At 70.3% G+C, this 115343-nt stretch carries 101 protein-coding genes, 1 tRNA gene, 2 pseudogenes and 1 riboswitch (1 of these 105 running past the window's edge); of the genes and pseudogenes, 78 read left to right on the top strand and 26 right to left on the bottom strand.

Annotated elements, in window-relative coordinates; translation table 11 throughout:
* The 14 genes from QSK18_RS21235 to QSK18_RS21170 form a co-directional block, all read left to right on the top strand.
* On the top strand, positions 1–449 hold the 3' end of the coding sequence (locus tag QSK18_RS21235; RefSeq protein WP_285622257.1) for a sensor histidine kinase. 2551 nt of this gene lie to the left of the window's left edge; 449 of the gene's 3000 nt are visible here — the last part of the coding sequence; its start codon lies off the left edge, out of view; its stop codon occupies positions 447–449.
* A 129-nt stretch (positions 450–578) separates the two neighbouring features.
* Positions 579–1007, top strand: a complete 429-nt coding sequence (locus QSK18_RS21230) for a roadblock/LC7 domain-containing protein (protein ID WP_232815178.1) — start codon at positions 579–581, stop codon at positions 1005–1007.
* On the top strand, positions 1004–1369 hold the full coding sequence (locus QSK18_RS21225; RefSeq protein ID WP_232815177.1) for a DUF742 domain-containing protein: 366 nt from the start codon (positions 1004–1006) through the stop codon (positions 1367–1369). The genes QSK18_RS21230 and QSK18_RS21225 overlap by 4 nt, the downstream gene beginning before the upstream one ends.
* Positions 1350–1946, top strand: a complete 597-nt coding sequence (locus QSK18_RS21220; RefSeq protein WP_232815176.1) for a GTP-binding protein — start codon at positions 1350–1352, stop codon at positions 1944–1946. Before QSK18_RS21225 ends, QSK18_RS21220 begins: the two co-directional genes overlap by 20 nt.
* A 584-nt stretch (positions 1947–2530) precedes the next feature.
* On the top strand, positions 2531–2845 hold the full coding sequence (mihF, locus tag QSK18_RS21215; protein WP_052532909.1) for an integration host factor, actinobacterial type: 315 nt from the start codon (positions 2531–2533) through the stop codon (positions 2843–2845).
* A 7-nt stretch (positions 2846–2852) separates the two neighbouring features.
* Positions 2853–3491: a guanylate kinase gene (gmk, locus tag QSK18_RS21210; RefSeq protein WP_285622245.1), complete on the top strand. Its 639-nt coding sequence runs from the start codon at positions 2853–2855 to the stop codon at positions 3489–3491.
* 69 nt (positions 3492–3560) lie between these two features.
* Complete coding sequence (gene rpoZ / locus QSK18_RS21205) at positions 3561–3821, top strand: DNA-directed RNA polymerase subunit omega (protein WP_269811320.1); 261 nt, start codon at positions 3561–3563, stop codon at positions 3819–3821.
* A 13-nt stretch (positions 3822–3834) separates the two neighbouring features.
* Positions 3835–5343: a phosphopantothenoylcysteine decarboxylase domain-containing protein gene (locus tag QSK18_RS21200; protein ID WP_285622241.1), complete on the top strand. Its 1509-nt coding sequence runs from the start codon at positions 3835–3837 to the stop codon at positions 5341–5343.
* A 106-nt stretch (positions 5344–5449) separates the two neighbouring features.
* Positions 5450–6640 carry a methionine adenosyltransferase gene (gene metK, locus QSK18_RS21195; protein WP_232815173.1) on the top strand — a complete coding sequence of 397 codons (1191 nt, stop codon included), beginning with the start codon at positions 5450–5452 and terminating at the stop codon, positions 6638–6640.
* An 86-nt stretch (positions 6641–6726) separates the two neighbouring features.
* Positions 6727–8922, top strand: coding sequence for a primosomal protein N' (locus QSK18_RS21190; protein ID WP_232815172.1), 2196 nt, complete (start codon positions 6727–6729; stop codon positions 8920–8922).
* A gap of 78 nt (positions 8923–9000) precedes the next feature.
* The gene (locus tag QSK18_RS21185) at positions 9001–9540 is read left to right on the top strand and encodes a hypothetical protein (protein WP_232815171.1); all 540 of its coding nucleotides are present in this window, start codon (positions 9001–9003) and stop codon (positions 9538–9540) included.
* Between the two features lie 16 nt (positions 9541–9556).
* A complete protein-coding gene (def, locus tag QSK18_RS21180) occupies positions 9557–10102 on the top strand; it encodes a peptide deformylase (RefSeq protein WP_232815170.1) in 546 nt (181 codons plus the stop codon).
* 19 nt (positions 10103–10121) lie between these two features.
* Positions 10122–11108 (top strand): methionyl-tRNA formyltransferase, encoded by a 987-nt coding sequence (fmt, locus tag QSK18_RS21175; protein WP_232815169.1) that lies wholly within the window; start codon positions 10122–10124, stop codon positions 11106–11108.
* Positions 11105–12670, top strand: a complete 1566-nt coding sequence (locus QSK18_RS21170) for an RsmB/NOP family class I SAM-dependent RNA methyltransferase (protein WP_232815168.1) — start codon at positions 11105–11107, stop codon at positions 12668–12670. The genes fmt and QSK18_RS21170 overlap by 4 nt, the downstream gene beginning before the upstream one ends.
* 19 nt (positions 12671–12689) lie before the next feature.
* Here the strand turns inward: QSK18_RS21170 and QSK18_RS21165 are convergent, their stop codons facing one another.
* Positions 12690–13103 (bottom strand): PPOX class F420-dependent oxidoreductase, encoded by a 414-nt coding sequence (locus QSK18_RS21165; RefSeq protein ID WP_232815167.1) that lies wholly within the window; start codon positions 13101–13103, stop codon positions 12690–12692.
* A 57-nt stretch (positions 13104–13160) separates the two neighbouring features.
* Between QSK18_RS21165 and rpe the strand changes: the two genes are divergently transcribed.
* From rpe to QSK18_RS21135, 6 genes are all read left to right on the top strand, one after another.
* Positions 13161–13820, top strand: coding sequence for a ribulose-phosphate 3-epimerase (gene rpe, locus QSK18_RS21160; RefSeq protein WP_232815166.1), 660 nt, complete (start codon positions 13161–13163; stop codon positions 13818–13820).
* Between the two features lie 106 nt (positions 13821–13926).
* A riboswitch (FMN riboswitch) is annotated at positions 13927–14060 on the top strand.
* A gap of 128 nt (positions 14061–14188) precedes the next feature.
* Positions 14189–14845, top strand: a complete 657-nt coding sequence (locus QSK18_RS21155; RefSeq protein ID WP_232815165.1) for a riboflavin synthase — start codon at positions 14189–14191, stop codon at positions 14843–14845.
* Positions 14842–16128 (top strand): bifunctional 3,4-dihydroxy-2-butanone-4-phosphate synthase/GTP cyclohydrolase II, encoded by a 1287-nt coding sequence (locus QSK18_RS21150; RefSeq protein ID WP_232815164.1) that lies wholly within the window; start codon positions 14842–14844, stop codon positions 16126–16128. The genes QSK18_RS21155 and QSK18_RS21150 overlap by 4 nt, the downstream gene beginning before the upstream one ends.
* Before the next feature lie 28 nt (positions 16129–16156).
* Positions 16157–16642 (top strand): 6,7-dimethyl-8-ribityllumazine synthase, encoded by a 486-nt coding sequence (gene ribH, locus QSK18_RS21145; RefSeq protein ID WP_232815163.1) that lies wholly within the window; start codon positions 16157–16159, stop codon positions 16640–16642.
* Between the two features lie 121 nt (positions 16643–16763).
* Positions 16764–17027, top strand: a complete 264-nt coding sequence (locus QSK18_RS21140) for a phosphoribosyl-ATP diphosphatase (protein ID WP_285622219.1) — start codon at positions 16764–16766, stop codon at positions 17025–17027.
* A gap of 2 nt (positions 17028–17029) precedes the next feature.
* Positions 17030–17479, top strand: a complete 450-nt coding sequence (locus QSK18_RS21135; protein ID WP_285622218.1) for a PH domain-containing protein — start codon at positions 17030–17032, stop codon at positions 17477–17479.
* A 3-nt stretch (positions 17480–17482) separates the two neighbouring features.
* Here the strand turns inward: QSK18_RS21135 and QSK18_RS21130 are convergent, their stop codons facing one another.
* The 4 genes from QSK18_RS21130 to QSK18_RS21115 are packed head-to-tail and all read right to left on the bottom strand — an operon-like array spanning position 17483 to position 19775.
* Positions 17483–17782 carry an Rdx family protein gene (locus QSK18_RS21130; RefSeq protein WP_232815160.1) on the bottom strand — a complete coding sequence of 100 codons (300 nt, stop codon included), beginning with the start codon at positions 17780–17782 and terminating at the stop codon, positions 17483–17485.
* Positions 17782–18537, bottom strand: a complete 756-nt coding sequence (locus QSK18_RS21125) for a DsbA family protein (RefSeq protein ID WP_232815159.1) — start codon at positions 18535–18537, stop codon at positions 17782–17784. Before QSK18_RS21125 ends, QSK18_RS21130 begins: the two co-directional genes overlap by 1 nt.
* 22 nt (positions 18538–18559) lie before the next feature.
* Positions 18560–19165 carry a MauE/DoxX family redox-associated membrane protein gene (locus QSK18_RS21120; protein ID WP_332879958.1) on the bottom strand — a complete coding sequence of 202 codons (606 nt, stop codon included), beginning with the start codon at positions 19163–19165 and terminating at the stop codon, positions 18560–18562.
* Between the two features lie 4 nt (positions 19166–19169).
* Positions 19170–19775, bottom strand: a complete 606-nt coding sequence (locus QSK18_RS21115; RefSeq protein WP_232815157.1) for a nucleoside/nucleotide kinase family protein — start codon at positions 19773–19775, stop codon at positions 19170–19172.
* Positions 19776–19799: 24 nt separating this feature from the next.
* Here QSK18_RS21115 and hisF point away from each other — a divergent pair, with 24 nt between their 5' ends.
* On the top strand, positions 19800–20570 hold the full coding sequence (hisF, locus tag QSK18_RS21110; RefSeq protein WP_232815156.1) for an imidazole glycerol phosphate synthase subunit HisF: 771 nt from the start codon (positions 19800–19802) through the stop codon (positions 20568–20570).
* 122 nt (positions 20571–20692) lie between these two features.
* Here the strand turns inward: hisF and QSK18_RS21105 are convergent, their stop codons facing one another.
* Positions 20693–21331: a TIGR03085 family metal-binding protein gene (locus QSK18_RS21105; protein WP_285622205.1), complete on the bottom strand. Its 639-nt coding sequence runs from the start codon at positions 21329–21331 to the stop codon at positions 20693–20695.
* A gap of 199 nt (positions 21332–21530) precedes the next feature.
* Here QSK18_RS21105 and QSK18_RS21100 point away from each other — a divergent pair, with 199 nt between their 5' ends.
* Both QSK18_RS21100 and QSK18_RS21095 read left to right on the top strand, forming a co-directional pair.
* The gene (locus QSK18_RS21100; RefSeq protein WP_285622202.1) at positions 21531–23387 is read left to right on the top strand and encodes an ABC transporter ATP-binding protein; all 1857 of its coding nucleotides are present in this window, start codon (positions 21531–21533) and stop codon (positions 23385–23387) included.
* A complete protein-coding gene (locus QSK18_RS21095; protein ID WP_232815153.1) occupies positions 23384–25228 on the top strand; it encodes an ABC transporter ATP-binding protein in 1845 nt (614 codons plus the stop codon). The genes QSK18_RS21100 and QSK18_RS21095 overlap by 4 nt, the downstream gene beginning before the upstream one ends.
* A 1327-nt stretch (positions 25229–26555) precedes the next feature.
* Here the strand turns inward: QSK18_RS21095 and QSK18_RS21090 are convergent.
* On the bottom strand, positions 26556–27887 hold the full coding sequence (locus QSK18_RS21090; RefSeq protein ID WP_232815243.1) for a hypothetical protein: 1332 nt from the start codon (positions 27885–27887) through the stop codon (positions 26556–26558).
* 143 nt (positions 27888–28030) lie between these two features.
* Here QSK18_RS21090 and hisI point away from each other — a divergent pair, with 143 nt between their 5' ends.
* From hisI to QSK18_RS36295, 6 genes and pseudogenes are all read left to right on the top strand, one after another.
* A complete protein-coding gene (hisI, locus tag QSK18_RS21085; RefSeq protein WP_232815244.1) occupies positions 28031–28456 on the top strand; it encodes a phosphoribosyl-AMP cyclohydrolase in 426 nt (141 codons plus the stop codon).
* Positions 28453–30060, top strand: coding sequence for an anthranilate synthase component I (locus tag QSK18_RS21080; protein ID WP_285622199.1), 1608 nt, complete (start codon positions 28453–28455; stop codon positions 30058–30060). Before hisI ends, QSK18_RS21080 begins: the two co-directional genes overlap by 4 nt.
* Positions 30057–30737 (top strand): Trp biosynthesis-associated membrane protein, encoded by a 681-nt coding sequence (locus QSK18_RS21075; RefSeq protein ID WP_285622195.1) that lies wholly within the window; start codon positions 30057–30059, stop codon positions 30735–30737. The genes QSK18_RS21080 and QSK18_RS21075 overlap by 4 nt, the downstream gene beginning before the upstream one ends.
* A 129-nt stretch (positions 30738–30866) precedes the next feature.
* Complete coding sequence (locus QSK18_RS21070; protein WP_232815247.1) at positions 30867–31124, top strand: HGxxPAAW family protein; 258 nt, start codon at positions 30867–30869, stop codon at positions 31122–31124.
* Positions 31125–31302: 178 nt separating this feature from the next.
* Positions 31303–32628: an RDD family protein gene (locus QSK18_RS21065; RefSeq protein ID WP_285622949.1), complete on the top strand. Its 1326-nt coding sequence runs from the start codon at positions 31303–31305 to the stop codon at positions 32626–32628.
* 37 nt (positions 32629–32665) lie between these two features.
* Positions 32666–33076: pseudogene (locus QSK18_RS36295) on the top strand (DUF2752 domain-containing protein); the annotation flags it as partial.
* A 249-nt stretch (positions 33077–33325) separates the two neighbouring features.
* Here the strand turns inward: QSK18_RS36295 and QSK18_RS36290 are convergent.
* Positions 33326–33856: pseudogene (locus tag QSK18_RS36290) on the bottom strand (pentapeptide repeat-containing protein); the annotation flags it as partial.
* Positions 33857–34251: 395 nt separating this feature from the next.
* Between QSK18_RS36290 and trpC the strand changes: the two are divergent.
* The 7 genes from trpC to pyk all read left to right on the top strand — a co-directional run bounded on the left by trpC (position 34252) and on the right by pyk (position 46286).
* Positions 34252–35067 carry an indole-3-glycerol phosphate synthase TrpC gene (gene trpC, locus QSK18_RS21060; RefSeq protein ID WP_232815248.1) on the top strand — a complete coding sequence of 272 codons (816 nt, stop codon included), beginning with the start codon at positions 34252–34254 and terminating at the stop codon, positions 35065–35067.
* A gap of 21 nt (positions 35068–35088) precedes the next feature.
* Positions 35089–36390, top strand: a complete 1302-nt coding sequence (gene trpB, locus QSK18_RS21055) for a tryptophan synthase subunit beta (protein WP_232815249.1) — start codon at positions 35089–35091, stop codon at positions 36388–36390.
* Positions 36387–37199: a tryptophan synthase subunit alpha gene (trpA, locus tag QSK18_RS21050; RefSeq protein ID WP_232815250.1), complete on the top strand. Its 813-nt coding sequence runs from the start codon at positions 36387–36389 to the stop codon at positions 37197–37199. Before trpB ends, trpA begins: the two co-directional genes overlap by 4 nt.
* Positions 37200–37223: 24 nt before the next feature.
* Positions 37224–38252: a prolipoprotein diacylglyceryl transferase gene (lgt, locus tag QSK18_RS21045; RefSeq protein WP_232815251.1), complete on the top strand. Its 1029-nt coding sequence runs from the start codon at positions 37224–37226 to the stop codon at positions 38250–38252.
* A 332-nt stretch (positions 38253–38584) separates the two neighbouring features.
* Positions 38585–43144: a glutamate synthase large subunit gene (gene gltB, locus QSK18_RS21040; protein ID WP_285622185.1), complete on the top strand. Its 4560-nt coding sequence runs from the start codon at positions 38585–38587 to the stop codon at positions 43142–43144.
* Positions 43137–44594, top strand: a complete 1458-nt coding sequence (locus tag QSK18_RS21035; RefSeq protein WP_232815253.1) for a glutamate synthase subunit beta — start codon at positions 43137–43139, stop codon at positions 44592–44594. The genes gltB and QSK18_RS21035 overlap by 8 nt, the downstream gene beginning before the upstream one ends.
* A gap of 243 nt (positions 44595–44837) precedes the next feature.
* Positions 44838–46286, top strand: a complete 1449-nt coding sequence (pyk, locus tag QSK18_RS21030; protein WP_269811349.1) for a pyruvate kinase — start codon at positions 44838–44840, stop codon at positions 46284–46286.
* A gap of 50 nt (positions 46287–46336) precedes the next feature.
* Here the strand turns inward: pyk and QSK18_RS21025 are convergent.
* A tRNA-Leu gene (locus QSK18_RS21025) sits at positions 46337–46419 on the bottom strand.
* 151 nt (positions 46420–46570) lie between these two features.
* Between QSK18_RS21025 and QSK18_RS21020 the strand changes: the two genes are divergently transcribed.
* The 8 genes from QSK18_RS21020 to QSK18_RS20985 all read left to right on the top strand — a co-directional run bounded on the left by QSK18_RS21020 (position 46571) and on the right by QSK18_RS20985 (position 55456).
* On the top strand, positions 46571–47245 hold the full coding sequence (locus QSK18_RS21020) for an ANTAR domain-containing response regulator (RefSeq protein WP_232815255.1): 675 nt from the start codon (positions 46571–46573) through the stop codon (positions 47243–47245).
* Between the two features lie 466 nt (positions 47246–47711).
* A complete protein-coding gene (locus QSK18_RS21015; RefSeq protein WP_232815256.1) occupies positions 47712–48977 on the top strand; it encodes a branched-chain amino acid ABC transporter substrate-binding protein in 1266 nt (421 codons plus the stop codon).
* Positions 48978–49066: 89 nt separating this feature from the next.
* The gene (locus QSK18_RS21010) at positions 49067–50116 is read left to right on the top strand and encodes a branched-chain amino acid ABC transporter permease (RefSeq protein ID WP_232815257.1); all 1050 of its coding nucleotides are present in this window, start codon (positions 49067–49069) and stop codon (positions 50114–50116) included.
* A gap of 3 nt (positions 50117–50119) precedes the next feature.
* Complete coding sequence (locus QSK18_RS21005; protein ID WP_232815258.1) at positions 50120–51427, top strand: branched-chain amino acid ABC transporter permease; 1308 nt, start codon at positions 50120–50122, stop codon at positions 51425–51427.
* Entirely contained in the window at positions 51424–52260 is an 837-nt protein-coding gene (locus QSK18_RS21000) for an ABC transporter ATP-binding protein (protein WP_232815259.1), read from the top strand. The genes QSK18_RS21005 and QSK18_RS21000 overlap by 4 nt, the downstream gene beginning before the upstream one ends.
* Positions 52257–53021, top strand: coding sequence for an ABC transporter ATP-binding protein (locus QSK18_RS20995; protein WP_232815260.1), 765 nt, complete (start codon positions 52257–52259; stop codon positions 53019–53021). Before QSK18_RS21000 ends, QSK18_RS20995 begins: the two co-directional genes overlap by 4 nt.
* A 274-nt stretch (positions 53022–53295) precedes the next feature.
* On the top strand, positions 53296–53856 hold the full coding sequence (locus tag QSK18_RS20990; RefSeq protein WP_232815261.1) for a GNAT family N-acetyltransferase: 561 nt from the start codon (positions 53296–53298) through the stop codon (positions 53854–53856).
* A gap of 115 nt (positions 53857–53971) precedes the next feature.
* Positions 53972–55456: a hypothetical protein gene (locus tag QSK18_RS20985; RefSeq protein WP_285622162.1), complete on the top strand. Its 1485-nt coding sequence runs from the start codon at positions 53972–53974 to the stop codon at positions 55454–55456.
* A gap of 352 nt (positions 55457–55808) precedes the next feature.
* Here QSK18_RS20985 and QSK18_RS20980 read toward each other — a convergent pair whose 3' ends face one another.
* Positions 55809–56249: a hotdog fold thioesterase gene (locus QSK18_RS20980; protein ID WP_232814789.1), complete on the bottom strand. Its 441-nt coding sequence runs from the start codon at positions 56247–56249 to the stop codon at positions 55809–55811.
* Here QSK18_RS20980 and polA point away from each other — a divergent pair.
* Positions 56248–58995 carry a DNA polymerase I gene (gene polA / locus QSK18_RS20975; RefSeq protein WP_502894228.1) on the top strand — a complete coding sequence of 916 codons (2748 nt, stop codon included), beginning with the start codon at positions 56248–56250 and terminating at the stop codon, positions 58993–58995. The genes QSK18_RS20980 and polA overlap by 2 nt on opposite strands.
* Positions 58996–59111: 116 nt before the next feature.
* On the opposite strand, the gene QSK18_RS20970 is transcribed toward polA, so the two are convergent.
* The gene (locus QSK18_RS20970; RefSeq protein WP_285622156.1) at positions 59112–59921 is read right to left on the bottom strand and encodes a class I SAM-dependent methyltransferase; all 810 of its coding nucleotides are present in this window, start codon (positions 59919–59921) and stop codon (positions 59112–59114) included.
* Positions 59922–60244: 323 nt separating this feature from the next.
* Here QSK18_RS20970 and rpsA point away from each other — a divergent pair, with 323 nt between their 5' ends.
* The 4 genes from rpsA (at position 60245) to QSK18_RS20950 (ending at position 65550) form a co-directional block, all read left to right on the top strand.
* The gene (gene rpsA, locus QSK18_RS20965) at positions 60245–61744 is read left to right on the top strand and encodes a 30S ribosomal protein S1 (protein WP_232814792.1); all 1500 of its coding nucleotides are present in this window, start codon (positions 60245–60247) and stop codon (positions 61742–61744) included.
* Between the two features lie 223 nt (positions 61745–61967).
* Complete coding sequence (gene coaE / locus QSK18_RS20960; protein ID WP_232814793.1) at positions 61968–62576, top strand: dephospho-CoA kinase; 609 nt, start codon at positions 61968–61970, stop codon at positions 62574–62576.
* A gap of 109 nt (positions 62577–62685) precedes the next feature.
* Positions 62686–64791 (top strand): excinuclease ABC subunit UvrB, encoded by a 2106-nt coding sequence (gene uvrB / locus QSK18_RS20955; RefSeq protein ID WP_232814794.1) that lies wholly within the window; start codon positions 62686–62688, stop codon positions 64789–64791.
* Between the two features lie 216 nt (positions 64792–65007).
* Positions 65008–65550 carry a barstar family protein gene (locus tag QSK18_RS20950; RefSeq protein ID WP_285622149.1) on the top strand — a complete coding sequence of 181 codons (543 nt, stop codon included), beginning with the start codon at positions 65008–65010 and terminating at the stop codon, positions 65548–65550.
* Between the two features lie 73 nt (positions 65551–65623).
* Here QSK18_RS20950 and QSK18_RS20945 read toward each other — a convergent pair whose 3' ends face one another.
* Positions 65624–66673, bottom strand: a complete 1050-nt coding sequence (locus QSK18_RS20945; RefSeq protein WP_285622146.1) for a homocysteine S-methyltransferase family protein — start codon at positions 66671–66673, stop codon at positions 65624–65626.
* 26 nt (positions 66674–66699) lie between these two features.
* A complete protein-coding gene (locus QSK18_RS20940) occupies positions 66700–67872 on the bottom strand; it encodes an NAD(P)/FAD-dependent oxidoreductase (RefSeq protein WP_285622143.1) in 1173 nt (390 codons plus the stop codon).
* Positions 67873–68232: 360 nt separating this feature from the next.
* Here QSK18_RS20940 and QSK18_RS20935 point away from each other — a divergent pair, with 360 nt between their 5' ends.
* The 3 genes from QSK18_RS20935 to QSK18_RS20925 all read left to right on the top strand — a co-directional run bounded on the left by QSK18_RS20935 (position 68233) and on the right by QSK18_RS20925 (position 71470).
* Entirely contained in the window at positions 68233–70005 is a 1773-nt protein-coding gene (locus QSK18_RS20935) for a DUF4012 domain-containing protein (protein WP_232814798.1), read from the top strand.
* Between the two features lie 47 nt (positions 70006–70052).
* On the top strand, positions 70053–70664 hold the full coding sequence (locus QSK18_RS20930) for a hypothetical protein (protein WP_285622140.1): 612 nt from the start codon (positions 70053–70055) through the stop codon (positions 70662–70664).
* A gap of 182 nt (positions 70665–70846) precedes the next feature.
* A complete protein-coding gene (locus tag QSK18_RS20925) occupies positions 70847–71470 on the top strand; it encodes a hypothetical protein (RefSeq protein ID WP_232814800.1) in 624 nt (207 codons plus the stop codon).
* Here QSK18_RS20925 and QSK18_RS20920 read toward each other — a convergent pair whose 3' ends face one another.
* The 3 genes from QSK18_RS20920 to QSK18_RS20910 form a co-directional block, all read right to left on the bottom strand.
* Positions 71471–72181, bottom strand: a complete 711-nt coding sequence (locus QSK18_RS20920) for a hypothetical protein (RefSeq protein WP_285622137.1) — start codon at positions 72179–72181, stop codon at positions 71471–71473. It abuts the gene before it with no gap.
* Positions 72178–72684 carry a SigE family RNA polymerase sigma factor gene (locus QSK18_RS20915; protein WP_352396607.1) on the bottom strand — a complete coding sequence of 169 codons (507 nt, stop codon included), beginning with the start codon at positions 72682–72684 and terminating at the stop codon, positions 72178–72180. The genes QSK18_RS20920 and QSK18_RS20915 overlap by 4 nt, the downstream gene beginning before the upstream one ends.
* 101 nt (positions 72685–72785) lie before the next feature.
* Positions 72786–73337, bottom strand: a complete 552-nt coding sequence (locus QSK18_RS20910) for a hypothetical protein (RefSeq protein WP_285622131.1) — start codon at positions 73335–73337, stop codon at positions 72786–72788.
* 142 nt (positions 73338–73479) lie between these two features.
* On the opposite strand from QSK18_RS20910, the gene QSK18_RS20905 reads away from it, so the two are divergent.
* Positions 73480–74094 carry a cysteine hydrolase family protein gene (locus tag QSK18_RS20905; RefSeq protein ID WP_232814804.1) on the top strand — a complete coding sequence of 205 codons (615 nt, stop codon included), beginning with the start codon at positions 73480–73482 and terminating at the stop codon, positions 74092–74094.
* Between the two features lie 71 nt (positions 74095–74165).
* Here the strand turns inward: QSK18_RS20905 and QSK18_RS20900 are convergent, their stop codons facing one another.
* Both QSK18_RS20900 and QSK18_RS20895 read right to left on the bottom strand, forming a co-directional pair.
* Positions 74166–75026: an aldo/keto reductase gene (locus QSK18_RS20900; RefSeq protein WP_232814805.1), complete on the bottom strand. Its 861-nt coding sequence runs from the start codon at positions 75024–75026 to the stop codon at positions 74166–74168.
* 166 nt (positions 75027–75192) lie between these two features.
* Positions 75193–75912, bottom strand: a complete 720-nt coding sequence (locus tag QSK18_RS20895) for a TetR/AcrR family transcriptional regulator (RefSeq protein ID WP_232814806.1) — start codon at positions 75910–75912, stop codon at positions 75193–75195.
* Between the two features lie 59 nt (positions 75913–75971).
* Here QSK18_RS20895 and QSK18_RS20890 point away from each other — a divergent pair, with 59 nt between their 5' ends.
* Together QSK18_RS20890 and QSK18_RS20885 are read left to right on the top strand one after the other, a co-directional pair.
* Positions 75972–76616, top strand: a complete 645-nt coding sequence (locus tag QSK18_RS20890) for a class I SAM-dependent methyltransferase (RefSeq protein ID WP_285622127.1) — start codon at positions 75972–75974, stop codon at positions 76614–76616.
* A gap of 49 nt (positions 76617–76665) precedes the next feature.
* Positions 76666–77337 carry a hypothetical protein gene (locus tag QSK18_RS20885; RefSeq protein WP_232814808.1) on the top strand — a complete coding sequence of 224 codons (672 nt, stop codon included), beginning with the start codon at positions 76666–76668 and terminating at the stop codon, positions 77335–77337.
* 6 nt (positions 77338–77343) lie between these two features.
* Here the strand turns inward: QSK18_RS20885 and QSK18_RS20880 are convergent, their stop codons facing one another.
* Entirely contained in the window at positions 77344–77739 is a 396-nt protein-coding gene (locus QSK18_RS20880) for a PLD nuclease N-terminal domain-containing protein (RefSeq protein ID WP_232814809.1), read from the bottom strand.
* Positions 77740–77880: 141 nt separating this feature from the next.
* Positions 77881–78543, bottom strand: a complete 663-nt coding sequence (locus tag QSK18_RS20875; protein ID WP_232814810.1) for an MBL fold metallo-hydrolase — start codon at positions 78541–78543, stop codon at positions 77881–77883.
* A 272-nt stretch (positions 78544–78815) separates the two neighbouring features.
* On the opposite strand from QSK18_RS20875, the gene uvrA reads away from it, so the two are divergent.
* The 4 genes from uvrA to QSK18_RS20855 all read left to right on the top strand — a co-directional run bounded on the left by uvrA (position 78816) and on the right by QSK18_RS20855 (position 83963).
* Positions 78816–81941 (top strand): excinuclease ABC subunit UvrA, encoded by a 3126-nt coding sequence (gene uvrA / locus QSK18_RS20870; RefSeq protein WP_285622115.1) that lies wholly within the window; start codon positions 78816–78818, stop codon positions 81939–81941.
* A 308-nt stretch (positions 81942–82249) separates the two neighbouring features.
* The gene (locus tag QSK18_RS20865) at positions 82250–82672 is read left to right on the top strand and encodes a DUF805 domain-containing protein (RefSeq protein WP_232814812.1); all 423 of its coding nucleotides are present in this window, start codon (positions 82250–82252) and stop codon (positions 82670–82672) included.
* A gap of 90 nt (positions 82673–82762) precedes the next feature.
* Positions 82763–83110, top strand: coding sequence for a hypothetical protein (locus QSK18_RS20860; RefSeq protein ID WP_285622111.1), 348 nt, complete (start codon positions 82763–82765; stop codon positions 83108–83110).
* A 70-nt stretch (positions 83111–83180) separates the two neighbouring features.
* The gene (locus QSK18_RS20855; RefSeq protein WP_232814814.1) at positions 83181–83963 is read left to right on the top strand and encodes a class I SAM-dependent methyltransferase; all 783 of its coding nucleotides are present in this window, start codon (positions 83181–83183) and stop codon (positions 83961–83963) included.
* Positions 83964–83970: 7 nt separating this feature from the next.
* Here QSK18_RS20855 and QSK18_RS20850 read toward each other — a convergent pair whose 3' ends face one another.
* From QSK18_RS20850 to QSK18_RS20840, 3 genes are all read right to left on the bottom strand, one after another.
* On the bottom strand, positions 83971–84219 hold the full coding sequence (locus tag QSK18_RS20850) for a hypothetical protein (protein ID WP_285622107.1): 249 nt from the start codon (positions 84217–84219) through the stop codon (positions 83971–83973).
* Positions 84220–84338: 119 nt separating this feature from the next.
* Entirely contained in the window at positions 84339–84602 is a 264-nt protein-coding gene (locus QSK18_RS20845) for a transcriptional regulator (protein WP_232814816.1), read from the bottom strand.
* Positions 84603–84619: 17 nt separating this feature from the next.
* Positions 84620–84745: a hypothetical protein gene (locus QSK18_RS20840; protein WP_269811237.1), complete on the bottom strand. Its 126-nt coding sequence runs from the start codon at positions 84743–84745 to the stop codon at positions 84620–84622.
* A 126-nt stretch (positions 84746–84871) separates the two neighbouring features.
* Here QSK18_RS20840 and QSK18_RS20835 point away from each other — a divergent pair, with 126 nt between their 5' ends.
* The gene (locus QSK18_RS20835; RefSeq protein WP_285622100.1) at positions 84872–85288 is read left to right on the top strand and encodes a hypothetical protein; all 417 of its coding nucleotides are present in this window, start codon (positions 84872–84874) and stop codon (positions 85286–85288) included.
* 64 nt (positions 85289–85352) lie between these two features.
* On the opposite strand, the gene metH is transcribed toward QSK18_RS20835, so the two are convergent.
* Positions 85353–88988 (bottom strand): methionine synthase, encoded by a 3636-nt coding sequence (gene metH / locus QSK18_RS20830; RefSeq protein WP_232814818.1) that lies wholly within the window; start codon positions 88986–88988, stop codon positions 85353–85355.
* A 359-nt stretch (positions 88989–89347) separates the two neighbouring features.
* Here metH and QSK18_RS20825 point away from each other — a divergent pair, with 359 nt between their 5' ends.
* The 12 genes from QSK18_RS20825 to QSK18_RS20770 all read left to right on the top strand — a co-directional run bounded on the left by QSK18_RS20825 (position 89348) and on the right by QSK18_RS20770 (position 103328).
* Complete coding sequence (locus tag QSK18_RS20825; RefSeq protein WP_232814819.1) at positions 89348–90304, top strand: phosphotransferase family protein; 957 nt, start codon at positions 89348–89350, stop codon at positions 90302–90304.
* 24 nt (positions 90305–90328) lie between these two features.
* Positions 90329–92737, top strand: a complete 2409-nt coding sequence (pepN, locus tag QSK18_RS20820) for an aminopeptidase N (RefSeq protein WP_285622094.1) — start codon at positions 90329–90331, stop codon at positions 92735–92737.
* 83 nt (positions 92738–92820) lie between these two features.
* The gene (uvrC, locus tag QSK18_RS20815; protein WP_285622092.1) at positions 92821–94905 is read left to right on the top strand and encodes an excinuclease ABC subunit UvrC; all 2085 of its coding nucleotides are present in this window, start codon (positions 92821–92823) and stop codon (positions 94903–94905) included.
* A gap of 211 nt (positions 94906–95116) precedes the next feature.
* Positions 95117–96061 carry an RNase adapter RapZ gene (rapZ, locus tag QSK18_RS20810; RefSeq protein WP_269811245.1) on the top strand — a complete coding sequence of 315 codons (945 nt, stop codon included), beginning with the start codon at positions 95117–95119 and terminating at the stop codon, positions 96059–96061.
* A gap of 29 nt (positions 96062–96090) precedes the next feature.
* Positions 96091–97068: a gluconeogenesis factor YvcK family protein gene (locus tag QSK18_RS20805; RefSeq protein WP_232814823.1), complete on the top strand. Its 978-nt coding sequence runs from the start codon at positions 96091–96093 to the stop codon at positions 97066–97068.
* A gap of 128 nt (positions 97069–97196) precedes the next feature.
* On the top strand, positions 97197–98177 hold the full coding sequence (whiA, locus tag QSK18_RS20800; RefSeq protein ID WP_232814824.1) for a DNA-binding protein WhiA: 981 nt from the start codon (positions 97197–97199) through the stop codon (positions 98175–98177).
* Positions 98178–98465: 288 nt separating this feature from the next.
* Positions 98466–99470, top strand: a complete 1005-nt coding sequence (gap, locus tag QSK18_RS20795) for a type I glyceraldehyde-3-phosphate dehydrogenase (RefSeq protein WP_232814825.1) — start codon at positions 98466–98468, stop codon at positions 99468–99470.
* Between the two features lie 5 nt (positions 99471–99475).
* Positions 99476–100687 carry a phosphoglycerate kinase gene (locus QSK18_RS20790; RefSeq protein WP_285622085.1) on the top strand — a complete coding sequence of 404 codons (1212 nt, stop codon included), beginning with the start codon at positions 99476–99478 and terminating at the stop codon, positions 100685–100687.
* Complete coding sequence (tpiA, locus tag QSK18_RS20785; RefSeq protein ID WP_232814827.1) at positions 100687–101499, top strand: triose-phosphate isomerase; 813 nt, start codon at positions 100687–100689, stop codon at positions 101497–101499. The genes QSK18_RS20790 and tpiA overlap by 1 nt, the downstream gene beginning before the upstream one ends.
* A 139-nt stretch (positions 101500–101638) precedes the next feature.
* Complete coding sequence (gene secG / locus QSK18_RS20780) at positions 101639–101893, top strand: preprotein translocase subunit SecG (protein WP_232814828.1); 255 nt, start codon at positions 101639–101641, stop codon at positions 101891–101893.
* Positions 101894–101944: 51 nt separating this feature from the next.
* Entirely contained in the window at positions 101945–102295 is a 351-nt protein-coding gene (locus tag QSK18_RS20775) for an RNA polymerase-binding protein RbpA (RefSeq protein WP_285622081.1), read from the top strand.
* Positions 102296–102416: 121 nt separating this feature from the next.
* On the top strand, positions 102417–103328 hold the full coding sequence (locus tag QSK18_RS20770; protein WP_285622078.1) for an LLM class flavin-dependent oxidoreductase: 912 nt from the start codon (positions 102417–102419) through the stop codon (positions 103326–103328).
* Positions 103329–103859: 531 nt separating this feature from the next.
* On the opposite strand, the gene QSK18_RS35990 is transcribed toward QSK18_RS20770, so the two are convergent.
* On the bottom strand, positions 103860–104306 hold the full coding sequence (locus QSK18_RS35990; RefSeq protein WP_352396606.1) for a class I SAM-dependent methyltransferase: 447 nt from the start codon (positions 104304–104306) through the stop codon (positions 103860–103862).
* Positions 104307–104877: 571 nt separating this feature from the next.
* Here QSK18_RS35990 and QSK18_RS20765 point away from each other — a divergent pair.
* From QSK18_RS20765 to QSK18_RS20745, 5 genes are all read left to right on the top strand, one after another.
* Complete coding sequence (locus tag QSK18_RS20765; RefSeq protein WP_285622075.1) at positions 104878–106278, top strand: low temperature requirement protein A; 1401 nt, start codon at positions 104878–104880, stop codon at positions 106276–106278.
* 163 nt (positions 106279–106441) lie between these two features.
* Complete coding sequence (locus tag QSK18_RS20760) at positions 106442–108745, top strand: FlgD immunoglobulin-like domain containing protein (RefSeq protein ID WP_285622072.1); 2304 nt, start codon at positions 106442–106444, stop codon at positions 108743–108745.
* Between the two features lie 331 nt (positions 108746–109076).
* Positions 109077–110645, top strand: a complete 1569-nt coding sequence (locus tag QSK18_RS20755; protein ID WP_232814833.1) for a GGDEF domain-containing protein — start codon at positions 109077–109079, stop codon at positions 110643–110645.
* 45 nt (positions 110646–110690) lie between these two features.
* Positions 110691–112247 carry a GGDEF domain-containing protein gene (locus tag QSK18_RS20750; protein WP_232814834.1) on the top strand — a complete coding sequence of 519 codons (1557 nt, stop codon included), beginning with the start codon at positions 110691–110693 and terminating at the stop codon, positions 112245–112247.
* A 48-nt stretch (positions 112248–112295) separates the two neighbouring features.
* Positions 112296–112967 (top strand): DUF899 family protein, encoded by a 672-nt coding sequence (locus QSK18_RS20745; RefSeq protein WP_352396602.1) that lies wholly within the window; start codon positions 112296–112298, stop codon positions 112965–112967.
* Positions 112968–113024: 57 nt separating this feature from the next.
* Here the strand turns inward: QSK18_RS20745 and QSK18_RS20740 are convergent, their stop codons facing one another.
* On the bottom strand, positions 113025–113873 hold the full coding sequence (locus tag QSK18_RS20740; RefSeq protein WP_232814836.1) for a helix-turn-helix transcriptional regulator: 849 nt from the start codon (positions 113871–113873) through the stop codon (positions 113025–113027).
* A 146-nt stretch (positions 113874–114019) separates the two neighbouring features.
* Between QSK18_RS20740 and QSK18_RS20735 the strand changes: the two genes are divergently transcribed.
* Positions 114020–114817 carry an SDR family NAD(P)-dependent oxidoreductase gene (locus QSK18_RS20735; protein ID WP_232814837.1) on the top strand — a complete coding sequence of 266 codons (798 nt, stop codon included), beginning with the start codon at positions 114020–114022 and terminating at the stop codon, positions 114815–114817.
* Positions 114818–115343: the final 526 nt, after the last annotated feature.

The following is a 115343-nucleotide window of genomic DNA, read 5'->3' as shown; positions in this document are numbered from 1 at the left end:
TGCCCGGTCCGAGCAGCCACTTCCGGCAGAACCTGGCCGACGGCGAGCCCGGCCCGACGGTGAACCAGCAGGCCCGGATCGACTACCTGGCCTCGCGGGGCAACGGCGCGGGGATCATCAGCGCCCCTCCGGCGTCCGGCAGCCTGCCGACGCGCACGCCCGGCGCGGCGCAGAACGGCGGGGCGCAGAACGGCGGGCTGGGCAAGGGGGCGCCCACGCCTCCGGCCGGGGTGCGCCGCACCACCGACGACGGCCGGCCGGCGCTGCCCCGGCGCACCCGGCAGGCCCATCTGTCCGACCGGCTCAAGAACACGCCCATGCCGAGTGCCCCGCCGGTGCCCGAGCGGGCCGAGGCGGGCCCGCAGGGCGACCCGGACCTGGCCCGCAACCGGATGGCGGCGTTCCAGCGGGGCACCCAGCGCGGCCGGACCGAACGTCCGGAGAACTGACCGGCGGTCGCGGCCGGTCACGAGCGGGCCGCGACCAGCACCTGCAGCACCTGTACGACAGCACCACCGGGCACCACGCAGAAGAAGGGCGAAGACACTGTTTTCGCGAACCACGGACTGGAAGGCGAGATGACGCAGAACAGCGCGATGGGTGGCCTGGACTGGCTGGTGGAGGATCTGCTCCGCCGTCTGCCGGGCGCGGACCGGGCGATCGTTCTCTCGTCCGACGGCCTGCTCATCGGCCGGTCCAGCAACCTCGACCGGGACGACGGCGAGCACCTGGCCGCGGTCGCCTCCGGCTTCCAGAGCCTGGCCCGGGGCACCGGCCGGCACTTCGGGGGCGGCGGGGTGCGGCAGACCGTGGTCGAGATGGACAACTACTTCCTGGTGGTCACGGCCGCCGGGCAGGGCGCCTGTCTCGCGCTGCTGGCCGACGTGAACGCGGACATGGGCATGGTCGCCTACGAGATGAACCTGCTGGTGAAGCAGGTGGGCACCTATCTCAGCTCGCAGCCGCGCGCCGAGGAGGCAGGTCCGGGGGCGGGTCCCCGACCGTGACTCCGGCGGATCAGCACTGGTTCGACGAGGAGGCCGGGCCCCTGGTCCGGCCGTACGCGCTGACCCGCGGGCGTACCACCAGCAAGCAACGTGACCTCGCGATGATCACCCTGGTGGTGGCGCTGCAGCGGGTCACCCCGCAGCTGGCCGACACCCTGGAGCCCGAGGGGCTGCAGATCGTCACCATGTGCCAGCACCCCAAGTCCGTCGCCGAAGTCTCCGCCGACCTGGGCCTGCCGCTCAGCGTCGTCAAGATCCTCATCGGTGACCTGATCGACCGGCAGCTGCTGATGTTCCGGTCCGCGGTCACCCCCGACATCAACGTCCTCCAGGCGGTTATCAATGGCATTCGCCGACTCTGACTCCAACCAGCGGCCCGGGGTACGCGCGACGGCGGTGAAGCTGCTGATCGCGGGTGGCTTCGGAGTCGGGAAGACCACCATGGTCGGAACCATCAGCGAGATCCCGCCGCTGCGCACCGAGGAGCTCATCACCGAGCTCAGCCGGGGGGTGGACGACCTCTCCGGGGTGGAGTCCAAGCGCACCACCACGGTCGCCCTCGACTTCGGCCGGATCACGATCAGCCCGGAGCTGGTGCTGTACCTGTTCGGCACGCCCGGCCAGGACCGGTTCTGGTTCATGTGGGACGAGCTGGCCGAGGGCGCGATCGGCGCCGTGGTGCTGGCCGACACCCGCCGGCTGGAGTCCTGCTTCCCGGCCGTGGACTTCTTCGAGCGTCGCGGCATCCCGTTCGTGATCGGGGTGAACTGCTTCGACGGGGAGGCCGAGTACAAGCCCGACGAGGTGCGTGAGGCCCTGGACCTGGACGCCCGGGTGCCGGTCGTGATGGCCGACGTGCGCCAGCGCGCCTCGGCCAAGGAACTGCTGGTCACGCTGGCCGAGCATGCGATCACGATGGCCACCGCGGCACCGGCCTGAAGCACCCGCCGTACGTCCGGCACCTGCCTCCGGGCGGGTGCCGGACGCTTTTGTGCGCTGGTCGGGCCCAGAGGCCGTCTGCGGCCCGCTGAGGGCCGTCAGAGGGGTGTGGGGCGCGTGTTACCTGCGCCCGTCCGGGGCCGGGGCCGGGGACCCGGTGCGAGGAGGGTGGCCGCGCGTGACAGGATCAGCGCCGTCAATCCGGCGGTAAATGCGCTCCGAAGCCTTAAAACATCTCTCGATGTCGGTTTCACGGCGCGTCCCGGAGGACATGAATACCAGTATGTCTGGATTAGCCGTTAGTGTCGGCTCTCGACGGAACCCGATCGTCAGCGATCGAGGTTGCGTGGTGACCGGAACACGGCTGGAAGCTGGTGGGAAAGTCGAACGGAACGGCATACCGCACGGTGGCGTGGCGACACGGCCCCCCGCGTTGCCCTCCGGGATACCGACTCGCTAGGTTCGGACCAGATTTCGCGGTCTGCCTGCGCCGATCGGGGAAAGAATGATCGGCCGGACGGCCGGAATTGCTCCGGTACGGCTCAACTACCTACTGAGTTCGACGAACAACTGAGGTGACTCAAGTGGCTCTGCCCCCCCTGACTCCCGAGCAGCGGGCCGCCGCCCTGGTGAAGGCGGCCGAGGCTCGGCGCGCGCGTGCCGAGATCAAGAACAGGCTCAAGTACTCGCAGGGCTCACTCGGTGAAGTGATCAACGAGGGGCAGGAGAACGAGGTGATCGGCAAGATGAAGGTGTCGGCACTGCTCGAGGCCCTGCCCGGCGTGGGCAAGGTGCGTGCCCGTCAGATCATGGAGGAGATCGGTATCTCCGAGAGCCGGCGTGTGCGTGGTCTCGGCTCCAACCAGATCGCGGCGCTGGTCAAGCGCTTCGGGAGCTGATTCGGCGGTGATCGGGACGGAGCTCGGGAACCCGTCGGGGGGCGGGGTGGTGCGGCCAGGACGGCTGACGGTACTGGCTGGACCTACGGCGGTGGGCAAGGGCACGGTCGCGGCCGACATCCGCCGTCGCTACGAGCAGATCTGGCTGTCCGTCTCGGTCACCACCCGGCCGCCGCGGCCGGGAGAGGAAGACGGCGTCCACTACTACTTCGTGGACGACGCAAGGTTCGACGAGCTGGCCGCGACCGGCCAGCTCCTGGAGTGGGCGGTGGTGCACGGCCGGCACCGGTACGGCACCCCGCGCGCGGCGGTCGAGCAGGTCCTCGCCCAGGGCCGGCCGGCCCTGCTGGAGATCGACCTGCAGGGTGCGCGGCAGGTGCGCACCACCATGCCGGGTGCCTTCTTCGTCTTCCTCAAGCCGCCCAGCCTCGACGAGCTGGTCCGCCGGCTGGTCGGGCGGGGCACCGAGGACAGCGAGGAGCGGGCGCGTAGGCTGCGCACGGCCGAGGTCGAGATGGCGGCCGAGTCGGAGTTCGACATCAGCATCGTGAACGACGACGTGCGCCGAGCCACCGACGAGCTCGTATCATGGATGGGTCTGACTCCCACCGACAGCTCGATCGACCCGGTGGAGTCGAGTCACTGAGGGCCCGGCGCCGTCCGGCGCCGGATCCGTCGAGCTTCACCGCACCACCACCTACGCCTGGAGTTTGTGTTGTCTGGAACCGTTGCCAGTCCCGAGGGCATCACCAACCCGCCGATCGACGACCTGCTGTCGACGGTGGAGTCGAAGTACTCGCTGGTCATCTTCGCGGCCAAGCGCGCGCGGCAGATCAACGCCTACTACTCGCAGCTGGGCGAGGGCCTGCTGGAGTACGTCGGCCCGCTGGTCGAGACGCACGTGCAGGAGAAGCCCCTCTCGGTCGCCATGCGCGAGATCAACGAGGGTCTGCTGACCGCCGAGAAGCACGACTGACCAGCTCACCCGCATGGCAGTGAACGGCCGCCGGATCGTCCTGGGTGTCGGGGGCGGCATCGCCGCCTACAAGGCGGTGCTGCTGCTGCGCTTGTTCAAGGAGGCGGGGCACGACGTCCGGGTGGTCCCCACCGAGGCGGCGCTGACCTTCGTCGGCGCCCCCACCTGGGCGGCCCTGTCGGGGCACCCGGTCTCCGCCTCGGTCTGGGACGAGGTCCACGAGGTGCCGCACGTCCGGATCGGCCAGCAGGCCGACCTGGTCGTGGTGGCCCCGGCCACGGCCGACCTGCTCGCCCGGGCCGCGCACGGCCTGGCCGACGACCTGGTCACCAACGTCCTGCTCACCGCCCGCTGTCCGGTGCTCCTGGCCCCGGCCATGCACACCGAGATGTGGACGCACCCGGCCACCGTCGCCAACGTGGCCACCCTGCGCGAGCGGGGCGTGTCGGTGCTCGACCCGGCCAGCGGCCGGCTCACCGGGGCCGACACCGGCCCTGGCCGCCTGCCCGAGCCGGAAGAGATCTTCGCCGCCGCACTCGCCCTGCTGTCCTCCGCCGGGCCGCCCCGCGCCGAGGCGACTCTTGCCGGGTCGACTCCTGCCGGGCGGACTCACGCCGGGCCGACTCCTGCCGAGCCGACTCACGCTGAGCCGACTCACGCTGAGCCGACTTCAGCCGTGGAGACCTCAACCAGGAAGACCTCAACCGCGAAGACCTCAGCCGCGGAGACCTCCGCCGAGCCGACCACGCGGGCATCCACCTCACTGGTCACGGCCCAGGCGTCCTCGCGGACGTCGGCGGCCGAGGCGTCCGGCCGACCGGTGCACGACCTGACCGGCCGCCGGGTCGTGATCTCCGCCGGGGGCACCCGGGAACCGCTCGATCCGGTGCGCTTCCTCGGCAATCGCTCTTCCGGCCGCCAGGGCGTCGCTCTGGCCCAGGCCGCTCTCGACCGGGGCGCCCAGGTCACCCTGGTGGTGGGCTCGATCGAGGTGACCCCACCCGCCGGTGCCGACCTGGTCCGGGTCGAGACCGCGCTGCAGATGCGTGAGGCGATGCAGGCCGCCGCACCGAAGGCCGACGTGGTGGTGATGGCCGCGGCGGTGGCCGACTTCCGGCCGTCCGAGGTCGCCACCCACAAGATCAAGAAGTCGGCCGGATCCGACGACGCGCCGGTGGTCACCCTCGTCCGCAATCCCGACATCCTGGCCGGGCTGGTGGCCGGCCGGACCCCCGGTCAGATCGTGGTGGGGTTCGCCGCCGAGACCGGCGACGAGTCCGGCACCGCGCTCGACCACGCCCTCGCCAAGCTCGCCCGCAAGGGGTGTGACCTGCTGGTCCTGAACGACGTGGCGGCCGGGAAGGTGTTCGGCAAGGAGGACACCGAGGTCACCGTGCTGGGCGCGGACGGCACGATCACCCCCGTCCCACCGGGCAGTAAGGCTGAGGTCTCTCACGCCGTGTGGGGGGCGGTTGTCCCACTTCTGGGGACCGCGGGACCCGTTGTCCACCGGAATGGTTAGAGTAAGCCGCTAGATAGACCCCGGCTGCCGACGTCCGTTTCGTGGTGCGCGGCGCCACTGCAACCTCGTCCGAAACTTCTCCTCGTCATCACCCTTCGGGAGTGCCGTGTCTGACCGTTTGTTCACCTCCGAGTCCGTCACCGAGGGGCACCCCGACAAGATCTGTGACCAGATCAGTGACGCGGTCCTGGATGCTCTGCTGGAGCAGGACCCCACCTCCCGTGTCGCGGTCGAGACCATGGTCACCACCGGTCTGGTCCACGTCGCCGGTGAGGTCACCACCAAGGCCTACGCCGACATTCCCTCGATCGTGCGTAAGACGATCCTGGACATCGGCTACGACTCCTCCACGAAGGGCTTCGACGGCAACTCCTGCGGCGTCGAGGTCAGCATCGGTGCGCAGTCTCCGGACATCGCCCAGGGTGTGGACACCGCCTACGAGGCCCGCGTCGAGGCCGGGGAAGACCCCCTCGACCTGCAGGGCGCCGGCGATCAGGGCCTGATGTTCGGTTACGCCAACGACGACACCCCGGAGCTGCTGCCGTTGCCGATCTGGCTGGCGCACCGTCTGGCCGAGCGGCTGACCGAGGTCCGCAAGTCCGGCGAGGTCCCGTACCTGCGCCCGGACGGTAAGACCCAGGTCACCATCGCCTACGACGGCGACAAGGCCGTCCGCCTCGACACCGTCGTGGTCTCGTCGCAGCACGCCGCTGACGTGTCGCTGGAGAACCTGCTGCTGCCCGACGTGGTCAACCACGTCATCAAGCCGGTCCTGGAGCGCGTCTCGATCGACACGTCCGACTACCGGCTGCTGGTCAACCCGACCGGTCGTTTCGAGGTCGGTGGCCCGATGGGTGACGCCGGCCTGACCGGGCGCAAGATCATCGTGGACACCTACGGTGGTTTCGCCCGCCACGGCGGCGGCGCGTTCTCCGGCAAGGACCCCTCAAAGGTCGACCGTTCCGCGGCGTACGCGATGCGGTGGGTGGCCAAGAACGTGGTCGCTGCTGGTCTGGCTAAGCGGTGCGAGGTCCAGGTCGCGTACGCGATCGGTAAGGCTCAGCCGGTCGGCCTGTACGTGGAGACCTTCGGCACGGAGACCGCTCCGATCGACCGGATCACCGCGGCGATCAAGGAGGTTTTCGACCTGCGCCCGGCCGCGATCATTCGTGACCTGGACCTGCTGAAGCCGAAGTACCACCAGACCGCGGCCTACGGCCACTTCGGCCGTGACCTGGAGGGGATGACCTGGGAGCAGACCGACCGCGTCGACGCCCTGCGCTCGGCCATCGGCTGAACCTGATCGCCGGTTCAGCACCGTAATCCACAGCACGGCCGTCACCCGCAGGGGTGACGGCCGTGCGTGCTTTAACGTGGCACCTCATGAGCACGGGATCCGACGCCAGCAGCTCCGGCGACCAGCTGGAACTGCTCCGCGCCGCCACCCGGGGCCGTAAACCGAAACCGCCTGCCGCCGCAGCCGCCGAGCTGCCGGTCGGGCGGGTCACGGTAGACGTGCCGCTGCCTCACCTCGACCGGGTCTTCGACTACCTGGTGCCCGAGCCGATGTCCGCCGCAGCCCAGCCCGGCGTGCGCGTGCGGGTGCGTTTCGGCGGGCAGGACATCGAGGGCTATCTGCTCGAGCGCGTGGCCGAGACCGAGCACCAGGGCAAGCTGGCCCCACTGCGCCGGGTGGTCTCGCCCGAGCCGGTGCTCGTCCCATCGGTCCTGAAGCTCTGCCAGGCGGTCGCCGAGCGCTACGCAGGCAACCTCACCGACGTGCTGCGGCTGGCCGTGCCACCCCGCCACGCCCGGGTCGAGCAGGCCCCGCGCCCCGAACCGCTCGAGCCGCTCACCGGCCCGGTCGCGCCGCAGGGGTGGGAGAACTACCGCGCCGGCCCGGCCCTGCTGGCCCGCATCGCGGCCGGCGACGCACCCCGCGCGGTGTGGACGGCGCTGCCGGGCCGGGCCTGGTGCGAAGACCTGGCCACCCTCGTCCAGACCGCGCTGCACGCCGGGCGCGGCTCCTTGGTCGTGCTGCCCGACAAGCGCGACGTGGATGCGCTCGACCAGGTGCTCACCGAACGGCTCGGGGCCGGCCGCCACGCCCGGCTGGAGGCCGATCTCGGCCCGACCACGCGCTACCGCAACTTCCTGTCGCTGTCCCGGGGCGACGTCCGGGTGGCGATCGGGACCCGCGCCGCCGCCTTCGCCCCGGTGCACGACCTGGGGCTGGTGGCGATCTGGGACGACGGCGACGAGATGCACGCCGAGCCCCGCGCCCCCTACCCGCACGCCCGTGAGGTGCTGGCCGTGCGTGCCGAGCTCGAAGGGGCGGCCCTGGTGGCCGGCTCGTGGTCGCGCTCGGTCGAGTGCGCGGCCTGGCTGCGCACCGGCTGGGCCCGCCCGGTGGTGGCCGACCGTCAGGTGGTCCGAGGGGCCTGGCCCCGGATTCAGGTGGCGGCCACCGCCCTCGGCGGGCAGGACGACCCCTCGGCCCACGGCCGGCTGCCCAGCTCGGCCTGGCGGGCGATCAGCGACGGTCTGCGGCGCGGCCCGGTGCTGGTCCAGGTGCCGCGGGCCGGCTACCTGCCCGGCCTGGCCTGCCAGGACTGCCGGCACCCGGCCCGCTGCGGGCACTGCCACGGTCCGGTCGGTCTGCCCTCCTCGGGCCGGGCCTCCCGCGATCCCGACCAGGCCGCCCTGCCCGAGTGCCGCTGGTGCGGCCGGGTGGCCGCGGCCTGGCGCTGCGGCAACTGTCAGGGCCGCCGCCTGCGCGCCACCACGGTCGGGGTCGGGCGCACCGCCGAAGAGCTCGGGCAGGCGTTCTCCGGCGCCGCAGTGGTGGTGCCCCAGGCCGACGGGCCCACCCCTCACGTCCCGGCCAACGCACTGGTCGTGTCCACCCCGGGCATCGAACCCCCGGCCGAGGGCGGTTACGCCGCTGCGGTCCTGCTCGACGCCGGGCGCCTGCTCGAACGCCCGGATCTGCGCGCGAGCGAAGACGCCCTGAGACGCTGGCTGGGCGCCGCCGCCCAGGTGCGCCCATCGTCCTCTGGTGGTTCTGTGATCATCGCGGCCGATCCGCAGGCCCCGGCCGTGCAGGCGCTGGTCCGGATCGACCCGGGCACCCAGGCCGATCGCGAGCTCGACGAGCGCACCGAACTCGGTTTCCCGCCCGCGGTGGTGCTCGCCGACGTCACCGGCTCGGCCACGGCGGTCAACTCGCTCGTGCGCACGGCCCAGCTGCCCGAGGGCACGCAGACCCTGGGCCCCACCGAGATCTTCGAGGCCCCCGGCCCGCCCCGCCCGGAGTCCTCGAAGCCTCAGCCGGCCAAGCCGCAGCCCCGGCGCAGACTGCCCCGGCCCAGCCCGCAACTGGCCGGGCTGGAAGAGCCCTCCCCACCGCCGCAACCGGCCGAAGAGATCGACGAGACCCAGGTCAGGGTGTTGCTGCGGGCTCCCCGCCAGGAGCTCGCGGTGCTGGCCAAAGCCCTGCACGCAGCCGCGGCGATCCGTAGCTCCCGGCGGGAGCCCGGCGCCACCCGTATCCAGCTCGACCCGCTCAACCCGGGCTGACACCAGCCCAACGGCGCAGTCCGCAGCCCTCGCCAGGATCCTCCGACCGCCGTAGTGTCGTGGCAGAGGTGATGCCAGATGTCGGAGAGGGAGTTCCGGATCGCCTACGCGCCGGGACTGCGCCAGCTGCTGGGCGGACTCGGGTGTGGGCCCGCGACCAGTGGCGTCCGGGTGAGTCAGGACACCGTGCGGGTGTACCTGGGCTGGGCCTTTCAGGTCAGTATCCCGCGGTACGCCATCGCCGTGGTCGAGCCCGACGACCGCAGGGTGGTCAGTGTGGGCGTGCACGGCTGGCGGGGTACCTGGCTGGTCAACGGGAGCCGCCGCGACCTGGTCCGGATCCAGCTCGGCACCGGGGTCCACGCCCGGGTCCTGGGCCGGTCCGCGCCGCTCACCACCCTGCTGGTCAGCGTGGAGGAGCGGGACGAGTTCATCCACCTGATCCGGCCGCCCGGTCCCGGCCCGAACACCCCCCGGGTCGCCCGGGCCCGCCGGATCCGCCTGCCCTCCCCGAATCTCAAGCCGGTGCTCGGGCCCGGTCTGGCCGGGGCCCGTACGGCCGGCCGACAGGTCCGTTCCGGCTCCGCTCCCGAGCTTTTGCAGAGGCCGAACGCCTGACCCGTAGACTCGTGCGGTGCCTATCCAGACCATCCGACTGTTCGGTGACCCGGTGCTGCGCACCAAGGCCGAGCCGGTCGTCGATTTCGACCGTGAGCTGCGCACCCTGGTCAAGGACCTCGAGGACACGATGATGGACGCGCCGGGCGCCGGCCTGGCCGCTCCGCAGATCGGCGTCGGGCTGCGGGTGTTCACCTACTACGTCGACGGGCAGCTCGGGCACCTGATCAACCCCGACCTCGACCTGTCGGTCGAGGAGCAGGAGGGCGGCGAGGGCTGCCTGTCGCTGCCCGACCTGGTGTTCGACACCCGGCGCGCGCTGCGGGTCGTGGCCAAGGGCTTCGACCAGCACGGCGAGCCGGTCGAGATCGAGGGCAGCGAGCTGCTGGCCCGCTGCATCCAGCACGAGACCGACCACCTCGACGGCATCCTGTTCATCGACCGGCTCGACCGCGACACCCGCAAGCTGGCGCTGAAGGCGATCCGCGAGGCGGAGTGGAACGGCGCGGCCGCGCCGCAGGTCAAGGTCAGCCCGCACGCCACCTTCGGGCGAGCCATCTAGACGTCAGCGAGACATTCCCTTGCGCATCATCGTTGCGGGCACCCCCGAGGTCGCCCTGCCCCCGGCCGAGGCGATCCGCGCCTCCAGCCACGAGATCATCGCCGTCCTCACCCGGCCCGACGCGGTCTCCGGGCGGGGCCGTAAGGTCTCCCGCTCGCCCCTGGGCCAGTGGGCCGACGGGCACGGCATCCCCGTGTACCAGCCGGCCAGGCCCGGCGACCCGGAGTTCCTGGAGCAGCTGGAGCAGCTCGCTCCGGACTGTGTCGCGGTCATCGCCTACGGCGCGCTGGTTCCCCAGCGCGCGCTCGACATCCCGCGGCTCGGCTGGATCAACCTGCACTTCTCTGTGCTGCCGGCCTGGCGCGGCGCGGCCCCGGCGCAGCGCGCGCTGATGGCCGGTGACGAGGTCACCGGCGCGTCGGTCTTCCAGCTCGAGAAGGGCCTCGACACCGGGCCGGTCTACGGCGTGATGACGCAGACCATCCGTCCCCGCGACACCGCCGGCGACCTGCTGGACAAGCTCGCCGAGGGCGGGTCCGGGCTGATGGTCGCGGTGCTCGACGGCCTCGAGGCGGGGGAGATGGAGGCGCGGCCCCAGCCCGAGGAGGGGGTCTCGCTGGCGCCCAAGATCACGGTGGAGGAGGCCCGGGTCGACTGGACCCAGAACGCCGTCACGATCGACCGGCGGGTGCGTGGCTGCACTCCCGCCCCCGGTGCCTGGACCACGTTCCGCGGAGCGCGGCTCGGGCTCGGGCCGGTGGAGCCGCTCTCCGAGGAGGCCGAACCGCTGGCCCCGGGTGAGCTGCGGGTGCTGAAGAAGGCCGTGCACGTGGGTACGGCGACCGGTGCCGTGGCCCTCGGCGAGGTGCGCCCGGCGGGCAAGAAGGCCATGGCTGCGGTCGACTGGGCGCGCGGGGCGCGCCCGTCCGCCGGAGAACGGTTCGAGACTGAAGACGAGGCGGGCCTGGCTCCCAGCGCGGGTGCGGCTTCCGAGGGAGCATCGTGAGCAAGCAGGCCTCGGCTGGGCGGCCGTCCAACCCGCCCCGCCGCGCCGGCGGCAAACCCGGTCGCAGTGGCGGCCGCGACGCCGCGCAGCCGGGACGTACCCGCGAAGGTGCGGGCAGTCGTCCATCGGGTGGTCGTCCGGTCTCCGTCGACCCGGCCCGGAAGGTGGCGTACGAGACGCTGCGCGCGGTCACCGAGCGCGACGCCTACGCCAACCTGATCCTGCCCGGCATGCTGCGCCGCGCCCACCTGCGCGGGCGTGACGCGGGCCTGGCCACCGAGCTGGCCTACGGCGCCCTGCGGGGTCGCGGCAGCTACGACGCGATCATCGCCGGGGGCACCGACCGGCCGCTCGCCGAGATCGACCCGGCGGTGCTCGACGCGCTGCGCCTGGGCGTGCACCAGCTGCTGCACATGCGCGTCCCTCCGCACGCCGCCGTGTCCACCACGGTCGACCTGGTGCGCTCGGTCAGCGGCTCGGGCGCCTCCCGCTTCGCCAACGCCGTGCTGCGCCGGGTGGGCGAGCGCGACGAGGAGGAGTGGATGACACGGGTCGCTCCTGACCCGGCCACGAACCCCGACGGCAACCTGTCCGTGCGCTACTCCCACCCCGAGTGGATCGTGCGCGCGCTGCGTGACGCCCTGCGGGGCAGCGGCCGCCCGGCCGAGGAACTTCCGGCCCTGCTCGCCGCCCACAACGCCCGGCCGGCGGTGGCGGCGGCGGCACTGCCCGGTCTGTCCGACGTGGACGAGCTGACCGACGGCCCGCACGCCCAGGCCGGCCTGCTCTCGCCGGTCGCGGCCGTGCTCAAGGGGGCGCCGGACGACGTGGCCGCGATCCGCCAGGGCCGGGCCCGGGTGCAGGACGAGGGCAGCCAGCTGGTCGCCCTGGCCGCCGCCAACGCGGCCACCACCGGCACCGACCGGGGCATCTGGCTCGACCTGTGCGCCGGCCCGGGAGGCAAGGCCGCACTGCTGGCCGCGCTGCTGGCCGAACGCCACGCGGCCGGTCTGGTCGGCGACGACGCGGAGCTGGTGGCGGTCGAGGCGGCCGAGCACCGGGCCGGTCTGGTGCAGCAGTCGCTGGCCGCCGTCCGGGCCGCCTACGACGTGCGGGTGCGCGACGGGCGCACCGTCGGCGAGGCCGAACCGGGCCGCTACGACCGGGTTCTGGTCGATGTGCCGTGCACCGGGCTGGGCGCGCTGCGCCGTCGCCCGGAGTCGCGCTGGCGGCGCACCCCGGCCGACCTCACCTCGCTGGCCCCGCTGCAGCGCGCCCTGCTGGAGTCGGCGCTGGCCGCGGTCCGCCCCGGCGGCGTGGTGGCCTACGCCACCTGCTCGCCGCACCCGGCCGAGACCCGGCTGGTGGTCGAGGACGTGCTGCGGGGGCGGGACGACGTGGAGCGCCTGGACTCGCCCGGGGTGCTGCGCGACCTGATCGGCTCGCGCCGCCTGCCCGACCACGACGACCTGATGCTGGGGGAGGGGCCGGACGTGCAGCTGTGGACGCATCTGCACGGCACCGACTCGATGTACCTGTCGCTGCTGCGCCGGCGGAGCTGAGCCGGCGCGGCTGAGCCGGTCAGGCCGGTGGCGCCTCGCCGTCCAGGCCGAAACTGATGATCCGGCGCGGGTGCACCCGGATCAGCGGCCGGGTGGTGCCGTCCTCACCGGGCACGTCGGTCAGCGCCTCGGCCGTTCCCCGGATCTCCACCATCCGGACCGCCCACGGATCGGTCGAGGCGATGTCGTCCACCACCAGCGAGACCGCCGGGTTGTGCAGGACGTTGCGGAACTTGCGCGACTCGGCCAGGTTCCAGCCGCCGATGTCGATGGTGCCCAGTTCGGCGTTGTGGGCGAAGCCGACCGGGCTGTTCTGCGGGGCGTTCCGGCTGTCGACCGTGGCCAGCCGGCCCAGGGTCTGGGTGGCCAGGTAGGCCAGGATCTGCGGGGTCAGTTCGTCGGCGGCCTTCTCGGGGCGTGTCGAAGCACTCATGCGGTGATCCTCGGAGCTGAAGCGCGCTTGAGGTCAAGAGCGCACTAGGCTCGGCCCGTGGGCATCCAGATCTCTCCCAGCATCCTGAACTCCGACTTCTCCCGGATCGGCGAGGAACTCGGGCGGATCTCCAGCGCCGACTGGGCGCACGTCGACGTGATGGACAACCATTTCGTCCCCAACCTCACCCTCGGCCTGCCGGTGGTGGAGTCGCTGCTGAAGGTCTCGCCGATCCCGGTGGACTGCCACCTGATGATCGAGGACCCGGACCGCTGGGCCCCGGCCTTCGCCGAGGCCGGTGCGCAGAGCGTGACCTTCCACGCCGAGGCCGCCGCCGCCCCGATCCGGCTCGCCCGTGAGCTGCGTAAGCAGAACGCGCGGGCCGGGCTCGCGGTGAAGCCCACCACCGCGATCGAGCCCTACCTCGAGCTCCTGCCCGAGCTGGACATGCTGCTGATCATGACGGTCGAGCCCGGGTTCGGCGGCCAGCCGTTCCTGGAGTCGATGCTGCCCAAGATCCGCCGCACCCGGCAGGCGGTCGGCGCCGCCGGGCTGGACGTCTGGATCCAGGTCGACGGGGGAGTGTCCGCGGCCACCATCGAGCGCTGCGCCGAGGCCGGGGCCGACGTGTTCGTGGCCGGCTCGGCGGTCTACGGCGCCGAGGACGCGGCGGCCAGCATCGCCGAGCTGCGTGAGCTGGCGGCGAAGGCCTGCTGAACGGGTTGTGATCCGCGCTACCCAGCACCTCCCGTTCCCGGGAACAAGGTTGGGTGGCAGACTGTTGGCCAGATCGGTGCCCCAGGTGGGTACCGCGAATACAGGCAAGCGTGCTCCGGGGTCGGTGTAATTCCGAGCCGGCGGTTATAGTCCGCGACCCGTCCGTCGAACCTGGCGGCCGGTTGATCTGGTGGAATTCCAGGACCGACGGTGAAAGTCCGGATGGGAGGCAGCACGCGGTGTTCGTCGGCGATTCCCTCGGGGAGGCGCTGTCGTGCACCGGATGACGCTCATTGGTCCTGACCGGCCGGTGCTGCTCGCGTCGTGAACCCCCGGAGCCCGCGAATCGCGTGGCGGGAGGGTCACAGATGTTCACCGGCATCGTCGAGGAGCTGGGTCAGGTCGTCGAGCTCGTCCCCGGGCAGGATTCCGCCCGGGTCACCGTGCGGGGCCCGGTGGTGACGTCCGACGCCGTCCCCGGTGCGTCCATCGCGGTCAACGGCGTCTGTCTCACCGTGGTCGAACTGGCCGGTGACACGTTCACCGCCGACGTCATGGCCGAGACCCTCCGCCGCAGCTCACTGCGCACCGCCGTCCCCGGGGCCCGGGTCAACCTCGAGCGCCCCCTGCAGGCCAACGGCCGGTTCGGCGGGCACGTCGTCCAGGGTCACGTGGACGGCACCGGCACCGTGCTCGAGCGCGTCCCCGGAGACCACTGGGAGCTGGTCCGGGTGGCGGTCGGCGCCGACCTGTCCCGTTACGTGGTGGCCAAGGGCTCGATCACGCTCGACGGCGTCTCCCTCACGGTGGCCGAGCTCACCGATCTGGCCCCGGGGGAGGGCAGCGTGGTCACGGTGTCGCTGATCCCCGAGACCCTGGCCCGCACCACGCTCGGCCACCGTGCGGTCGGTGAGCCGGTGAACATCGAGGTGGACGTGCTGGCCAAGTACGTGGAACGGCTGAACCACCTCCAGACCCCGCTCCAGACCCCCCGGACCACGGAAGAGACGGTGGCAGCACGATGAGCAGCGACCTGCAGGAGATCAGCTGGGACGAGGCCGCCCTGGCCGGCGAGATCCACCTCGACCCGGTGGAGAAGGCGATCGAGGCGCTGCGCTCCGGCCTGCCGGTGCTCGTCGTCGACGACGCCGACCGGGAGAACGAGGGCGACGTCATCATGGCCGCCGTCCACGCCTCGCCGGAGTGGGTGGGCTGGACCATCCGGCACACCTCGGGCGTGCTGTGCGCGCCGATGCCCGACGAACGGGCCGACGCGCTGAAGCTGCCGCACATGGTCGAGCGCAACGAGGAGTCGATGCGCACCGCCTACACCGTCTCGGTGGACGCGCGTTCCGGCATCGCCACCGGCATCAGCGCCGCCGACCGCTCGGTCACGCTGCGCCTGCTGGCCGACGGGCAGACCGTGCCCGAGGACCTGGTGCGTCCCGGCCACGTGTTCCCGCTGCGCGCCCGGGCGGGTGGCGTGCTGCAGCGCCGCGGTCACACCGAGGCCGCGGTCGACCTGTGCGAGCTGGCCGGTCTGCCCCCGGTCGGGGTGCTCGCCGAGGTGGTCGAGGACGCCGGCCCGGTGACCCGGCTGCCGGGCCTGCGCGCCCTCGCCGACGAGTTCGGCCTGCCGCTGATCAGCATCGAGGACCTGGTCGCCTACCGCCGCGAGCACCCGGCCGTCGAGCCGGAGGCGCCGGTGCAGGCGCCGCCCCGGGTGCGCCGGGTGGCGGACAGTCTTCTGCCGACCAGCCACGGCGACTTCCGGGCGATCGCCTACCGGGACATGCTCACCGGACACGAGCACGTGGCCCTGGTCGCCGGGAAGCCGGCGGCGGCCGGTGCCCTGGTGCGGGTGCACTCCGAGTGCCTCACCGGCGACGCCTTCGGCTCCAGCCGGTGCGACTGCGGTCCCCAGCTGGCCGCGGCGATGGAGCAGGTGGCGGCCGAAGGGGGCGTGGTGGTCTACCTGCGCGGCCACGAGGGCCGGGGGATCGGCCTGCTGGCCAAGCTCACCGCCTACCAGCTGCAGGACGCCGGCCTCGACACGGTCGCCGCGAACACCGCCCAGGGCCTGCCCGCCGACGCCCGTGAGTACGGCGCCGCCGCGGCGGTGCTGGACGACCTCGGCCTGGACTCGATCCGCCTGCTCACCAACAACCCGGCCAAGCTCACCGGGCTGGCCGAGCACGGCATCACGGTGACCGAGCGGATCGGCCTGCAGGTCGGGCTGAACCGGCACAACCAGGCCTACCTGGCCAGCAAGCGGGACCTGATGGGTCACCAGCTCGACGCGATCTGACGCACGGCCGAACCGAAGGAGAGAAAAGATGAGTGGCGAGGGCTCGCCGACGATCACGGTGGACGGCTCGCAGGTGCGGGTCGGCCTGGTCTACGCCGGATGGCACGAGCAGGTGATGAACGGCCTGGTCGACGGCGCCCGCCGGGGCCTGGCCGAGGCCGGGGTGAAGGACGTGGTGGAGATCGCCGTGCCCGGCACCTTCGAGCTGCCGGTGGCCGCGGCCCGGCTGGCCGCCTCCGGGGTGGACGCCGTGGTCGCGCTGGGCGTGGTGGTGCGCGGGGGCACGCCGCACTTCGACTACGTCTGCCTGGCGGCGACCAACGGGCTTACGGACGTCAGTGTGCGCACCGGGGTCCCGGTGGGTTTCGGGGTGCTCACCTGCGACACGATCGAGCAGGCCCTGGACCGCGCCGGCATCGAGGGCTCGCACGAGGACAAGGGGCACGAGGCGGCCACCGCGGCCGTTGCGGCCGCCGCCGCCCTCCGCGACCTGCCCTCTCCGGTGCCGGCCTGACGTTACCCAGCCACAAACGTCCTTAAGTTGTTGGGCGTTACGGGACCACAGACGTCCTCAAGCCGTACGTCTGTGGTCCCGGCTGTCCGCTGCGCCGAGGAGCCCGGCTAGTCTCATGGCCGTGAAGACGTTCGATGACCTGTTCGCCGAGTTGACCCTGCGTGCCCAGACCCGTCCGGAGGGTTCCGGCACGGTGGCGGCCCTGGACGCAGGTGTGCACAGCATCGGCAAGAAGGTGGTCGAGGAGGCCGCCGAGGTGTGGATGGCGGCCGAGTACGAGTCGGACGAGCGCACCGCCGAGGAGATCTCCCAGCTCCTGTACCACCTGCAGGTGATGATGATCGCCAAGGGCATCGGGCTCGACGACGTGTACAAGCACCTGTGACCGTGACCGACCGGGTGGCCGAGCTGCACCGGCCCTTCGTCTCCCGCCGGGGCCGGCTGGCGGCCTGGGTGATGGGCGTCGGGCAGGCCCTGGCGATCGGCGCCTGGGCGTTGCTGCTGCCCTGGTCCGGGCCCGATCCGGTGGGCATCTGGGACCGGCTCGGCATGATCGGCGTGGCCGGCTTCATCGGCTGGGGGATGAGCCGGTTCGGCGGGGTGCGGGCCACGCCCGGGCCGGACGGCCTGACCGTGCGCAACATCCTGCTGACCCGGAAGCTGAGCTGGTCCGAGATCGAGGACGTGCACTACGCGGGCAGCGACCCGTGGGTCACCCTGGCCACCGCCGACGGTGACCCGGTGGCGGTGATGGCGATCCAGCGGGCCGACGGGGCCCCGGCCCAGGCCGAGGCCGAACGTCTGGCCACGCTGGTCGCCTACCACCACCGTTCCTAGTTCCTAGGTCTCCTGGTTCCGGCGGGCGGCGGCCCGGTCGGCGTGTCCGAGCGCGTGGCCGGGGGCGGCGATGTCCCGCACCCGGCGCTTGAGCTCGACGATGTCGGGTGTGCCCCCGTCGGCCTTGCGGTCCCACACCAGGGTCTCGCCCACGTGCACCTGGAAGATGCCTCCGGTGCCGGGAACCAGGGCCACCTCGGTCAGTTCGGTGCCGAACGTCTGCAACAGCTCCTGGGCCACCCAGGCCGCTCGCAGCAGCCAGTTGCACTGCGTGCAGTAGGTGACTGAGACCCGGCCGGCCATCACTCGGCGTCCGTGAGGGCCGCGTCCACCGCGCTCTTCAGCGAGGCTGCGTCGAGGTTCTCCAGCGCGGTGCCGTTCACCTGCACGGTCGGGGTGCCCGAGACACCGGCCTTCGAGGAGGCCTCGGTGACCCGCGCGGTCCAGCCCTCGTAGGTGAGATCCTCCACGGCAGTGCGGATCTCGGCCTCGGAGGCACCGGCCTGCACCGCGTAGTCGATCAGCTGGTCGTCGGTCAGGCCGGCGCCGCCCTCGGCCGGCTGGTTCTCGAACAGCAGGTTGTGGAACTCCAGGAACGCGTCGGGCGCCGAGTTCACCACTGCGGCCGCGGCGTTCAGCGAACGGGTGGAGTACTTGTCGGTGGAGGCCGAGTCGAGGAAGGCGATGGGGCGGTACTGGACCTGCACGTCGCCGGCGGCCACCCAGTCGGCCAGCTGTTCCCGGTTGGCGGCCTCGAACTGGGCGCAGTACGGGCACTGGAAGTCCTCGTAGATCACGATCTTGACCGGCGCGCTGTCCGGGCCGTCGACGATCGAGTTGTCCGAGCCGATGTTGGCCGGGGTCGCCGCACTGGAGGTGGCGTCGTCCCGGCGGGTGTTCTGGACCACCACGAAGACGCTGACGATCACCACCACCAGCACTGCCACCACGCTGCCGACCACCAGGGTGCGCCGTCTGGCCTCGGCCTTCGCCGTGTCGGCCCGCAACTGCGCGACCTTGGCCTGGCGGGCTTCCCGGGTCGAGCGTCCGCTCGTCATGTCTGTGCCTCTCGCTCTGCTTCTACTGCTGGTGCCGGTTCTCGCGGCCGGGAACGGTCTCGGCCGCGGTGTCCTCGTCGTCGAAGTCGTCGCCCGGCCCGTCCGGCTCCCCGTCCGGCCCTCGGTCCGGCTCTGCAGTCGGAGAGAGGCCGAGCTTCTCGTCGAGGGCGAACCGGCCCGGGCCGAGGCGGACGAGGGCGGCGCAGGCGAGCATGATCGCCCCGTTGAGCAGCAGTTCCCGCACGTAGCCGGGCGTCGGGTTGCTGGTGAACCCGCTGTTGCCGAAGCAGCCGCACTCGATCTGCAGACCGCGCGCCCAGGCCGAGGCCACCCCGGCGAAGAACGCCAGGCTCACCAGCCCGGTCAGCACCGCGGTGAACCGGGTGAGCAGACCGGCGAGCAGCAGGGCACCCAGGATCAGCTCCACCACCGGCAGGGCCGAGCCGACCGTCGGCACGACCGCCTCGGGCAGCAGCTGGTAGTTGCGCACCGACCGGATGGTGTCGTCGATGTCCTGGATCTTGGCCCAGCCGGTGTACAGGAACACCCCGGCGACGAGCACCCGGAGCACCGGCCCAACCCAGCGTGATCGTGCGGCCGTAGTGAAATTCGTTCCCCACCTGGACACGCGGTCAGCGTAGACCCGGACCCTGGACGCACCCTGGAAGGAACGTGAGAGCTGCCCGGTCCCGGGGTCGTTCACGGGCGAAATAGGCCCGTTCCTGTGCCGCCCAGCGTTCCCAGTGGGGCCGATAGCCCTCCCCGTCCCGGGCCATCGCCCGGCCATGGCGCACCTGCTCAGGGGCGTCCACGAAGACCAGAGCAGAAATTGAGGACGAGGCGGCGCGGGTCCCGGAGCCCACTCCCTCGACGATGGTCACCAGTTTGCTGGGCACTACGTCCCGATCCGGGCCATAGCGGTCACGGGTCCAGTCCCACCGCGCGAATTCGGCCGGCTCACCGCGCAGCAGCGGGGGGAGTACCTCGGTGGCCAGCCGCTCGGTGGCGGCTTCCAGACCGTCCCACCCGGGGTACAGGTCCTCCATCCGCACCAGGGCCGCCGTCCCTTCCAGGGCAGCCACCAACTGGTCGGCCAGAGTCGACTTCCCGGAGCCGCTCGGTCCGTCCACCGCCAGCACGGTGGTGCTGGCTCCGTCGGCCCGGGTACGGGCCGCAGCGACCAGACGCAGCAGGTGGCCGACGTACTCCTCCGGCCACAGCCGTTGCTCGGGGCTCATCCGGCGGACACTACGCTGTCGGTCGTGCCGGTTGCCGTGCGAGTCATTCCCTGTCTGGACGTCGACGCCGGGCGCGTCGTCAAGGGCGTCAACTTCGAGGGGCTGCGGGACGCCGGTGACCCGGTCGAGCTCGCCGCCCGCTACGACGCCGAGGGCGCCGACGAGCTGACCTTCCTCGACGTGACCGCCTCCTCGGGGGGCCGCGAGACGATGTACGAGGTGGTCTCCCGCACCGCCGAGCAGGTGTTCATCCCGCTGACCGTGGGGGGCGGGGTGCGCTCGGTCGACGACGTCGACCGGCTGCTGCGCGCAGGGGCCGACAAGGTCGGGGTCAACACCGCGGCGATCCAGCGGCCCGAGCTGCTGGCCGAGGTGGCGCACCGGTTCGGCGCCCAGGTGCTCACGCTGTCGGTGGACGCCCGGCGGTGCCCGCCCGGCACGGTGACGCCGTCCGGGTTCGAGGTGACCACGCACGGCGGGCGCCGGGGCACCGGCATCGACGCGGTCGACTGGGCCGCTCGCGGGGCCGAGCTGGGCGCCGGGGAGATCCTGCTGAACTCGATGGACGCCGACGGCACCCGTAACGGCTTCGACCTGGAGCTGCTGCGCCTGGTGCGCGACGAGGTCGGCGTACCGCTGATCGCCAGCGGCGGGGCCGGCGCGCTCGAGCACTTCCCGCCGGCCGTGGCGGTGGGTGCCGACGCGGTGCTGGCCGCGAGCGTCTTCCATTTCCAGCAGCTGACCATCGGCGACGTGAAGGACACGCTGCGGGCGAGCGGGGTCCCGGTCCGCTAGGTCGTGTTCTGTAAGTCCATGCCTACTGCCGGGCACCTCCTCGCTACGGCAGCGACTTACAAGACGCGCCCTGGGCCGGGTCTGGCGCGAGTCCGTGCCTGCGGCCGGCCCGGGGGCGGTTCTCAGGTGCGCATCGGGGCCTCGCGGAACCGGGCCACGGCGTCCTCGGGGCCCAGGATGTCGATCTGCGCCTGGTCCTTCCGGCCGAAGATGTAGAGGGCGAGTTCGCCGGGCTCACCGCGCAGGACGACGCCCGGGCCCTCCCGCCGCAGCACCGGCACCGGCTCACCGCCGGGCACCTGCAGGCTGACGGCGACCGGGGAGCGGCGCATCAGGGCCTTGACGAACGGGCTGGTCACGTTCTTCCAGATCGCCGCCTGCCGGTCCGAGGGCAGCTTGCGCGGGGCCCAGCCCTCGCCCGCGCGGCGTACGTCCTCGCAGTGCACGAAGTGCTCGAGCAGGTTGGCCAGCCCGTCGACCTTGGGCAGGGCGAAGGGGCTGGTCCGCGCCGGGCCGTTGCGGAAGGTGCTGACCAGGTCCGGATAGGGCCGCCCGGCGACCGCCGCCTCCTGGCGCTGCGACCACTCGCGCAGCGGCGCGATCGCGCCCGCCACCCGCAGGTGCGGCCGGTTCTCCCGGACCACCAGGTGCACTGCGAGGTCGGTGGTGGTCCAGCCGGCGCAGAGGGTGGGGGCGCCGGGGCCGGCCTCGGTCAGGGCGTCGGCCAGAGCCTGGCGCTCGGCTGCGGAATGCGAGGGCATGCGCTCACCTTGACACAGGAGGCGGCCACTCCTCGACGTGGCGTTGTGCCCCCTTGCGTCCCCTTCGGGGCGGCCGGTGGGGGTGCCGCGTCCGACCCGGTTCTGTCGGTGGTGCCGTCTAGATTCCTTTCCGGTGGCAGGCGGTCGCGGGCGAAGTCCGCTCCAGAACGTTGCGTGAGCGTTGACAGGAGGTACCCGCGTGGTGAAGCGGGTCGGTGGGCAGGAGGGCACGCTCTGGCGTGGTCTCAAGGTGATCGGCATCGGTATCCGGCAGGAGCCGCTGATCTTCGCGGCGGCCGTCCTGGGGTCCGCGCTCTACGGTGCGGGCACGGCGGGTGGTGGCTGGCTGCTCGGCCGGATCACCGACAAGGTGCTCACCCCGGCGTTCGAGGCGGGGCGGATCGAGGGCGGTGAGCTCGCCCGCGCGGGGCTGTTGCTGGCCGGGGTCGCGGTGCTCACCGCGATCGGTGTGGTCGGCCGGCGGGTCGCGGCCGGGCTGACGTCCTACCGGCTGATGGCCCGCTACCGCCGGCTGCTCACCCGGCAGTACCTGCGCCTTCCGCTGGAATGGCACCACCGGCACCCGGCCGGGATGCTCCTGTCCAACGCGAACGCCGACGTCGAGGCCACCTGGATGGTCTTTGCGCCGCTGCCGATGGCGATCGGCGTGTTCGTCATGCTGCTGGTGGCCGGCGCCGCCATGCTCGTGGCCGATCCGGTGCTCGGTGCGGTGGGCCTGCTCGTGCTGCCCTGGGTGGTCCTGCTCAACGCGGTCTACCAGCGCTACATGTCCCCGGCGGTGACCCGGGCCCAGGCCGAGCGCGGTGAGGTCTCCAGCGTGGCGCACGAGAGCCTCGAGGCCGCGGCGGTGGTCAAGAGCCTGGGCCGCGAGGCCTCCGAGACCGAGCGTTTCGCCGCCCGTGCCGCCCAGCTGCGGGTGGCCAACGTCCGGGCCGGCCGGCTGCGCGCCGCCTTCGACCCGTTGATGGAGGCGATCCCCACCCTCGGCACCCTGGCGGTGCTGGGCGTCGGGGCCTGGCGGGTGCAGAACGGGCACGCCGGCACCGGCGACGTGGTGCAGGTGGCCTACCTGCTCAGCCTGGTGGCGTTCCCGCTGCGCTCGATGGGCTGGGTGCTCGGCGAGATCCCGCGCACGGTGGTGGGCTGGGAGCGCACCAATGCGGTGCTGTCCGAGACGGCGTCGATGCCCTACGGCCAGGCCGAGCCCGCCCCCGGCGGCGCCGTGGCCGTGCAGCTCGAAGAGGTCGCCTACGCCTACGCCGACAACGAGGGCGACCACTACGAGGTGCTGCACGACATCGATCTCCAGGTCGGCGCCGGGCGCACCCTGGCCCTGGTCGGACCCACCGGGGCGGGCAAGTCCACCCTGGCCACCCTGCTGGTGCGGCTGGTCGACCCGGCCAAGGGCACGGTCCGGCTCGACGGTACCGACGTGCGCGACCTGCGCCCGGGCGGCGTGGCCGAGCTGGCCGCGCTGGTCCCGCAGGGCACCTTCGTCTTCAACGACACGGTCCGCGACAACGTCACCCTGGGCGACGCCCGCTTCTCCGACGAGGACGTCTGGCGGGCGCTGGAGGTGGCACGGGCCGACGGTTTCGTCCGGCACCTGCCGCTGGGGCTGGACACGGTGATCGGCGAGCGCGGGGCCGACCTGTCCGGCGGGCAGCGCCAGCGGCTCGCACTGGCCCGGGCCCTGGTCCGCCGGCCCCGGCTGCTCGTGCTCGACGACGCGACGTCGGCGATCGACCCGCGCATCGAGGCCGAGATCCTGGCCGGGCTGGGCACCCTGTCCGAAGACCCGGCCGACGCCTCGGTGACGGTGGTGGTGATCGCCTACCGGCGGGCCACCATCGCCCTGGCCGACGAGGTGGCCTACCTCGAGAACGGCCGGATCGCCGACCGTGGCACGCACGCCGAGCTGCTCGCGCGCAGCCCGGGCTACCGCCGGCTGGTCACCGCCTACGACCACGACGACGAAGAACGAGAAGACCTCGACCGTGAGGCCGAGGACCTGACGGAGATGACGCGGCGATGAGCGCCACCGCAGTGGAGAAGACCGAACCGGTGGCCGGCCCGGAGAGCCGCCGGCCCGGGCTCAGCGGTACCGAGCTGACCGCCTGGCAGGTGATCAGGCGGGGCGTGGCCATCTCACCCGAGCTGGTCCAGGGCATCTGGCTCACCCTGCTGCTGGCGCTGGTCGCCACCTGCGGCCGGATCCTGGTACCGGTCGCCGTGCAGCAGACCACCGACCGGGGGCTCTCCGGCGGCGACGGGGTCCGGCTGGGCCTGGTCGCCGGCCTGGTCGCCGCCGTCGCGGCCGGCGTGGCGATCACCGCGGTGGCCTCCTACGTCAGCAACGTGCGGCTGTTCACCGCCACCGAGGCCGGGCTCGCCACGTTGCGGGTGAAGGCGTTCCGGCACATCCACGACCTGTCGGTGCTCACCCAGAACAGCGAGCGGCGCGGCGCCCTGGTGGCCCGGGTCACCACCGACGTCGACACCATCTCCACCTTCGTCCAGTGGGGCGGCCTGATCCTGGTGCTCTCGGCCGGGCAGCTGCTGGTCGCCACCATCGTCATGGCGGTCTACTCCTGGCAGCTCACCCTGTTGGTCTGGGCCTGCTTCCTGCCGCTGTTCCTGATCGCCCGGCCGCTGCAGCGCCGGGTCTCGGTGGCCTACGCCGCGGTCCGCGAGCGGGTCGGCGAGATGCTCGGCGCGATCTCCGAGGCGGTGGTCGGCGCCGACACCATCCGCGCCTACGCGGTGCAGAACCGCACCCAGGCCCGGGTCGACACGGCGATCGACCGGCACCGCCGCTCCGCCACCCGGGCCCAGATCCTGGTCGCGTTCTCGTTCACCGGCGGTGTGCTGATGTCCGGGCTGGTGGTGGCCGCGGTGGTGGTGGCCGGGGTGGCGCTCGGCATCGACGGCGGCATCAGCCTGGGCGAGCTGCTGGCCGTGCTGTTCCTGGTCCAGCTGTTCACCCAGCCGGTGCAGATGGGTACCGAGGTGCTCAACGAGCTGCAGAACGCGGCGGCCGGGTGGCGCCGGGTGATCGGGGTGCTCGACACCCCGGCCGACGTGGTCGACCCGGGCGAGCAGGGCGTGAGCCAGCCCCGGGGCCCGATCGGCGTCCGCTTCGAGCACGTCACCTTCGCCTACCCCGGCGGTGAGCCGGTGCTGCGCGACGTCAGCCTGACCATCCCGGAACGGGCGCGCGTGGCCGTGGTCGGCGAGACCGGTTCCGGCAAGACCACTCTCGCCAAACTGCTCACCCGCCTGATGGACCCGGCCACCGGACGGGTCCTGATCGACGGCGAGGACCTGCGCCGGATCAGCTTCGCCAACCTGCGCTCGCGCATCGTGATGGTGCCGCAGGAGGGCTTCCTGTTCGACCTCAGCCTCGCCGACAACATCGCCTGGGGTCGCGAGGGAGCCACCCGCGAACAGGTCGGCGAGGCCCTGGCCGAGCTCGGCCTGCTCGAGTGGGCCGAGGGCCTGCCCCGGGGCCTCGACACCCCGGTCGGCCAGCGCGGCGAGTCGCTCTCGGCCGGTGAGCGGCAGCTGCTCGCCCTGACCCGGGCCTACCTGGCCGACCCCGACCTGCTGGTGCTCGACGAGGCCACCTCGGCCGTCGACCCGGCCACCGAGGTCAAGCTCCAGGCCGCCCTCGACGGGATCACCCGGGGCCGCACCTCGGTCACGATCGCCCACCGCCTCAGCACCGCCGAGGCCGCCGACCTGGTCGTGGTGGTGGACAAGGGCGAGGTAGCCGACGTGGGCCACCACCTAGAACTGCTCCAGCGCTGCGAGCCCTACCAGCGCATGTACGCCTCCTGGCGCAACCAGACCTCCCAACCCACCACCAACACCTGACCACCCACCCAACCGTCCGCCCCACCCAACCAACCCGCCCCACCCAACCAACCCGCCCTGCTTAACCGGCCGGCCCTGCCCACTCACCCGGGCGGCCCACCCAACCGGCCCACCCAACCAGTTCGTTCCCGCCGGGCTGGCCTCAGCCGGTTCGTTCCTACCGGGCTGGCCTCAGCCGGTTCGTTCCTACCGGGCTGGCCTCAGCCGGTTCGTTCCTACCGGGCCGGCCTCAGCCGGTTCGTTCCCACCGGGCCGGCCTCAGCCGGCCCGTTCCCACCGGGCCGGCCTCAGCCGGCCCGTTCCCACCGGGCCGGCCTCAGCCGGCCCGTTCCCACCGGGTCGGCCTCAACCGGCCCGCCCTGCTCAACCGGCCTGCCCTGCCCCACTCACCCGGGCGGCCCACCCAACCGGCCCACCCAACTAGTTCGTTCCAGCCGGCCGGCCTCAACCGGCCCGTTCCCACCCGGCCGGCCTCAACCGACCCGCCCAGCTACCCCGGCCCGACTGATCCCACCCGGGCCCGACTGATCCCACCCGGGCCCGACCGACCCAACCCCACCCCGGCCCGACCGACCCCAGACCAGCCCCCGGTGGGCTGGGCCGATCTGGGGGCGCCGGCCGGTCCAGGTAGCTGACGTCAGCGCGGCGTCTCCTTGCCCGGCCCTGGTGGCGAAGGCCAGGAACGGGGGCACTGGGGAGGGGCCGGACGATCACTTCTCCTTCAGAAGACCGCACGCCGGGACGGCGCCGACCAAGAAGTGCGGGCGACCGACCCAAGACTGAGCTTGGGCAAGCCGTCCGACCGACGGGCTGGAAGATGCTCGGACTATGCGTAAAGAAAGTCCCCTATCCAGCAGACAGATCGTCTCGGCCATCCTCATCACGAAGGCCGCGTCGGCCAGGTGAAGCCAGGGCGAGACTCTATTCACACGTTGAGCCCGCCAGTTGGCGACCACCGAACCCGCCCGCCCGGCCTGCCTCCGGCGATCGCTGTGCCGGTTCGGCGTGCTTGTCACCGGCGATCGATGAGCCAGTCCGCCCTGCTTGTCACCGGCGACCGCGGAACGAGTCCGCCCTACCCGTCACCGGCAATCGCTGAGCCAGTCCCATGCCCGCCCCCCGCCAGCCAGTCGTCGACCGCGGCCGACCCCTGAGCGCCCGCGGCCCAGCCAAGCCGCCACCGCGAGCCACCCTGCGTGCCAGGCCACCTATCAGACCCGGCAACCGAAACCACCCGCCACACCGAAGCACTCGCAGACCGGCCCCACCACACCGAGGGCAGTTCTCCACACCCAAGAACCAGCCAAGGACAGCCCGCCGAACCCGGTCAGCCGAACTGATCCGGTGTATCCGCGGCGGCCGTGTGCAAGACCTCGTCCCCACTGCGGTCCCGGGCCCGTGGCAGGGAGACGGCGTGCCGGTCCGCGATGCGCTGCAGCCGACGCCGCTGCTTGCGATAGCGGCGTTGCACACCCTTGCGCAGTCGCCCGGCCAGCACCTCGCTGATCTCGCGGGCCGAGAGATCCTCTACCCGGGCCAACTCCTTCTGCGACCGGGCCGAACCGGGCAGCCCGTCCTGCTCGCCGATGCCGCGTGCCACCTCGTCCGGGAAGAAGGCATTGCCGCTGCTGGCCCTCGAGACCACCCCGAGAATTGCCTGCACCGCAGTGTCCACCGGCACCAGGCCAGGGGCCGGGGCAGCCTGCGGAGCACCGGCGTAGGCCTCGGTCAGCAGGTCCGCGTCCCCGATCACCGTCATTCCTTCCCGCTCCAGGGCACTGATCGTGTCCCGGTAGCCCTGGGCCAGCGAGACCGCGCGCTCCACCGCCCATTCCGGGGTGTGAACGGCGGCCTCCTCGTCGGAAGGCATGAGCTCCACGGTCCGCAGGACCGAGCCGTAGCGGACCAGGTCGGCGTACTCCCTCCAGGGGAAGTCGCGCTCGCGCAGTTGCACGTTCAGCCGACGGAACAACTCGGTCTCGGCCGCCGACATCGACCGGTTCTGCCGCCCACCCCGCACCCCGGTGAGCGTCCCCGCCGGAAGGTGCAGGAGATCGTCGAAAGTCCGCATCAGCAGGCCCCGGTCGGCCGGGTCGAGCACCACCGTGGTGAGGTTCTCGGCACCGGCCGCCTCGGTCCAGCGCTGGAGCACCGCCCCCTGGTCGTGACGCCGCCAGAACGAGGGTGTGACACCCCGCTTCGGTGGTGATGCGAGCATCGCCGAGCACCACTGCGCGTAGTCCAGCTGGTGACCGCTCTTCAGGTACTGCTGCCAGGCCGACGGCATGATCCGGGTCAGCGGCCGCAGGGTCAGCACCACCCGCACCTGGCCCCGCCCACCCAGGTCGGCCACGATCCGGTCGGCGACCTCCGGCGTCGCCTCGCACAAGTACTCACTGGACACGAAGCGCAGCCCTGGTGCGGCCTGGGCCAGCAGCCGCCGCCAGTGCCGATCGCTGTGTGCGCGTTCACCGGCCTGCCAGCCCACACCCTGGCCGAGCACTCCGAGGGCGGCCCGGGCCTGTTCCAGCGGAGTCCCGGGCATGCTCAGCCCGAACGCCTCCAGACCGCCGGGCGAGCGGCTCTTCAGATCCTCCAGGGAGGCCTGGATCGCCGTGGTCCCGGTCTTGGGAGCGCCAATGTGAAGCAGAGTGGGCATAACCCCATCATTCAGTGAACGCAGGGGGTCGCGCACGCTAACGAGGTGTGAAACGCCTGTGTAGACAGGTAACGGCAGTCCTTCGAGCCCAAGTCAGGGGTGGGGCCACACGGCCTGCACCCCGGCGATGCCACTATTGGCCGGTGAGTGCGACCCCAGTAGATCCTTCCGCCGGCTCCCCGCTGGAGCCCGCCCTGGCCGCGAGACTGCGCCGCAACGCCGACAACCTGGTCAGCGCCGTGGTCCAGCAGTGGGACACCCGCGAGGTGCTGATGGTCGGCTGGATGGACGACGAGGCTCTGCATCGCACGCTGACCTCCGGCCGGGTCACCTTCTGGAGCCGCAGCCGCCAGGAGTACTGGCGCAAGGGCGACACCTCCGGCCACGTGCAGTGGGTGAAGTCGGTGGCACTGGACTGCGACGGCGACGCCCTGCTGGTGACCGTCGACCAGGTCGGCGCCGCCTGCCACACCGGCGACCGCACCTGCTTCGACGCCGACCGGCTGGACGCGGTCACCGGCCCCGTGCTCACCCCGCCGAACAACCAGACCGAGGAGTCCCCCGCGTGAGCGTGACCAGCCCGGCCGAAGACACTCAGGAGACCGTCCCCACCGACCTGGGCTTCGGCGGCACCTGGCCGGACCTCGACGGCTTCCGGCGTCTGGCCGCCGACCGCCGTGTCATCCCGGTGGTGCGCCGGTTCCTGGCCGACGGCGAGACCCCGATCGGCGTCTACCGCAAGCTGGCCGGCAACCGGTCCGGCACCTTCCTGCTGGAGTCCGCCGAGCACGGCGGGGTCTGGTCGCGCTACAGCATCGTCGGTGCCGCGAGCCGGGCCACGCTGACCGCCCGCGACGGGGTGGCGCACTGGATCGGTGACCCGCCGGTGGGCGTCCCGACCGGGGGAGACCCGCTGGCCGCCCTGCGCGACACGGTGGAGGCACTGCGGGCCCCCCGCCTGCCGGGCCTGCCTCCGCTGACCGGGGGAATGGTGGGCTACGTCGGCTGGGAAGCGGTGCGTCGCTGGGAGAAGCTGCCCAACCCGCCGCAGGACGAGCTCGAGGTGCCGGAACTGGCCATGAGCCTGGCCACCGACCTGGCCGTGCTCGACCACTCCGACGGCACGCTGCTGCTGATCGCCAACGCGGTGAACTACGACGGGACCGACGAGCGGGTCGACGAGGCCTGGGCCGACGCCGTTTCCCGGCTCGACCGGATGACCCGTCAGCTGGCCGAGCCCGCGCCGAGCACAGTCGCCGTGCACGCCCCCGCGCCGACCGACCTGAAGCCCCGCGAGCGCAGCCGGCGCGACGACTACATCGCCTCGGTCCTGCAGGGCAAGCGCGGCATCGTCGACGGCGAGGTGTTCCAGGTGGTGCTCTCGCAGCGCTTCGACCTGGACTGCCCGGCCGACGCGATCGACGTGTACCGGGTGCTGCGGGCCTCCAACCCCAGCCCCTACATGTACCTCTACCGCACCGAGGACGCGGCCGGCCGTGAACTGGCGGTGGTCGGTTCCAGCCCGGAGGCGCTGGTCAAGGTCACCGACGGCCGGGCGATCACGCACCCGATCGCCGGGACCCGTCCCCGGGGCGCCACCGCCGGTGAGGACAACGACCTGGCCGAGGACCTGCTGGGAGACGCCAAGGAACGCGCCGAGCACCTGATGCTGGTCGACCTGGCCCGCAACGACCTGCAGAAGGTCTGCGTCGCAGGCAGCGTCGAGGTGGTCGACTTCATGGAGGTCGAGCGCTACAGCCACGTCATGCACCTGGTCTCCACCGTGGAGGGCCGGATCGCGGAGGGGAACAGCGCGTACGACGTCCTGCGCGCCACCTTCCCGGCGGGCACCCTCTCCGGCGCTCCGAAGCCCCGCGCGATGCAACTGATCGACGAGCTCGAGCCGGTCCGGCGCGGCCTCTACGGAGGCGTCGTGGGCTACCTCGACGTGGCCGGGGACATGGACTTCGCGATCGCCATCCGTACGGCGCTGCTGCGTGAGGGGGTGGCTCACGTACAGGCCGGCGCGGGCATCGTGGCCGACTCGGTACCGGAGAGCGAGGACCAGGAGTGCCGGAACAAGGCCGCCGCGGTCCTGCGCGCAGTGGCGGTGGCCGCCACCATCCGTGAGGTCGCCGAAGAGAACCAAACAATGGACGAGGGGCGCCAGTGAGCGCCCAACCCGCCTCTGCGTCGGCGGGCTCCCGGTGGGCGAGCCTCACCGGGCGTCGCACGGTGGTGATGACCGGGCTGCTCGGTGCCGGTCTGATCCTGCTGGGGGTCTCCCGACCCTGGGGCACCGTCCAGGTGGTCAACCTTGCTTCGTTCGGTGACTTGGAGATCAGCGGGGCCACGGCGGCCCCGGCCGGCACGGCGGTGGCGCTCGCCGTGGCCGCCGCCTCACTGGTGCTGACCATTGCCGGCCGGGTCGTGCGTTTCCTCATCCCCTTCGGCGTGCTCGTTGCGGGGGCGGCGCTGGCCTACAGCGGGGTGGCCACCCTCAGCAAGCCCGACGAGGCCGCCGGGAACGCCGTGCGCGACACACTCAGCCTCGGCGGCGGCGACTTCGTCGACGGCTTCACCTTCACCACCAGCCTGAACGGCTGGGGCTGGATCTACGTCGCCGGCGCCCTGGTGATCGTCCTGGCCGGGCTGCTCGGGGTACTCGGCAGCCGGTCCTGGCCGGTGGGCGGGAAGCGGTTCGAGCGGGAGGCGACCAAGAGCCCGATCGAGGACGAGGGGCGCCCGGCCGTCGGTGGATGGTCCAGTTCCGCGGACGTCTGGGACGCGCAGAACCGCGGCGAGGACCTGACGTCGGACCCGGCCCCGAACGGGTCCGACCGCAGCTGAGCCACCGCGGCACACCCCCTGACCGCCGGCCAGGGGGTGTGCCGCGACGGCCGGCCGGTGAACCGATATCGTCCCTGCAGGCCCGGCTGAATCAGCCGACAGAATGTGGGCCGTTCGAAAGGGGACGCAATGGCGGGCACGAAAGAACACCCGAAGCCTCCGGAGCAGGACTTCCACGACCCGTACGGGCACGGCCACTCGGTCGCCGCCTGGGTCTCGGTCACGGTCGTGATGTTCGGGGCTCTGCTCATGACCATCGCCGTCGCGATCGGCTGGGACATGCTCTGGTTGTTCGTCGTCGGCGCCGTGGTGGCCGTCGTGGCCGGCCCGGTCACCGGCAAGGTCCTCGGCGCGATGGGTTTCGGCGCGCAGCGCTCCACCCACTGAGGGCACCACCGGCCCCCGTTACGCGTTGGCCGGGGTAGAGGCCCGGTGAGAACCCGGCCGGCCGCCCCGGCAGCAGTCGTTCCGGGGGCGGTGGCCGGTCACTTGCCGGGCGGCAACGCGCCGGTAGCCTCCGTTCCGGCCAAGTGCCCCCCAGACCCGTAGCGACCTTGAGGTGACCATGTCGGAGTACGGCTCCACCCCGCCCCGCGACCCGCGAAGAGAGGGCGAGCACGGGCCGGACGAGCAGGACGGCCGTCAGTCCGCGTCCGGGCAGCCGGGTCAGCCCGACCAGACGGGCCAGACGGGTCAGACGAGTCAGGGCAGCTACGGCCAGTCGCAGTACGGGCAGAGCGGGCCCACCTACGGCCAGAGCGGGCCTACCTACGGCCAGGGCCAGTCCGGTTCGGGTGACAGCCAGTACGGCCAGGGTTCATCCTCCTACGGTCAGGGGCAGTCCTCGTCTGGGCAGAATCAGCCGCCTTACGGTCAGTCCCAGTCCTCGTATGGCCAGTCCGGCTCTGGTGGTGACCAGTACGGGCAGGGTTCGTCTGCCTACGGTCAGGGGCAGTCCTCGTCGGGACAGAGTCAGCCGCCTTATGGTCAGTCCCAGTCCTCCTATGGCCAGTCCGGCTCCGGTGGCGACCAGTACGGCCAGGGTTCGTCGGCCTACGGCCAGGGGCAGCCCTCGTCCGGGCAGAGTCAGCCGCCCTACGGTCAGTCCCAGTCCTCGTACGGGCAGTCCGGCTCTGGTGGTGACCAGTACGGGCAGGGCTCGTCCTCCTACGGCCAGTCCGGCTCCGGTGACGGCCAGTACGGCCAGGGTCAGCCTTCCTACGGCGGCCAGCCGTCCTACGGCCAGCAGCCCGAGCCCGGTTCGCCCGCGCAGCAGTACGGCCAGGGCCAGTACGGGCAGGGTCAGTACGGCCAGGGGCAGCCGCAGTACGGGCAGCAGCCCGCCTACGGCGACAACCCCTACGGCCAGCAGCCCGCCTACGGTTCGTTCGGCCAGCAGCCCTACGGCAACCCGATGGGCGGCGGCATCCCGGCCAACATCGAGTTCTCCAGCATGGGCCGCCGCCTCGGCGCGTTCCTGCTCGACGGCCTGATCCTGGGCGTCGCCGGCGCCCTGCTCGGGGTGATCTGCTTCGGCCTGATGGCCTCCGGCAGCGACCTCGAGAACCCGGACACCCTGCTCGCCTCGGCCGCCTACATGACGTTCTGGGGCCTGGCCTTCGTCGGCTCGCTGGCGTACCAGATCGGCTTCGTGGCCCTGCGCGGCGCCACCCCGGGCAAGATGATCCTGGGCATCCGCATCGTCCGCACCGAGGACGGCCGGGTCCCCGGCTGGGTGCCGGCCATCCTGCGCTGGCTCGTGCCGTTCGTCGGCAGCTTCGTCTGCGGCATCGGCCAGCTGGTGGTCTACCTCTCGCCGTTCTTCGACTCCAGCGGCCGCCGCCAGGGCTGGCACGACATGGCCGCCAAGACCGTGGTGATCAAGGTCTGAACCCGGTGAAGGAGCTCTGCGGGGCGGGTCCGTGCCGATGGACGTGAACCCGCCCGCAGACCCGCCCGCACACCAAGCTGACGAGGCACGCCAGGAACCCCGGGCAAACAGCGCCCCCGCCCGCCCCCAGCCGTACGCGGCCCTGGCCCGGCCGAAGACCCGCCCCAGGGCCCTGCCTCACCCACGAGCCCTGACCCACCTCCAGGGCCCAGCTCACCCCCGGGCCCGTCCCCTCGCCGTGGCCACCGTCCTGGCCGCCGCCACCGGCTACCTGGCCGCCGTGGACCCGTCCGAGCCGGGCCACTACCCGGGCTGCCCGATCCTGGCCCTGACCGGCTGGTACTGCCCGGGCTGCGGCGGTCTGCGGGCCATCCACCACCTTACCCGGGGCGACCTGCTCGCGGCGGCATCCTCGAACCTCGTCGTCACCCTCGCGGTGCCGGTCGCCGTCGTCCTCTGGTTCCGCTGGTTCCTGCGCACCCCGAGAACAGCCCCCCGGGAAGCGGGCCCCCCGGAAACGGCCTCCCCGCCAGCCGGCACCCGGGATGTGGGCGCAGTGGAACCCGGCTCCCGGGATGTGGGGAGTTCGGTGCCTGGCACCCGGGATGTGGGTGTCCAGGAACCTGGCTTGCGGGATGTGGGTGTCCCGGAGACTGGCGCCTGGGATGTGGGGAGGTCGGTGCCTGGCTCCCGGGATGTGGGTGCTCTGGAAACTGGCTTCCGAGAAGTGGGTGCCCCGGAGTCTGGCTCCGAGGATGTGGGTGCTCTGGAGTCTGGCTCTCAGAATGTGGGTGTCCCGGAAACTGGCGCCTGGGATGTGGGGAGCTCGGCGCCTGGCTCCCGGGATGTGGGTGCTCTGGAAACTGGCTTGCGGGATGTGGATGCCCCGGAGTCTGGCCCTCAGAATGCGGGCGCCCCGGAAACTGGCGCCTGGGATGTGGGGAGCTCGGCGCCTGACTCCCGGGATCTGGGTGCCCTGGAACCTGGCCTCCGGGAAGCGGGGCCCCCGGAATCTGGCTCTCAGAATGTTGGTGCCTTGAAACCTGGCTCCCGGGATGTTGGTGCCCCAAAATCCGGCTCCTGGGATGTGAGTGCCCTGGAACCAGGCTTCCGGGAAGCGGGCCCCCCGGAATCGGGCTCCCAGAATGTTGGTGCCCCAGAATCTGGCTCCGGGGATGTGGGTGTCCGGGAGCCCGGCACCCGGGAAGCCCGCCCTCCAGGCACTCACGCACCAGAATCCAGCACCCCGAAAACCCGCACGCACCAGGCCAGTGCCCTGGAATCCCCCTTCCCAGAAGCTCCTGTCCCCGCAGCCCGGGCCCTGCGACCCCGGACCCCGAGTCCCACCGTCCCGACGCCCCCGCCTCCCTCCCCAGCCCTCCCGAACGGGCGCCTACCTTCTGGTACCCGGGTGTGGCCGCTGACCCTCCTGGCGCTCGGGCTTATCCTCTTCGCGGTGCTACGGAACCTTCCGGGCCTCGAAGTACTCGCTCCATAGCACAACCTCCGGGGCCGGGACCTGCGGGTCCATGCGCACCGTAGGGGACGGAGCACCCTCCGGGCATCGGTACCATCGACGGGTTGACACCACCGCGTGACGAGCGATTTGACGAGGAGCCTTGTGTGACTGTGCTCGATGAGATCCTCGTCGGGGTCAGAGCTGACCTGGAAGAACGCCAGGCCGCCACGCCGCTGGAGAAGCTCCAGGAACGGGCCGCCCAGCTGCCCTCGGCGAAACCGGCAGAGTCGGTGCTGCGGCACGGCGACACCGTCAAGGTGATCGCCGAGGTGAAACGGTCCAGCCCGAGCAAGGGTTCCCTGGCCGAGATCGGCGACCCGGCGGGCCTGGCCACCGAGTACGAGTCCGGCGGCGCCTCGGTGATCAGCGTGCTCACCGAGAAGCACCGCTTCGGCGGCAGCCTGGAAGACCTGGCCAACGTCCGCGCCGCGGTCGACGTGCCGGTCCTGCGCAAGGACTTCGTCTTCACCAGCTACCAGGTGTGGGAGGCCCGGGCCACCGGCGCCGACGCCATCCTGCTGATCGTCGCCGCACTCGAGCAGGAGGCCCTGGTCTCGCTGATCGAGCGGGTCCAGTCGGTCGGCATGACCCCGCTGGTCGAGGTGCACGACGAGGAAGAGGTCAAGCGGGCGGTGGACGCGGGCGCCACGGTGATCGGGGTCAACGCCCGGAACCTGAAGACCCTCGAGGTCGACCGCAACACCTTCGCCCGGCTCGCCCCCACGATCCCCTCGGGCATCGTGCGGATCGCCGAGTCCGGCGTGCGCGGCCCGCACGACGTGCTCGACTACGCCCGCTCCGGCGCCCACGCGGTGCTGGTCGGCGAGAGCCTGGTGGTCGGCAACAACCCGCGGGGAGCCGTGGCCGACCTGGTCGCCGCGGGCTCGCACCCCGCGCTGCGGGCCGGCCGTTCCTCCTAAGAACAGCGAGAACTGAAAGCGATGACGGACACCACCGGTCCCACCACGCCGACCAGCGAGCGCCTGCGCGACGCCGTCGGCCCCTACTTCGGCCGGTTCGGCGGCCGCTTCGTCCCGGAGGCCCTGGTGGCCGCCCTGGACGAGCTCGACGCCGCGTTCGCCGCCGCCCAGGTCGACCCGGCGTTCATCGCCGAGCTCGAGCAGCTGCACCGCACCTACTCGGGCCGGCCGAGCATCCTCACCGAGGCTCCCCGGTTCGCCGCGCACGCGGGCGGCGCCCGGGTCCTGCTCAAGCGCGAGGACCTGAACCACACCGGCTCGCACAAGATCAACAACGTGCTCGGCCAGGCCCTGCTCACCAAGCGGATGGGCAAGCCGCGGGTGATCGCCGAGACCGGGGCCGGTCAGCACGGCGTGGCCACCGCCACCGCGGCCGCGCTGATGGGCCTGGAGTGCGTGATCTACATGGGCGAGGAGGACACCCGGCGGCAGGCGCTCAACGTCGCCCGGATGCGCCTGCTCGGCGCCGAGGTGGTGCCGGTCACGGCCGGTTCGCGCACCCTGAAGGACGCGATCAACGAGGCGATGCGTGACTGGGTCACCAACGTCGACACCACGCACTACCTGCTCGGCACGGTCGCCGGGCCGCACCCGTTCCCGACCATGGTGCGCGAGTTCCACCGGGTCATCGGGGAGGAGGCCCGCGCCCAGGTCCTCGAGCTCACCGGCCGGCTGCCGGACGTGGTCACCGCCTGCGTCGGTGGCGGCTCCAACGCGATCGGCATCTTCCACGCCTTCCTCGACGACCCGCAGGTCGGGCTGCTCGGCCTCGAGGCCGGCGGCGACGGGATCGAGACCGGCCGGCACGCCAGCTCGATCACCGGTGGTGCGGCCGGGGTGCTGCACGGCAACCGGACGTTCATCCTGCAGGACGACGACGGCCAGACGATCGAGAGCCACTCGATCTCGGCCGGGCTGGACTACCCGGGCGTCGGCCCGGAGCACGCCTGGCTGGCCGAGTCCGGCCGGGCCCGTTACGAACCGGTCACCGACGCGGACGCGATGGAGGCCTTCCAGCTGCTGTGCCGCACCGAGGGCATCATCCCGGCGATCGAGAGCTCGCACGCCCTGGCCGGGGCGATCCGTGAGGGCCGGCGGCTCGGGCCGGAGGGCATCGTGCTGGTCAACCTCTCCGGCCGGGGTGACAAGGACGTGGACACCGCGGCCCGCTGGTTCGGCCTGGTCTCCTCGGACGACCTGGTCGCCTCGGAGGCCGAAAGGGTCGTGGCCGCCGACGAACTGAAGAACGAGGGCAGCAAGTGAGCAGCGTCGCACCGGTCCTCGCCCAGGCCAAGGCCGAGGGGCGGGCCGCCCTGATCGGTTACCTGCCGGTGGGCTTCCCCGACCACGACGCCTCGATCGCCGCGATGGTGGCGATGGTCGAGAACGGCGTCGACATCGTCGAGATCGGCGTGCCCTACAGCGATCCGCTGATGGACGGCCCGGTCATCCAGCACGCCGTCGAGGCGTCCCTGGCTGCCGGTGCCCGGCCGCGCGACACGCTCAAGGCCGCTGCGGCGGTGGCCGAGGCCGGCGCCCCCGCGCTGCTGATGTCCTACTGGAACCTGGTCGACCGTTACGGCGTGCCGAAGCTGGCCGCCGACCTGGCCGCCGCCGGGGGAGCGGGCCTGATCACGCCCGACCTGATCCCGGAAGAGGCGGGGGAGTGGGTCGAGGCCTCCGACGAGCACGGCCTGGACCGGGTCTTCCTGGTCGCGCCGTCGTCCACCGACGGCCGGCTGGCGATGACCGCCGCCGCCTGCCGGGGTTTCGTCTACGTGGCCTCGACGATGGGCGTCACCGGGGTGCGCTCCAGCGTGAACGACGCGGCCGAGGTCCTGGTGCGCCGGACCCGGGCCGTCACCGACCTGCCGCTGTGCGTCGGTCTGGGCGTCTCGAACGCCGAACAGGCCGCCCAGGTGGCCGGTTTCGCCGACGGGGTGATCGTCGGGTCAGCCTTCGTGCGGGCCCTGGCCGAGGCCTCCTCGCCGGCCGAGGGCGTACGCGCCGTTGGTGAGCTTTCTGCGAAACTGGCCGAGGGCGTCCGTTCGGGGCGATCCGCCGACTTGTAGACCCACGACCGAGGAGGTAGCGGGATGAACGCCGCACTGCTGACGGCGATCCCGAGTCCGGACCAGGGGGTCTGGCATCTCGGCCCGCTCCCGCTGCGGGGCTACGCGCTGAGCATCCTGATCGGGATCGGCCTGGCCATCTGGACCTGCCAGGTGCGCTGGAAGGCCCGGGGCGGCGACCCGACGGTGGTGCTCGACATCGCCACCTGGGCCGTGCCTTTCGGTGTGGTGGGGGGTCGCCTCTACCACGTGATCACCTCTCCGCAGCAGTATTTCGGCGAGAACGGCGACCCGGTCAAGGCCCTGTACGTCTGGGAGGGCGGCCTGGGCATCTGGGGGGCCGTCGCCCTGGGGGCCCTCGGTGCCTGGATCGCCTGCCGCCGCAGGGGAATCCGGCTTCCTCCGTTCGGTGACGCGCTGGCCCCCGGGCTGCTGTTCGCGCAGGCGTTCGGCCGGCTGGGCAACTGGTTCAACAACGAGCTCTACGGCAAGGCGCTGGACGAGAGCAATCCGTTCGCGCTGAAGATCTACGAGTGGGACAACTCGGCCGGCCGGGCGATCCGCGACTCGATGGGCGAGCCGGTCGTGCAGGGCTACTACCACCCCACGTTCCTGTACGAGGCGCTCTGGAACGTCCTGGCCGCGCTCTTCATCATCTGGGCCGACCGCCGCTTCCGGCTGGGGCACGGCCGGGTGTTCGCGCTCTACGTGATGTCGTACTGCCTGGGACGCGGTTTCATCGAGACCTTGCGCATCGACGAGGCGAACCACATCCTTGGTCTGAGACTGAACGTGTGGACGTCCGTCCTGCTGTTCACCGGCGGTCTCGTCTACCTGCTGATCTCGTCCCGGCTGCGGCCCGGTCGTGACTCCTCCCTGTACTGGCCCGGGCGTGAACCCGCGGTCGGCGGGCAGGACGAGCCGACCGCCACCGCACCGGATCCGGTCCCGGCGGTGGGCGAGAGTTCTGGCAGCGGCACGAAGGACGTCGACGAGAACGGCAAGGGTGCCGTTCCCGAGGCCGAGGCGGTAGCGAAGAAAACCGGCGACTGACCGGATTTTCTCGCGCTTTCACCGGCCCCGCACCGAACGTCTTACGGCGGAACAGCCGTGAAACACGATTGATCGTCAGGTACCTCCCGGATCCGGCATCTCCCCAGGTGGGTGGGGGATGCCGGGTCAGGAAATCCCACGAAGTCGCAGGTTTCACAAAGGTTTCGAAATGCCACACCGACCCGTTACAGTGTCGACAACCCGAGGGCCATAGGCGTCCCCCTGCGCGGATCATCTGGGCGTTCCTCTTCGGCCCCATCGCGGTGATCATCGACATGGCACCGGGTCGTTCACCACGCTTGAAGAGCCCCAGCGACCACGAGGTGCAGATCATGGTCTCCCCCTATCGGCGGTTCTCCGCCCAGCCCGCTCCGGTGGGGCTGTACGACGCCTCGAACGAGCACGACGCCTGTGGTGTCGCGTTCGTCGCCACCATGCGTGGCGAGCCCGGTCACGACATCGTCGAGGCCGCCCTCACGGCGCTGCGTAACCTCGACCACCGCGGCGCCGTCGGCGCCGAGGTCGACACCGGCGACGGCGCGGGCATCATCACCCAGGTCCCCGACGCGTTCTTCCGTGAGCTGCTGCGCGACGACCTCGGGGTGCAGCTCCCGCCGCAGGGCAGCTACGCGGTCGGTACCGGCTTCCTGCCGCAGGACGAGGCCGAGCGGGCCGCCGCCGAGGCGGTCATCGAGCGGATCGCCGCCGAGGAGGGCCTGGCCGTCCTGGCCTGGCGCGACGTCCCGGTCACCCCGGGTCTGGTCGGCGCCGCGGCGGCCTCCTGCCAGCCGGTCTTCCGGCAGATCTTCGTGGCCTCCACCCCTGGTCGGGTGGTCGGCATGGCGCTCGAGCGCCGGGCGTTCCGGCTGCGCAAGCGCGCCGAGATCGAGGCCGAGGTCTACTTCCCCTCGCTGTCCTGCCGCACCATCGTCTACAAGGGCATGCTGACCACCGGCCAGCTCGAGCCCTTCTTCCCGGACCTGTCCGACCGGCGCTACAGCACCGAGCTGGCCATCGTGCACTCCCGGTTCTCCACCAACACCTTCCCGTCCTGGCCGCTGGCGCACCCGTTCCGGATGATGGCGCACAACGGCGAGATCAACACGGTGAAGGGCAACCGCAACTGGATGCGGGCCCGCGAGAGCGCCCTGGCCAGCGACGTCATCCCCGGTGACCTCGAGCAGCTGTTCCCGGTCTGCGACCCGCAGGGCAGCGACACCGCCTCGTTCGACGAGGTGCTGGAACTGCTCCATCTGGGTGGTCGTTCGCTGCCCCACGCGGTGCTGATGATGATCCCCGAGGCGTGGGAGAACCACGCCGAGATGGACCCGGCCCGCCGCGCGTTCTACGAGTTCCACTCCATGTTCATGGAGCCGTGGGACGGCCCGGCCAACGTCTGCTTCACCGACGGCACCCTGATCGGCGCCGTGCTCGACCGCAACGGCCTGCGTCCCGGCCGCTACTGGGTCACCGACGACGGCCTGGTGGTGCTCGCCTCCGAGGCCGGCGTGCTCGACCTCGACCCGGCCACCGTGGTCAAGAAGGGCCGGGTCCAGCCCGGCAAGATGTTCCTGGTCGACACCGACCACGGCCGGATCATCGACGACGAGGAGATCAAGACCACCCTCGCCGGTCAGCACCCGTACGACGAGTGGCTGCACGCCGGCCGGATCCGGCTGAGCGACCTGCCGCCGCGTGAGCACATCGTGCACACCCACAAGTCGGTCGCCCGGCGCCAGCAGACCTTCGGCTTCACCGAGGAGGAGCTCAAGCTCATCGTCGCGCCGATGGCCAAGAGCGGCGCCGAGCCGCTCGGCTCGATGGGTACCGACACCCCGGTGGCCGTGCTGTCCAAGCGCCCGCGGCTGCTGTTCGACTACTTCACCCAGCTCTTCGCCCAGGTCACCAACCCGCCGCTGGACGCGATCCGGGAAGAACTGGTCACCGCGATGAGCGTGTCGATCGGCCCCGAGCGCAACCTGCTGGCCGCCTCCCCGGCGCACTGCCGCAAGCTGGTGCTGCCCTCCCCGGTGATCGACAACGACGCGCTGGCCAAGATCCTGCACGTCAACGACGACGGTGACCTGCCCGGCTACGCCACCGGCACGATCCGCGGCCTGTACCGGGCCGACGGCGGGGGCGAGGCCCTGGCCGAGCGGCTGGCCGAGATCTGCGCCGAGGCCTCGGCGATGGTCGCCGAGGGCGCGCGGTTCATCGTGCTGTCCGACCGCGACAGCACCGCCGACCTCGCCCCGATCCCCTCGCTGCTGCTCACCAGCGCCGTGCACCAGCACATGGTGCGGGAGAAGACCCGTACCCAGATCGGCCTGGTGGTCGAGGCCGGTGACGTGCGCGAGGTGCACCACGTGGCGCTGCTGATCGGTTTCGGCGCCGAGCTGGTGAACCCGTACCTGGCCATGGAGAGCGCCGAGGACCTGGTCCGTAACGGTGTGGTCACCGGGGTCACCCCGGAGAAGGCCGTCCAGAACGTGATCAAGGGCCTGGGCAAGGGGGTGCTGAAGGTGATGTCCAAGATGGGCATCTCCACCGTCGCCTCCTACCGCGGCGCCCAGGTGTTCGAGGCGATCGGCCTCTCGCAGGAACTGGTCGACACCTACTTCGCCGGGGTCACCTCGCAGCTCGGCGGCATCGGCCTGGACGTGGTGGCCGAGGAGAACGCCGCCCGGCACGCCATGGCCTACCCGCCGGACGGTCAGCGCAGCCCGCACAAGCGCCTGCCCACCGGTGGCGAGTACCAGTGGCGGCGGGACGGTGAGGAGCACCTGTTCAACCCGGACACCGTGTTCCGGCTCCAGCACGCCACCCGCAACCGGCGTTTCGACATCTTCAAGGAGTACACCTCCCGGATCGACGAGCAGTCCGAGCGGCTGATGACGCTGCGCGGCCTGTTCCGGTTCAAGGCCGACCGCCAGGCCGTTCCGATCGAGGAGGTCGAGCCGGCCTCGGAGATCATCAAGCGGTTCTCCACCGGTGCGATGTCCTACGGGTCCATCTCCCAGGAGGCGCACCAGACCCTGGCGATCGCGATGAACCGGATCGGCGGCAAGTCGAACACCGGTGAGGGCGGCGAGGACGTCGAGCGTCTGCTCGACCCCACCCGGCGCAGCTCGATCAAGCAGGTCGCCTCCGGCCGGTTCGGCGTGACCAGCATGTACCTGACCCACGCGGACGACATCCAGATCAAGATGGCCCAGGGCGCCAAACCCGGTGAGGGCGGCCAGCTCCCGGGCGAGAAGGTCTACCCCTGGGTGGCCCGGACCCGGCACTCCACGCCGGGCGTCGGCCTGATCTCTCCGCCGCCGCACCACGACATCTACTCCATCGAGGACCTCGCCCAGCTCATCCACGACCTGAAGAACTCCAACCCGTCCGCCCGCGTGCACGTCAAGCTGGTGGCCGAGGTCGGGGTGGGTACGGTCGCGGCCGGGGTGAGCAAGGCGCACGCCGACGTCGTCCTGATCTCCGGACACGACGGCGGTACCGGTGCGGCCCCGCTGACCAGCCTCAAGCACGCCGGCGGCCCGTGGGAGCTCGGCCTGGCCGAGACCCAGCAGACCCTGGTGCTCAACGGCCTGCGCGACCGGATCGTGGTGCAGGCCGACGGCCAGCTCAAGACCGGCCGGGACGTGGTGATCGCGGCCCTGCTGGGCGCCGAGGAGTACGGCTTCGCCACCGCCCCCCTGGTGGTCTCCGGCTGCATCCTCATGCGGGTCTGTCACCTGGACACCTGCCCGGTCGGCATCGCCACCCAGAACCCGGACCTGCGTTCGCGTTTCAGCGGCAAGCCGGAGTTCGTCGAGACCTTCTTCGAGTACATCGCCGAGGAGGTCCGCGAGCACCTGGCGGCGCTCGGCTTCCGCTCGCTCGACGAGGCGATCGGTGCGGTCGAGGCGCTCGACACCACCGCCGCGGTGCAGCACTGGAAGGCCTCGGGTCTGGACATCAGCCCGATGCTGGCGGTGCCCGAGGCGCCCTACGGCCCGTCCCGGCGCCGCACCACGGTGCAGGACCACGGTCTGGAGAAGGCGCTCGACCACACCCTGATCTCGCTGGCCGCCGACGCCCTGGAGCGCTCCGAGCAGGTGCGCTTCGAGGTGCCGGTGCGCAACGTCAACCGCACCGTCGGCACCATGCTCGGTCACGAGGTGACGAAGCGGTTCGGTGAGCACGGTCTGCCCGACGACACCATCGACGTCACCCTGACCGGTTCGGCCGGCCAGTCGTTCGGCGCCTTCCTGCCCCGCGGGGTCACCCTGCGGCTGGTCGGTGACGGCAACGACTACGTGGGCAAGGGCCTGTCCGGCGGCCGGGTGGTGGTCCGCCCGGACAAGGTGGCCAGCTTCTCGGCCGAGCAGAACATCGTGGCCGGCAACGTCATCGGGTTCGGCGCCACCAGCGGCGAGATCTTCCTGCGGGGCCAGGTGGGCGAGCGCTTCTGCGTGCGCAACTCCGGCGCCACCGTGGTCTCCGAGGGTGTGGGCGACCACGGCTGCGAGTACATGACCGGTGGTGTGGTGGTGGTCCTGGGCCGCACCGGGCGCAACTTCGCGGCCGGCATGTCCGGCGGTGAGGCGTTCGTGCTCGACCTGCGCACCAGCCGGGTCAACACCGAGCTGGTCGACCTGCTCCCGGTCGAGGGCGAGCACGCGGACCGGCTGCGCGCCCTGGTGCAGAAGCACCGCGACGAGACCGAGTCGGCGGTGGCCTGGCGGTTGCTGCAGGACTGGGACGCCGCCCTGGCGCGGTTCACCCGGGTCCTGCCGCGCGCCTACGCACGTGTCATGTCGGTCCGTACCCAAGCAGAGGCAGAAGGCCTCGACCTCGACTCCGACGAGGTCTGGTCGCGAATCATGGAGGCTTCCCGTGGCTGACCCGAGGGGTTTCCTCAACACCCGCCAGCGTGAGCTCCCGGCCCGCCGGCCGGTCCCGATCCGTCTCAAGGACTGGAAAGAGGTCTACGAGGCGACCGAGAAGCCACAGCTGCAGCGCCAGGCCGGGCGCTGCATGGACTGCGGGGTCCCGTTCTGCCACAACGGCTGCCCGCTCGGGAACCTGATCCCGGAGTGGAACGACCTGGTCTGGCGGGACGACTGGCACGAGGCGATCGAGCGGCTGCACGCCACCAACAACTTCCCGGAGTTCACCGGGAAGCTGTGCCCGGCGCCGTGCGAGTCGGCCTGCGTGCTGGGCATCAACCAGCCGCCGGTGACGATCAAGCAGGTCGAGGTCACCACGATCGAGAAGGCATTCGAGGCCGGCTGGGTCCAGCCGCTGCCGCCCGAGCGCCTGACCGGCAAGACGGTGGCGGTGATCGGCTCGGGTCCCTCCGGCCTGGCCGCGGCCCAGCAGCTCACCCGGGCCGGCCACACGGTGGCGGTCTACGAGCGCGCCGACAAGATCGGTGGCCTGCTGCGTTACGGCATCCCCGAGTTCAAGATGGAGAAGCGCCACGTCGACCGCCGGCTGGCGCAGATGGAGGCCGAGGGCACCCGCTTCCGGCCCGGCGTGGACGTCGGTGTCGAGCTCACCGGGCAGCAGCTGCGCGACCGCTACGACGCGGTGGTACTGGCGATCGGGGCCACCGCCGCCCGCGACCTGCCCACCCCCGGGCGTGAGCTGGCCGGCATCCACCAGGCCATGGAGTACCTGCCCCAGGCCAACCGGTCGGCCCTGGGCGAGGAGGTGCCCGGCCAGATCGATGCCAAGGACAAGGACGTCGTGATCATCGGTGGCGGTGACACCGGCGCCGACTGCCTCGGCACCGCCCTGCGCCAGGGGGCCCGGTCGGTCACCCAGCTGGAGATCATGCCGCGCCCGTCCGACGAGCGTCCTTCCAGCCAGCCCTGGCCGACCTACCCGATGACGTTCAAGGTCGCCTCCGCGCACGAGGAGGGCGGCGAGCGCGTCTACGCGATCAGCACCCAGGAGTTCCTCGGCGACGAGGACGGCCGGGTGCGGGCGCTGAAGCTCGTCGAGGTCGAGTTCAAGGACGGCCGGTTCGCCCCGGTCGAGGGCACCGAGCGGGAGATCCCGGCCCAGCTGGTGTTCCTGGCCATGGGCTTCACCGGCCCGCAGAAGGAGGGCCTGCTCGAGCAGCTGGCCGTCGACCTGGACCAGCGCGGCAACGTGGCCCGGGACAACTCGTACATGAGCAGCGTGCCCGGGGTCTTCGTCGCCGGGGACGCGGGCCGGGGCCAGTCGCTGATCGTCTGGGCGATCGCCGAGGGCCGTTCCTGCGCCGCGTCGGTGGACACCTGGCTGTCCGGTTCCACCACGCTGCCCACCGCGATCCCGCCGACCGCCCGGCCGCTCACGGTCTGACGGTGTGATCAAGGTCTGACAAGAGATCTTGGGCACGGCGCCTCCGGGACCCGATCGCGTCCCGGAGGCGCCGTGGTCTGTCCGGAAGATCCACCGATGGACGCTCGTGGGGCACCTGTGCGGGACCGACACGCCCGGGCTCGTCCACCATCTGGTGACACCTGGATGAAGGTCTTTGCGACATCCGCAAGAGGGTGACCACTGCATGAAGCCGTCACCGGGTACAGGGCTAAGCTCAGTGACATGCGCCGCGCCAAAATGGTTTGCACCATGGGCCCGTCTACGCAAGGCCGACTGGTTGAGTTCGTCGAGGCCGGGATGGACATCGCCCGCCTGAACCTCAGCCACGGCTCGTATGCGGACCACGAGAAGATGTACACAGAGATCAGGGCTGCCGCCGAGGCCACCGGCCGCGCGGTCGGTGTCATGGTCGATCTCCAGGGACCCAAGATCCGCCTGGGCCGGTTCGCCGACGGCCCGGTCGAGCTGGTCAACGGAGCCACCTTCACGATCACCACGGACGACATCCAGGGTGACGTGAACCGCTGCTCGACCACCTACAAGGGCCTGCCCGGCGACGTGAAGGCCGGCGACCCGGTCCTGATCGACGACGGCAAGATCTCCCTGAAGGTCACCGAGGTCAAGGGCAACGACGTCGTCCTCGAGGTCGTCGTCGGCGGTACCGCCTCGAACAACAAGGGCATCAACCTGCCCGGCACCACGGTCAGCGTGCCGGCCCTGTCCGACAAGGACGAGGCCGACCTGCGCTGGGCGCTGAAGCTGCGGGCCGACATGATCGCCCTGTCGTTCGTCCAGCGCGGCTCCGACATCGAGGACGTCCGCCGGATCATGGCCGACGAGGGCGTGAAGCTCCCGGTCATCGCCAAGATCGAGAAGCCGCAGGCGATCGACAACCTGGACGAGATCGTCCGGGCCGCCGACGCGATCATGGTGGCCCGGGGCGACCTGGGCGTCGAGCTGCCCCTGGAGGACGTGCCGATCGTCCAGAAGCAGGCCGTCTCGCTGGCCCGTCGCCTGGCCAAGCCGGTCATCGTCGCCACCCAGGTGCTCGAGTCGATGATCGACATGCCGCGCCCGACCCGGGCCGAGGTGTCCGACTGCGCCAACGCCGTCCTCGACGGCGCCGACGCGGTCATGCTGTCCGGCGAGACCAGCGTGGGCAACTACGCCCTCGAGGCGGTCCAGACGATGAGCCGGATCATCACCAGCACCGAGGACCACGGTCTGGAGCGGATCCCGCCGCTGGGCACCCAGCCCTCCACCACCGGTGGTGCGGTCACCCTGGCGGCCGCCACGGCCGGCCGGCTGCTGGGCGTGAAGTACCTGGTCACGTTCACCCAGTCGGGTGACAGTGCGCGCCGGATGGCCCGGCTGCGCTCGGCGATCCCGCTGCTGGCCTTCACCCCCGACCCGGCCGTGCGGGCCCAGCTCACGCTGGTCTGGGGCGTCGAGACGTACCTGACCGACGTGGTCGAGCACACCGACGAGATGGTGATGCAGGTCGACCAGGAGCTGATGAAGTCCGGCAAGTGCTCCGAGGGTGACCTGGTGGTCATCGTCGCCGGGGCGCCTCCGGGCATCCCGGGCTCCCTGAACGCCATGCGGGTGCACCGCATCGGTGACGCCGTCAACGGTGTCGCCCCGGCGTACGTGCGGGCCGGCAAGGCCTGACCGACGCGCAAGGGCCCGCTCCCCGTCGGGGGAGCGGGCCCTTCTGCTTGTGCCGGGTGCGGGATTCGAACCCGCACGCCCTCTCGGACGGAGCATTTTGAGTGCTCTGTGTCTGCCATTCCACCAACCCGGCCGGCCGGCCCTGAGGCCGCACGGGTGAGCTTAGCGCGCGCGGCGGCCCCGTCGGGAACGCCCCGGTACCGCCCGCCCACGTGACGCTGACCATGCCGGAAGGCTGCCCACCTGCTTGCTCTCGGCGGCCCGCGGATAGCTACCCTGAGCACATGACTGCTGGCGACTCCTCCACTGCACCCACTCCGGACGGGTCCGGCCTCCTCGTGCCCGAGCCCGAACCGTCCCACGTCCCCGCGCCGGCGGCCACCAAGGAGCGGACCGTCCTCGTCGCCGAGGACGAGGCCCTGATCCGGCTGGACATCGTCGAGATGCTCCGCGAGAACGGTTTCAACGTCGTGGCCGAGGCCGGCAACGGCGAGGAGGCCGTGCAGCTCGCCGAGCAGCACAAGCCCGACCTGGTCGTGATGGACATCAAGATGCCGGTGCTGGACGGCATCTCCGCGGCCGAGCGCATCGTCGGCGCGCGGATCGCGCCGGTCGTGCTGCTCACCGCCTTCTCCCAGCGCGAGCTGGTCGAGCGCGCCCGGGACGCCGGGGCGATGGCCTACGTGGTCAAGCCGTTCACCGCGGCCGACCTGGTGCCCGCCCTGGAGATCGCGGCGAGCCGGCACTCCGAGCTGTCGGCCCTCGAGGCCGAGGTGGCCGACCTGGCCGAGCGGTTCGAGACCCGCAAGCTGGTCGACCGGGCCAAGGGCCTGTTGCAGACCAAGTACGGCCTGAGCGAGCCCGAGGCGTTCCGCTGGATCCAGAAGACCTCGATGGACAAGCGCCTGACGATGAAGGAAGTGGCCTCGGCAGTGATTGCCTCGGGCACCGATGCCTGATCGTTAAGGCAATCGCCTGACCGCCCGTCGCAGGGTGGCAGAAATTCAACAGCACTGAACACGTGGTGACCGAGTAAGGCAACACGTGTCGTTTTAATCTGGTCCCCGGGATCTGCGGATCCCGGGGACCCTTTGCTTTGCCCGCCCGTTGGGGCGGGTAAATTCATTGGATGAATCGCGCCGCCGCAGCGATCACGCCCGAACGGGCATTGCGGCGTCATAAAACAATGTGTTTCGGGTAGCTCAAACAAAACCTCAAGCCGGACACATTCCGGAAACATGAGATCGGGCGAAACGGATTCTCGCCGAACGACATGCGGCGAAAACGTCATCTTCCCGAGAATCGTTGCCGAGCCTTGACCTTTCGCAAGAACAACCACCCTTCCCACGTCACATCACAGTGGTAATTTCACCGGCCAACACCAGTCGTGAGCGCTCGGCTCCGGCCGTAGGGAAGAGGTAGGACATGGGGAAACCGGTTCGCGCACTTGCCATCGTCGCGGTTGCGGCGCTCGGCATCGCGGCGTGTGGCGGCGGTTCGGACGACGAGAGCAGCGGCTCCGGTGGCGGCGAGACCCTGGTGATCTCCAGTGACCTGCCGCTGCAGGGCGCCTCGGCCGACTCCTCGACCGACACGAACAACCTGATCAAGATCTACCTTGAGTCGATCGGCAACAAGGCCGGCGACTACAAGATCGAGTTCAAGCCGTACGACAACTCGACCGCCGCCAAGGGCAGCTGGGACGACGCGACGTGCACCGCCAACGCGCAGAAGCACGTGCAGGAGGAGAACGAGGTCGCCGTCATGGGCGAGTTCAACTCCGGCTGCTCGAAGCTGCAGGCGCCGGTGCTGAACCAGGCCCCCAACGGCCCGATGCTCCAGGTCTCGCATGCCTCCACCAACCCCGGCCTGACCAAGGCCTGGGAAGAGGGCGAGCCGGAGATGTACGCGCCGAGCGGTAAGAAGAACTTCGCTCGCGTGGTCACCACCGACGACGTCCAGGGCACCGCCGCGGCCGCTTTCGCCGCGGAGACCCTGAAGGTCAAGAAGTGCTACGTCCTCAACGACAACCAGACCTACGGTCAGGGCATCGCGCAGTCGTTCGAGGACGCCGCCAAGGCCGAAGGCATCGAGATCATCGCCAACGAGGCCTACGACGAGAAGGCGCCGAACTACACCGCCCTGTTCCAGAAGATCAAGGCGACCAACCCGGACTGCCTGTACGTCGGTGGCATCTACGACCTCAACGGTGGTCAGCTGCTGAAGGACAAGGTCGCGGTGCTCGGCGACAACGCCACGATCCCGATGATGACCCCGGACGGCTGGACCGGTTACCCGCCGCTGGACAAGCAGCCCGAGGCCGAGGGTCTGTACGCGACCTTCGCCGGCCTGGCCACCGAGGAGCTCGAGAAGCAGGGTGGCGCGGCCGCCGACCTGCTGGAGAAGTTCGAGGCCGAGTACGGTTTCGCCCCGCGCACCAGCTACGCCCTCTACGGTGTGGCCGGTGTCCAGGTGATCGTCAAGGCGATCGAGGCCTCGGACGGCACCAAGAAGGGCGTCCGCGACGCGGTCTTCGAGGGCGAGGGCATCAAGATCCCGGCCGAGGAGTCGGCCACCGGTAAGGAGATCGTGATCGACCCGGCCACCGGCGACACCACGGCCAAGGACATCTCGGTCCTGCAGCACAAGGACGGCGTCCAGGCCTTCCTGCAGGCCCAGGAAGTCTCCTGAGCTAGGCGGTAACCGGGTGGGGGCCTCCAGGACGGAGGCCCCCACCCGGCGTCACATCCACCCCGTGTCCGTACCGAAAAGAGCGATTCATGACGCAACCCGCGGTCGCCGCGTCCGAGGTGAAGCCACGACGGCTGCCTCGGGAGATCGCCATCAACGTAACCGGGCTCGCGCTGCTGGCGGCAGTCGCGATCTGGGTGCTCTACGAACTGGTGCAAGGCCCCCAGCAGTTCACCTCGGCCCTGGTCACCGGCCTGGGCAACGGCGCGCTGTTCGCGCTGATCGCGCTGGGCTACACGATGGTCTACGGCATCATCGAGCTGATCAACTTCTCGCACGGTGACCTCTTCATGCTCGCCACGGTGCTGTCCGGCATCGTCTCGGTGAGCTGGTTCGCCGTCGACTCCTTCACCTTCGGTGCGGTCGCGGCGGTGGCCTTCGCCCTGCTGATCGCCATGGGGGCCGCAGCCATCGTGAACGTGGCGGCCGAACGGGTCGCCTACCGCAGGCTGCGCCGGGCGCCCAAGCTGGCCCCGCTGATCACCGCCGTCGGCCTGAGCTTCATCTACCAGTGGTTCGGCCAGCGTCAGTTCATGACCGGCTCGGCCCCCAAGCAGTGGTCGACCATGTTCGGCAACGACGGCTTCAGCATCGGTGACGTGTTCATCCCGTACACCACGATCGTGGTCATCTCGGTGACCATCCCGCTCCTGTTGCTGATGGTCTACATCGTGCAGCGCACCAAGGCCGGCAAGGCCATGCGCGCCGTGGCCCAGGACCAGGACGCCGCTCGGCTGATGGGTATCGACGTCGACCGCACGATCGTCACCGTGTTCGCACTCGGTGGTGCGCTGGCCGGTGCGGCCGGGCTGCTCTACCTGCAGTCGGTCGGCAGCAGCAGCTACGGGCTGGGCTTCCGGCTCGGTCTGTACGCCTTCACCGCCGCCGTCCTCGGCGGCATCGGCAACCTCCAGGGAGCCGTCCTCGGGGGCTTCGTCCTGGGGATCCTGACCAGCATCAACGACTCCATGCTGTTCGGCCAGCAGTGGTCCATGACGGTGGTCTTCACCGTGCTGATCCTGCTCATGGTGTTCAAGCCCGAGGGCATCCTCGGCACCCGTACGACGGAAAAGGTGTAGCCGATGTCGACGACTGCTCCCGCTCCGTCCTCCAGTCCCGCGGTGCGTCCGCCGGCTCCGAAGACCTCGTTCGCCGCCCGCTTCGGCTGGCCGCTGGGCTTCCTGCTCCTGGGCGTCCTGGTGTTCTCGTTCAACCACTGGGTCCTGCCGGACGCCTCCTCCGACCTGCGTTCGGGCTTCAACGAGTGGCTGCCGATGACCGCGGTCAACGAGGCGGTCATCTGGGCGATCTTCGCCCTCGGCCTGAACATCGTGGTCGGCTACTCCGGTCTGCTCGACCTGGGCTACGTGGCCTTCTGGGGTATCGGCGGCTACGTCGCCGGCTGGCTGATGGCCCCGTTCGCCAACCAGGTCGCCCCGCAGTGGAGCGGCCTGAGCTTCAACTTCTTCGGCCATCCGCTGCCCGGCCAGGACCGCGGTATCCACATCAACTTCTGGCTCGTACTGATCATCGCGGCCCTGGTCTGCGCCCTGGCGGGCGTGATCATCGGGGCCCCGACGCTGCGGCTGAAGAGCGACTACCTGGCCCTGGTCACCCTGGGCTTCGGCGAGATCCTGCCCGAGGTGTTCCGCAACGGCGCCAAGGTCGGCCCGGACGGCGCCTGGAACATCACCAACGGCGTGCAGGGCATCACCAGCATCGACCTGATCCCGATGGGGCCGTTCGCGCTGATCCCCGGCGTCCCCGACACCCTCGGCGTGTTCGACCTGACCTTCAAGTTCCTGGTCTACGCGTTCCTGCTCGGCCTGGCCATGTTCGTCTCGCTGCGCATCCGTGAGGGCCGGCTGGGCCGGGCCTGGCTGGCGATCCGTGAGGACGAGCTGGCGGCGAGCATGATGGGCGTGCCGCTGATGCGGATCAAGCTGTCCGCCTACGCGGTCGGCGCGGCCTTCGGCGGGATCGGCGGTGTCGCCTTCGCCACCCACATCGGCGGGGTCTTGGCCGACCGGTTCAACTTCTCCATCTCGATCATCCTGCTGGCCATGGTCGTGCTCGGCGGCATGGGCAACGTCTGGGGCGTCACGGTCGGCGCGCTGACCCTGGCCTGGATCAACTCCACCGGCCTGGCCCAGCTCGGCAACGTCTGGAACGACGTCACCGGCGCCGAGGTCAACTTCGCCTCGCACAACTTCCTGATCTTCGGCGTGATCCTGGTGCTGTTCATGCTCTTCCGCCGGGAGGGCCTGATTCCCGAGGCCCGTACCCGGCAGGTCCTGCAGGAGCCCGAGCGCGGCGAGATCGAGTCGCTCGGGGCCGAGATGGAAGGCACTTCGGAAGAGACGGCCGCGGAAGGGACCCACAAGAAATGACCACCACCGCGTCCGAGCCCACCACGCCGGCCACCGCCGTCCCGGTGGCTCTGCAGGCCGACCACATCACCGTGCAGTTCGGTGGCCTGACCGCGGTGAACGACGTCTCGTTCACCGTCCCGGAGAAGTCCGTGGTCAGCCTGATCGGCCCGAACGGCGCCGGAAAGACCACGTTCTTCAACGTGCTCACCGGCCTGTACCGGCCGACCACCGGCAACGTGATCCTGAACGGCGCCACGGTCACCGGCCAGCCGGTGCACAAGATCGCCTCCGCGGGCCTGGCCCGCACGTTCCAGAACATCCGGCTGTTCAACCTGATGACGGCCGAGGAGAACGTGATGGTGGCGATGCACAGCCACCTGAAGTCGGGGATCTTCGGCACCGTCCTGCGCACCCCCCGTCAGCGGCGGGAGGAGCGCGAGGCCCGCGACTTCGCCCGGGAACTGCTCGACTACATGGGCATCGGCAAGTCGGCGAACGACTACGCCCGCAACCTGTCCTACGGCGACCAGCGCCGCCTCGAGGTCGCCCGGGCCCTGGCCCTGCGGCCCAAGGTGCTGCTGCTCGACGAGCCCACGGCCGGCATGAACCCGCAGGAGTCGGCCCAGTTCGTCGACTTCGTGCACCGCGTCCGCGGCGACCGCGACGTGTCGATCCTGCTGATCGAGCACGACATGAGCGTGGTGATGAAGGTCAGCGAGCGGGTCACCGTGCTCGACCAGGGCCAGAAGATCGCCGAGGGCCTGCCCGCGGAGATCCAGTCGAACCAGCGGGTGATCGAGGCGTACCTGGGCAAGACCGGTACCGAAGAGGGTTACGGAGGCGACCTGTGAGCACTCCCACGGAAGCGGCACCCGCCCAGCCGGGTGCGCGGCGCAGCGGCGAGGACCTCCTCACCGTCAACGACGTGCACGTCTACTACGGCAACATCGCCGCGGTGAAGGGTGTCTCGCTGTCGGTCAAGCCGGGCGAGATCGTCACCCTGATCGGGTCGAACGGCGCGGGCAAGTCCACCACGCTGCGCTCGATCTCGGGTCTGCTGCGCCCGCGCACCGGCACGATCACCTTCGCCGGTGAGTCGCTGGTCGGCGTGCCCGGGCACAAGGTCGTGGCGAAGGGCATATGCCAGTCGCCCGAGGGCCGGCGGATCTTCCCGAAGATGAGCGTGGAGGAGAACCTCGAGCTCGGGGCCTTCCTGCGCAACGACAAGGACGGCATCGAGTCCGACAAGGAGCGGGTCCTGGACCTGTTCCCGCGGCTGAAGGAACGCATCGCTCAGAAGGCCGGCACGATGTCCGGCGGTGAGCAGCAGATGCTGGCCGTCGGCCGGGCGCTGATGGGCAACCCGAAACTGCTGCTGCTGGACGAGCCCTCGATGGGCCTGGCGCCGGTGCTGGTCGACCTGATCTTCGACACCATCCGGCGGATCCGCGACCAGGGCACCACCGTGCTGGTGGTGGAGCAGAACGCGCTCGCCGCGCTGCGCATCGGCGACTACGCGTACGTGCTGGAGTCGGGGCACCTGAAGCAGGAGGGCATCGCCCGCGACCTGCTCAAGGACGACAGCATCGTCAAGGCGTACCTGGGCGGCTGACGTACGGCTGAGTGTCTGACACCGGGCCGGTTCCCCACGGGGGAGCCGGCCCGCTGTCGTTCGGACACAGGCCGGTGCAACTCGTCTCATCCACTGAGATTCCCCGGATTTGATCCGTCTGATTCGGTGCGGTTCGCCATGATGTGCCTCGAGCGTGGTGAGGCCGATCTCCAACTGAGGACGATGGGCTCGCCGACCACGGTCCGGTGCCCCTTTTGGTGGTGCCGTGGGGAATCCGGGGCGGTAATCCCGGCCGTCGGCCAGGAGGCCACCGGTGTCTCGACGTCTGCCCTACTCGCCCCGGCGACCGTTGGAGATCAGAGCAGCCACGGTGGACGACGTCCCCGAACTGCTCGCGCTCTGGGGACAGTCCCGGAGTGCGCTCCCCGAGGGAGCCCAGGCCCGCCTGGAGGCGGCAATCCTGGTGGGGGAGCCCGAAGTCGTGGTGGCGCGACTGAACGAGCGGGCGGTGGCGTTCCTGGTGATGCGCCAGTCTCCGCTGAACGTTCTCAGCGGCGCCACGGCGGTCTGCATGGACGAGTTCTTCGTGGCCGCCGCCGAACGTCGCCACGGGGTAGGCCGGGCGCTGCTGGCGTATGTCGCCGCCCAGGCCGAAAGGCTGGGGGCCGAGCAGATTGTCGCCGGGGTGCCGTCGCCCTCCAAGGATGCCCAACGTTATTTCGCCAAGCTCGGTTTCGTTCCCGTCGTGGTGCGCCGGGCCACCACGCCACCGGCTCTGCTGCGTCGGCTCGCCGGTTCCGACGGGCAGCGCGGCTCGCTGGAAAACCTTCTCTCGCGGCGGCGTTCACTCCGGGCGCGGAGCCGGGTGGTCTGAGGGGTTCCGTTCACCAACTGAAGACGTCGGTGGGCCCGTCTGATTCCCAGGTGCTCACAAACGTCCATTAGTTTTGGGTTGTCGGCTTTGCGGTTCGGGGTGGGGAGCACGTGCGGTGAGTGACTACGGGCGTCGGCCGGGCCTCTGGGTGGGCGGAACTCTGGCGACGCTGGGATCGGGGCTGCTGTTCTACTGGGCCTTCCACGGCACGGTCTACGCAGTGCTTCGCACGGTGTGGGCCAGCACGATGTGGAAGACGCTGATCGTCCTGGTCGTGCTGGCGGTGGTGTCCGCCGTCGTATCGCCCCGCTCCGGAGGCCGTCTGGGCGTGCTGCTGCTGGTTGCCGTGGTCGCCGCGCCGGTGCTCGGGGTCTGGGGCGGCTACCACCGCAGCCGGCAGCTGTCCGAGTCGATCGAGATCACCGAGGCGGCCCAGGCCGGCTACGAGTGGCGCATCCCGTGGTCGGTGGCCGCCAACTCGGCCCCGAGCCGGGCCGGCAGCGTCACCGGCACGTTCGACGAGAAGTCGACCACCTTCCTGCCCGTCACCGGCGCCTACGTCACCCCGGTCAAGGCCAAGGGCTGGATCAAGGGGTTCGACCAGATCGTGGTGCAGACCCCGGGCGAGAACCGGGTCGACGTCTGCGAGTTCGACGCCCAGGTGCCGGTGCACCGCGGGTGGTTCCAGTACAACCTGCGCCGGGCCCTGTCGTTCGTCGGCGGTGACCTGATGGCCGACCCGGACGACGTGTGGGCCTACTGCGAGCAGGACAAGGGGCAGATGGTCGTCCCGGTCACCCGTTTCACCGGCTTCCCCGAGCAGCACGAGGTCCCGGCCGGGGTGGTGGTTTTCGACGGGCGCAGCGCCGAGCTGCGCAAGCAGGTCGAGGCCGGTGAGCTCCCCGGTCCGGTCTACCCCATGTCGCTGGCGGCCAAGCAGCGCAACGCTTCTCACGCCCTCGACGGCTTCGCCGACCGTCTGTTCCGGCGCTCCGGCTACGAGACGGTCAGCGAGGGCGACGACGGTCCGGACGCCGGCAACGAGTCCGAACTGCTGCTGAAGCGCACCGACACCTCGCGCTGGGACTACGTCACCGCGCTCACCCCGCGGGGAACGTCGAAATCGGTGGTGGGAGTGGCCACTCTGGCCGCCGACGAGGTGTACGCCGGAAAGCTGAACAAGCTCACCGTGCACCGGATGGAAGCGGCCCGGCAGGGCAACGTGGCGCTCTCCAACGCCATCATCGCCGCGTTCCCGCAGCTGAACTGGAACGCCAACCAGCTCAGCCTGCGCGAGGTGGTCCCCACCTCGGCCGGCACCTGGACCGCATCGATCACCAAGTCCACCACCGTGACCCGGCTGGTCGAGATCGCCGCCGACGGCGCGATGTGCCTCACCGAGGTCTCGGGCCGCGAGATCGAGTGCGTCGACGCGAACGGGGCCTCCACCGGCGGCGACCCGGCCGAAGAGCCCTCCGACGGTGAGACCCCGGTACCGTCCGGCGAGAGCCTGAGCGGCCTGAGCAACCAGGAACTGGCCGAGCTGCAGCAGGAGGTCGCGGCCGAGGTGGCCCGGCGGCTGGCGGCCAGCGAGAACTGAGCCACCCCTCCGCTCCGGCCGGCTTTCGACCTAGCCCAGCCCCACCCCGCCCAGCCCCAGCCCAGCCCGGCTCGCTCGACCATTCCGACTTCCCCCAGGGCAGTCGCGATAACAGGCTCTCGCTGGCCCAGCGCGAGTCCCTGCCTTCCGCCTCAGCCCCCGACCTGGCCCCGACCTGGCCCCGACCTGGCCCCGACCTGGCCCCGACCTGGCCCCGACCCCCTCAATCCCAGCCACTCCCGCCTCAAGGTTCGCGATAACAGGCTTTTGATTGGTAAAGCGGACGCTACGTATGAATTAGCTGTTGCTAGAGGGCAGTTTGTTCATACGTAGCGGCGAAGCGGCACACCAATCAGGTGGAGGCCTTGCCCGGAGCGGGCAGGAAGACGCAGGTGAGGCGGGAGGTGCAGACTCGCCGCCCGCCCTCGTCGGTGATCTCGATCTGGTAGGTCGCGGTGCTGCGGCCCAGGTGCACCGGCTCGGCCGTGCCGATCACCTTGCCGTTGCGCATGCCGCGGTGGTGCGTGGCGCTGATCTCCAGCCCGACGGCGACCATGCCCATCGTGCCCGCGTGCTCGTTGGCGGCGATCGAGCCGACCGTCTCGGCCAGCACCGCCGATGCCCCGCCGTGCAGCAGTCCGAAGGGCTGGGTGTTGCCCTCGACCGGCATCGTCGCGACCGTGCGCTGGGCGCTGATCTCGGTGACCACGATGCCCATCCGGTCGGTCAGGGCGGAGGAGAAACCCGGAACGTCGGCGCCGTCGGCCGTCGGGAGACCAAGACTGTCGGACATGGGTCATAGGGTGTCAGACGTGAGCCAGACAACCGCCCCGGGGGCTGCCGACCAGGCGTCCCGCCCGCGCCTCCTGCTGATCGACGGTCACTCCCTGGCCTACCGCGCCTTCTACGCGCTGCCGGTCGAGAACTTCTCCACCGCCACCGGGCAGTTCACCAACGCGGTCTACGGCTTCACCTCGATGCTGATCAACGTCCTGCGCGACGAGGCCCCCGACCACGTCGCCGTGGCCTTCGACGTCTCCCGGCAGTCCTTCCGCACCGAGGCCTACGCGGAGTACAAGGGCAACCGGTCCAAGTCGCCGGACGAGTTCGGCCCCCAGGTCTCGCTGATCAAGGAGGTGCTGGCCGCCCTGCGGGTGCCGGTGCTGGAGAAACCCGGCTTCGAGGCCGACGACATCATCGCCACCCTGGCCACCCAGGCGGGCGAGGCCGGGTACCAGGTGCTGATCTGCTCCGGTGACCGCGACACCTTCCAGCTGGTGCGCGACAACGTCACGGTGCTCTACCCCACCCGCGGGGTCTCCGAGCTGGCCCGCATGACGCCGTCCGCGGTCGAGGACAAGTACGGCCTGCTGCCCGAGCGCTACCCCGACCTGGCCGCCCTGGTCGGCGAGACCAGCGACAACCTGCCCGGCATCCCGGGGGTCGGCCCGAAGACGGCGGCGAAGTGGATCGGCCTGTACGGCGATCTGGACGGCGTGGTCGCCAACGCCGACGCGATCAAGGGCAAGGCCGGGCAGAGCCTGCGTGACAACCTGTCCCAGGTCATCCTGAACCGCCAGATCAACGGTCTGGTCAAGGATGTCGAGCTGCCCCTGGCCCCGGCCGACCTGCGGCTGCCGGGCTGGGACCGCGAAGAGGTCCACCAGGTCTTCGACGGCCTGGAGTTCCGGGTGCTGCGCGAGCGGCTGTTCGCCACCCTGGCCAGCCCCGAGCCCGAGGTCGAGGGCGGCTTCGACCTGGCCACCGAGAAGCTCACCGGCGCGGCGGTCGGCACCTGGCTGCAGACCCACGCCGGGGTGCCGGTCGGGATCACCGTGCTGGGTAAGTGGAAGGCCGGCCACGGCGACGCCACCGGCATCGCGATCGCCGCCCCCGAGCCCTCGCCGGGCACGCCCGGCCCGGCCGCCTTCGTCGACCTGGTCGAAGCCGACCCGCAGGCCCTCGAGGCGGTCACCGCCTGGCTGGCCGACGCCTCCCGCCCCAAGGTGCTGCACGACGCGAAGGGCCCGCTCACCGCCCTGTCCGACCGGGGTCTGCCGGTCGAGGGCATCATCGGTGACACCGCCCTGGCCGCCTACCTGTGCCTGCCCGACCAGCGCAGCTACGACCTGGCCGACCTCACCGTGCGGCACCTGGGCCGGCAGCTGAAGGCCGAGGAGGCCCCGGCCAACCAGCAGCTCACCCTCGAGGTCGGCGACCACGCACCCGACGAGGCCGAGCTGGCCATGGTCCGCGCCCGGGCCGTCATCGACCTGTGGGGCGCGCTGCAGAAAGACCTGACCGAGCGCAACGCCGCCGGCCTGCTCACCAACGTCGAGCTGCCGCTGTCCGGTGTGCTGCGCACGATGGAGCACCACGGCATCGCGATCGACACCGACGCCCTGGGCGAGCTGGACAGCTACTTCGCCGCGGCGGTGGCCGACGCGGGCAAGCAGGCGTTCGAGGCGATCGGCAAGGAGATCAACCTCGGCTCGCCCAAGCAGCTGCAGGTGGTGCTGTTCGACGAGCTCGAGATGCCGAAGACCAAGCGCACCAAGACGGGTTACACCACCGACGCCGACGCGCTGGCCGAGCTCTACGCCAAGACCGAGCACCCGTTCCTGGCCCATCTGCTGCGCCACCGCGACGCCACCAAGCTGCGCCAGACCGTGGAGGGCCTGCTCAAATCGGTCGGTGACGACGGCCGCATCCACACCACCTACCTGCAGACCATCGCCGCCACCGGCCGGCTCTCCAGCACCGACCCCAACCTGCAGAACATCCCGATCCGCACCGAGGAGGGTCGCCGCATCCGCGAGACCTTCGTGGTCGGGCCCGATTTCGAGTGCCTGCTCACGGCCGACTACTCGCAGATCGAGATGCGCATCATGGCCCACCTCTCCGGTGACGAGGGCCTGATCGAGGCCTTCCGCTCCGGAGAGGACCTGCACCGCTTCGTCGGCAGCCGGGTGTTCTCGGTCGAGCCGGCCGACGTCACCGCCGCGATGCGCTCGAAGATCAAGGCGATGAGCTACGGCCTGGCCTACGGCCTTTCCGCCTTCGGCCTCTCCCGGCAGCTGAACATCCCTGTCGAAGAAGCGAAAACCCTGATGGAAGACTACTTCGACCGCTTCGGCGGGGTGCGCGACTACCTGCACGGCGTGGTCGACGAGGCCCGCCGCACCGGCTACACCGAGACCATCCTGGGCCGCCGCCGCTACCTGCCCGACCTGGTCAGCGACAACCGCCAGCGCCGCGAGATGGCCGAGCGGATGGCCCTGAACGCGCCGATCCAGGGCTCCGCCGCCGACATCGTCAAGGTCGCCATGCTCGAGGTCGACCACCAGCTGAACAAGCAGGCGCTGCGCTCGCGGATGCTGCTGCAGGTGCACGACGAACTGGTCCTCGAGGTCTGGCCCGGCGAGCGCGAGCAGGTCGAAGAACTGGTGCGCGACGCCATGGCCGACGCCGCCGAGCTCAACGTGCCCCTCGACGTCTCCGTCGGGGTCGGCCGCTCCTGGCACGAGGCCGCGCACTAGACCCGTCGTGGGTGAAAGTGGCACGAGACAGCGGTGCCACTTTCACCCACGACACCTTCAAGGTGCCGAAACTCCAACGGTGAGCGCGTCGGCCGAGTCCGTCAGCAGCTCGTTGATCAGGGCATGCGCTCGCTGACGAAGATCGCGGTGCCCGGGATCAGCCGGCCCCGCAGCGGACTCCACGAGCCCCACACCCGGCTGACTCCCTCCGGCCATTCCGGCTCCACCAGGTCGACCAGCCGGAACCCGGCGGCAGCGAGCTCGCGCACGCGGTCGCCGATCGTGCGGTGGTGCTCCGAGTAGCTGACGGCGCCGCTCTCGTCGGTCTCCACGTAGGGCGTGCGGTCGAAGTAGGGCCGGCTCACGGTCAGGCCGCCCTCCCCGCCGTCGTCGGGGAACGCCCATCGCACCGGGTGGGTCACCGAGAACACCCAGCGTCCGCCCGGCCGTAGCACCCGGGCGACCTCGGCGTGCACGCGTTCGGGGTCGGCGACGAAGGGGAGGGCGCCGTAGGCGGTGAAGACGATGTCGAAGCCGGCGTCGGCGAAGGGCAGGACCCGGGCGTCGCAGACCAGGCGCGGCGGCGGGGGAGTGCCGGCCGCACGCCGCAGCATGCCTAGTGAGAGGTCAGTAGCCACCGCCCGGGCGCCCTGGGCCTGCAGCCAGGCCGAACTGTCGGCGGTGCCGGCGCCCACCTCCAGCACGTCCTTGCCCGCCAAGGGGCCGAGCAGCCCGGCCTCGGCCTCGTCCAGCAGTTCGGGGCCCCAGACCAGCCGCCCGGCCAGGTCGGCGAAATGCTCCTGGTGGTAGTCGGCGGCGTTCTCGTCCCACCACGAGCGGCCCGCCCGGACACTCTCCTCGGCCCCGGCGTCGCGGTAGCCGGCTGATCGCAGATCCGCAGGTGTCACCCGGGTATCCAAGCGCATCCCGACCACCCCGGCCCGAGGTCCGGTGGACCGGGAACCGATGGTGCCCACCGACGTCCTCTGGTCGTTTCGGGGGTGTTACCGCTCATCGGGCGCCGATGGTCAGCGTGCGTCCCGAGCCCGGGCGTGTCGCAGCGGGGGCGGCTTTGCCCTGCCTTCCCGCGAGGGATAAGGTAAGGAAGGCGCACCTAGGCTTACCCGGCGTCTGCGATCGGCCGAAGCACAATTGACCGGTTTCGGGAGCTCATGGGTCTTTCCCGCGCCGGAACACTGAAACGTGTCCTGTCCCATCTACAAACAGTCCGCATCGGAGCCCCTACTTTATGACCACCAGCACGGCCGAAAAGGCGCGCACCCCGCAGATCGCGGTCAACGACATCGGCTCCGAGGCCGATTTCCTCGCGGCCATCGACGAGACGATCAAGTACTTCAACGACGGGGACATCGTCTCCGGCACGATCGTCAAGGTCGACCGCGACGAGGTGCTCCTCGACATCGGCTACAAGACCGAGGGTGTCATCCCCTCGCGTGAACTCTCGATCAAGCACGACGTCGACCCCAACGAGGTCGTCACCGTCGGCGACGAGGTCGAGGCTCTTGTTCTCCAGAAGGAGGACAAGGAGGGGCGCCTGATCCTCTCGAAGAAGCGTGCCCAGTACGAACGTGCGTGGGGCACCATCGAGAAGATCAAGGAAGAGGACGGCATCGTCACCGGTACGGTGATCGAGGTCGTCAAGGGTGGTCTGATCCTCGACATCGGCCTGCGCGGCTTCCTCCCGGCCTCGCTGGTTGAGATGCGCCGCGTCCGTGACCTGCAGCCCTACGTGGGCAAGCAGATCGAGGCCAAGATCATCGAGCTGGACAAGAACCGCAACAACGTGGTCCTGTCCCGCCGTGCGTGGCTCGAGCAGACCCAGTCGGAGGTGCGCCAGACCTTCCTGCAGACCCTGCAGAAGGGCCAGGTCCGCTCCGGTGTGGTCTCCTCCATCGTCAACTTCGGCGCCTTCGTCGACCTCGGTGGGGTCGACGGTCTGGTGCACGTGTCCGAGCTGTCCTGGAAGCACATCGACCACCCGGGTGAGGTTGTCGAGGTCGGCCAGGAGGTCACGGTCGAGGTCCTCGACGTCGACATGGACCGCGAGCGCGTGTCCCTGTCGCTGAAGGCGACCCAGGAAGACCCGTGGCAGCAGTTCGCCCGGACCCACGCGATCGGTCAGGTCGTGCCGGGTAAGGTCACCAAGCTGGTGCCGTTCGGTGCGTTCGTCCGCGTCGACGAGGGCATCGAGGGCCTGGTCCACATCTCCGAGCTGGCCGAGCGCCACGTGGAGATCCCGGAGCAGGTCGTCCAGGTCAACGACCCGATCTTCGTCAAGGTCATCGACATCGACCTGGAGCGTCGCCGGATCAGCCTCTCGCTGAAGCAGGCCAACGAGGCCGGCTCCGGTGCGGGCGCCGAGACGTTCGACCCGGCCCTGTACGGCATGGCGGCCGAGTACGACGAGGCCGGCAACTACAAGTACCCCGAGGGCTTCGACCCCGAGACCAACGACTGGCTCGAAGGTTTCGAGAAGCAGCGTGAGGAGTGGGAGCAGCAGTACGCCGCCGCCCACGAGCGCTGGGAAGCCCACCGCAAGCAGATCGAGGAAGCGAGCGCGGCCGAGGCCGAGGCCCGCGCCGCCGGTGTCGACGAGACCACCTCGTCGTCCAGCGGTTCGTCCTCCTCGTCCTCGAGCTACTCCAGCGAGCCGGCGGCGGCCGAGGGCACCCTCGCCACCGACGAGGCGCTGGCCGCTCTGCGGGAGAAGCTGACCGGCGGCAACTGATCGCCGGTAGCGGTTCGTCCGGAAGGCCCGGTCCCCTTCTCGAAGGGGGCCGGGCCTTCCGGCCGTTCGGGGGCGGAACTGAGGACGTCGGTAGCGCCTGCGGGGGTGGCGGCGGCTGATCGGGGTGGCCGGGTCGGTGGATGCACCGCGCTTGCCATGGATCACACGCGGTGGGTGGTCAGGACCGACCGGGTGACGAGTCGGGGCACCCTAGACTTCCCCCATGGTCCGCACCGCGCTCACCGGAGGCATCGGCGCCGGCAAGTCCACGGTCTCCCGCCGGCTGTCCGACCTGGGGGCTCTGATCCTGGACGCCGACGTGATCGCCCGCGAGGTGGTGGAGCCGGGCAGCGCCGGCCTGGCCGAGATCGTCGAGACGTTCGGCAAGAAGATCCTCACCGAGGACGCCCGCCTGAACCGCCCCGCACTGGGCAAGATCGTCTTCGGTGACGACGAGAAGCTGGCCCGGCTCAACCAGATCGTCCATCCCCGGGTCGCCGCCCGGATGGAGGAGATCGTGCAGGCCGCCCCGGACGAGGCGGTGCTGGTGCACGACGTGCCGCTGCTCGCCGAGAACCCCCACCGGGCGAGCTACGACCTGGTCATGGTGGTGTTCGCGCCCGAGGAGGAGCGGATCCGCCGCCTGGTGAACGACCGGGGCATGACCAAGAAGGACGCGAAGGCCCGGATCCGGGCCCAGGCCACCGACGAGCAGCGGGCCGCGATCGCCGACGTGGTGCTGGACAACTCCGGGTCGCTGGCGGCCACCCTGGCCCAGGTCGACGCCTGCTGGCGCAACCGGATCGAGCCACTGCGCCGTAGCAACGCCTGACGCGCACCGCGGCGATAACAGGCTGTGAGCGCAGCCCGAAGCAACTCGGGTCCGCATCCGACCGGCCTGCGGAACAAGACTGTCGGTGGGTGCGCTTACGGTATTCATCATGAGGCCAGTCACCGATCTCAAGCGCACGGTCGCTCCCTTCACCGTCGTCTCGGAGTACCAGCCCAGCGGCGACCAGCCGAAGGCGATCGCCGACCTGGCGCAGCGGGTCAAGGCCGGCGAGGAGCACGTCGTCCTGCTCGGCGCCACCGGTACGGGTAAGTCCGCCACCACCGCCTGGCTGATCGAGCAGGTCCAGCGGCCCACGCTGGTCATGGCCCCGAACAAGACCCTGGCTGCCCAGTTGGCCAACGAGTTCCGCGAGTTGCTGCCCAACAACGCGGTCGAGTACTTCGTCTCGTACTACGACTACTACCAGCCCGAGGCCTACGTGCCTCAGACCGACACCTACATCGAGAAGGACAGCTCGATCAACGAGGAGGTCGAGCGGCTGCGGCACTCGGCCACCAACTCGCTGCTCACCCGTCGCGACGTGGTCGTGGTGGCCACCGTGTCCTGCATCTACGGCCTGGGTACCCCGCAGGAGTACATCGACCAGATGCAGACGGTGAAGGTCGGCCAGCAGATCGACCGTGACGTCATGCTGCGCCAGTTCGTGCAGATGCAGTACTCCCGCAACGACCTGGCCTTCACCCGCGGCACCTTCCGGGTGCGCGGTGACACGGTCGAGATCATCCCGGTCTACGAGGAACTGGCGATCCGGATCGAGTTCTTCGGCGACGAGATCGACCGGATCTACACGCTGCACCCGCTCACCGGTGAGATCGTGCGCGAGGAGAAGGAGATGTACATCTTCCCGGCCTCGCACTACGTCGCCGGTCCCGACCGGATGGGCCGGGCGATCGAGGCGATCGAGGTCGAGCTGGCCGAACGGCTGGAGGAGCTGGAGCGCCAGGGCAAGCTGCTCGAGGCCCAGCGGCTGCGCATGCGCACCACCTACGACATCGAGATGATGCGGCAGGTCGGGTCCTGCTCCGGCATCGAGAACTACTCGTTCCACATGGACGACCGGCCCAAGGGCAGCGCGCCGAACTGTCTGCTCGACTACTTCCCCGAAGACTTCCTACTGGTGCTCGACGAGTCGCACAGCACGGTTCCGCAGATCGGGGCGATGTACGAGGGTGACGCCTCGCGTAAGCGCACCCTGGTCGACCACGGCTTCCGCCTGCCCAGCGCCATGGACAACCGGCCGCTGAAGTGGGAAGAGTTCTCCGACCGGATCGGGCAGACGGTCTACCTCTCCGCCACCCCGGGGCAGTTCGAGCTGGGCCGCGCCGACGGTGTGGTCGAGCAGATCATCCGGCCGACCGGCCTGATCGACCCGAAGATCGTGGTCAAGCAGACCAAGGGCCAGATCGACGACCTGCTCGGCGAGATCCGCGAGCGGGCCGAGCGGGACGAGCGCGTCCTGGTCACCACGCTGACCAAGAAGATGTCCGAAGACCTCACCGACTACCTGCTCGAGCAGGGGGTGCGGGTGCGTTACCTGCACTCCGAGGTGGACACGCTGCGCCGGGTCGAGCTGCTGCGCGAGCTGCGTAAGGGCGAGTTCGACGTGCTGGTCGGCATCAACCTGCTGCGTGAGGGTCTCGACCTGCCCGAGGTCTCGCTGGTCAGCATCCTCGACGCCGACAAGGAGGGCTTCCTGCGTTCCTCCACCTCGCTGATCCAGACCATCGGCCGCGCCGCGCGTAACGTCAGCGGCGAGGTGCACATGTACGCAGACAAGATCACGCCCTCGATGGAATACGCGATCGGCGAGACCAACCGCCGCCGCGAGAAGCAGGTCGCCTACAACCTGGAGCACGGCATCGACCCCACGCCGCTGCGCAAGAAGATCCAGGACATCACCGACATGCTCTCCCGCGAGGACGAGGACACCGAGGAGCTCCTCGGTGGCGGTGGCCGTCAGCGCAGCCGGGGCAAGGCGCCGGTGCCGGGCATGAGCAGCGCCACCAGCGCCAAGGCCCGCGCGGCCGGGGTGGCGAACGTGCCCGCCACCGACCTGGCCGACCTGATCCAGCAGCTGACCGACCAGATGCACACCGCGGCCACCGAGCTGCAGTTCGAGCTGGCGGCCCGGCTGCGTGACGAGATCCGCGAGCTGAAGAAGGAGCTGCGGGGCATGAAGGCGGCCAACGCGTAGCGGCCAGGGCTGAGCGGCGGGCGGCGGCCTGCGGGTAGAGGTGCAGGGCCTCCAGAGGGCGTAGGGGCGGGAGGCGGCACTCGCGCGTTAGGTGAGGTGTGGCGGGGCAGAGGGGGCCGGGCTCGAGCATGCAGGCTGTTCAGGCGCGGTTTTCCTGGTGCTCCATCCGTGAGTCACGGCCCCTGGCAGCCCGGTCGGCTTGAGAACATGGCCGGGATGAAACCCTCGCCCATCCTCCTGCGCACGGAGAGCACGTTCCGGCCGCTGCTGCGGCCGGGCGACGAGCGCTCTCATGCCCTGGCCCAGCGGGGCTGGTCCGAGGCCGGCCTGGCGGTCCGGGCCGTGCGGGGCCGCAAGTGCCGCACCCGGCAGGGCCTGTTCGACGAGTTCTCGGCGGCGTTGCAGTTCCCCTGGTACTTCGGCGAGAACTGGGACGCGTTGGGCGACTGCCTGGCCGACCTGGACTGGATCCCGCAGCAGGCCGGGCACGTGCTGATGATCAAGGAACCCGAGCTGGTGCTGGGTCAGGACGACGAGGCCCAGTTCGACGTCCTGCTCGACGTCCTGCGCATGGTCACGGTCGAGTGGGGCACCCCGGTCGAACTCGGCGAGTGGTGGGACCGGCCGCCGGTGCCGTTCCACGTCGTCCTGGCCTGCCTGCCGCACCACACGCAGGAGACACGCGACCGCTGGGAAAAGCACGCCGAGCTGATCCTGCTGCCCGACATGCCTGCTGCCGCCCCCGAAAGGCACGCCTGAGTTCGCGACTCGACCACCCCGATGGGGGGCGTCTGCCGCCGTACTGGTGGCAGACGTCCCCCATCGGCGTTGTTCAGGCCGGGGCGGCCGCGCTCCAGTCGCCCATCACGTCCTGGGCCGCGGTCTCGGCCGAGGTGCCCAGCACGGGGTGCAGATCCAGAGCGGGGGAGTAGCGGCTGGCCGCGGTCTCCCGCCCCAGGGCCTCAGCCATCGCCCGGACGTAGTGCGGAGCTCCGCCGCAGCAGATCCCCACGTACGCAACGCCCAGATCGGCCGCCTTGCGGGCCCAGTCGGCCATCTCGAAACGCGTGTGCGCGAACGGCTCCAGGGCGATCGGGAACGCCCGCCCGCCACCAGGCGACTTCAGCGACTCGAATGCCGGGGTAGCAGCATCCGTGCGGTAGGGCACCGGCTGCGCCGCGATCGGGATGTCCACTGCGGCGCGCAGCTTCTCCAGCATGGGCTGCAGTGTTTCCGGGCCCCGCGAGCAGTTGAACCCGACCACTGCGGCCCCGGCGTCGGCCAGGCGCTTGCAGGCGTCGATGTAGTCGTAGCCGTCGTACGTCTGGTCGGGCTGGACGCTGGCGAAGGTGACCACTGCGGGCAGGTTCAGTTCCTGACAGACCTCCAGCCCGATCAGCGCCTCGCCGACGAAGTCGTTGGTCTCGGCGATGACGAAGTCCACGCCCTCCTCGACCGCCCAGTTCAGCTGCTCGCGGTACTGCTCGCGCACCACCGCGCCGGACTCGGCCGGCCGGGCCGGGTCGTACGACCAGGTGTTACAGATGTTTCCGGCCACCAGCGCGCCACCTTCGGCGGCCACCTCGTTGGCGATCCGGACGGCCTGCCGGTTCAGCTCCTCGAGCTGTCCGTCGCGGCCCACGGCCTTCAGCTTCTCGCGGTGTGCGTAGTAGGTGAGAGCCACCATCACGTCGGCGCCCGCACGCAGGAACTCGCGGTGCAGCTGTCGCAGCGCCTCCGGCTCGTCGAGGATCACCTCCGGCACGTACGGGCCAGCCTTGATGTAGCCGCGCCTCTCCAGCTCGAAGACGTATCCCTCGGCGCCGATCAGTACGCCGTCGGCCAGCCGCTCGGTGAAGGTGCGGGAGCTCGGTCGGGTCATGCGCTTGTCCTTGTCGTGAAAAGGGTTCAGGGGGTGACGAAACGGCCGGGGTTGAACCGGGCCACGTCGTAGACGGTGCCCTCCTGGCAGGCCAGCTCGGCCAGGACCCGGCCGACCCAGGGGGCGTACTTGTAGCCGGTGCCGCGCCAGCCCACGCCCACGTAGACGCCGGGCTGACCGGGCACCGGGCCGAGCACGAAGTCGTCGTCGGCGACCAGGTCGTAGTCGCAGCCATCGACGTCGGTGACCGGTGTCGACTCCGCCTCCAGCAGCCCGGGCAGGCACTGCTCGACGAAGTCCCCGACGCTGTTGATGCTGGTGGTGCCGCGGGGCATGTCCGGCGGGTTGTAGAAGCCGATCTTCACCGCGTCCACCACCCCCTCGACGATCGGGTGCAGGTAGATCCCGGTGTCGAGGTAGGCCATCACCGGCATCTGGTCGGAGGTGTAGAGGTGCCGGGTCTCGGCCGGCGGCGTGTAGTAGCGCGCCTCGCTGGGCCGGTCCTTGGTGATCGGTACCTGGAGCTGGTTACCGGGCAACAATTTCAGGACGTCGTTGGTCCCGTGCCCGGCGGTGATCACCAGGGAGCGGGTGGTGAAGGTGCCGGCCGAGGTGGTGACCGTGACCAGACCCTCGCCCGTCTCGATCGCCGTGGTGGACGTCCGTTCGTGGACCGTGACCCCCGCCTCGGCGAGGGACTTCTGCAGCGTGGCGGTGACGGTGCGCAGGTCGACCAGCCCACCGACCGGGTCCAGATCGCCGAGATCGGCCTGCAGATAGGGGAATCGGGCCGCGATGCCCTCGGTGTCGAACGAGGTGACCGGGATGCCGAGACGGTTGAGCACGGTGGTGCTCAGGGTGGCGTAGGTGTTCTCGAGATCGGGGGTGATCTTCCGGCTCGCGATGTTCATGCAGCCGCACCGCACCAGCACCTCGGCGCCGGTCTCGGTCTCGAACTCGGTCCACAGCCGGACCGCCTCGTCGGCGAAGCGGGTGTACCCGGCCTCGAGGTAGTCGCGCCGGTACGAGCGGGTGCGCCCGAACGAGGCGGTCATCGGGTCGCCGATCTCGCCGGCCTCGATCACTGCCACCCGGGCCTGCCGCCGGCTCGCCTGGTAGGCGGTGAACAGCCCCATCACGCCACCGCCGATGACCAGCAGGTCCAGCGGTGCGTGCGTTCGGCTCGGCTCGATCGTCATCAGGTGTTTCCTTTCCCTGCCTGTTTAGCCGCAGACTAGGGCTCGCGCGGGCGCAGGGGGAGGGGTGCGGGTGAAGCGCTTCACCGAATTAACACGAGCCCCCTTCACTGGTGACTGGCCGTGAACGCCGTTCCAGCGGTTCGATAGGGGCAGCGTCGGCCCCGCACGAGGTGCGGTGGCCGTCTTCCCTGTTCCGGGAGGCCCGGAGTCGGCCCGGATCATCAGGCGTTCGGCCCATCCGGTTAGACCAAGAGTGTCTCTACGTTCACTCTGTGTCAGACTCGCGCCGTGGGGCGGCGTGCGAACGAGGCGAACGAGACGGGTGAAGGCCCACGGTTCCGGATGCGGAGGCCGTGGGTCGTGGCTTCTGCGGCCGGGGTGCTGGTCGTGGTCGGGGCCGGGGGCTGGCTGGCCTTCCGGGCCCGCGAGGCGCAGGCCGCGGTCGAGGCGCTGCGGGCCGACGGCAAGGTGCTGCAGGCCCAGCTCGAGGCCTACGACCTGGCCGCAGCAGGCGAGACCCTGGGCAAGGTCCGCGAGGACGCCCATCGGGCCGAACGCCTCACCGGTGACCCGGTCTGGGGCATCGCCGGCTACGTCCCGGTGCTCGGGCGTGACCTCCACGCCGCCCGCCGCGTCAGCTCGGTGATGGCAGACATCACCACCGCGGCCCAGCCTCTCGAATCCGCGCTCCCCAGGCTGACTCCCAAGGGAACCTCCGGTAACCAGGGGCAACTCGACACTCAGGCGCTCGAGGCGATCGGTGCCGCCATGCCCGAGCTGTCCGCCGCCGTCTCCTCGGGGGCGGTCGAGGTCGGAGAGCTCGACGCCGGCAAGCTCCGCCCCGAGGTGGCCGACGGCGTCAACACCCTGAGCTCCGCGCTCGACTCCGCCCGTGGCCCCTTCGCCGACTCCGTGCCCATGCTCCAGCAGCTGCCCACCATGCTCGGCTCGGACGGGCCGAAGACCTGGCTGGTGCTCCTGCAGCAGGACGCCGAGGCCCGCGGAACCGGTGGCCTGGTCGGTGCCTTCGCCGAGCTGAGGACCCATCAGGGCCGAATGAAGCTGGCCGACGCAGAATCTCGTTCCAAGCTGGACCGGGGCCCGGCCATCCCGGCGGTGGTCGCCCCGGACGGCCTGCGCCGGCACTACGGGCGAGATCTCACCGAGTGGGCGGGATTCAACGCCAGTCCGCACTTCCCGCACACCGGCGTGCTCGCGGCCGAGGGCTGGAAGGCGCGTACCCGGCAGCAGGCCGACTTCGTCGCCGGGGTCGACCAGAACGTCGTGGCGGCCATGCTCGCCGCCACCGGCCCGGTGCGGGTGCGTGGTGTGCAGGTGGACTCGGCCAACGCCGTGCAGTTCCTGAGCCGGGGGGTCTACGCGCGCTGGAGCGATCCGCAGGAGGTGGATGCCGTGACCACCGAACTCGTGGAGGCGGTTTTCGGTAAGTTCTCCAGCGGCGAGTTCAGTCTGCCGACGTTGATCAAGTCGCTGCGCGACCCGGTCCGCGAGCGTCGGCTGCTGCTCTGGGCGAGTGACGAGGACGTCCAGTCCCAGCTTGAGCAGCTCAGCATCTCGGGCACCATCCCGGACGACCCGGGCCCGTTCGCCATGACCGTGATCAACAACGGTGGTGGCAACAAGATGGACGCCTATCTGCAGGTGGATACCAAGTACGACCCCGGAACCTGCACCAACAGCGCCAGGAACGGCCAGATCTCGGTCACCCTGGACAACACGGCTCCCAAGGATGGGGAAGGACTGCCGTCCTACGTCAACGTCCGGACCGACCTCCTGCAGCGGGGGATCACCGGCAAGCAGACCCGGGACGGCAGCAACCGGATCGTCCTGGACATCTACGGGCCGGTGGGCAGCACTGCCGTGCTCACCCAGCTCGACGGCGAAACCATCGTGCCGGTCACCGGTCTGGACAACAACCACCCGGTGTGGCGGCTGAGCGTGCCGATCGCGGCCGGTCAGCAGCGAACGGTGAACGTCGTGATGTCCACCCCGGTCGTCGAGGACGACGCCGGGCAGATCCCGGTCGTGCTCAACCAGCCGATGGTGAAGCCGGCCACCAGCAGCGCCGAGCCGCTGACCGCCTGCAAGACCTCATCCGTCGTCGGGGGCTGACCATCGCCTCCGATCCGCCTCCCGCATCAGAGGAGACCAGCGAGTCCATGACCAGAATGCTGAGCAGAAAGGCCGCCGCCGTCGGCGTCGCGGCCCTGGTAGGGGTCGGCGGTGGTGTGGCCGGTGTGGCCTACGCCTATCCGTCGGGTGTTCCACTGACCGTCTCGGCCTCGGCCAGCACCGCCAACGGCCAGACCGTCCTGACCGTGAGCCTGGGCAACGCCGATCCGCGCTGCGCCACCGAGATCACGGTGAACGGAAACTACTTCGGCACGCTGACCGGTGGTCAGACCACCCTCAGCGCCCCGATCCCCAACACCTCGGGGCGTAACCGGGTGCGGGCCCGGACCATCGACTGCGACCTGAAGGAGCGGGCTCGTAGCGAGTTCGTCATCCCGAACGCGCAGCTCAGCGGGCCCGGCACCGCGGCCGTGAAGGACCGGGTCGAGTACAGCCTGACCGGTCTGGAGCCGGGCACGACGGTCACCGTGACCGCCGTGCGGTCCGGTGGCGGAGCGACCTACAGCGACACCGACGTCGTCGACCGTCGCGGTGAGGCCGAGGTCCGGATCCGGTACAAGGTGTCCGGCACCTACGCCGTCTCCGCCTCGGTCAACGGCAGTGTGGTCGGTAGCTCGGTCACCACCGTCGTGAGCTGAGAACCGGTTCCGGTGGCCGGCCGGTCCTTCCCGGACCGGCTGGCCACCCCTGACGACCGGTGACGGGCCCCGCGCCCGGCACCGGTCAACAGCCCGGCCGGCCGTCCCGACCTCACCCCCGGGGCGGTCGGCCGGGCTGATTCGTCATGCCCGAAACGCTTCACCAACAGGGGATCCCACCAGTGACGTCCGCACGGCCCAGCGAGACCGACACGCCCTCCGACGACCCTGACCACCGGCCCGCCCGCACCACCAAGGTCCTCCTGGCCGTCGGCACCGTGGTGGTGCTGGGCGCCGTGGCCTGGGGTGCCAGCGCCTTCATCGGCAACAGCTCCGCCTCCGACCAGGCCGCCCCGAAGAACACCGGCGGCCCCCTGCCCTGGCGAGTCGAGGGATCGCCCCAACCAGGAGAGGACGGCGAGAACCCGGCCGCGATCGACCGCCCGGTGGTCCTTTTCGACGGTCCGGTGACGATCGGCGCCGGACTCGGCCTGGACCTCGACCAGCTCAAGAGCGAGAAGACCGGCTCCGCCCAGGACGTCTTCTGGTCCCAGCGCAACGGCCTGTCCAAGACCGAGGGCCGCCTGTACATCGACCAGGGCCTGCCCGCCGGCGCCGCCGAACGCTGCGCCGCCCAGGTGGCCGCCGACCGCGAGGGCTACCCCTCGCTCGACGTCTTCCCCGGAGACCAGTTCTGCCTGAACACGTCCGAGGGCCGGATCGCCTGGCTGCGGGTGGGCGAGGGGGCGGACAAGGACGACGAGCTGGCCGTGCAGGTCACCGTGTGGGACGGGGTGCCCGGCTGATCAGCTGGAGAACCAGCAGTAGTCCTCGCCGACCTGACTGCCGGCCAGCAGCGCCAAGTCCGTGATCTTGGTCGATGAGGAAGGCTGTCGTTCGCTCGCATCGACATTCATGCCGGAGGTCTCGAGGACGAGGCGGTAGAGGTTGCCGTCGCCACCGGGGGCCTCGAACCGGATCTCTGCCGGAGCTTGCCGGTCGTCGAGCGGACCCACCCGGGGATAGGCCCTCACGATGTCGCCGTAGGTGTCTCCGATGTTGATGGCCTCGGGAGTCTCGGCCAGCGCGCCCACCTCGATCTGGACGACCACGCCGCCCTCGGTGACCACATAGTCGACCGAGCCAACCCCCTCGTACCGATTGCAGCTACCTGAGTTGCCCTTGCCCTCCTCGATCACGTCGCGCACCAGGCCGGCCTCCTGGGCGTCGGCGATGTCCATGCCGATCCGCAGGTCACCCAGGCCTTGGCCGCTCAGGATGTCGTAGGCGGGCTGGGTCGGGGCCTCGTCAGAATCCTTGCCGGCCAGAGCGAATCCGGCGGCAACAGCAACCACGGTGAGGGCCGCCGGCAACGCAGTCTGCACAGCCCGACGACGCCGCCGGGCCCGCCGAACCTGCCCCTCGACGATGTCGGTGGCCCCGGGGCGGGGCGGCAGATCGAGACCACGATCGTGCAACAGGGCTTCCAGCCGGTCTTCCAGGTCGTCGCGACTCATCGAACACCTCCCTCGGATTTCAGGTTGTTGCGCAGTGCGGCCATCGCGCGGGACGTGTGACTCTTCACCGTTCCCGCAGAAATGCCCAGCGCTTCAGCTATTTCGGACTCGTTCAGCCCTTCGTAGTAACGCAGCACGAGCACTGCCCGCTGTTTGGCGGGAAGTTCGGCCAGGGCCTGCCACAGCGGCTCGTCGTCGAAGCGATCGGGCTGGGCCACACCGCGCTCGGGCGGGATGGCCACCAGCGTCTCGCGGCGCCGCCGTCTCCAGCGACTGGTGCGGGCGTTCACCATCGAACGGCGCACATAGGCGTCCATGTTCGTGCCCCGCCGCTGCAGCGAGTTCCAGCGCAGACCCACCTTCTCCAGCACGTCCTGCACGAGATCACTGGCGTCGTGCGGGTTCCCGGTGAGCGCGTGGCCCAGACGGAGCAGATCGGGCAGCCGGGCGGTGACGTAGTCAGCGAACTCCACGAACCCGGAACCGGGAACGACTCCGCCCAGCACCTCGTCCTGCCCAGGCTCGGGAACGGCGGCCAACTGCGCCCGGTGGTGCTGCCTGCGGGGTGCGGGCTCGCTGTGCACGAGCCCTACCCCGGCGAGCGCTACTCGTAGCATCCCGGGTTCACCGCCTCGAGGCCGATACTCATGATCACGGAGTCGCGCTCGGCGTACTCGTCGCTGAGTTCAAGGCGATAGCTGGTGGGGAAGGGGGCCTGCGGGGCCTCCACGTATGCTCGGGCGAATCCGGCATCGGGAAGGACCTGATCGCCGTAGGCGCCCTTCAGGTCCTCGTAGGTGTCGCCCACCCCGATTCCGCTGTCCAGCCTGATCTTCGGATCGGTGTAGATGACAATGAGCTCGTCGTCGCTGAAGTAGGCGTACTCGACCCCGTCGTTGCCGGAGTACTGGTCGCACAGTTCGCCCGTGGGGGAGACCCGTTTCCCGATGAGGCCGGTCTCCTTCGCCTCGGCCACACTCATCCCCAGTTTCAGCTCCCCGATCCCGGTGTCCGACAACACCAGCGCCGCCGGCGAGCTGCTTACGGCGCCCGTCGGCTCAGGGGCATCGGCCGAGGAATCCCCTCCGCACCCCGCCAGCGCCCCCGTCACCACGCCGGCGACAACCAACGTCGCCGCGAATCCCCTGCCAACCATCCTGGTCATCCCCTGTGCTTCCGGTCCTTTTCCCCGCACGGCACTTCCCTGTCGTCCCCCTCAACACGCCTACCCACGTCCTATGGTTGTCCTGAGTCAGAAAGATTTTCCAAGGCCCGAAGACGCTGCCGAAGGGAATGACATGACGATCGAGCAGATCGACCCGGCGACCACCGCGCTCGTGCTGATCGAGTACCAGAACGACTTCACCACCGAGGGCGGGGTGCTGCACGGCGCAGTGGCCCCGGTGATGGAGAGCACCGGGATGCTGAGCAAGACCAGCGCGGTGGTGCAGGCCGCGCGCACGGCGGGGGTAACCGTGATGCATGCGCCCATCACGTTCGCCGAGGGGTACAACGAGATCAGCTCGCACCCGTACGGCATCCTCAAGGGAGTCGTCGACGGCAAGGCGTTCGTCAAGGGCTCGTGGGGTGCGGCGATCACCGACGAACTGGCGCCGCAGAGCGGTGACATCGTGATCGAGGGCAAGCGCGGCCTGGACACGTTCGCCAGCACCAACCTCGACTTCATCCTGCGCAGCAAGGGCATCCGCACGATCGTCCTGGGCGGGTTCCTGACCAACTGCTGTGTCGAGTCGACCATGCGCAGCGGCTACGAGAACGGCTACCGGGTGATCACCCTGTCCGACTGTATGGCCGCCACCTCCGCCGAGGAGCACGACAACGCACTACGTTTCGACTTCCCCATGTTCTCGGTCCCGGCCACCGCCAATGAGCTCCTGTCCGCCATGAGGTGACCAAAACCAAATGGGGGACGTTTGTGGGCACGGGGCCCACAAACGTCCCCCATTGGGGTTTGCTGGGTAGGTCAGACGGCGTCGGCCAGCGTCTTGAACTCCTCGTCGGTCAGCTTCACGTCAGCGCCGCCGAGGTTTTCCTCGAGGTGCTTCACCGAGCCGGTGCCGGGGATCGGAACCATGACGGGGGAGCGGCGCAGCAGCCAGGCGAGCGCGAGCTGCGACGTAGTGGCGCCGGGGTGGTTGCTCGCGACCTTCTCCAGAGGGCCGCCCGGGCGGGCCAGGCTGCCGGCGTTGACCGGCGCCCACGGAATGAACGCGATGCCCTGCTGCTCGCAGTAGTCCAGCACGTCTTCGGCCCGGCGGTCGCCCATGTTGTAGCGGTTCTGCACCGAGGCGACGGGGAGGCCGGCGGCCTGCGCGGCCTTGATCTCCTCGACGCTGACCTCGGAGAGCCCGACCTGCAGGGCCAGGCCCTCGTCGACGAACTTCTTGACCTCGGCGAACGTCTCTTCGCGGGGGGTCTTGGCGTCGATCCGGTGCAGCTGCCACAGCGGGATCTGCTCCAGACCCAGCCGGCGCAGCGACATCATGATGCACTGACGCAGGTATTCCGGACGGCCCAGCGGGGGCCAGACGTCGGGGCCGCTGCGGGTGAGGCCGCCCTTGGTGGCGATGACGACGTCGCCGTAGCCGGTGCCGTCGTGCAGGGCTTCCTTGATCAGGTCCTCGGAGATGTAGGGACCGTAGCTGTCGGCCGTGTCGATGAACGTCACCCCGAGCTCGACCGCCCGGCGCAGCACCTGGATCGCGGCGTCGTGGTCCTTCGGCGGGCCCCAGATGCCCTCACCGGTGATCCGCATCGCCCCGAATCCCAGGCGGGCGACCTTCCGGCCGCCGAGCTCGATGGTCCCGCTGTCGGCTACTGCCATGGATCTTTGCCTCCGTCGAATCAGGCCAGGTGGGTCGTCAGTGGCCAACTCCGGGGCCGGTTCGCTGCTTCCCTTTCGGGCAACAAAGTTTTCCAAGGCAACCGCCGATGGACGTTTGTGAGCAGCGATCGAGGCCCACAAACGTCCACAATTGAGCAGTTTGGTTCTACTGCTCTTCGCTGATCCGGGTCAGCCAGTGCTGGAGCATCGCTTCTTCCACCGGCTCCAGAATGCCGCTGCCGGTAAGAGCGAGCTGCGAGCGCAGCTGCCGTGCTGCGTCGGCCACCGGATCGGCGTTGCTCCGTGAAAGGGGTTCCGTAAGCACGGCTGCGAACGCGGCATCACGAGCGCGATGGGAGAGGCTCTCGTCGAACAGGTCAGGCTGGGCGATGCGGTTCAGCGCGACTCCGACGTTGGCCGAAAGGATGAGCTGCGCGGCCTGATTCACTTCCATCCGGAGTGCGCCGACGGCTGAGCAGCGCAGCAGGGCGGCCTCGAGCAGTCCGAGGATGCGACGCCGGGCCTTGCTGTGCGAACGCGCCCGGGGGGCGAACATCAGCTGGTAGAGCGCGGGATTGGCCTCGGCGAAGGCGTGGTGGTCGTCCCAGCCGGCGTAGAGGTCGGCCACCGGATCGGTGGTCTTCTCCAGCTGGGCCTTCTGCTGCGCGTACCGTTCGAACCCGGCGTCGGCCACTGCGTCGAGCAGACCGCGCTTGTCGCCGAACAGCCGGTACAGCCGGGGCTGGGTGACCCCGACGGCCTCGCAGACCGCCCGGGTGGCGATGTCGTTGTCTGCGGATTCGGTGAGCAGGCGCTCGGCGGCCTCGACGAGCGCGGCGCGCAGGGTGGCGTCGTCATCTGCGCGAGTCCGTTCCGAGACAGTCATGGATCGATGATACGGCTTATGCGTAGCGTTCCTCATCCCGGCCGTGTGAAGATCAGGACATGTGTGACTATTTGTCCTGGCACGACGAGGCGTACCGCGATTCGGGCTCGCCACTGTCCTGGCGGTTGTCGCGGGTGCGGCACCACGTCGAACAGGTACTGGACGCGGCGGCCGGGCGCCCAGTGAAGGTGCTGAGCCTCTGCGCCGGTGACGGAAGAGACCTGATCGGGGTTCTGTCGACCCGGCCGGACCGGGACCGGGTGTCCGGCACGCTGGTCGAACTGCATCCGCAGCTGGCCGGGCGGGCGCGGACCGCCATTGCCGCGGGCGACCTGCGACTGGAGGTGCTCGAGGCCGACGCCGGCGACCCGGCGGTCTGCGAAGGGCTGATCCCGGCCGATCTGGTGTTGATGGTCGGGATCTTCGGCAACATCAGCGACGAGGATCTGGAGCGCGCGATCCGCGCGGCCCCGGCCTTCTGCCGCCCCGGAGGCACGCTGATCTGGTCGCGTGGGCGGGACGCGGACATCCTCGACCTGAACGAGAAGGTCCGCGCCTGGTACGCCGAGGCCGGCCTGAGCGAGGTCGCCTACGAAAAGCTCGACGACGCGGACGGGGAACTGCCGGCCCTGGGCGTGGTGCGCCACGACGGCGAGACGGTGCCGCTGGATGCGTCGCGGAGGTTGTTCACGTTCATTCGGTGAGCGCTGCCGGGGCGTCGCAAAAAGCGCGTAGCCGTGTCACGATCCGGGCATGCGGGACGAAACGCCCACACGGCTGGCGCGCAGCCACCATCTCGCGCCTGCCCCGGGCACCGGATGGTGGCTGGCCGCGGCCGCCTGCGCCATCGCGTCCTTCTTCTTCTGGCTCGCGGACGTGCTCGGCGGGTTGCTGGTCGTGCTGGGTGGAACGGTGCTGCCGGGGCGGGTGCCGGTGCAGGCCCTGGCGTTCGGGGGACTGGCGCTGGGGGCGCTCGGCGTCGGCCGTCGGCGTTGGCCGGGTGCCCGCCGCGTAGTCACGTCGGGCAAGCCGGTTCTGTCGAAGCTGGACAAGACGGTTCCGGCGCCCGTGCGCAAGCTGCTGGTCATCTGTGCACTGCTGCTCAGCGTCCTGGTTCAGGGGGCGCACCTGCTCTACGCCTCGAACACCACCGAGCTCACGCCGGCTGCTCCAAGGGGATGCCTGATCGTCGCGGGGGAGAGCACTTTTCTGCGCGCCGGCGGGGGCTCGATCTACCAGGCCGGCGGGTCCTGGGGGCTGGCGCGTGAGATCGCTACGTTCGCCACCGACAACGGGGCTCAGCCTTTTGCGGCGGGGGCCTACCGCCTGGCCTGGGACGGTGAGGTGGGCCGGCTGGATCAGCTGGAAGGCGTGGTGCTGGCCTCGGCCCGGGAACGGATGGAACTGCAGCTGCACTGTTCCTGAGCGGCCTCAGGACGGGTCGGCCTCGGGGTTACCGGAGTCGCGCCTGCGCTTGTTCTCTTCCCACTTCCTGAGCGCCTCGTCGTATTCCCGGTCGATGCGTTCCTGGTCCTGCCGCAGCCGGTCGTCGATGTCCGAGGTGTCGGGCCGGGACCGCTGCGGGCGCTCGGCCTCGGGAAAACCACTGGCCGGCCCCGGTCGCCCGGACGCCGGACGGCCGGGCGACTGCTTCGGGCGGCCGGCCACCAGCCAGGCGATGCCGCCGACGAAGGGGAAGAACAGGATCAGCAGGATCCAGCCGAGCTTGGGCAGGTTGCGCACCAGGGCCGAGTCGGTCTGGATGCAGTCGATCAGGCAGTAGATCAGCAGGCCGAGCTGGATCAGCACGGGCAGGAACCGGATCACGTCGGGTACTCCTCGCATCGAGCTCGAGATGCGAGCTGGGGGAAGGCGGTTTCCGAGCACGGATCCTAGGGGTTCGCTGTGCTCCCGGCTACGGCCGCGAGGTGCGGCGGGGGTGCCCCGGCCGAGGCACCCCCGCTCCGGTCACCAGCCGCGCTCGCGCCACTCGGGCAGGCTCGGGCGCTCGGCGCCGAGCGTGGTGTCCTTGCCGTGGCCCGGATACACCCAGGTCTCGTCCGGGTAGACCGCGAAGAGCCGCTGCTCCACGTCGGCGATGAGGCTCTCGAAGTTCTCCTCGTCGTCGAAGGTGTTGCCGATTCCGCCCGGGAACAAGCTGTCGCCGGTGAACGCGTGCACACTGCCGTCGGAGCTGGTCAGCACCAGGGTGACCGAGCCGGGCGTGTGGCCGCGCAGGTGCACCACCGCGAGCGTGAGCTCACCCACCGCCACCTGGTCGCCGTGCCGCAGGCGGGCGTCCGGGGGCACCGGGAGTGCATCGGCGTCGTCCTCGCCGGCCAGGGTGGGAGCCTTGGTGCCGGCCGCGACCTCGGCCAGGGCCCGGTGGTGGTCCCAGTGCTGGTGCGTGGTGACGATGCCGCGCAGCGGCCCGCCCCCCTCACGGATCAGGGCGTGAACTCTCTCGGCGTCGTCCGCCGCGTCGATCAGCAACTGCTCGCCGGTGGCCCGGCAGGTGATCAGGTACGCGTTGTTGTCCTGCGGCGAGACGCTCGCCTTCCGGATCACCGCGTCGGGCAGCTCACGCACGTCAGCCGGCCCGCCCTGGGTGACTTCTCCGCTGTAGACCATGGGCATACCCTGCCATCCCCCTCCGGGGACGGCGGGCAGGGCGGCGGCAAGGACGCAGCACCGCGCACGTCGTGGGCCCGGCCGCAGCGAAAGTCTGGAAGAACGGGCATCGACTCAGGGTTTCCGGTGCAGCCGGAGGGGCCGCAGGTGCGTGCGTGACCTGAGTGGACGTGGTGCCCCGGAGGGGCTGATGTTCTTCTTGTCCGGATCGGCCGGTGCCTGGAGACCGTTCGAATCGAAGACTGTCGGTGGGGGCACCTAGCATGGCCTGCGTGAGTGACCGACTTATCGTTCGCGGAGCCCGCGAGCACAACCTCAAGGACGTCTCGCTCGACCTTCCTCGTGACGCGCTGGTGGTTTTCACCGGTCTGTCCGGGTCGGGCAAGTCCTCTCTGGCGTTCGACACCATCTTCGCCGAGGGGCAGCGCCGGTACGTCGAGTCGCTGTCCGCCTACGCCCGCCAGTTCCTCGGCCAGATGGACAAACCCGACGTCGACTTCATCGAGGGGCTGTCACCGGCCGTCTCGATCGACCAGAAGTCCACGTCGCGTAATCCGCGCTCCACCGTGGGCACGATCACCGAGGTGTACGACTACCTCCGGCTGCTCTGGGCCCGGGCGGGCCGGGCGCACTGCCCGGTCTGCGGCGAGGCGATCACCAAGCAGACCCCGCAGCAGATCGTCGACCGGCTGCTCGAGCTGCCCGAGGGCACCCGGTTCCAGGTGCTGGCCCCGGTCGTGCGGGCGCGCAAGGGTGAGTTCGTCGACCTCTTCGCCGACCTGCAGACCAAGGGCTTCTCCCGGGCCCGGGTCGACGGGGCGGTGGTGTCCCTGGCCGACTCGCCCACCCTGGACAAGCGCTACAAGCACACCATCGAGGTGGTGGTCGACCGGCTCTCCGCCAAGGCCTCCTCCAAGCAGCGCCTCACCGACTCGGTCGAGACCGCCCTGCAGCTGGCCAACGGCATCGTGGTGGCCGAGATGGTCGACGAGCCGGAAGACTCCCCGGCCCGCGAGCGTCGCTTCAGCGAGAAGATGGCCTGCCCCAACGAGCACCCGATCGCGATCGACGACATCGAGCCGCGGGTGTTCTCGTTCAACAACCCGTTCGGTGCCTGCCCCGAGTGCACCGGTATCGGGGTCAAGCTCGAGGTCGACCCCGAGCTGCTGGTGCCCGACGAGGACCTGACGCTGGCCGAGGGCGCGATCGTGCCCTGGACCCAGGGCTCGGCCGAGTACTTCCTGCGGCTGATGAAGGCGCTCGGCAAGGACCTCGGCTTCACCGTGAACACGCCCTGGCGGGCGCTGCCCGAGCGGGCGAAGACGGCCCTGCTGCAGGGTCAGGACTACGAGGTCCACGTCAAGTTCAAGAACCGCTTCGGCCGGGAACGCTCGTACACCACCGGTTTCGAGGGGGTGATCCCGTTCATCCAGCGCCGTCACTCCGAGACCGAGTCGGAGTGGAGCCGGGAGCGGTACGAGGGCTTCATGCGGGAGATCCCGTGCCCGGTCTGCAAGGGCACCCGGCTCAAGCCCGAGGTGCTGGCCGTCACCGTGGGCGGCAAGTCGATCGCCGAGGTCTGCTCGCTGCCGCTCACCGAGGCCGCCGAGTTCCTGGGCGGCCTGCAGCTGAACAAGCGTGAGAAGCAGATCGCCGACCAGGTGCTGAAGGAGATCCACGCCCGCATCGGCTTCCTGCTCGACGTCGGCCTGACCTACCTCTCGCTCGACCGCGCGGCCGGCACCCTGTCCGGCGGCGAGGCCCAGCGCATCCGGCTGGCCACGCAGATCGGTTCCGGTCTGGTCGGCGTGCTCTACGTGCTCGACGAGCCCAGCATCGGCCTGCACCAGCGCGACAACCGGCGCCTGATCGACACTCTCACCCGGCTGCGCAACCTGGGCAACACGCTGATCGTGGTCGAGCACGACGAGGACACGATCCGCGCGGCCGACTGGGCGGTCGACATCGGCCCGGGCGCCGGCGAGCACGGTGGTCACGTCGTGCACTCCGGCACCGTCAAGGAGCTGTACGAGCACCCCGAGTCGCTCACCGGCATGTACCTGTCCGGCCGCAAGGCGATCGAGATCCCGCAGATCCGCCGCCCGCGCGACCCCAAGCGTCAGCTCACCGTGATCGGCGCCCGCGAGCACAACCTCAAGGGCCTGGACGTCTCGTTCCCCCTGGGGTGCCTGGTCTCGGTCACCGGGGTCAGCGGCTCGGGCAAGTCCACGCTGGTCAACGACATCCTCTACACCGTGCTGGCGAACAAGCTGAACGGCGCCCGCCAGGTGCCGGGCCGGCACAAGACGGTGAAGGGCCTGGAGCACCTGGACAAGGTGGTCCACGTCGACCAGAGCCCGATCGGCCGCACCCCGCGCTCCAACCCGGCCACCTACACCGGCGTGTGGGACCACGTGCGCAAGCTGTTCGCGCAGACCCAGGAGGCCAAGGTCCGCGGCTACCAGCCGGGCCGGTTCTCGTTCAACGTCAAGGGCGGGCGCTGCGAGGCGTGCTCCGGTGACGGCACGATCAAGATCGAGATGAACTTCCTGCCCGACGTCTACGTGCCGTGCGAGGTCTGCCACGGGGCCCGGTACAACCGGGAGACCCTGGAGGTGCACTTCAAGGGCAAGACCGTGGCCGACGTGCTGGACATGCCGATCGAGGAGGCGGCCGACTTCTTCGAGGCGGTCCCGGCGATCGCCCGGCACCTGCGTACCCTGGTCGACGTCGGCCTGGGCTACGTCCGGCTCGGTCAGTCCGCCCCCACCCTCTCCGGTGGTGAGGCGCAGCGGGTGAAGCTGGCCAGCGAACTGCAGAAGCGTTCCACCGGCCGCAGCGTCTACGTGCTCGACGAGCCGACCACCGGTCTGCACTTCGAGGACATCCGCAAGCTGCTCCTGGTGCTGCAGGGGCTGGTGGACAAGGGCAACTCGGTCATCGTCATCGAGCACAACCTCGACGTGATCAAGAGCTCCGACTGGATCGTCGACCTCGGTCCCGAGGGCGGCAGCGGCGGCGGCACCCTGGTCGCCGAGGGCACCCCGGAAGACGTGGCGGCTGTCCCGGAGAGCCACACCGGTCGCTTCCTGGCCGACATGCTCGAGATCGAGAACCCGAACGCGGTCGAGGGCCGGGTGGCGGCGATCAAGAAGTCGCGCTCGGTCGCGGCCGCCACCGGCACCCGGAAAGCGGCCACCGCCAAGGCTCTTCCGGCCACGGCGACGGCCACCGCGAAGACGGGGACCAGGAGCACCGGCGCGGCCAAGACCACGCCGGCCGCCAAGAAGGCCCCGGCGAAGAAGGCCCCGGCCAAGAAGGCGACCCCCTCGGCCCGCACGGCGGCCAAGCGGATCGACCTGGAGGGCACCGGCAAGGTGGGCACCCGCCGCAGCTGACCCGAACGAGAAAAGACCGTGTGGATCGCTCGCCCGCAGCTGATCCGCACGGTCTTTTTCGTTGCCGGGCACCGGATCGTCGGATGCCGAGGGGACGGCACACCCAGGAAGCCCTGGCTGTCGGTAACGCGACACGTTCCCAGCCGGCCCGGGTCCTGCCCGAGCGCCGTTGTCTGGTTGTGACCACAAAGCGCGAATTGCGGCTTTGGCTGGCAACATACTTCTCCTGACCAGTTCCGGTGAGTCATCACCGGAGCCGGGCCGACTTCGCCGTGCCCTCTTTTCCTTACGTCGTCAGGAGTTTCCGCGTGTCCTTTTCAGAGGCCGTCAACACGGTTCTCAAGCAGAAGTACGCCACCTTCTCGGGCCGCGCCCGGCGCTCGGAGTACTGGTGGTTCTTCCTGGCCGCGGTCCTGGTCAACTTCGTGGCCACGATCATCCTGGCCCTCGGCCTGGCCGTCGCCGAGGACCTGCCCGCCGTGGCCGTGGTCGCCGGGATCATCTACGCCGTGGTCTACCTCGGAACGCTCATCCCGCTCCTGGCGGCGCAGGTCCGCCGTCTGCACGACGTCGGGCGCAGCGGCTGGTGGATGCTCATCGCCCTGGTACCGCTCGGCTCGCTCGTGCTCCTGGTCTTCGCGGTGCTCGACAGCGAAGCCGGCCAGAACAAGTGGGGCCCGAACCCCAAGGGCCTGGAGCACGGTTACGGGCACCCCGGTTTCGCCCAATAGTGCAGTGCGCGCAGGACAACCGATCGTCCTCGGCGGGCGTCTGAGGACCGAGCCAGGAAATCCCGGCCCTCTGGAGAGGAATCCAACGTCATGCGTCGCATCCTGATCGCCACCGGCCTCGCCGCCACCCTCGCCCTGGGTGGCGCCACCGCCGCCGAGGCCGCGCCCAAGAACAAGCCGTGCGTCACCCTGAAGGAGTTCGGCAAGGTGGACGTGGGCATGTCCAAGGCCAAGGTGGCAAAGATCTTCGGTACCAAGGGAACCCGCGAGAGCCTGGGCGAAGAGAGCCACGGTTACACCCAGGAGGTGCGCTCCTACAAGGTCTGCAAGGAGCCCACCGCCGTCGTCGAGGTCACCTTCCACTCCGGCGACCAGCTTCCGTCCACCAAGGTGGGCTGGACGTTCCGCAAGGTCTGGACGGAGCAGTGGACCCAGTGACCTGTTGACCGGCCGTCCCGAAGGGGCAGATCGACTATCTTCTGCCCCTTCGGTAGGCCACGATGTCGTGATGTCCGCAGAACAACCCAATGGCCGGGTTCCTGACAGCGCCTACTTCGACCGCTGGTACGCGGACATGGACATCTCGCCGGTCAAGGACGAGATCATGGCGCGGCACCTCGGCGTCCCCGGGACCTACGCCGGTTCCACCGGGGCCCTGCCCTGGGAAGGCCTCGACGAGATCGCCCGTGAGCTGCGGCTGCAGCCCGGCGACGCGCTCGCGGACATCGCCTGCGGACGTGGTGGCTACGGCATCGAGCTGGCAAGACGTTGCGGAGCGCGCCTTTTCGGAGTCGACTTCTCGGCCGTGGCGCTGAAGCACGCCGAGACCACCGCGCACCGCCACCTCGAAGAACACCGGGCCGGCTTCGCGGTGGGCACGCTCACCGCCACGAGTCTGCCCTCGCACGGGGTGAACGCTCTGCTGTGCACCGACTCGGTGCAGTTCGCCGAGCCGCCCGCCGCCGCGCTCGAGGAGTTCCGGCGAGTGCTGGTCAGCGGCGGCCGCCTGGCCCTCACCACCTGGCAACCCACCCGGCCCGACCCGCGTACCCCGCCCCGGATCAAGGCCCTTCACCTACGTCGCGACCTCGAACGCCTGGGGTTCAAGGAGATCACCCTGGCCCGCCGCGCCCGCTGGCGGGCGATCGAGTGGGCGCTGTACGAAGAGGTGGTGGCCACCCCGAACGACGGCCGCGACCTGGCCCTGGCCTCGATCCAGCAAGAGGCCCGGCGGTCGCTGGAACAGTTCGACAGCCTGCAGCGCATCGTCGTCTACGCCACCGCGCCGTAAAGCAGGCTCAGCAGCTCAGATCCCCGTCGGAGAACACGAGATCGGCCCGATCACCCAGTATGGCCTGCAACAGGGTGTCGAGAAGACGTAGGTGCGCCTGCCGAGCCTCGCGGGTGGCCTGTTCGATGCGCTGCAGTTCGGCGTCCACCGCAGCCCCGGCCCCGGACCGAGCGTCTTCCAGCGTGCGCACCCGGGCATTGCGCTCGCCGACCCGGGCGCCTGGCGCCAGTTCTCGTACGAGTCGACCTCGTCCCACTCCACTCGTTCGGTGGGGTGCCGGCGGCCAGGTAGGCATCCAGAAGCGATGTGCGGTCGTACTGCGACATACCGGAAGGCTAGGTGGTGACGAACCACCGAACCTGAGGACGCGTGTGGTCAGGGCTCGATCAGACTCCGGAGCGCCGCCACGTGCTCCTCGTAGGCCTGCCGGCCCTCCGGTGTCAGCTGCACCCAGGTCTTCACCCGCCCGCGCCCGGTCGGCTTGGACATCGTCAGATATCCGGCCTCCTGCAGTGCTTTCAGGTGTTTGCTCAGCACCGAGTCGGCCACCCCGAGCAGGTCGCGCAGCACCGCGAACTCGGCGCTGGTGGTGGCCTGGAGAAAGGCGCAGATGCGCAGCCGGTGCGGCGCGTGGATCATTTCGTTGAACCGCCCGGTCATGACACCGTGGCCCGCAGGTTCTCGCGCAGCGCACTGTCGTAGCGGCGCCCCAGGACCACGGTGGCCACCTCTTGGTGGGGGCCGGCCGTAGGCCGATCCAGAGAGGGGGCGAAGGATGCCATCCGCCGTTGGGGTGAAGGCTCGCACCCGGTGGTTGACGGCCCCCGACGGCATCGGTCACGATGTCCGCCCGGCGCGGCCATGACATCTTCACAGGTCAGGCGCCCTCGGCAGGAGGAACAAGCACAGTGGCCCAACGAAGTCGATACGTACTGGGCCTGCTCGGGGTAGCGGTGGTGGCCGGCCTGCTGGTGGCCGGTGTCGTGGCAACGCGGGGTGGTTCCGCGGCGAACGCCGACGACCTGCCCACGAGAACCGTGCGTCCGTCGCTGGTGTTCCAGGAGCCCACGCCCGCGGCCACTGCGGCCACCTCGTTCGGCGCGGGCAGCTACGTCGTGGGCCGCGACATCGAGCTGGGCCGCTACTCCGGGGGCCTCGACCGCGAGGTGATCGCCAACTGCTTCTGGCAACAGACCGACACCGAAGGCGCCGAGCTGGACAACGACGGCAAGGACCGTCCGAATCAGGTGCTCACGCTGCTGACGGAAGGCACCCGGCTGGTCGTGGCCGGCGAGCACTGCACGTTCGACCGTCTGCCCGACTGACCCGAGCCGTACGGAACTGAAGACGCGTGTGGGCCAGGCCCACACGCGTCTTCAGTTGGTGCTCCTAGTGGGGATCGTAGGCGAGGTTGGGACGGAGGATCTTCTCCACCTCGGCCCGCGAGACCCCGCGGCGCTGGGCGTAGTCGGCGACCTGGTCCGAACCGATCCGGCCCACCGTGAAGTACCGGGAGGACGGGTGGGCGAAGATCAGGCCGCTCACCGCGGCGGCGGGGGACATCGCGTAGTTCTCGGTCAGCGTGATGCCCACCTGGGGGGCCTTCAAGAGGTCGAAAAGCTCCGTCTTGAGCGCGTGGTCGGGAGAGGCCGGGTAACCCAGCGCCGGCCGGATGCCCCGGAAGCGCTCGGCGTGCAGGTCTTCCAGCACCGGCTGGGCGTCGGGCTCGAACCACTCGCGGCGCGCCTGCAGGTGCAGGTGCTCGGCGAACGCCTCGGCCAGGCGGTCGGCCAGGGCCTTGACCATGATGGCGCGGTAGTCGTCGTTCTGCGCCTCGTAGGAGGCGGCCAGCTTTTCCGCGCCCTGGATCGCGACCGCGAAACCGCCCACGTGGTCGCCCATTCCGGCGGGGGCCACGTAGTCGGACAGGCAGCGGTTAGGGCGCCCTTCGGGCTTGACCGTCTGCTGGCGCAGCATCGGGAACTTGACGCCGTTCTCCAGGACGATGTCGTCGCCCTCGGAGTGGGCCGGCCAGAAGCCGTAGGCCCCCTGCGCGGTGAAGTGCCCGGCCTCGATGATCTCGTCGAGCAGGGTCTGCGAGTCGTCCCAGAGGTCGCGCGCGGCCGGGTTCTCCAGGATCGCCGGGTACTTGCCCTTCATCTCCCAGGCCAGGAACAGGAACGTCCAGTCGACCATCGCCCGCAGCTCGTTCAGGTCGGCGGTGACCGCGCGCATCCCGGTGAACGTGGGCGTGGGGATCTCGGAGAAGTCGACCTTCTCGGCGTTCACCCGGGCCTGGGTGAGCGAGAGCAGGGGGTTGGCGCGGCGGTTGGCGTGCGCCTCACGCAGGCGCTCCTGCTCGGTGCGGGTGTCGGCGACGAACCCGTCGTGCTGCTCGGGGCTGAGCAGGGCGGAGGCCACGCCGACCACCCGGGAGGCGTCGAGCACGTGCACGGTGGCGCCCTCGTAGGCGGTGGCGATGCGCACGGCCGTGTGCTGACGGGAGGTGGTGGCCCCACCGATCAGCAGCGGGGTGTTCATGCCGCGCCGCTGCATCTCCTCGGCGACGTTGACCATCTCGTCGAGCGAGGGCGTGATCAGGCCGGAAAGGCCCACCATGTCGGCCTCCTCGTCGACCACGGTCTGCAGGATCTTCGCGGCCGGCACCATCACCCCGAGGTCGATCACCTCGTAGTTGTTGCAGCCCAGCACCACTCCGACGATGTTCTTGCCGATGTCGTGCACGTCGCCCTTGACCGTGGCGAGCACGACCTTGCCGGCGTTGGCCCGCCCCGAGGGCACGTTGCCCAGCCGCAGCGCCTCGGCCTTCTCGGCCTCCATGTACGGCTCGAGGTAGGCCACCGCGCGCTTCATCACCCGGGCGCTCTTGACCACCTGGGGCAGGAACATCTTGCCGGCGCCGAACAGGTCGCCGACCACCTTCATCCCGTCCATCAACGGGCCCTCGATCACCTCGAGGGGACGGGCGGCCTGCTGACGGGCCTCCTCGGTGTCGGCCTCGATGTAGTCCACGTTGCCGTGCACCAGCGCGTAACTCAGCCGCTCGTTCACCGGCGCCTCGCGCCACGAGAGGTCGACCACACGCTTGGTGCCCGCACCGCTCACCGTGCCCGCGAACGTCACCAGCCGGTCGGTGGCGTCCTCCCGGCGGTTGAACAGCACGTCCTCGATCAGCTCGAGCAGGTCCTTCGGGATGTCCTCGTAGACCGCGAGCTGACCGGCGTTCACGATGCCCATGTCCAGTCCGGCGCGCACCGCGTGGAACAGGAAGGCCGAGTTCATCGCCTCGCGCACCACGTTGTTGCCACGGAAGGCGAACGACAGGTTGGAGATACCGCCGGACAGCCGGACGCCCGGGCAGCGCTCCTTGATCCGGGGCAGCGACTCGATGAACGCCCGCGCGTAGTCGTTGTGCTCGCTCATGCCGGTGGCCACGGCCAGCACGTTCGGGTCGAAAATGATGTCCTCGGCGGGGAATCCGACCTCGTTGACCAGCAGGTCGTAGGCCCGTCCGCAGATCTCCACCCGGCGGTCGGCGGTGTCGGCCTGACCGGTCTCGTCGAAGGCCATCACCACCACGCCCGCGCCGTAACGGCGGATCCGGCGGGCGTGCTCGAGGAAGACCTCCTCGCCCTCCTTCAGGCTGATCGAGTTGACGATCCCCTTGCCCTGCAGGCACTTCAGCCCGGCCTCGAGCACGCTCCACTTGGAGCTGTCGACCATCACCGGGATCCGGGCCACCTCGGGCTCGGTGGCGATCAGGTTCAGGAAGGTCACCATGGCCTGCTCGCTGTCGAGCAGGTCGGCGTCCATGTTCACGTCGAGCACGTTGGCGCCGCCGCGGACCTGGTCCAGGGCCACCTCGACGGCGGTCTGGTAGTCGTCGGCCTCGATCAGCCGGCGGAACTTGGCCGAGCCGGTGACGTTGGTGCGCTCGCCGATCATCACGAAACCGGTGGTCTCGGTGATGTTCATCGGCTCCAGGCCGCTGAACCGGGTCTGCGGCTCGATGCTGGGCCGCGGCCGCGGCGGCAGGTCCTTCACCCTCTGGGCGATCGCCGCGATGTGCGCGGGGGTGGTGCCGCAGCAGCCGCCGACCACGTTGACCAGGCCGTCGGCGGCGAAACCGCCGACCAGGTGGCTGGTCTCGCCCGGCTCCTGCTCGTACTCGCCGAACGAGTTGGGCAGGCCGGCGTTCGGGTGGCTGGCGGTGTAGGTGCCGGCCAGCCGGGCGAGATCGGCCACGTAGGGACGCATCTCGGCGGCCCCCAGCGCGCAGTTCACGCCCACGACGAGCGGGTTCGCGTGCTCGATGGAACGCCAGAAGGCCTCCACCGTCTGCCCGGAGAGGGTGCGGCCGCTGGCGTCGACGATCGTGATCGAGAACCAGACCGGCAGGTCGGGGGCGACGTCCTGGGCCGCGGCCGAGGCGGCCTTGGCGTTCAGCGTGTCGAAGATGGTCTCGATCAGCAGCAGGTCGACGCCACCGTCGCGCAGCGCCTCGATCTGCTCGGCGTAGGAGGCGTAGACCTGCTCGAACGTGACGGCCCGGAAGGCCGGGTCCTCCACCTTCGGCGAGAGCGACAGCGTGACGTTCAGCGGGCCGACCGAACCGGCCACGTAGCGCTTCACACCGGTCTGCTCGAAGGCCTCGTCGGCGGCCTGGCGGGCGATCCGGGCGGCTTCCAGGTTCATCTCGCGCACCATCGACTCCAGGCCGTAGTCGGCCTGCCCGATGCTCGTGGCGGTGAAGGTGTTGGTGGTGGTGATGTCGGCCCCGGCGGCCAGGTACTGCCGGTGGATGTCGAGGACGACCTCGGGCTTGGTGATGTTGAGCAGGTCCGGGTCGCCGGTCACGTCTTTCGGATGGTTCGCCAGGCGCGGGTCCTGGTAGTCGTCCGGGGACAGCTTCGCGTTCTGGAACATCGTGCCCCAGGCGCCGTCCAGCACCGCGATCCGGCTGTCCAGAAGCTCGCGCAGCGCGCTCGTACGATCCTGACTCATTCTTGCAACCCCACTCCGACACGGATGACGACACGTTCTGAGAGGGGCGCCCTTGTCGTGCTCGAAGCCGCAGGTGAGCGTGGCGGGAACTGCTCACGCAGTGCCCGTTGCAGCGCCTCTCGCCCCTGGCCGGTCAAAAGTTTACGTGGTAGCGACGCAGAAGCCGAGTTGCGGGGGAGTCACCGGCGCGCGGGGGGCCAGTTCCGCACCTGAAGTAAGGACGTCGGTGAGCCTGCCGGTCCACTCTTCCGGCCGCTGGATCCGGCGCTGGGCTGGGGTGACGCCGGACCGTGGGTGGTTCGGCACCCGTATGGGCGGGTTTCGGGGCCGGAAGGGTGTGGCGCCGAGCACACTGGGGTGTGCGCATCTTGTGGGGAGACCTGCCGGCCCACGTCCGGGACGAGGTCGCGGCCTGGTTCGGTACGCCGGTGGTCGGAGAACAGTCGCAGCCGGGTGGTTTCTCGCCCGGGGTGGCCTCGCGGCTGCAGTTGGCCGACGGGCGCCGGGTGTTCGTGAAGGTGGTCGGCACCTCGCGGAATCCCGACGCGCCTCACTTCCACCGGCGTGAGGCACAGGTGCTGGACTACCTGCCCACGTCTGTGCAGGCCCCTCGGCTGTTGAACTTCTATGACGACGGTGACTGGGTGGCGCTGGTCATCGAGGACGTGGAGGGCCGGCCGCCGCGGCTGCCCTGGCAGGCCGAGGAGCTGGCGCGGGTGATGGCGGCACTGGAACGGATGGCCGAGGACCTGACCCCGGCCCCGCCGGCGGCCACCCGTGCGTTCGCCGACGTGATAGCCCGGAAGCTCAGCGGATGGCGGGAGTTCCGGGACTGCGAACATCTCGTGCCGGACCCCTGGGCCCGCGAGCACCTGGAGTCCCTGATCGCGCTGGAGGCCCGGGCCCCGGCCGCGGCGCGCGGCTCCACTCTTCTGCATGCTGATCTGCGCGACGACAACCTGCTGATCACCGCCGACGGTGAGGTGGTCGTGGTGGACTGGCCGCACGCGGCGGTGGGGGCCGCCTGGTGCGACTTCCTGCTCTTCCTGCCCAGCGCCGCAGCCTTCGGTGGGGTTGCGCCCGGATCGGCCTGGGCGCAGTTCGGCCCGGCTCGCGCGGCCGCGCCCGACGACGTGAATGCCGTGCTGGCCGCCGTCACCGGATTCTTCCTGCACCAGGCCTCACTGCCCGCGCCGCAGAACCTGCCCACGTTGCGCGCGTTCCAGCGGGCCCAGGGACACGCGGCGCTGGGTTGGTTGCGGGAAAGGGTGGACGGGCGGGGCCAGGATGGGTTTGATCGATGTTTTGACCGATAAGTCGCAGAGGTGGGGAGCGCGATCGTGGGGGAAGTCAAGAGCCTGACGCAGGGCGAGGCCGAGGAGCGGGCGGGGCTGCTGGACGTGCAGCGCTACGACATCGCCGTTGATCTGACCGATCTGCCGACCGGGCCGGTGGTGCGCACGGTCTCGACCATCACCTTCACCTGTGCCCGGCCGGGGGCGTCCACCTTCGTCGACGCCGCGGCCCGCGTGCTGGGCGCCACCCTGAACGGCCGCGAGCTCGGCCCGGCGGCGCAGGGGCGGCTGCCGCTGGACGATCTGGCCGAGAGCAACGTCCTGGTGGTCGAGTGCGAGCAGGCCGACACCCGGGAGGGCGCCGGGGTGCACAAGGCGGTGGACCCGGCCGACGGCGAGGTCTACCTCTGGATGACGTTCGAGCCGGACCAGGCCCGGTTCGTCTGGGCCTGCTTCGACCAGCCGGACCTGAAGGCCCCGCACGCCTTCACGGTGACCGCCCCCACCGGCTGGACGGTGACCAGCAACTCCGGTGCGGCCCAGACCGAGGCCGCCGGATCGTCCACGGTCTGGAAGTTCGCCCCGACCCCGCCGCTGTCGCCGTACAACACGGTGGTCAACGCCGGCCCGTTCCACCAGGTGCGCCGGTCGGTGGGGGAGTACGACCTCGGGCTGTACTGCCGGCGCTCGCTGGCCGCGGTGCTCGAGCGCGACGCGGACAAGCTGTTCACCGTCACCGCCGAAGGCCTGCAGTTCTTCGGCGAGCAGTTCGGGATGCCCTTCCCGCAGAGCCGTTACGACCAGGTGTTCGTGCCCGAGTTCGGTGGCGCGATGGAGAACTTCGGCTGCGTCACCTGGGCCGACGTGCACCTGCGGCGCAACCCGCCGACCCCCAGCGAGGACGAGCTGCAGGCCCGGATCCTGCTGCACGAGATGGCCCACATGTGGTTCGGCAACATCGTGACCATGCGCTGGTGGGACGACCTGTGGCTGAACGAGTCGTTCGCCGAGTTCGCGGCCAACTGGGCGGCCGCCTCGGCCACCCGCCACACCAGCGCCTGGGCCCGGCACCTCACCGACCAGAAGCTCGAGGCCTACCTGGCCGACCAGGGGCCGGTCTCGCACCCGATCCGCCAGCCGATCCGCGACGTGGCCCAGGCGATGTCGATCTTCGACGCGATCACCTACCCCAAGGGCGCGTCGGTGCTGCGGCAGCTGCAGGTCTACGTCGGCGAGGAGGCCTTCCGGGCCGGGATGACCTCGTACTTCAGCCGTTTCGCCTGGCAGAACACCACCCTGCAGGACCTGGTGGACGAGCTGCGGGCCGCCTCCGGCAAGGACCTGGACGCCTGGCGGGCGGGCTGGCTGGAGACGGCCGGCACCGACCGGTTCACCCTGGAGTTCGCGGACGGGCAGCCGGTTCTGGTGGGGCAGGGCCCGGCCGGGGCGCCGCGCCCGCAGGTGCTCGCGGTCGGTGCCTACCGCGAACAGGACGGGGCTCTGGTGCGCGAGGCCCAGCAGCTCGTCGAGGTCGAGGCGGCGCGCACCCCCGTGGACCTGCCGGCCGGGGCGGACTTCTACCTGCTCAACGACGACGACCTCACCTTCGCGAGCACCCGTCCGGTGGCGTCGGGCGAGGTCGCCGGAAAACTGCCCACGACGATCGCCCGCGCGGTCGCGGTCTCGTCGATCTGGGACGCGTTGCTGGCCGGCGAGGTGAGCGCGGGGCAGACGTTCTCCGGTCTGCTCGCAGCGCTCCGGGTCGAGACCGTGCCCTCCATCGCCGAGACCTACCTGACGCTGGCCGCGAACGTGACCGAGCTCTGGTCGCCCGCGGCGCATCGGGAGCGCCAGGCCGAGGAGCTGGCCGAGGTCTGCCGCGACCTGGCCGGGCAGCCGGCGCTGCGGGCGGCTGCGCTGCGCACCCTGGTCCGGGTCGGCACCGACGTGGAGGAGCTGATCGGCGACGACATCGAGTTGCGCTGGCGGGCCCTGGTGCGGCTGTCCGAGCTCGGGGTCGACACCGGCCCGGCGGTGAGCGACCTGCTGGCCGCCGACCCCGACCCGGACGCCAAGGCCCGGGCCGTCGCCGTACGGGCGGCGGCTCCGGACGCCGAGAGCAAGGCGGAGGTGTGGCAGGCCCTGGCGAACCGCGAGGTGCCGCTGGGGGCGGTGCGCTCGGTTACGACCGCCTTCTGGCGGCCCGGCCAGGACGAGCTCCTGGCCGGGTACGGCGAGAAGTACCTGGCCCTGCTGCCCACCATCCACGCCGGCGGGATGATCCCCGGGCTCTACTACACCGAGGGGATGTTCCCCCTGTTCGGCCAGGACCAGGAGTTCGTGGACCGGGCGCTGGCGGCCACCAAGGCAGACCTGGCGCCGGTGGTGGCGTCCACATTGCTCGGCCGGGCCGACGAGGTCTCGCGGATGCTGCGGGCGCGCAACCGGGAGTGAGACGGCGGGGTCGTCCGGACCGGCAGCACTGCCGGGCGACCCCACGACCGGAAACTGTCGGTGGTGCCGCCTAAGGTGGATCTGTGGCTGATCCGTCTACGTACCGACCCGCGGTCGGAACCATTCCCGAGCAACCCGGGGTCTACCGGTTCCGCGATGCCTCCGGCCGGGTCATCTACGTGGGCAAGGCCAAGAGCCTGCGCCAGCGGCTGAACTCGTACTTCGCCGATCCGGCCGGGCTGCACCCGCGTACCCAGACGATGGTGTTCACCGCCGCCTCGGTGGAGTGGACCACGGTGAACACCGAGGTCGAGGCGCTGCAGCTGGAGTACTCCTGGATCAAGGAGTACGACCCGCGGTTCAACGTGAAGTACCGCGACGACAAGTCCTACCCCTACCTCGCCGTCACCATGGGCGAGGAGTTCCCCCGGGTGCAGGTCATGCGCGGGGCCAAGCGCAAGGGCACGCGCTACTTCGGGCCCTACGCGCACGCCTGGGCGATCCGCGAGACGGTCGACCTGCTGCTGCGGGTGTTCCCGGTGCGCACCTGCAGCAACGGGGTGTTCAAGCGGGCCGGTCAGGTCGGCCGGCCCTGCCTGCTGGGCTACATCGACAAGTGCTCGGCGCCCTGCGTCGGCAAGGTCGACGCCGAGCAGCACCGGCGCCTGGCCGACGACTTCTGCGACTTCATGGGCGGGCGCACCGAGCGCTACGTCAAGCGCCTGGAGCGCGACATGATGCAGGCCTCGCACGACCTGGAGTTCGAGCAGGCGGCCCGGCTGCGCGACGACATCAAGGCGCTGTCGCGGGCGATGGAGAAGAACGCGGTGGTGCTGCCCGACGGCACCGACGCCGACGTGTTCGCCCTGGCCGACGACGAGCTCGAGGCCGCGGTGCAGGTGTTCCACGTGCGCGGCGGCCGGATCCGCGGCCAGCGCGGCTGGGTGGTCGAGAAGGTGGAGGACGTCTCCACCGGCGACCTGGTCGAGCACCTGCTGCAGCAGGTCTACGGCGACACCAACGGTGAGGCGGTGCCCCGCGAGGTGCTGGTGCCGCACGAGCCGCCGGCCCTCGAGGAGGTCGAGAGCTGGCTGGCCGGGCTGCGGGGTTCCCGGGTCGAGGTGCGGGTGCCGCAGCGCGGTGACAAGCGCACCCTGATGGAGACGGTGGCCCGCAACGCCGGCCAGGCCCTCACCCTGCACAAGACCCGCCGGGCGGGCGACCTGACCACCCGGTCCAAGGCGCTGCAGGAGATCCAGGAGGCACTCGACCTGCCCGAGGCGCCGCTGCGGATCGAGTGCTACGACATCTCGCACATCCAGGGCTCCAACGTGGTCGCCTCGATGGTGGTCTTCGAGGACGGGCTGTCCAAGAAGTCCGAGTACCGCAAGTTCACGATCAAGAGCCTGGCCGAGGGCAGCTCCGACGACGTGGCCTCGATCCGCGAGGTGATCAGCCGCCGCTTCCGCCGGCTGCTCGACGAGAAGGCCGGTATCGAGCAGGAGCAGGCCACCCAGGCCGCCGTGGCCGCCGGCGCCGACCCGGCCACCGGCGAGATCCTCGACCAGGCGCCCTCTCTCGAGGAAGAGGGAGGCGTGCCCGCCGGGGTCCCGTCCGGGATCGACCCGGAGACCGGGCGCCCGCGCAAGTTCTCCTACACGCCCAACCTGGTCGTGGTCGACGGCGGCGCCCCGCAGGTGGCCGCCGCCGCGGCGGCGATGCGCGAGCTGGGCATCGAGAACGTGGCGCTCTGCGGTCTGGCCAAACGCCTGGAAGAGGTCTGGATCCCGGACGACGACCAGCCGGTCATCCTGCCGCGTTCCAGCGAGGGCCTGTACCTGCTGCAGCGGGTGCGCGACGAGGCGCACCGCTTCGCCATCACGCACCACCGCCAGCGTCGCAGCACCGCCATGACGGCCAGCGAGCTGGACGCCGTACCCGGCCTCGGCCCGGCCCGGAAGAAGGCGCTGCTGGCCCACTTCGGCTCGGTCAAGAAGCTGCGCGCGGCCTCGGTCGAGGCGATCGCCTCGGTGCAGGGGGTGGGGCCGAAGGTGGCCCAGGCGGTGTCCGACACGCTGAACCCCGACCGGGCCGCCGCCGAGGGCGACACGGTGGTAGGGGAGCAGCCTGTCGCGGTGGACATGGCCACCGGGGAACTGCTCGACTGACCCGGCGAATCCACAGACATCGCCCGACAAGTTCCGACCCGAGAAATTTGGAGTGCACGTGACCAGCACCCCCGAGGTGCCCGGGCCGGCGGGTCCGGCACCATCGGCCCAGCAGTCCTCCACCCCGCAGCCGCCCGCCCCGAACCCGGGCGGCACCTCGGAACCGGTGGCCTCGCAGGCCCTGCCCGCCGAGGCGATGGACTCGGAGTCGATGGTGACCGCGATCGCGCAGACGGTGGCCTCGTCCACCCACACGCCCGCCACCGATCACGACAGCGCGGCGTCCGGCCCGGGCTCCGCGTCCGAGCTCCTGATCATCACCGGCATGTCGGGGGCGGGCCGCAGCACCGCGGCCAAGGCCCTGGAAGACCTCGGCTGGTACGTGGTCGACAACCTCCCGCCCCAGCTGATCGCCGAGCTGGCGATGCTGGCGGCCACCGCCGAACCCCGGGTGCGGCGGATCGCGGTCGCGGTCGACGTGCGCGGCCGGTCCTTCTTCAGCGCCCTGGCCGAGTCGGTCTCCACCGCCGAGAACAGCGGTATCCGCACCCGCCTGCTCTTCCTCGACGCCACCAACGAGACGCTGGTGCGCCGCTTCGAGTCGGTCCGCCGCCCGCACCCGCTGCAGGGCGACGGCGCCCCGCTCGACGGCATCCGCGAGGAGCGCCGGGTCATGGGGGAGCTGCGCGGCAACGCCGACACCGTGATCGACACCTCGCGGCTGAACGTGCACGAGCTGGCCAGCAAGATCATCGCGTTGTTCGGCGACGCCGGTGACCCGGCGATCCGGATCCTGCTGATGTCGTTCGGCTTCAAGTACGGCCTGCCGCTGGACGCCGACCAGGTGGCCGACGTGCGGTTCCTGCCCAACCCGTTCTGGGTGCCCGAACTGCGTCCGCACAACGGCCTCGACCAGGAGGTGGCCGACTACGTGCTGGGTCAGGAGGGCGCGGCCGAGTTCGTCGACCGCTACGCCCTGGCCCTGCAGCCGGTGCTGGCCGGCTACGTGCGCGAGAACAAGCGCTACGCCACCATCGCGGTCGGCTGCACCGGCGGCAAGCACCGGTCGGTGGCGATCTCCGAGCTGCTGTCGCAGAAGCTCGAGGGCGACGGCGTCGCGGTCACCACCGTGCACCGTGATCTGGGGCGCGAGTGACGCTACCCACGCCCGGCCGAGTCCCTGGCGTGCCCGCAGCCGGGGGCGGCCGCGGGCCCAACGTGGTCGCCCTCGGCGGCGGTCACGGCCTGGCCGCGTCGCTGTCGGCGCTACGGCACCTCACCGACCGCCTGACCGCCGTGGTCACGGTGGCCGACGACGGCGGCTCGTCCGGGCGGCTGCGCCGCGAGTTCGGCGTTCTGCCGCCGGGCGACCTGCGGATGGCACTGTCGGCGCTGTGCGACGACAGCGAGTGGGGCCTGCTGTGGCGCGACGTGCTGCAGCACCGGTTCGCCAGCGCCGGGGCGATGCACGACCACGCCCTGGGCAACCTGCTCATCGTCACCCTCTGGGAACTGCTCGACGACCCGGTGAGCGGCCTGGACTGGGTGGCCCGGCTGCTCGGGGCCCGGGGCCGGGTGCTGCCGATGGCCGCGGTGCCGCTCGACATCGAGGCCACCGTGCTGGGGATCGACCCGGACGACCCGGCCGGCCTGACCACGGTGCGCGGCCAGGTCGCCGTGGCCACCACCCCCGGCCAGGTGATCGGCGTGCAGCTCAGCCCCAACGACCCGCCGGCCCGTCCCGAGGTGCTCGCCGCGGTGCGCGACGCCGACTGGACGGTGCTGGGCCCCGGGTCCTGGTACACCAGCGTCCTGCCGCACCTGCTGGTGCCCGAGCTGGCCCGGGCCCTGGCCCGCACCGACTCGAAGATCTGCCTGACCCTCAACCTGGGCCAGCAGCCGGGGGAGACCGACGGGTTCTCGCCCGAGAAGCATCTCGAGGTGCTCGCCGCGCACGCCCCCGATCTGCGGATCGACGCCGTCCTGGTCGACCCCTCGCAGATCGAGGACGAGGCCTCGCTGGTCGCCGCGGCCCGCGGGATGGGCGCGGTCCTGGTCACGCGCGACGTGGCGATCGGTGACGGTACGCCACGGCACGACCCGCTGCGGCTGGCCGCCGCCTACCGTGATCTGTTCAGTGGCTCGATCACGCTGAACGGGTGAGCCGGCTCCCCGGGTGGGGAGTGCACGACGGTGTGTGATCCGGCCGCCCAGGCCTCGCCCGAGGCCGACGGGCGCCGGGTTTCACAAGTTCACGAACCATGCTTGCGCTCGGTGGCAAGATGCTGTTCATGGCATTGACGGCACTGGTCAAAGACGAATTGAGTCGGCTGCAGGTCACCAAGCCCTGCTGCCGCAAAGCCGAGGTCTCGGCCACCCTCCGGTTCGCCGGCGGGCTACACATCGTCGGCGGCCGCATCGTCGTGGAGGCCGAGCTGGACACCGCCGCGGCCGCCCGGCGGCTACGCAAAGACATCAGCGACGTGTTCGGGCACAGCAGCGACATCGTGGTTCTGGCGCCCGGCGGTCTGCGCCGCGGCAGCCGCTACGTGGTCCGGGTGATCCGTGACGGAGAGTCGCTGGCCCGCCAGACCGGTCTGGTCGACGGCCGTGGCCGTCCCGTGCGCGGGTTGCCGCCGCAGGTCGTCTCCGGTGCCACCTGCGACGCGGAGGCCGCCTGGCGGGGCGCCTTCCTGGCCCACGGCTCGCTTACCGAGCCGGGTCGCTCCAGCGCCCTGGAGGTCACCTGCCCCGGCCCGGAGGCCGCCCTGGCCCTGGTCGGCGCGGCCCGCCGGCTGGGCATCCAGGCCAAGGCCCGGGAGGTGCGCGGGGTCGACCGGGTGGTGATCCGCGACGGCGACACGATCGGCGCGCTGCTCACCCGGCTCGGTGCGCACGACGCGGTGATGTCGTGGGAAGAGCGGCGGATGCGGCGCGAGGTGCGGGCCACCGCCAACCGGCTGGCCAACTTCGACGACGCGAACCTGCGGCGCTCGGCGCGGGCCGCGGTGGCCGCCGGTTCCCGGGTCGAGCGGGCCCTGGAGATCCTCGGCGACGACGTGCCCGACCACCTGAAGTCGGCCGGCAAGCTGCGACTGGCGCACAAGCAGGCCAGCCTGGAGGAACTCGGCCAGCTGGCCGAGCCGCAGATGACCAAGGACGCGGTGGCCGGGCGGATCCGCCGGCTGCTGGCGATGGCCGACAAGCGGGCCGCGGACCTCGGCGTACCGGGCACCGACGCCAACCTCACGCCGGACATGCTCGACGCCTGAGCCGCCCGGGACGCGACCCGGCCGAACAGCGGACGTCCTCGAGGACGTCCACTGTTCGAAGGCTTTTCGGGTCGTGGGCACCGAGCGGGACGGCCCGGTCCGGCCATGGGCCGGTCGTCACCGGTTCACGGGCCGTTGGCCCTCCGATCACCGGTCCGGACACGGGACCTTCACAGGGTCTGTCTGGACATCCATAGCCGAAAAGCACCCCGTAGGGTGAGTGCTGCACACCACAACACCGGCGCCGGTCGCCACCGGCGCGCTGTGGATGACGAGAGGAAACGAGAAGTGACTGTTCGCGTTGGCATCAACGGCTTCGGCCGGATCGGCCGTAACTTCTTCCGCGCTGCCCGGGCGGCTGGTGCGGACATCGAGATCGTTGCCGTCAACGACCTCACCGACAACAAGTCCCTCGCGCACCTGCTCAAGTACGACTCGATCCTGGGCCGCCTGGACGCCGAGGTGACCTCGACCGGTGACGCCATCGTGGTCGACGGCAAGGAGATCAAGGCGCTGGAGGAGCGCGACCCGGCCGCCCTGCCCTGGAAGGACCTCGGCGTCGACGTCGTGGTCGAGTCCACCGGCTTCTTCACCGACGCCACCAAGGCGAAGGCGCACATCGACGGTGGCGCCAAGAAGGTGCTGATCTCGGCCCCCGCCAAGAACGAGGACCTGACGATCGTGATGGGTGTCAACCACACCCAGTACGACGCGGCCAAGCACACCATCGTCAGCAACGCCTCCTGCACCACCAACTGCCTGGCCCCGATGGCGAAGGTCCTGAACGACACCTTCACCATCGAGAAGGGCCTGATGACCACGGTCCACGCCTACACGCAGGACCAGAACCTGCAGGACGGCCCGCACAAGGACCTGCGCCGCGCCCGCGCCGCCGCCCTGAACATCGTGCCGACCAGCACCGGTGCCGCCAAGGCGATCAGCCTGGTGATCCCCGAGCTCAAGGGCCGCCTCGACGGCTACGCGCTGCGCGTGCCGGTCCCGACCGGCTCCGCCACCGACCTGACCTTCACGGCCGGCCGCGAGACCACCGTCGAGGAGGTCAACGCCGCGATCAAGGCCGCCGCCGAGGGCGAGCTCAAGGGCTTCCTGAAGTACACCGAGGACCCGATCGTCTCCAGCGACATCGTGACCGACCCGCACTCGTGCATCTTCGACGCCGGCCTCACCAAGGTGATCGGCAACCAGGTCAAGGTCGTCGGCTGGTACGACAACGAGTGGGGCTACTCCAACCGCCTGGTCGACGCGGTCGCCCTCGTCGGCACCGGTCTGTGAGCTCGATGAGGACGATCGACGACCTCACCACCGAGCTCGGTTCCCTCTCCGGCAAGCGCATCCTGGTCCGCAGCGACCTGAACGTGCCGCTGGACAAGGAGACCGGCGCGGTGACGGACGACGGCCGGATCCGGGCGTCGCTGCCAACCTGGCAGCGGCTCCTGGACGCCGGTGCCAAGGTCGTCGTCGTCGCCCACCTCGGCCGGCCGAAAGGCGTTCCGGAGGAGAAGTACTCGCTGGCCCCGGCGGTCGAGCGGGCCAAGGAACTGCTGCCCGGCGTGAACGTCACGCTGGCCGCCGACACGGTCGGTGAGTCCGCCCGGGCCGCCGTCGCCGCGCTCGGCGACGGTGAGCTCCTGGTGCTCGAGAACCTGCGCTTCAACGCGGGCGAGACGAGCAAGGACGAGGCCGAGCGGGGCGCCTTCGCGGACGAGCTGGCGGCCCTGTCCGACGGCTACGTCAGCGACGGCTTCGGCGTGGTGCACCGCAAGCAGGCCAGCGTCTACGACGTAGCGCAGAAGCTGCCGCACGCCGCCGGCGGTCTGGTGCTGGCCGAGGTCGAGGTGCTCAAGCGCCTCACCGAGACCCCGCAGCGGCCCTACGCGGTGGTGCTCGGCGGGTCGAAGGTCTCCGACAAGCTCGGCGTCATCGACAACCTGCTGAACACGGCCGACCGGCTGCTGATCGGCGGCGGCATGGTCTTCACCTTCCTCAAGGCCCAGGGCCACGAGGTGGGCAAGAGCCTGCTCGAGGAGGACCAGCTCGACACCGTCCGCGGCTACATCGAACGGGCGAAGGAGCGCGGCGTCGAACTGGTGCTGCCGGTCGACGTGGTCGCGGCGGCCGCCTTCGCGGCCGACGCGGAGCACGACGTGGTGGCGGCGGACGCGATCCCGGCCGACCGGCTGGGCCTGGACATCGGCCCGGAGTCCGGGAAGCTGTTCGCGGCCAAGCTGGCCGACTGCCAGACGGTGTTCTGGAACGGCCCGATGGGCGTCTTCGAGATGGAGCCGTACAGCCACGGCACCCGCGCGGTGGCCCAGGCGCTGGTCGACTCGGACGCCTTCAGCGTGGTCGGCGGCGGTGACTCGGCCGCGGCCGTGCGCACCCTCGGCTTCGACGAGAAGGGCTTCGGCCACATCTCGACCGGCGGCGGGGCGAGCCTGGAGTTCCTGGAGGGCAAGACCCTTCCCGGCCTGACCGTACTGGAGAGCTGATGGCGGCCAAGGGCAACGGCGCCCCTTCCCGGACCCCGTTGATGGCGGGGAACTGGAAGATGAACCTCGACCACTTCGAGGCGGCCCACCTGGTGCAGAAGCTGGCGTGGACCCTCGACGACGCGAAGCACGACTTCGACGCCGTCGAGGTGGCGCTGCTTCCGCCGTTCACCGATCTGCGTTCGGTGCAGACCCTGGTGGACGGGGACAAGCTCGGTTTCCGCTACGGCGCGCAGGACGTGTCGCAGTACGACAAGGGCGCGTACACGGGGGAGATCTCCGGTGCGATGCTGGCCAAGCTGAAGTGCACCTATGTGGTGGTCGGCCACTCCGAGCGCCGGCAGTACCACCACGAGGACGACGCCCTGGTCAATGCCAAGGCCAAGGCGGCGATCAAGCACGACCTGGTGCCGATCGTGTGCATCGGCGAGGGCCTCGAGGTGCGCAAGGAAGGCCGCCAGGTGCAGCACTGCCTGGCCCAGCTCGACGCCGACCTGGCCGGGATCCCGGCCGAGAAGGCGGGGACGCTGGTGATCGCCTACGAACCGGTGTGGGCGATCGGCACGGGCGAGACGGCCACCCCGGACGACGCGCAGGAGGTCTGCGCGGCCGTGCGCAAGCGGCTGGGGGAGCTGTACTCGGCGGACGTCGCGGCGTCCGTGCGGGTCCTGTACGGCGGTTCGGTCAAGGCGCAGAACGTGGCCGGGATCATGGCGCAGGAAGATGTCGACGGTGCTCTGGTCGGCGGCGCGTCCATCGATCCCGGTGAATTCGCGTCAATTGTCCGCTATCGGGACCATAAGACAGCCTGAGCTGCACGCTCAGGTCTGGTAAAAACCGCGTGTCGGGCGGCGCGCGGCCTCCGATCTGTCCGATCCGGGGCCGCGCATCGCCTACTCTGTGTCCTGAGACTGCTTCCCCACACCTGCAAACGAGATAGAGGTCCGCGTCGTGTCCGTGCTACGCCTGATTCTTCAGGTGCTTCTCGTCATCACCAGCCTGATCCTGACGCTGCTGATCCTTCTCCATAAGGGGCGGGGCGGTGGCCTGTCGGACATGTTCGGTGGCGGCATGTCCTCCAGCATGGGCAGCTCTGGGGTCGCCGAACGCAACCTCAACCGCTTCACCATCGCCATCGGGATCACCTGGGCGATCGTGATCGTGCTGCTGAACCTGATCTACAGGTTCTTCCCCGACGCGTTCTGACGGACATACGGCAACCGGCGCGAGTCCGGGTACTGAAGGAGAGGATTCACGGTGGCGAGTGGCAACGCTATCCGCGGTAGCCGAGTTGGCGCCGGACCGATGGGCGAGGCGGAGCGGGGCGACACGGCCCCTAGGTTCCGCATCTCCTACTGGTGCGCCAACAAGCACGAGACGAAGCCGAGCTTCTCGGAAGAGGCCGGTGTGCAGCCGCCGGAGACCTGGGACTGCCCGCGCTGCGGGTTCCCGGCCGGGCAGGACCGCAACGCCCCGCCTTCGCCGCCCCGCAACGAGCCTTACAAGACGCACCTGGCGTACGTGAAGGAACGCCGGAGCGACGCGGACGGGCAGGCGATCCTGGAAGAGGCTCTGGCCTCGCTGCGTTCGCGCAGGATCATCCGCTAGGTCCGCTCCACGGATCTTGTGTCGATCGGCTTCCGGCCTCGTGCCGGGGGCCGATCGCTGGTTTGGGCCTGTCTTCCCGGTCGCCGTGAAACTGTCGGTGCCCGCGGGCATGATGGAGGTCATGACTTCCACGGCAGACAACACCAGCGCGACACCGCCGCCCCGGCTGGGTGTCGCCTTCGTGCCCGTCGTCCCACCCGAGCGGCTGCGCTCCCTCGTGGTGGCTGCGGAGCAGTCCGGGCTGGACGATTTCTGGGTCTGGGAAGACTGTTTCAAAGAGAGCGGGGTCGCCAGCGCCGCCGCGGCCCTGGCCTGGACCGAGCGCATCCGGGTCGGTATCGGCCTGATGCCCGCCCCGCTGCGTAACGTCGCGCTCACGGCGATGGAGATCGCGACGCTGGAACGGATGTTCCCCGGCCGGCTCCTGCCCGGCGTGGGCCACGGTGTGCAGGACTGGATGGGCCAGGTCGGCAACCGCGCAGCCTCCCCCCTCACCCTGCTGCGCGAGTACTCCACGGCGCTGCGCCGGCTGCTGCACGGCGAGAAGGTCACCGTCGAGGGCAAATATGTCAACCTCACCGACGTGCAGCTCGACTGGCCGCCGGCCACCCCGCCGAAGCTCTACGTCGGAGGCGAGGGCCCGAAGACGCTGAAGCTCACCGGTGAGGTCGGCGACGGCTCGATGCTGAGCTGGGCCGGCTCCGACGAGGAGCTCGGCAGCCGCGTGCAGCTGGTGCTGGAGGCGGCCCGGTCCAAGCCGGGCGGCGCCGCCGGCCACGAGATCTCGGTCGGCCAGATCGCCGCCACCGGTCCCGACGCCCAGGCCCGGGTCGACGCCGAACTACCCATCTGGGGCCGCCGGCCCGGCCCGGGCAACGGCATCGCCGGAGACGCCGAGGCGATCGCGGCCGACGTCCGCCGGCTCGGAGCCCTGGGCTGCTCCACGGTCATCCTGCAGGCCACGTCCGACGAGCCCGACATCGAAGGCTTCATCCGCTTCCTCGGCCAGGAGGTCCGCCCCCTGCTCGGCTGATCGCGGCGGCAGGGAGGGGTCGCCCCTCACTTAGCTGATCCGCGGCGGCAGGAGTTTGCTGCTTGCTTGGCTGATCTGCGGTGGCAACAGGTTTGCTGCTTGCTCAGGTGATCCGTGGCTGTAGAAGGGCTTGCTGCTTGCTTGCTGATTCGCGGTGGCAGGGGGTTCGCTGCTTGCTTGGCTGATCTGCGGTGGCAACAGGTTTGCTGCTTGCTCAGGTGATCCGTGGCTGTAGAAGGCTTGCTGCTTGCTTGCTGATTCGCGGCGGTAGGAGGTTCGCTGCCTACCTGGCTGATCGGGCGGCAGGAGGGTTTGCTGCCTGCTTGCTGATTCGCGGTGGCAGGGGGTTCGCTGCTCGCTTGGCTGATCCGCGGCGGCGGGAGGTTGGCTGTCTACCTGGCTGACCTGCGCGCTCGCCGGGCCTACACCACGCTGCTCCACGGTGGTTCGGGCCCGGCGAGCTCGCATTGGACCGCCGGCCTCCCCAGCGCGGCCTCGCCGCGCTGGGGTCGCGCCGCTGAATGGGCACCATCACCTATCGCGCGGTGTCTGCCTGTTCGCCTCAGAGTGGGTGGAGGCTCGGAGTGCCCGTCCGCCTGGGTGGGTGGTGGTGTGGGTGTGTTCGTCCGCCTGGGGTAAGTGGCGACCTGGGTGTACTTGTCCGCCCCTGGTGTGCCCGTTCGCTCGGGCGAGGTAGCGGCTGTGGGCGTGGATGGCGGCCTGGGTGTGCATGCCCGCCTCAGTGTGAATCTGCGCCTCGGCGTGGGGTGGCCGCCCCGGCCACGGCCGCCCGAACGAGGAGACCACTGCGTCCGCCGAGCCGGCAGCTGATGGAAGGTTCGCCGCGTCCCCCTGGTGGAACCGGCCGACGAGACCACGCACGTTTATTTGTTCGCACGCAACCTCGTGTAGCCGTGGTGCTGGATCGAGACCGGTTACCCATGCTCCATCGAGAACGATGAGGAGCCTTGCGAGCACGGCCAAGCCAGGTCGGCGGTGTTCGGGTAGCGCGGCAGTCGCCCCGTGACGGGCGCCCGGGCCACCTGTCCGCCTGGGTGGCTGTCGGCGTGCCCGTGTGTCTGGGCGCGACTCTCCAGTGGTTACGGCTGTTGTCCCATCTCGACCAGCTGGCCTTGCCGCTCTGCCGGGTCAATTGCGTGAAAGGCCCTGTCCGCGAGGCCTTACGTGTAAACAAAGTCTTGCCACAGCAGGCTTTGTTTACACGTAGAGGCACTGTCTCGGCGGGCCGGCCGCCTGGCCCTTGCGCGTGCCGTAGTGGTGCGTGGTCTGGTTCCGACACCTGCCTCGCCGCGCTGGGCCGCCGTGTCTGCTGGCTCGTTGCGAGCGCCCGGTCCGACGATCTCTGGTCGGCGGATGCTTGTCGTCAGGATTGTTCGTCCCGCGTTCTCTTGCTGGCGTGCTCTCTGGCCGACAGCACCTTCGTTGTCAGATGGCCCGTGTGTACTGGCGGGTTTCACCTGGACGACCAGGATGAGCCTGATTCGCCGTCTCGTTCCGCCGAACGCGCGATCAGGAAGAGGAAGCCGGTATGGGCAGGGATGCGGCACAGCAGGACGGGCAGGTTCATGACGAGGGCGGGAGCGCGCCCGTTCGGCAGGGCCCGGACGGCCAGACATCGAGCCAGACATCGGGCCGGGAGTCGGGCCGGGACTCCGACGACGAGTTCGAGCCCGACCGGGCCGCCCAGAACGAGCAGGCAGAACCGAGCGAGCAGGTAGAACCGAGCCAGCAGGAAGAACCGAACGAGCAGGAGGGGCCGGCGCCGACCGCGCTCCCTCTGATCGAGCCGCCGCGCCTGCGGACCGGGGAGGACCGCTCGGCCTCCCGGCTGGAGCTGTTCTTCGACCTGGCCTACGTCCTGGTCGTCGCCGAGCTCACCGGGGCGTTCGCCCGGGACCTCACCTGGGGCGGGGCCGCGGTGTTCGCCGGGCTCTTCACCGTGATCTGGTGGTCCTGGGTCACCACCACCCTGTACTCCAACCGCTTCGACACCAACGACGTCCCCTATCGGCTGGCCAAACTCGGGCAGACGTTCGCGATCGCCATGATGGCTGCGGCGGCCTCCACCGCCACCACCACCGGTTCCGTCTGGTTCGCGGCCGGGTACCTGGTTTCCCAGATCCTGCTGCTTGCTCTGTACGCCCGCGCCTACCGCCACGTGCCCGACGCCCGCCGCACCCTGTCGATCTACATGGGAGCCACCGGCTTCGGGGTGCTGCTGTGGTCGGTGTCGCTGGCCGTGCCCGGGCCGGCGCGCTACATCCTCTGGGGCGTGGGCATTCTCGTGGAGGCCACGGCGCCGCTGCTGGCCACCCGCTTCGGTGAGCACGTGCCGCTTCACGAGGAACACCTGCCCGAGCGCTTCGGGCTCTTCGCCATGCTGGTGCTCGGCGAGTGCGTGGCGTCGGTCGTGGTCGGCCTGCACGACACCGAATGGCGGTTGGCGTCGTTCACCACCGCCGGTATCGGGTTCGTGATCACTGCGGCGCTCTGGTGGACGTACTTCGATCTGGGCGGGGCTGCTGGCAAACACCGTCTGCTTGAGGACGACCGGCCGGCCAGCGGGCGGCACGACCGGTACGTCTACGGTCACCTTCCCCTGTTCATCGGCCTGGCCGCGGTGGGGATCGGGATCGAGGAGTACATCCTGCATCCCAGCGGCGCACTCACCACCGCCGGACGCTTCACCCTGTGCGCCGGAGTGGGGCTCTTCCTGACCGGCCTGGTTCTGGTGATGGCCGGAACGGCGGCGCGCTGGTCGGCGGCCTGGCCGTGGCCCACGGTCGCGCTGCCGGTGGTGGCCGCGGTGAGCCTGCTGCCGCTCAGCCCGACCCTGACGGCGCTGGGTCTGGCCCTGGTGTTGGCCGCCACCGTGGTGGTGGGCTCGTGGAAACAACAGCACGGGCACATCGCCACCACCGAACCGTGAACCGACCCGCACGACCCGGCACCACCCGTCCACAAGCTCTGGACCGAAGGGCCCACCTGCCAATCGGCCGCTCGGCTCGAAACTGCTCCTGGCGAGTGGAATCCCGCTCTCCTGCGTAGTCGCGTGGTCACAATGGTGCTTCACGGCGATGTGAGGGGCGGCCATGTCCGGTCACGGTTCCAGGCGGGTTCTGCTGGTCGCAGGGGTGAGTGCCCTGCTGGGGCTGGTCCTTGCCCTCCCCACCACGCCCGCCCACGCCAACACAAACTCCACCCCGGTGCCCCAGCACAAGTCCGAGCAGGCCGGGCTCACCCTGCTCGGGGGTTCCTCCGAGGGTTATGCAGTGCGGGCAGGGGTGCCCAACGGCTCCGGTTCCGGGCTCTTCACCGGCGCCCCCGGCGAGGAGTTGATCCGACGCGAACTGCCGGTAGTGGCCGACCGGATGTGGGACGTGACCTTTCTCGGCGTGGTGGACCAGCACCTCGGCTACGTGCTCGACCTGCCCGGCAGCCCCACCCGCTACGAGATGCACCGGATGAACGTGATCAGCGGGGTGGACACGGCTCTGGGAACCGTGAGTTCCCGCCCGCTGGCCTACACCTCGGACAGCTGGATCGGTGCCACCGGCGGCTACCTGATCTCCACCCGCTTCGCCGACGGCACCGTCACCCGCCTCGCCAAGGTCGGCCAGAACCTCTGGAACCTCGACCTGACCACCGACGGCGTGCTGGTCGTGAGCAGTGACAACCAGGGCCAGATCTTCCTCGACGTGATCGATTTCGGCAGTGGCGAGGTCGAGCGGGTGGCCACCGAGACGTCCGTGCTCGGGTACGACATCTCACCCACCACGATCACCTGGTGGAGCAACCAGACCGTGGGCGAGCCGCAGGTCATCAAGATCCGGGAACGCTCCGGGGGGCCGGTGACCAGGTACGAGGAGACCGACGACTACGCCGACAATGTGCCGAAGGTGGCCGGGCAGCAGGGGATCGCCTACCTGTACTGGCGCGACGGAATCTGGCGTCTGCGCACGGTCAGCTCCTCCGGCGTCGCGGAAACCATCGAGGTGCCGGACGATTCGGCCTACCTCATGGCGGACGGGGACCGTTGGCTGTTCGGCACCGGAGGCCGGAGCGAGCACATCGGGGTGTACGAGGTGCAGGGCTCCACGGTGGACCGGGTGGCTACCGTCGGCGCGCCGAACGCACCGGTCCAGGGCATCTCGTTCGCCGCCGGGCGGATCTACTACTCCGACAACCCGATCTTCGACCCCTTCGACTCCAGCCCGCTGCAGACCCCGGCCATGCAGGTCTGGTCGCGCCCGGTCACCGGACTGGGCAGCCCGGTGTTCGGGGACGAGACCGAGGAGGCCGGAACCGCTTATCTACCGGGCGGTCCCGACGACAGCATGTCGTTCTCGGCCGGACGCGGTGTGGTGAGCGGCCCGATCACAGGTGGCACCTTCACCTGGCGTCTTCTCGACCGGGGCAAGACGACCGCCACCGTCAAGCAGGACTGGTCGTTCCAGCCCACGGGCGAGTCGGACGACCGGTATCCCAACGCCTCCGGCCCGTACATGGTCGCCGCCGGGCACGTCTTCGACCCGACGGGCAAGCTCATCTACTCCCGCCCAGGGGCTGCGGCCGGCAACATCGGCGCCTGGTCCGGTACGGACGACCTGTACGGGCCCCGGCTGGTCTACTCCCGTACGGCAAAGAAGCCGGGGTACACCGACATCTGGCTCCGGGACCTCGACCGGCCCAAATCCCGCAGCAATCCCGGCAAACTGGCCACGGTCAAGACGGAATCGCCCAAGGTGACGATCTGGGGCAACACCGTCGCCTGGCAGTCCGGCGGGCGCGAGATCAGTCTGCGCACGCTGAGTTCGGCGAAGGTCCGCAAGATCAGGATCACCGGGCCGCTGGTCGAGCTGACGTCGGGCGAGGGCACCCTGGCCTGGAACGCGAACGCGAAGACGTACACGCTGAACGTGGACGACCCGGCCTCCCGGCCCTGGGCGTACGCCGGCGCCGGGCGCACGCTCCGGCTCGACGACCACTTCCTGGCCCGCCGGGTGAACACCGGCGCAGTGGTGGTCTACCGCAGCTACACCGTGCCCTACCGGCCCCGCCTGATCGGCACCTTCGCCTCAGGGAGCTTCACCCCCAACGGCGACGGCCGGGCCGACACCTGGACGCCCCAGTTCGACCTGTCCAAGCCGGTCACCGGGGTGAAGCTGACCATCCGCAGCACCAAGACCGGAAGTGTCCTGCGCACCCTGACCGGAACCGGCCCGGACGGCAGCATCCGGGACCTGGTCTTCGACGGCCGCAACGCGGCTGGGAAGGAACTGGCCGAGGGCACCTACAGCTGGCAGCTGACCGCATCGGCGCTCGACAGTGAGGGCGCCGCGATCGGCGTCCGAGGCGAGAAGAAGATCGCGGGGACGGTCGGGATCAGCAGGTAGAACGGTCTGCCGATCTTGAGGCGGGCGGTGTCTGGAGCCCGGGCGTGGTTGAGGTGTCAGAGCAGAGCGTGACGGCCGTTACGGAATTTGTGAATGTCGAACGCTTACTGACCGTGCATTCGTCGTGACGGCGGCCATAATGACACGGTGCCCACCAGCCGTCCGGGGGTGCAGGACAGATCTGGACAACTGCTGGTCCTCGGGCGCGGCCAGGCCCGGATCCGGTCAGACTGTGGGCGGCCGTCCGGGCCGTGTCACCGACTGGCCGGTCAGGACGACAGCGTGGTCGTCCGGTCGTTCTCCTGAGCGGAATCGCAGAAAGGCGCGGGGTGTGATCGAGGTGGACCGACCCCGCGAGGACCCGATCGTGGCGAGCGCCGAACTGGCCGAGGAACTGGCGGCCCTGGACGAGATCGTCGGCTTCGACCCGGCCGCGGCCCTGGAGCGGGCCGTGGCGCTCGGCGAGCGGGCCGAGGCGCTCGGCGATCACGACGCCCTGGTCACCGCCCTGCTCTGGCAGGCCGAGGCGAACCAGCGCAACGGTGACCCGGCCGCTGCCTCCAAGCTGATCAACCACGTCCGCGACGCCCACGCCCCGCTCGGCCCCGAGCACGCGGTGCGGGCGGCCTGGCTGATGGCCCGGATCCACACCGACCTCGGCGACCGCCCGACCGCCCTGGAACACGCGATGGACGCGGTGGCCGCGTTCGACGAGAAGGTGCCCCGGCGCCTGCGCACCCGGGTGCTGATCAAGGTCGCCGACCTGCTGGACGAGTTGGGGGCCCACGAGGACTCGCTGATCTGGTACTCCCGCGCCGAGGAGCTGTCCGCCGGGGACGGGCGGATGCACATGCTGGTGGTCAACAACCGGGCCTACGGCGCGCTGGAGGCGGGGGAGGCCGAGGAGGCGCTGCACGAGGCCCAGACCCTGATCACGCTGAGTGCCCGGTACAAGCGGCCGCTCAACGCCGACGCCCTCGACACCGTTGCCCGGATCCATCTGCTGCGCCAGGACCCGGCGGCCGCCGCCGAGACCGCGCAGCAGGCCGTGCAGGCCGCGCAGCAGCTGGAGAGCAAGGTCGCCGACGCGCTGCCGGAGTACCTGCTCACCCTGGCCGTCGCCCAGCGCCACCTGAACCTGCCAGAGGTGGCCGCGATGACCCTGAAGCGGGCCGACGACCTGTGCGGTACCCAGGCCTACGCCCGTACCCGGGCCGACATCCTGCAGGAGCGGGCCGAGGTGGAGGCGGCCCTGGGGGACTACCGGGCGGCCTTCGAGACCCACAAGGAGTTCTACGCGGCCGACCAGGAGCTGCTCTCCCAGCAGCGCGAGGCCCAGGCCCGCGCCCGGCAGACGATCTTCGAGACGATCACCGCCCGGGAGGAGGCCGCCCGCTACCGCGAGGAGGCCCGGCGCGATCCGCTGACCGGGTTACGCAATCGGCTGTACGTGGAGGAACGGCTGCCTGGTCTGCTGGACGGCCGGCGCCCGCCCGGTCAGGTCAGCGCGGCCCTGCTCGACCTCGACCACTTCAAGTCGGTGAACGACTCGTTCTCGCACGAGGTCGGCGACGAGGTGCTGCGTATCGTCGCCGGACTGCTGGAGAACGCGGCCGCGATTCCCGACGCCGGGTCGTTCGCCGCCCGTCTGGGCGGCGAGGAACTGCTGCTGATTCTGATAACTGAGGACGAGTCGGAGGCCTACGCGGTCGTCGAAGGGTTCCGCGCGTCGGTCGAGAGCTACGAGTGGACGAACATCACGCCAGGCAGAATCGTGACGTTGAGCGGGGGCATGACCATGGCCGTGCCGGGCGACACCCGCTCGTCGTTGCTGGCCCGGGCGGATGCGCAGCTGTACGCGGCGAAGTCGGCCGGGCGTAATCGGATCTGCACCGACTGAACCAACAGTTGCGGGCACCAGAACGCGGGCACCAGGGGGAGGAACATGGCGGGCAACGAGGCGCTCGTGGTCCGGCGCAGCGAGAACGCCCGGATCCGGGCCGAGCTCGCTGCTCTCGACGAGCTTGTCGGCTCCCGGCCTTCCGAGGCCCGCCGTCGCGCGCACGAACTGCAGCAGCAGGCCGAGGCCCTCTCCGACGTCGGCGCCGTGGCGTGCGCGCTGATCTGGCAGGCCGAGGCCGCGGGGCGGGAAGGGCATCAGGCCACCGCGGTGGAGCTGATCGACCGCAGTCGCGAGCTCGGCATCGAGCTGGAGCCGGAACTGGTGGTCCGTAGCGAATGGGTGATGTCGCGGGTGCAGAACGACCTGGGCGATCAGGCCGCCGCCCTGGACCGGGTGATGGACGCGGTGGCGGCGTTCGGTCCGGACGTCTCCCGTCGGCTGCGCACCCGGGTGATGCTCACCGGGGCGGACCTGCTCGACGACCTGGGCGCCCGGCAGGACAGCCTGATCTGGTACTCCCGCGCCGAGGAACTGGCCGACACCGACATCCACATGCGCATCATGGTGGCCAACAACCGGGCCTACGGTTCGCTGAGTGCCGGAGACACGGCCGATGCCGAGGCTCAGGCACAGATGCTGATCGAGCTCAGCCGTAAGCACAACCGCCCGCTGAACGCCGGGGTCCTCGACACCATCGCCAACGTGCACCTCCTGCGCGGAGACGCCCGCGCTGCGGTCGAGACCGCCCAGCAAGCAGTGGACGCCACCGGCCAGATGGACACGAAGGTCGCCGATGCGCCTCCCGAGTACCTGCTCACGCTCGCCGTCGCGCAGCGAAGCCTGGGCGAGCCGGCCGAGGCGGCGCTCACGCTGAAGCGGGCCCGGGCGGCGTGCGGGCCCGAGGGGCACGGACGGATGAAGGTGCGCATCCTCGAGCAAGAAGCCGAGGTGCTCGCTGCCCTGGGTGACTTCGAGGGCGCATTCCATGCCTACAAGGCGTTCCACGCGGCCGACCGGGACCTTCTCTCGGCCCAGCGGGAGGCCGCCGCCCGTTCCCGCCAGACCATCTTCGAGACGGACAAGGCCCGTGAGGAGGCCGCCCGCTACCGCGAGGAGGCCCGGCGCGACCCGCTGACCGGACTGCACAACCGGCTGTTCGTGGAGGAGAGGCTGAATCGGTTGCTCGAGACGGCCGGCACGCTCGGGGTCGCGCTGATCGACCTGGACCACTTCAAGTCGGTGAACGACTCGTTCTCGCACGAGGTCGGGGACGAGGTGCTGCGGGTGGTGGCCCGGGTGCTGCAGGCCTGCGTGGCCGAGGCCGGGGGCAACGGCTCGTTCGCGGCCCGGCTCGGCGGCGAGGAGCTGCTGATCGTGACGGCCGACGCCGGCCGCGGGGCCCGGGAGGTGGCCGAGCGGGCTCGCACCGAGGTGGCCGGGCAGGACTGGTCCGGCCTCACCCCCGGCCGGGTGATCACCTTCAGCGCGGGCACGGCCGTCGCCGTGCCCGGGGACACCCGCGCCACCCTGCTCTCGCGGGCCGATGCCCAGCTCTACGAGGCGAAGTCCGCCGGTCGCAACCGCGTGCGGGGTCACTGACCGGGACACCGGCGATGAGTTCCGCCCGGCCCGGCGGTCCTTGTTCGTATGACCACGACACAACCTGATCGAGGCCCGGCGGCGCCGCCGGTGGTCACTCGGGAAGAGTGGCAGAAGGCCCTCGGCGAGCTCCTGGCCGAGGAGAAGAAGCTGACCAGGGCCCTCGACGCGCTCGCTGCGAAACGCCGGCGCCTGCCCATGGTCGCCCTGTCCGACCACGACTTCACCGGCCCGGGCGGGCCGCTGCGGCTGTCGGACCTGTTCCAGGGCCGGTCCCAGCTGGTCGTGTACCAGTTCATGAACACCGGTCCCGACCACGTGTGCCCGGGCTGCGCCACGCTGATCGACAACGTCCCGCACCTGGACCACCTGAACCGGCGGGACATCACGTTCGCAGTGGTCTCCGACATCCCGATCGACCGGCTCCGGCAGCTGGCCTCACGCTTCGGCTGGGCCTTCCCCTTCGCCTCGTCGGCCGGCACCACGTTCAGCGCCGACTGCGGCGCAGGCGACTCCTTCGGCCTGAGCGTGTTCCTGAAGACGCCCGAGGGCATCCACCAGACCTACTTCGCCACTGCGCGGGCGGGCGACCGGATCCGCTTCGACTTCAACATGATGGACCTGGCCCCCTACGGCCGCGGCGAGACCTGGGAGGACTCACCCGAAGGCTGGCCCCAGACACCGCCTTACGAGTGGTGGCGCCCCCGCGACGAGACCTGACCGGCCGGCCCGGACCGCGCTCGCACTGTGCTGGAGGGGAGTGCGAGCGCGGTCCGTTCAGGACGTCTGACCGGTGAACTCCTGCAGACCCAGGGTCTGCAGGAGGGCCAGGGCCTGGCCATCGGCCGATCCGGGGTCGGCGGTGTAGACCACCAGCCTCAGATCACTGCCCTCGACGGTCAGGACGTCGCAGTCCAGGGTCAGCAGCCCGACCTGGGGGTGGTTCACGGTCTTGCGGGTGGAGACGTGCCGGGCCACTGAGCCGCGCTGCCAGATCTCCTCGAAACGGGCGCTCTTCTGGCGTAGCTCGGCGATCAGCCCGCGCAGGTGGCTGTCGGTGGGGTACCGGCCGGTGGCCGCCCGCAGATCCGCGACCGCCGCGCTCTCGAAGGCGGCGTCCTGTTGCGGTGCGGACACGATCCGGGAAGGAAGACCGGTGAAGTGGCGCCACAGCAGATTGCGGTGGCGGCCCTGTTCCCGGCCCAGGTCACCGAGCAGCGCGGTGGCCATCGGGTTCAGTGCCACCAGGTGCCAGGCCGCGTCGAGCACCATGACCGGAAGATCGCCGGCCCGGTCGAGCATCCGCTGCACCCCGGGGGTGAGGTGCCGGTTCACCCGCGTGGCCCGGGGATCGGTGTGGCCGGCCAACCGGAAGAGGTAGGCGTTCTCGTCATCGCTCAACCGCAGCGTCCGGGCCAGGGCCTCCAGCACCGAGGGCGAGGGGTTGCCTGCCCGCCCCTGCTCCAGCCGGGCCAGGTAGTCAACCGAAAGACCGGCCAGCTGGGCCACCTCTTCGCGCCGCAGCCCGGGTGCCCGTCGCAGCGGGCTGACGGGCAGTCCGACGCTCGCCGGAACGAGGCGGTCGCGCCAGGCGCGCAGGCACCGGGCCAGCTCGTGGTCACTCATGAACCTCATGGTGCTCGATCGGGCGGCGCCCGTGCGGACCGAGCCTCGCCCTGACAGTCCTAGGCAGCCAAGGTCTCTCGTGGTGACGGGCCTGGCGGGGCCACGGTGGTGGGGCACCGATCACCTCTGCACCACATGGAGTCGAAATGACCGTCAACCCGAACCACCACCCTGCTCCGATCACCATCCAGGCCCGCCGGCTGGAGGGGAAGGTCGTCCTGATCACCGGCGCCTCGGCGGGTATGGGGGCTGCCGCTGTCCGTCGCTTCGCCGCCGAGGGGGCACATGTCGTCGCCGGGGCCCGGCGTACCGACCGGCTGCAGGCCCTGGCGCAGGAAATTTCCACCGATGACAGTCAGGTGATCGCTGTGCCGCTCGACGTCTCGGACGAGGCCTCCGTACAGGCGGCAGTCGCGGTGGCGGTCGATCGCTTCGGCAGGCTCGACGGAGCGCTGAACGCGGCCGGGGTCACCAGCGACGGCACCCCGGTGCACGAGAAGCCGACCGCCGTGTACGACCGGATCATGGACATCAACGCCCGCGGTGTCTTCTTGTCCATGAAGTACGAGATCCAGGCCATGCTGGCCGCCGGCGGCGGGTCGATCGTGAACGTGTCCTCGATCGGCGGCCTGGTCGGGGTGGCCGGGATCTCGGAGTACGTGGCGTCGAAGTGGGCGGTCCACGGTCTCACCAAGAGCGCCGCGCTCGAATTGGCTCCGCTCGGCGTCCGGGTGAACGCATTGGCCCCGGGCTCGACCCGGACCGAGATGTGGGACCAGCTCCCGCACGAGTTCCAGATGCACCTGGCCGGCCTGGCGCCGATGAACCAGATCGCCCTGCCCGACGACATGGCCCGGGCGGCGCTGTTCCTGCTGTCGGACGAGAGCCGCTGGACCACCGGTGCGGTGTTGCCGGCCGAGGGCGGTCACCACGTAGGGCGGTGAGCTGCGTCGGTCCGGCCCCGTCGGAGCGGACGGGGCCCGGAGAGACGCCGATACCGAACTGTGACCGCGGTCGCAGACGGGGCCGGTTTTCGTGGCGCCTGGACGCTGGTAATGTTCTCCAAGGCCCTTCACCGCTCCCCCTGAGTGGGCGGTGAGGCTGCGAGGAGCAACGGACGTGTGAACGGCCGGTCCCGCAGTTGGTGGCCTTCATCCGCAGCAATGTCGAGGTAAATCTCGCGTGTTCCCCTCGGGGAGTGCCAGGGGTGTGCTTTGTCTATTGCCGTTGATGAATGTTTTACCGCTGGTCAGGAACGCGAAACGCGGATTTGACCGGCTGAACGAAGAAGGGCTAATGTTCTTCTCGTCGCCCCGAGCGAAAGCCGAAAGGCCGGAGAACGGGAGCGTCCGCTCCTTGAGAACTCAACAGTGCATCTGAACAACCGATGCCAAATCGGCCAGAAGATTTTCTGGTCACTTGGCTGATGGTCTCTGGTTCGTCAGGTTTCTCCGACCCCCGTCGGGTGCC

Origin of the sequence: Kineosporia sp. NBRC 101677 (assembly GCF_030269265.1) — a bacterium.
GTDB classification, from domain to species: Bacteria; Actinomycetota; Actinomycetes; order Actinomycetales; family Kineosporiaceae; genus Kineosporia; species Kineosporia rhizophila.
Note: the sequence above shows the minus strand (reverse complement) of the source record. Positions and strands in the feature narration are given on the sequence as shown.

Bases quoted from the DNA above. Each gene is read 5' to 3' on its own strand.
- metH (WP_232814818.1), bottom strand. From the start codon at position 88,988: ATGAGTCAGGATCGTACGAGCGCGCTGCGCGAGCTTCTGGACAGCCGG.
- QSK18_RS21090 (WP_232815243.1), bottom strand. From the start codon at position 27,887: ATGCCCACTCTGCTTCACATTGGCGCTCCCAAGACCGGGACCACGGCG.
- QSK18_RS20735 (WP_232814837.1), top strand. From the start codon at position 114,020: ATGACCGTCAACCCGAACCACCACCCTGCTCCGATCACCATCCAGGCC.
- QSK18_RS21230 (WP_232815178.1), top strand. From the start codon at position 579: ATGACGCAGAACAGCGCGATGGGTGGCCTGGACTGGCTGGTGGAGGAT.
- QSK18_RS21020 (WP_232815255.1), top strand. From the start codon at position 46,571: ATGACTGCTGGCGACTCCTCCACTGCACCCACTCCGGACGGGTCCGGC.
- polA (WP_502894228.1), top strand. From the start codon at position 56,248: ATGGGTCATAGGGTGTCAGACGTGAGCCAGACAACCGCCCCGGGGGCT.
- uvrB (WP_232814794.1), top strand. From the start codon at position 62,686: ATGAGGCCAGTCACCGATCTCAAGCGCACGGTCGCTCCCTTCACCGTC.
- QSK18_RS21010 (WP_232815257.1), top strand. From the start codon at position 49,067: ATGACGCAACCCGCGGTCGCCGCGTCCGAGGTGAAGCCACGACGGCTG.
- QSK18_RS20945 (WP_285622146.1), bottom strand. From the start codon at position 66,673: ATGACCCGACCGAGCTCCCGCACCTTCACCGAGCGGCTGGCCGACGGC.
- QSK18_RS20855 (WP_232814814.1), top strand. From the start codon at position 83,181: ATGTCCGCAGAACAACCCAATGGCCGGGTTCCTGACAGCGCCTACTTC.
- QSK18_RS21150 (WP_232815164.1), top strand. From the start codon at position 14,842: ATGAGCAGCGACCTGCAGGAGATCAGCTGGGACGAGGCCGCCCTGGCC.
- QSK18_RS21065 (WP_285622949.1), top strand. From the start codon at position 31,303: ATGTCGGAGTACGGCTCCACCCCGCCCCGCGACCCGCGAAGAGAGGGC.
- QSK18_RS20930 (WP_285622140.1), top strand. From the start codon at position 70,053: ATGACCAGAATGCTGAGCAGAAAGGCCGCCGCCGTCGGCGTCGCGGCC.
- QSK18_RS20905 (WP_232814804.1), top strand. From the start codon at position 73,480: ATGACGATCGAGCAGATCGACCCGGCGACCACCGCGCTCGTGCTGATC.
- QSK18_RS20890 (WP_285622127.1), top strand. From the start codon at position 75,972: ATGTGTGACTATTTGTCCTGGCACGACGAGGCGTACCGCGATTCGGGC.
- QSK18_RS21220 (WP_232815176.1), top strand. From the start codon at position 1,350: ATGGCATTCGCCGACTCTGACTCCAACCAGCGGCCCGGGGTACGCGCG.
- QSK18_RS21130 (WP_232815160.1), bottom strand. From the start codon at position 17,782: ATGGCCGGCCGGGTCTCAGTCACCTACTGCACGCAGTGCAACTGGCTG.
- QSK18_RS20770 (WP_285622078.1), top strand. From the start codon at position 102,417: ATGACTTCCACGGCAGACAACACCAGCGCGACACCGCCGCCCCGGCTG.
- QSK18_RS21005 (WP_232815258.1), top strand. From the start codon at position 50,120: ATGTCGACGACTGCTCCCGCTCCGTCCTCCAGTCCCGCGGTGCGTCCG.
- QSK18_RS20940 (WP_285622143.1), bottom strand. From the start codon at position 67,872: ATGACGATCGAGCCGAGCCGAACGCACGCACCGCTGGACCTGCTGGTC.
- QSK18_RS20980 (WP_232814789.1), bottom strand. From the start codon at position 56,249: ATGTCCGACAGTCTTGGTCTCCCGACGGCCGACGGCGCCGACGTTCCG.
- QSK18_RS20920 (WP_285622137.1), bottom strand. From the start codon at position 72,181: ATGAGTCGCGACGACCTGGAAGACCGGCTGGAAGCCCTGTTGCACGAT.
- pyk (WP_269811349.1), top strand. From the start codon at position 44,838: ATGCGCCGCGCCAAAATGGTTTGCACCATGGGCCCGTCTACGCAAGGC.
- trpB (WP_232815249.1), top strand. From the start codon at position 35,089: ATGACGGACACCACCGGTCCCACCACGCCGACCAGCGAGCGCCTGCGC.
- QSK18_RS20760 (WP_285622072.1), top strand. From the start codon at position 106,442: ATGTCCGGTCACGGTTCCAGGCGGGTTCTGCTGGTCGCAGGGGTGAGT.
- QSK18_RS21185 (WP_232815171.1), top strand. From the start codon at position 9,001: ATGTCGGAGAGGGAGTTCCGGATCGCCTACGCGCCGGGACTGCGCCAG.
- tpiA (WP_232814827.1), top strand. From the start codon at position 100,687: ATGGCGGCCAAGGGCAACGGCGCCCCTTCCCGGACCCCGTTGATGGCG.
- QSK18_RS21070 (WP_232815247.1), top strand. From the start codon at position 30,867: ATGGCGGGCACGAAAGAACACCCGAAGCCTCCGGAGCAGGACTTCCAC.
- QSK18_RS21190 (WP_232815172.1), top strand. From the start codon at position 6,727: ATGAGCACGGGATCCGACGCCAGCAGCTCCGGCGACCAGCTGGAACTG.
- QSK18_RS20950 (WP_285622149.1), top strand. From the start codon at position 65,008: ATGAAACCCTCGCCCATCCTCCTGCGCACGGAGAGCACGTTCCGGCCG.
- QSK18_RS21165 (WP_232815167.1), bottom strand. From the start codon at position 13,103: ATGAGTGCTTCGACACGCCCCGAGAAGGCCGCCGACGAACTGACCCCG.
- lgt (WP_232815251.1), top strand. From the start codon at position 37,224: ATGAACGCCGCACTGCTGACGGCGATCCCGAGTCCGGACCAGGGGGTC.
- coaE (WP_232814793.1), top strand. From the start codon at position 61,968: ATGGTCCGCACCGCGCTCACCGGAGGCATCGGCGCCGGCAAGTCCACG.
- rpsA (WP_232814792.1), top strand. From the start codon at position 60,245: ATGACCACCAGCACGGCCGAAAAGGCGCGCACCCCGCAGATCGCGGTC.
- QSK18_RS20840 (WP_269811237.1), bottom strand. From the start codon at position 84,745: ATGGCATCCTTCGCCCCCTCTCTGGATCGGCCTACGGCCGGCCCCCAC.
- QSK18_RS21155 (WP_232815165.1), top strand. From the start codon at position 14,189: ATGTTCACCGGCATCGTCGAGGAGCTGGGTCAGGTCGTCGAGCTCGTC.
- QSK18_RS20790 (WP_285622085.1), top strand. From the start codon at position 99,476: ATGAGGACGATCGACGACCTCACCACCGAGCTCGGTTCCCTCTCCGGC.
- QSK18_RS20765 (WP_285622075.1), top strand. From the start codon at position 104,878: ATGGGCAGGGATGCGGCACAGCAGGACGGGCAGGTTCATGACGAGGGC.
- QSK18_RS21115 (WP_232815157.1), bottom strand. From the start codon at position 19,775: ATGAGCCCCGAGCAACGGCTGTGGCCGGAGGAGTACGTCGGCCACCTG.
- QSK18_RS20900 (WP_232814805.1), bottom strand. From the start codon at position 75,026: ATGGCAGTAGCCGACAGCGGGACCATCGAGCTCGGCGGCCGGAAGGTC.
- QSK18_RS21015 (WP_232815256.1), top strand. From the start codon at position 47,712: ATGGGGAAACCGGTTCGCGCACTTGCCATCGTCGCGGTTGCGGCGCTC.
- QSK18_RS20895 (WP_232814806.1), bottom strand. From the start codon at position 75,912: ATGACTGTCTCGGAACGGACTCGCGCAGATGACGACGCCACCCTGCGC.
- QSK18_RS21125 (WP_232815159.1), bottom strand. From the start codon at position 18,537: ATGACGAGCGGACGCTCGACCCGGGAAGCCCGCCAGGCCAAGGTCGCG.
- QSK18_RS20745 (WP_352396602.1), top strand. From the start codon at position 112,296: ATGACCACGACACAACCTGATCGAGGCCCGGCGGCGCCGCCGGTGGTC.
- QSK18_RS20910 (WP_285622131.1), bottom strand. From the start codon at position 73,337: ATGGTTGGCAGGGGATTCGCGGCGACGTTGGTTGTCGCCGGCGTGGTG.
- gltB (WP_285622185.1), top strand. From the start codon at position 38,585: ATGGTCTCCCCCTATCGGCGGTTCTCCGCCCAGCCCGCTCCGGTGGGG.
- QSK18_RS21200 (WP_285622241.1), top strand. From the start codon at position 3,835: ATGGCAGTGAACGGCCGCCGGATCGTCCTGGGTGTCGGGGGCGGCATC.
- QSK18_RS21000 (WP_232815259.1), top strand. From the start codon at position 51,424: ATGACCACCACCGCGTCCGAGCCCACCACGCCGGCCACCGCCGTCCCG.
- whiA (WP_232814824.1), top strand. From the start codon at position 97,197: ATGGCATTGACGGCACTGGTCAAAGACGAATTGAGTCGGCTGCAGGTC.
- rapZ (WP_269811245.1), top strand. From the start codon at position 95,117: ATGGTGACCGCGATCGCGCAGACGGTGGCCTCGTCCACCCACACGCCC.
- QSK18_RS21105 (WP_285622205.1), bottom strand. From the start codon at position 21,331: ATGCCCTCGCATTCCGCAGCCGAGCGCCAGGCTCTGGCCGACGCCCTG.
- ribH (WP_232815163.1), top strand. From the start codon at position 16,157: ATGAGTGGCGAGGGCTCGCCGACGATCACGGTGGACGGCTCGCAGGTG.
- QSK18_RS20750 (WP_232814834.1), top strand. From the start codon at position 110,691: ATGGCGGGCAACGAGGCGCTCGTGGTCCGGCGCAGCGAGAACGCCCGG.
- QSK18_RS20970 (WP_285622156.1), bottom strand. From the start codon at position 59,921: ATGCGCTTGGATACCCGGGTGACACCTGCGGATCTGCGATCAGCCGGC.
- QSK18_RS20845 (WP_232814816.1), bottom strand. From the start codon at position 84,602: ATGATCCACGCGCCGCACCGGCTGCGCATCTGCGCCTTTCTCCAGGCC.
- QSK18_RS21095 (WP_232815153.1), top strand. From the start codon at position 23,384: ATGAGCGCCACCGCAGTGGAGAAGACCGAACCGGTGGCCGGCCCGGAG.
- QSK18_RS20860 (WP_285622111.1), top strand. From the start codon at position 82,763: ATGCGTCGCATCCTGATCGCCACCGGCCTCGCCGCCACCCTCGCCCTG.
- QSK18_RS20740 (WP_232814836.1), bottom strand. From the start codon at position 113,873: ATGAGTGACCACGAGCTGGCCCGGTGCCTGCGCGCCTGGCGCGACCGC.
- QSK18_RS20875 (WP_232814810.1), bottom strand. From the start codon at position 78,543: ATGGTCTACAGCGGAGAAGTCACCCAGGGCGGGCCGGCTGACGTGCGT.
- QSK18_RS20885 (WP_232814808.1), top strand. From the start codon at position 76,666: ATGCGGGACGAAACGCCCACACGGCTGGCGCGCAGCCACCATCTCGCG.